Source organism: Spirillospora sp. NPDC047418, from assembly GCF_040643275.1.
Taxonomy (GTDB): Bacteria; Actinomycetota; Actinomycetes; order Streptosporangiales; family Streptosporangiaceae; genus Spirillospora.
The window spans coordinates 1-111,622 of the sequence record NZ_JBEYTW010000009.1 but is presented as its reverse complement, the minus strand read 5'-3'; the positions used below and the strand labels follow the sequence as shown (position 1 = coordinate 111,622).

Annotated in this window: 102 protein-coding genes, 1 rRNA gene, 5 pseudogenes and 1 riboswitch (1 of these 109 cut by a window edge); of the genes and pseudogenes, 34 read left to right on the top strand and 74 right to left on the bottom strand. The window is 74.4% G+C overall.

The features are described from left to right. The 9 genes from ABZ806_RS08115 to ABZ806_RS08075 form a co-directional block, all read right to left on the bottom strand. On the bottom strand, nucleotides 1-1,208 hold the 5' portion of the coding sequence (locus tag ABZ806_RS08115) for a PEP-utilizing enzyme (protein WP_500216131.1). The gene continues 304 nt to the left of window position 1, outside the view; only the first 1,208 of its 1,512 coding nucleotides appear in the window; its start codon is at nucleotides 1,206-1,208; the stop codon falls past the left edge of the window. Beyond that, nucleotides 1,205-2,164, bottom strand: a complete 960-nt coding sequence (locus tag ABZ806_RS08110; RefSeq protein ID WP_500216130.1) for an NAD-dependent epimerase/dehydratase family protein — start codon at nucleotides 2,162-2,164, stop codon at nucleotides 1,205-1,207. Before ABZ806_RS08110 ends, ABZ806_RS08115 begins: the two co-directional genes overlap by 4 nt. Beyond that, a complete protein-coding gene (locus tag ABZ806_RS08105; RefSeq protein WP_500216129.1) occupies nucleotides 2,161-3,309 on the bottom strand; it encodes an SDR family oxidoreductase in 1,149 nt (382 codons plus the stop codon). The genes ABZ806_RS08110 and ABZ806_RS08105 overlap by 4 nt, the downstream gene beginning before the upstream one ends. Then, a complete protein-coding gene (locus ABZ806_RS08100) occupies nucleotides 3,306-4,484 on the bottom strand; it encodes an acyl-CoA dehydrogenase family protein (protein ID WP_500216128.1) in 1,179 nt (392 codons plus the stop codon). The genes ABZ806_RS08105 and ABZ806_RS08100 overlap by 4 nt, the downstream gene beginning before the upstream one ends. Continuing rightward, nucleotides 4,481-6,151: an AMP-binding protein gene (locus ABZ806_RS08095; RefSeq protein ID WP_500216127.1), complete on the bottom strand. Its 1,671-nt coding sequence runs from the start codon at nucleotides 6,149-6,151 to the stop codon at nucleotides 4,481-4,483. The genes ABZ806_RS08100 and ABZ806_RS08095 overlap by 4 nt, the downstream gene beginning before the upstream one ends. Next, the gene (locus tag ABZ806_RS08090) at nucleotides 6,148-6,705 is read right to left on the bottom strand and encodes a hypothetical protein (protein WP_500216126.1); all 558 of its coding nucleotides are present in this window, start codon (nucleotides 6,703-6,705) and stop codon (nucleotides 6,148-6,150) included. Before ABZ806_RS08090 ends, ABZ806_RS08095 begins: the two co-directional genes overlap by 4 nt. Then, on the bottom strand, nucleotides 6,702-8,750 hold the full coding sequence (locus ABZ806_RS08085) for a lycopene cyclase family protein (RefSeq protein ID WP_500216125.1): 2,049 nt from the start codon (nucleotides 8,748-8,750) through the stop codon (nucleotides 6,702-6,704). The genes ABZ806_RS08090 and ABZ806_RS08085 overlap by 4 nt, the downstream gene beginning before the upstream one ends. Nucleotides 8,751-8,776: 26 nt before the next feature. Then, nucleotides 8,777-9,484, bottom strand: coding sequence for a hypothetical protein (locus tag ABZ806_RS08080; RefSeq protein ID WP_500216124.1), 708 nt, complete (start codon nucleotides 9,482-9,484; stop codon nucleotides 8,777-8,779). 62 nt (nucleotides 9,485-9,546) lie between these two features. Further along, entirely contained in the window at nucleotides 9,547-11,040 is a 1,494-nt protein-coding gene (locus ABZ806_RS08075; RefSeq protein WP_500216123.1) for a PKD domain-containing protein, read from the bottom strand. A 287-nt stretch (nucleotides 11,041-11,327) separates the two neighbouring features. Between ABZ806_RS08075 and ABZ806_RS08070 the strand changes: the two genes are divergently transcribed. From ABZ806_RS08070 to ABZ806_RS08055, 4 genes are read left to right on the top strand one after another with little or no spacing between them, the layout of a single operon-like run. After that, nucleotides 11,328-11,966 carry a hypothetical protein gene (locus ABZ806_RS08070; protein WP_500216122.1) on the top strand — a complete coding sequence of 213 codons (639 nt, stop codon included), beginning with the start codon at nucleotides 11,328-11,330 and terminating at the stop codon, nucleotides 11,964-11,966. 32 nt (nucleotides 11,967-11,998) lie between these two features. Beyond that, nucleotides 11,999-13,612 (top strand): hypothetical protein, encoded by a 1,614-nt coding sequence (locus tag ABZ806_RS08065; protein ID WP_500216121.1) that lies wholly within the window; start codon nucleotides 11,999-12,001, stop codon nucleotides 13,610-13,612. Further along, on the top strand, nucleotides 13,609-14,565 hold the full coding sequence (locus tag ABZ806_RS08060) for a polyprenyl synthetase family protein (protein ID WP_500216120.1): 957 nt from the start codon (nucleotides 13,609-13,611) through the stop codon (nucleotides 14,563-14,565). Before ABZ806_RS08065 ends, ABZ806_RS08060 begins: the two co-directional genes overlap by 4 nt. Then, the gene (locus ABZ806_RS08055; protein ID WP_500216119.1) at nucleotides 14,562-14,822 is read left to right on the top strand and encodes a hypothetical protein; all 261 of its coding nucleotides are present in this window, start codon (nucleotides 14,562-14,564) and stop codon (nucleotides 14,820-14,822) included. Before ABZ806_RS08060 ends, ABZ806_RS08055 begins: the two co-directional genes overlap by 4 nt. A 10-nt stretch (nucleotides 14,823-14,832) precedes the next feature. Here the strand turns inward: ABZ806_RS08055 and ABZ806_RS08050 are convergent, their stop codons facing one another. From ABZ806_RS08050 to ABZ806_RS08010, 9 genes are all read right to left on the bottom strand, one after another. Continuing rightward, nucleotides 14,833-15,297 (bottom strand): nitroreductase family deazaflavin-dependent oxidoreductase, encoded by a 465-nt coding sequence (locus ABZ806_RS08050; RefSeq protein WP_500216118.1) that lies wholly within the window; start codon nucleotides 15,295-15,297, stop codon nucleotides 14,833-14,835. A gap of 194 nt (nucleotides 15,298-15,491) precedes the next feature. Then, nucleotides 15,492-17,645, bottom strand: a complete 2,154-nt coding sequence (locus ABZ806_RS08045) for a xanthine dehydrogenase family protein molybdopterin-binding subunit (RefSeq protein WP_500216117.1) — start codon at nucleotides 17,643-17,645, stop codon at nucleotides 15,492-15,494. Further along, complete coding sequence (locus tag ABZ806_RS08040) at nucleotides 17,642-18,631, bottom strand: FAD binding domain-containing protein (RefSeq protein WP_500216116.1); 990 nt, start codon at nucleotides 18,629-18,631, stop codon at nucleotides 17,642-17,644. Before ABZ806_RS08040 ends, ABZ806_RS08045 begins: the two co-directional genes overlap by 4 nt. After that, entirely contained in the window at nucleotides 18,628-19,134 is a 507-nt protein-coding gene (locus ABZ806_RS08035) for a (2Fe-2S)-binding protein (RefSeq protein WP_500216115.1), read from the bottom strand. The genes ABZ806_RS08040 and ABZ806_RS08035 overlap by 4 nt, the downstream gene beginning before the upstream one ends. Nucleotides 19,135-19,151: 17 nt before the next feature. Then, nucleotides 19,152-20,258: a hypothetical protein gene (locus ABZ806_RS08030; RefSeq protein WP_500216114.1), complete on the bottom strand. Its 1,107-nt coding sequence runs from the start codon at nucleotides 20,256-20,258 to the stop codon at nucleotides 19,152-19,154. A 357-nt stretch (nucleotides 20,259-20,615) separates the two neighbouring features. Next, complete coding sequence (locus ABZ806_RS08025) at nucleotides 20,616-21,533, bottom strand: NADP-dependent oxidoreductase (protein WP_500216113.1); 918 nt, start codon at nucleotides 21,531-21,533, stop codon at nucleotides 20,616-20,618. Between the two features lie 146 nt (nucleotides 21,534-21,679). Further along, entirely contained in the window at nucleotides 21,680-21,817 is a 138-nt protein-coding gene (locus ABZ806_RS08020; RefSeq protein ID WP_500216112.1) for a DUF397 domain-containing protein, read from the bottom strand. A 5-nt stretch (nucleotides 21,818-21,822) separates the two neighbouring features. Further along, a complete protein-coding gene (locus tag ABZ806_RS08015; RefSeq protein WP_500216111.1) occupies nucleotides 21,823-22,116 on the bottom strand; it encodes a DUF1330 domain-containing protein in 294 nt (97 codons plus the stop codon). A gap of 38 nt (nucleotides 22,117-22,154) precedes the next feature. Continuing rightward, nucleotides 22,155-22,718 carry a carboxymuconolactone decarboxylase family protein gene (locus ABZ806_RS08010; protein ID WP_163058747.1) on the bottom strand — a complete coding sequence of 188 codons (564 nt, stop codon included), beginning with the start codon at nucleotides 22,716-22,718 and terminating at the stop codon, nucleotides 22,155-22,157. Here ABZ806_RS08010 and ABZ806_RS08005 point away from each other — a divergent pair. Beyond that, nucleotides 22,629-23,096, top strand: a complete 468-nt coding sequence (locus ABZ806_RS08005; RefSeq protein WP_500216110.1) for a winged helix-turn-helix transcriptional regulator — start codon at nucleotides 22,629-22,631, stop codon at nucleotides 23,094-23,096. The genes ABZ806_RS08010 and ABZ806_RS08005 overlap by 90 nt on opposite strands. Before the next feature lie 123 nt (nucleotides 23,097-23,219). On the opposite strand, the gene ABZ806_RS08000 is transcribed toward ABZ806_RS08005, so the two are convergent. Further along, entirely contained in the window at nucleotides 23,220-23,669 is a 450-nt protein-coding gene (locus tag ABZ806_RS08000; RefSeq protein WP_500216109.1) for an MFS transporter, read from the bottom strand. 10 nt (nucleotides 23,670-23,679) lie between these two features. Here ABZ806_RS08000 and ABZ806_RS07995 point away from each other — a divergent pair, with 10 nt between their 5' ends. The 5 genes from ABZ806_RS07995 (at nucleotide 23,680) to ABZ806_RS07975 (ending at nucleotide 26,264) form a co-directional block, all read left to right on the top strand. Next, the gene (locus ABZ806_RS07995; RefSeq protein ID WP_500216108.1) at nucleotides 23,680-23,964 is read left to right on the top strand and encodes an ATP-binding protein; all 285 of its coding nucleotides are present in this window, start codon (nucleotides 23,680-23,682) and stop codon (nucleotides 23,962-23,964) included. 28 nt (nucleotides 23,965-23,992) lie between these two features. Next, entirely contained in the window at nucleotides 23,993-24,790 is a 798-nt protein-coding gene (locus tag ABZ806_RS07990; RefSeq protein WP_500216107.1) for an SDR family NAD(P)-dependent oxidoreductase, read from the top strand. A gap of 104 nt (nucleotides 24,791-24,894) precedes the next feature. Beyond that, a complete protein-coding gene (locus tag ABZ806_RS07985; protein ID WP_500216106.1) occupies nucleotides 24,895-25,290 on the top strand; it encodes an ArsR/SmtB family transcription factor in 396 nt (131 codons plus the stop codon). After that, nucleotides 25,223-25,705, top strand: a complete 483-nt coding sequence (locus tag ABZ806_RS07980) for an SRPBCC family protein (RefSeq protein WP_500216105.1) — start codon at nucleotides 25,223-25,225, stop codon at nucleotides 25,703-25,705. Before ABZ806_RS07985 ends, ABZ806_RS07980 begins: the two co-directional genes overlap by 68 nt. Further along, a complete protein-coding gene (locus tag ABZ806_RS07975; protein ID WP_500216104.1) occupies nucleotides 25,692-26,264 on the top strand; it encodes a TIGR03086 family metal-binding protein in 573 nt (190 codons plus the stop codon). Before ABZ806_RS07980 ends, ABZ806_RS07975 begins: the two co-directional genes overlap by 14 nt. A 6-nt stretch (nucleotides 26,265-26,270) precedes the next feature. On the opposite strand, the pseudogene ABZ806_RS07970 reads toward ABZ806_RS07975, so the two are convergent. From ABZ806_RS07970 to ABZ806_RS07915, 12 genes and pseudogenes are all read right to left on the bottom strand, one after another. Next, a pseudogene (locus ABZ806_RS07970) lies at nucleotides 26,271-26,576 on the bottom strand (VOC family protein); the annotation flags it as partial. Between the two features lie 25 nt (nucleotides 26,577-26,601). Further along, complete coding sequence (locus tag ABZ806_RS07965; protein WP_500216103.1) at nucleotides 26,602-29,010, bottom strand: NACHT domain-containing protein; 2,409 nt, start codon at nucleotides 29,008-29,010, stop codon at nucleotides 26,602-26,604. 237 nt (nucleotides 29,011-29,247) lie between these two features. Then, nucleotides 29,248-30,024, bottom strand: coding sequence for an IclR family transcriptional regulator (locus ABZ806_RS07960; protein WP_500216102.1), 777 nt, complete (start codon nucleotides 30,022-30,024; stop codon nucleotides 29,248-29,250). Nucleotides 30,025-30,040: 16 nt separating this feature from the next. After that, complete coding sequence (locus ABZ806_RS07955) at nucleotides 30,041-31,510, bottom strand: dihydroorotase (RefSeq protein WP_500216101.1); 1,470 nt, start codon at nucleotides 31,508-31,510, stop codon at nucleotides 30,041-30,043. 11 nt (nucleotides 31,511-31,521) lie between these two features. Next, nucleotides 31,522-32,904, bottom strand: coding sequence for an FAD-dependent oxidoreductase (locus tag ABZ806_RS07950; RefSeq protein WP_500216100.1), 1,383 nt, complete (start codon nucleotides 32,902-32,904; stop codon nucleotides 31,522-31,524). Further along, nucleotides 32,901-33,542, bottom strand: a complete 642-nt coding sequence (locus ABZ806_RS07945) for an aspartate/glutamate racemase family protein (protein WP_500216099.1) — start codon at nucleotides 33,540-33,542, stop codon at nucleotides 32,901-32,903. Before ABZ806_RS07945 ends, ABZ806_RS07950 begins: the two co-directional genes overlap by 4 nt. Further along, nucleotides 33,539-34,879: an MmgE/PrpD family protein gene (locus ABZ806_RS07940; protein ID WP_500216098.1), complete on the bottom strand. Its 1,341-nt coding sequence runs from the start codon at nucleotides 34,877-34,879 to the stop codon at nucleotides 33,539-33,541. Before ABZ806_RS07940 ends, ABZ806_RS07945 begins: the two co-directional genes overlap by 4 nt. Further along, a complete protein-coding gene (locus tag ABZ806_RS07935; protein WP_500216097.1) occupies nucleotides 34,879-35,580 on the bottom strand; it encodes an ABC transporter ATP-binding protein in 702 nt (233 codons plus the stop codon). Before ABZ806_RS07935 ends, ABZ806_RS07940 begins: the two co-directional genes overlap by 1 nt. Further along, a complete protein-coding gene (locus ABZ806_RS07930; RefSeq protein WP_500216096.1) occupies nucleotides 35,567-36,301 on the bottom strand; it encodes an ABC transporter ATP-binding protein in 735 nt (244 codons plus the stop codon). The genes ABZ806_RS07935 and ABZ806_RS07930 overlap by 14 nt, the downstream gene beginning before the upstream one ends. Next, nucleotides 36,298-37,350, bottom strand: coding sequence for a branched-chain amino acid ABC transporter permease (locus tag ABZ806_RS07925; protein ID WP_500216095.1), 1,053 nt, complete (start codon nucleotides 37,348-37,350; stop codon nucleotides 36,298-36,300). The genes ABZ806_RS07930 and ABZ806_RS07925 overlap by 4 nt, the downstream gene beginning before the upstream one ends. After that, nucleotides 37,347-38,369: a branched-chain amino acid ABC transporter permease gene (locus ABZ806_RS07920; RefSeq protein WP_500216094.1), complete on the bottom strand. Its 1,023-nt coding sequence runs from the start codon at nucleotides 38,367-38,369 to the stop codon at nucleotides 37,347-37,349. Before ABZ806_RS07920 ends, ABZ806_RS07925 begins: the two co-directional genes overlap by 4 nt. Further along, nucleotides 38,366-39,616, bottom strand: a complete 1,251-nt coding sequence (locus ABZ806_RS07915; RefSeq protein WP_500216093.1) for an ABC transporter substrate-binding protein — start codon at nucleotides 39,614-39,616, stop codon at nucleotides 38,366-38,368. The genes ABZ806_RS07920 and ABZ806_RS07915 overlap by 4 nt, the downstream gene beginning before the upstream one ends. A gap of 220 nt (nucleotides 39,617-39,836) precedes the next feature. Between ABZ806_RS07915 and ABZ806_RS07910 the strand changes: the two genes are divergently transcribed. From ABZ806_RS07910 to ABZ806_RS07880, 7 genes are read left to right on the top strand one after another with little or no spacing between them, the layout of a single operon-like run. Further along, on the top strand, nucleotides 39,837-41,024 hold the full coding sequence (locus ABZ806_RS07910) for a CaiB/BaiF CoA transferase family protein (RefSeq protein ID WP_500216092.1): 1,188 nt from the start codon (nucleotides 39,837-39,839) through the stop codon (nucleotides 41,022-41,024). Further along, entirely contained in the window at nucleotides 41,021-41,863 is an 843-nt protein-coding gene (locus tag ABZ806_RS07905; protein ID WP_500216091.1) for an HpcH/HpaI aldolase/citrate lyase family protein, read from the top strand. The genes ABZ806_RS07910 and ABZ806_RS07905 overlap by 4 nt, the downstream gene beginning before the upstream one ends. After that, complete coding sequence (locus ABZ806_RS07900; RefSeq protein ID WP_500216090.1) at nucleotides 41,860-42,678, top strand: cyclase family protein; 819 nt, start codon at nucleotides 41,860-41,862, stop codon at nucleotides 42,676-42,678. Before ABZ806_RS07905 ends, ABZ806_RS07900 begins: the two co-directional genes overlap by 4 nt. Further along, complete coding sequence (locus tag ABZ806_RS07895; RefSeq protein ID WP_500216089.1) at nucleotides 42,675-44,078, top strand: MmgE/PrpD family protein; 1,404 nt, start codon at nucleotides 42,675-42,677, stop codon at nucleotides 44,076-44,078. Before ABZ806_RS07900 ends, ABZ806_RS07895 begins: the two co-directional genes overlap by 4 nt. Nucleotides 44,079-44,111: 33 nt before the next feature. Further along, the gene (locus ABZ806_RS07890) at nucleotides 44,112-44,843 is read left to right on the top strand and encodes an aspartate/glutamate racemase family protein (protein WP_500216088.1); all 732 of its coding nucleotides are present in this window, start codon (nucleotides 44,112-44,114) and stop codon (nucleotides 44,841-44,843) included. Nucleotides 44,844-44,869: 26 nt separating this feature from the next. Beyond that, a complete protein-coding gene (locus tag ABZ806_RS07885; protein WP_500216087.1) occupies nucleotides 44,870-45,718 on the top strand; it encodes a cytochrome P450 in 849 nt (282 codons plus the stop codon). After that, the gene (locus ABZ806_RS07880; protein ID WP_500216086.1) at nucleotides 45,715-46,482 is read left to right on the top strand and encodes an isocitrate lyase/PEP mutase family protein; all 768 of its coding nucleotides are present in this window, start codon (nucleotides 45,715-45,717) and stop codon (nucleotides 46,480-46,482) included. Before ABZ806_RS07885 ends, ABZ806_RS07880 begins: the two co-directional genes overlap by 4 nt. On the opposite strand, the gene ABZ806_RS07875 is transcribed toward ABZ806_RS07880, so the two are convergent. Genes ABZ806_RS07875 through ABZ806_RS07865 form a run of 3 tightly spaced genes read right to left on the bottom strand, consistent with a single transcriptional unit; the run spans nucleotide 46,469 to nucleotide 49,228 of the window. Further along, complete coding sequence (locus ABZ806_RS07875; protein WP_500216085.1) at nucleotides 46,469-47,902, bottom strand: NAD(P)/FAD-dependent oxidoreductase; 1,434 nt, start codon at nucleotides 47,900-47,902, stop codon at nucleotides 46,469-46,471. The genes ABZ806_RS07880 and ABZ806_RS07875 overlap by 14 nt on opposite strands. Before the next feature lie 50 nt (nucleotides 47,903-47,952). After that, nucleotides 47,953-48,567 carry a GNAT family N-acetyltransferase gene (locus ABZ806_RS07870; protein ID WP_500216084.1) on the bottom strand — a complete coding sequence of 205 codons (615 nt, stop codon included), beginning with the start codon at nucleotides 48,565-48,567 and terminating at the stop codon, nucleotides 47,953-47,955. Further along, on the bottom strand, nucleotides 48,560-49,228 hold the full coding sequence (locus ABZ806_RS07865) for a carboxymuconolactone decarboxylase family protein (protein WP_500216083.1): 669 nt from the start codon (nucleotides 49,226-49,228) through the stop codon (nucleotides 48,560-48,562). Before ABZ806_RS07865 ends, ABZ806_RS07870 begins: the two co-directional genes overlap by 8 nt. A gap of 116 nt (nucleotides 49,229-49,344) precedes the next feature. Between ABZ806_RS07865 and ABZ806_RS07860 the strand changes: the two genes are divergently transcribed. Next, entirely contained in the window at nucleotides 49,345-50,127 is a 783-nt protein-coding gene (locus ABZ806_RS07860; RefSeq protein ID WP_500216082.1) for a class I SAM-dependent methyltransferase, read from the top strand. On the opposite strand, the gene glyA is transcribed toward ABZ806_RS07860, so the two are convergent. The 8 genes and pseudogenes from glyA to gap form a co-directional block, all read right to left on the bottom strand. Then, nucleotides 50,124-51,395, bottom strand: a complete 1,272-nt coding sequence (gene glyA / locus ABZ806_RS07855; protein WP_500216081.1) for a serine hydroxymethyltransferase — start codon at nucleotides 51,393-51,395, stop codon at nucleotides 50,124-50,126. The genes ABZ806_RS07860 and glyA overlap by 4 nt on opposite strands. Before the next feature lie 54 nt (nucleotides 51,396-51,449). Then, nucleotides 51,450-51,536: riboswitch (ZMP/ZTP riboswitch) on the bottom strand. 44 nt (nucleotides 51,537-51,580) lie between these two features. Next, nucleotides 51,581-52,429: pseudogene (locus ABZ806_RS07850) on the bottom strand (DMT family transporter); the annotation flags it as partial. 130 nt (nucleotides 52,430-52,559) lie between these two features. Beyond that, a complete protein-coding gene (locus ABZ806_RS07845) occupies nucleotides 52,560-53,030 on the bottom strand; it encodes an Lrp/AsnC family transcriptional regulator (protein ID WP_500216080.1) in 471 nt (156 codons plus the stop codon). A 320-nt stretch (nucleotides 53,031-53,350) separates the two neighbouring features. Next, nucleotides 53,351-53,722 carry an RNA polymerase-binding protein RbpA gene (locus tag ABZ806_RS07840; RefSeq protein ID WP_500216079.1) on the bottom strand — a complete coding sequence of 124 codons (372 nt, stop codon included), beginning with the start codon at nucleotides 53,720-53,722 and terminating at the stop codon, nucleotides 53,351-53,353. Nucleotides 53,723-53,803: 81 nt separating this feature from the next. Further along, nucleotides 53,804-54,046 carry a preprotein translocase subunit SecG gene (gene secG, locus ABZ806_RS07835; protein WP_131937371.1) on the bottom strand — a complete coding sequence of 81 codons (243 nt, stop codon included), beginning with the start codon at nucleotides 54,044-54,046 and terminating at the stop codon, nucleotides 53,804-53,806. Nucleotides 54,047-54,181: 135 nt separating this feature from the next. Then, nucleotides 54,182-54,994, bottom strand: a complete 813-nt coding sequence (gene tpiA / locus ABZ806_RS07830; RefSeq protein ID WP_500216078.1) for a triose-phosphate isomerase — start codon at nucleotides 54,992-54,994, stop codon at nucleotides 54,182-54,184. A 3-nt stretch (nucleotides 54,995-54,997) separates the two neighbouring features. Then, nucleotides 54,998-56,185 (bottom strand): phosphoglycerate kinase, encoded by a 1,188-nt coding sequence (locus ABZ806_RS07825; protein WP_500216077.1) that lies wholly within the window; start codon nucleotides 56,183-56,185, stop codon nucleotides 54,998-55,000. Nucleotides 56,186-56,248: 63 nt separating this feature from the next. After that, entirely contained in the window at nucleotides 56,249-57,253 is a 1,005-nt protein-coding gene (gap, locus tag ABZ806_RS07820; RefSeq protein ID WP_500216076.1) for a type I glyceraldehyde-3-phosphate dehydrogenase, read from the bottom strand. A gap of 236 nt (nucleotides 57,254-57,489) precedes the next feature. Here gap and ABZ806_RS07815 point away from each other — a divergent pair, with 236 nt between their 5' ends. The 3 genes from ABZ806_RS07815 to ABZ806_RS07805 are packed head-to-tail and all read left to right on the top strand — an operon-like array spanning nucleotide 57,490 to nucleotide 60,711. Next, nucleotides 57,490-58,260: a hypothetical protein gene (locus ABZ806_RS07815; protein ID WP_500216075.1), complete on the top strand. Its 771-nt coding sequence runs from the start codon at nucleotides 57,490-57,492 to the stop codon at nucleotides 58,258-58,260. After that, the gene (locus ABZ806_RS07810; RefSeq protein WP_500216074.1) at nucleotides 58,257-59,519 is read left to right on the top strand and encodes a hypothetical protein; all 1,263 of its coding nucleotides are present in this window, start codon (nucleotides 58,257-58,259) and stop codon (nucleotides 59,517-59,519) included. Before ABZ806_RS07815 ends, ABZ806_RS07810 begins: the two co-directional genes overlap by 4 nt. Continuing rightward, complete coding sequence (locus ABZ806_RS07805; RefSeq protein WP_500216073.1) at nucleotides 59,509-60,711, top strand: hypothetical protein; 1,203 nt, start codon at nucleotides 59,509-59,511, stop codon at nucleotides 60,709-60,711. Before ABZ806_RS07810 ends, ABZ806_RS07805 begins: the two co-directional genes overlap by 11 nt. A 35-nt stretch (nucleotides 60,712-60,746) precedes the next feature. Here the strand turns inward: ABZ806_RS07805 and whiA are convergent, their stop codons facing one another. From whiA to uvrC, 4 genes are all read right to left on the bottom strand, one after another. After that, nucleotides 60,747-61,724 (bottom strand): DNA-binding protein WhiA, encoded by a 978-nt coding sequence (gene whiA / locus ABZ806_RS07800; RefSeq protein WP_500216072.1) that lies wholly within the window; start codon nucleotides 61,722-61,724, stop codon nucleotides 60,747-60,749. Between the two features lie 61 nt (nucleotides 61,725-61,785). After that, nucleotides 61,786-62,763: a gluconeogenesis factor YvcK family protein gene (locus ABZ806_RS07795; protein WP_500216071.1), complete on the bottom strand. Its 978-nt coding sequence runs from the start codon at nucleotides 62,761-62,763 to the stop codon at nucleotides 61,786-61,788. A gap of 39 nt (nucleotides 62,764-62,802) precedes the next feature. Then, nucleotides 62,803-63,681 carry an RNase adapter RapZ gene (gene rapZ / locus ABZ806_RS07790; RefSeq protein ID WP_346046799.1) on the bottom strand — a complete coding sequence of 293 codons (879 nt, stop codon included), beginning with the start codon at nucleotides 63,679-63,681 and terminating at the stop codon, nucleotides 62,803-62,805. Next, a complete protein-coding gene (gene uvrC, locus ABZ806_RS07785) occupies nucleotides 63,678-65,708 on the bottom strand; it encodes an excinuclease ABC subunit UvrC (RefSeq protein WP_500216070.1) in 2,031 nt (676 codons plus the stop codon). Before uvrC ends, rapZ begins: the two co-directional genes overlap by 4 nt. Before the next feature lie 127 nt (nucleotides 65,709-65,835). On the opposite strand from uvrC, the pseudogene ABZ806_RS07780 reads away from it, so the two are divergent. Continuing rightward, a pseudogene (locus ABZ806_RS07780) lies at nucleotides 65,836-66,546 on the top strand (mechanosensitive ion channel family protein); the annotation flags it as partial. A gap of 683 nt (nucleotides 66,547-67,229) precedes the next feature. Here the strand turns inward: ABZ806_RS07780 and ABZ806_RS07775 are convergent. The 4 genes from ABZ806_RS07775 to ABZ806_RS07760 all read right to left on the bottom strand — a co-directional run bounded on the left by ABZ806_RS07775 (nucleotide 67,230) and on the right by ABZ806_RS07760 (nucleotide 72,194). Then, nucleotides 67,230-67,739, bottom strand: a complete 510-nt coding sequence (locus tag ABZ806_RS07775) for a Rieske (2Fe-2S) protein (protein WP_500216187.1) — start codon at nucleotides 67,737-67,739, stop codon at nucleotides 67,230-67,232. Nucleotides 67,740-67,845: 106 nt separating this feature from the next. Then, a complete protein-coding gene (locus ABZ806_RS07770) occupies nucleotides 67,846-68,280 on the bottom strand; it encodes a Rieske (2Fe-2S) protein (RefSeq protein WP_500216069.1) in 435 nt (144 codons plus the stop codon). A 48-nt stretch (nucleotides 68,281-68,328) separates the two neighbouring features. Further along, nucleotides 68,329-71,166 carry an excinuclease ABC subunit UvrA gene (uvrA, locus tag ABZ806_RS07765; protein WP_500216068.1) on the bottom strand — a complete coding sequence of 946 codons (2,838 nt, stop codon included), beginning with the start codon at nucleotides 71,164-71,166 and terminating at the stop codon, nucleotides 68,329-68,331. Between the two features lie 218 nt (nucleotides 71,167-71,384). Next, nucleotides 71,385-72,194 carry an MBL fold metallo-hydrolase gene (locus tag ABZ806_RS07760; protein ID WP_500216067.1) on the bottom strand — a complete coding sequence of 270 codons (810 nt, stop codon included), beginning with the start codon at nucleotides 72,192-72,194 and terminating at the stop codon, nucleotides 71,385-71,387. A 71-nt stretch (nucleotides 72,195-72,265) separates the two neighbouring features. On the opposite strand from ABZ806_RS07760, the gene ABZ806_RS07755 reads away from it, so the two are divergent. Further along, nucleotides 72,266-73,012, top strand: a complete 747-nt coding sequence (locus ABZ806_RS07755) for a maleylpyruvate isomerase family mycothiol-dependent enzyme (RefSeq protein WP_500216066.1) — start codon at nucleotides 72,266-72,268, stop codon at nucleotides 73,010-73,012. Here the strand turns inward: ABZ806_RS07755 and ABZ806_RS07750 are convergent. The 3 genes from ABZ806_RS07750 to ABZ806_RS07740 all read right to left on the bottom strand — a co-directional run bounded on the left by ABZ806_RS07750 (nucleotide 73,009) and on the right by ABZ806_RS07740 (nucleotide 78,112). After that, nucleotides 73,009-73,701: a Crp/Fnr family transcriptional regulator gene (locus ABZ806_RS07750; RefSeq protein WP_500216065.1), complete on the bottom strand. Its 693-nt coding sequence runs from the start codon at nucleotides 73,699-73,701 to the stop codon at nucleotides 73,009-73,011. The genes ABZ806_RS07755 and ABZ806_RS07750 overlap by 4 nt on opposite strands. Nucleotides 73,702-73,814: 113 nt before the next feature. Then, on the bottom strand, nucleotides 73,815-77,615 hold the full coding sequence (locus tag ABZ806_RS07745; protein WP_500216064.1) for a tetratricopeptide repeat protein: 3,801 nt from the start codon (nucleotides 77,613-77,615) through the stop codon (nucleotides 73,815-73,817). A 5-nt stretch (nucleotides 77,616-77,620) separates the two neighbouring features. Next, entirely contained in the window at nucleotides 77,621-78,112 is a 492-nt protein-coding gene (locus ABZ806_RS07740; RefSeq protein ID WP_500216063.1) for a hypothetical protein, read from the bottom strand. A 186-nt stretch (nucleotides 78,113-78,298) separates the two neighbouring features. On the opposite strand from ABZ806_RS07740, the gene ABZ806_RS07735 reads away from it, so the two are divergent. The 5 genes from ABZ806_RS07735 to ABZ806_RS07715 all read left to right on the top strand — a co-directional run bounded on the left by ABZ806_RS07735 (nucleotide 78,299) and on the right by ABZ806_RS07715 (nucleotide 82,423). Further along, complete coding sequence (locus ABZ806_RS07735; protein WP_500216062.1) at nucleotides 78,299-78,964, top strand: MBL fold metallo-hydrolase; 666 nt, start codon at nucleotides 78,299-78,301, stop codon at nucleotides 78,962-78,964. A 33-nt stretch (nucleotides 78,965-78,997) separates the two neighbouring features. After that, the gene (locus tag ABZ806_RS07730) at nucleotides 78,998-79,651 is read left to right on the top strand and encodes an ATP-binding protein (RefSeq protein WP_500216061.1); all 654 of its coding nucleotides are present in this window, start codon (nucleotides 78,998-79,000) and stop codon (nucleotides 79,649-79,651) included. 253 nt (nucleotides 79,652-79,904) lie between these two features. Further along, nucleotides 79,905-80,990 (top strand): S-(hydroxymethyl)mycothiol dehydrogenase, encoded by a 1,086-nt coding sequence (locus ABZ806_RS07725; protein ID WP_500216060.1) that lies wholly within the window; start codon nucleotides 79,905-79,907, stop codon nucleotides 80,988-80,990. Beyond that, on the top strand, nucleotides 80,987-81,619 hold the full coding sequence (locus ABZ806_RS07720; protein ID WP_500216186.1) for an MBL fold metallo-hydrolase: 633 nt from the start codon (nucleotides 80,987-80,989) through the stop codon (nucleotides 81,617-81,619). Before ABZ806_RS07725 ends, ABZ806_RS07720 begins: the two co-directional genes overlap by 4 nt. 51 nt (nucleotides 81,620-81,670) lie before the next feature. Then, a complete protein-coding gene (locus ABZ806_RS07715) occupies nucleotides 81,671-82,423 on the top strand; it encodes a hypothetical protein (RefSeq protein ID WP_500216059.1) in 753 nt (250 codons plus the stop codon). Here the strand turns inward: ABZ806_RS07715 and ABZ806_RS07710 are convergent. Further along, a complete protein-coding gene (locus ABZ806_RS07710; RefSeq protein WP_500216058.1) occupies nucleotides 82,410-84,014 on the bottom strand; it encodes an adenylate/guanylate cyclase domain-containing protein in 1,605 nt (534 codons plus the stop codon). The two genes, ABZ806_RS07715 and ABZ806_RS07710, sit on opposite strands and share 14 nt — an antisense overlap. A 74-nt stretch (nucleotides 84,015-84,088) precedes the next feature. Continuing rightward, nucleotides 84,089-84,583 carry a winged helix-turn-helix transcriptional regulator gene (locus tag ABZ806_RS07705; RefSeq protein WP_500216057.1) on the bottom strand — a complete coding sequence of 165 codons (495 nt, stop codon included), beginning with the start codon at nucleotides 84,581-84,583 and terminating at the stop codon, nucleotides 84,089-84,091. 94 nt (nucleotides 84,584-84,677) lie between these two features. On the opposite strand from ABZ806_RS07705, the gene ABZ806_RS07700 reads away from it, so the two are divergent. Further along, nucleotides 84,678-86,081: an MFS transporter gene (locus ABZ806_RS07700; RefSeq protein WP_500216056.1), complete on the top strand. Its 1,404-nt coding sequence runs from the start codon at nucleotides 84,678-84,680 to the stop codon at nucleotides 86,079-86,081. A gap of 61 nt (nucleotides 86,082-86,142) precedes the next feature. Here the strand turns inward: ABZ806_RS07700 and ABZ806_RS07695 are convergent, their stop codons facing one another. Genes ABZ806_RS07695 through ABZ806_RS07685 form a run of 3 tightly spaced genes read right to left on the bottom strand, consistent with a single transcriptional unit; the run spans nucleotide 86,143 to nucleotide 88,845 of the window. Beyond that, nucleotides 86,143-87,534 (bottom strand): vWA domain-containing protein, encoded by a 1,392-nt coding sequence (locus ABZ806_RS07695; protein ID WP_500216055.1) that lies wholly within the window; start codon nucleotides 87,532-87,534, stop codon nucleotides 86,143-86,145. A gap of 1 nt (nucleotide 87,535) precedes the next feature. Beyond that, nucleotides 87,536-88,405, bottom strand: coding sequence for an AAA family ATPase (locus ABZ806_RS07690; RefSeq protein ID WP_500216054.1), 870 nt, complete (start codon nucleotides 88,403-88,405; stop codon nucleotides 87,536-87,538). Next, entirely contained in the window at nucleotides 88,402-88,845 is a 444-nt protein-coding gene (locus ABZ806_RS07685) for a hypothetical protein (protein ID WP_500216053.1), read from the bottom strand. Before ABZ806_RS07685 ends, ABZ806_RS07690 begins: the two co-directional genes overlap by 4 nt. Before the next feature lie 123 nt (nucleotides 88,846-88,968). Here ABZ806_RS07685 and ABZ806_RS07680 point away from each other — a divergent pair, with 123 nt between their 5' ends. Further along, nucleotides 88,969-89,328 (top strand): hypothetical protein, encoded by a 360-nt coding sequence (locus ABZ806_RS07680; RefSeq protein ID WP_500216052.1) that lies wholly within the window; start codon nucleotides 88,969-88,971, stop codon nucleotides 89,326-89,328. Nucleotides 89,329-89,332: 4 nt separating this feature from the next. On the opposite strand, the gene ABZ806_RS07675 is transcribed toward ABZ806_RS07680, so the two are convergent. From ABZ806_RS07675 to ABZ806_RS07625, 11 genes and pseudogenes are all read right to left on the bottom strand, one after another. Further along, a complete protein-coding gene (locus ABZ806_RS07675) occupies nucleotides 89,333-91,528 on the bottom strand; it encodes an acyl-CoA dehydrogenase family protein (protein ID WP_500216051.1) in 2,196 nt (731 codons plus the stop codon). A 77-nt stretch (nucleotides 91,529-91,605) separates the two neighbouring features. After that, entirely contained in the window at nucleotides 91,606-92,619 is a 1,014-nt protein-coding gene (locus tag ABZ806_RS07670; protein ID WP_500216050.1) for a TerC family protein, read from the bottom strand. 233 nt (nucleotides 92,620-92,852) lie between these two features. Continuing rightward, nucleotides 92,853-94,049 (bottom strand): glycosyltransferase family 4 protein, encoded by a 1,197-nt coding sequence (locus tag ABZ806_RS07665; RefSeq protein ID WP_500216049.1) that lies wholly within the window; start codon nucleotides 94,047-94,049, stop codon nucleotides 92,853-92,855. Then, nucleotides 94,042-95,703, bottom strand: coding sequence for a murein biosynthesis integral membrane protein MurJ (murJ, locus tag ABZ806_RS07660; protein WP_500216048.1), 1,662 nt, complete (start codon nucleotides 95,701-95,703; stop codon nucleotides 94,042-94,044). Before murJ ends, ABZ806_RS07665 begins: the two co-directional genes overlap by 8 nt. A 228-nt stretch (nucleotides 95,704-95,931) precedes the next feature. Continuing rightward, nucleotides 95,932-96,831, bottom strand: a pseudogene (locus tag ABZ806_RS07655) (hypothetical protein); the annotation flags it as partial. Between the two features lie 4 nt (nucleotides 96,832-96,835). Beyond that, complete coding sequence (locus ABZ806_RS07650; RefSeq protein WP_500216047.1) at nucleotides 96,836-97,792, bottom strand: copper transporter; 957 nt, start codon at nucleotides 97,790-97,792, stop codon at nucleotides 96,836-96,838. Beyond that, nucleotides 97,789-99,174, bottom strand: a complete 1,386-nt coding sequence (steA, locus tag ABZ806_RS07645) for a putative cytokinetic ring protein SteA (RefSeq protein ID WP_500216046.1) — start codon at nucleotides 99,172-99,174, stop codon at nucleotides 97,789-97,791. Before steA ends, ABZ806_RS07650 begins: the two co-directional genes overlap by 4 nt. 82 nt (nucleotides 99,175-99,256) lie before the next feature. Further along, complete coding sequence (gene recN, locus ABZ806_RS07640; protein ID WP_500216045.1) at nucleotides 99,257-100,975, bottom strand: DNA repair protein RecN; 1,719 nt, start codon at nucleotides 100,973-100,975, stop codon at nucleotides 99,257-99,259. A 207-nt stretch (nucleotides 100,976-101,182) separates the two neighbouring features. After that, a pseudogene (locus ABZ806_RS07635) lies at nucleotides 101,183-102,073 on the bottom strand (NAD kinase); the annotation flags it as partial. Between the two features lie 127 nt (nucleotides 102,074-102,200). Next, the gene (locus ABZ806_RS07630; RefSeq protein ID WP_500216044.1) at nucleotides 102,201-103,004 is read right to left on the bottom strand and encodes a TlyA family RNA methyltransferase; all 804 of its coding nucleotides are present in this window, start codon (nucleotides 103,002-103,004) and stop codon (nucleotides 102,201-102,203) included. Beyond that, nucleotides 103,001-103,333, bottom strand: a complete 333-nt coding sequence (locus tag ABZ806_RS07625) for a hypothetical protein (RefSeq protein WP_500216043.1) — start codon at nucleotides 103,331-103,333, stop codon at nucleotides 103,001-103,003. Before ABZ806_RS07625 ends, ABZ806_RS07630 begins: the two co-directional genes overlap by 4 nt. 112 nt (nucleotides 103,334-103,445) lie before the next feature. Between ABZ806_RS07625 and ABZ806_RS07620 the strand changes: the two genes are divergently transcribed. Further along, on the top strand, nucleotides 103,446-103,787 hold the full coding sequence (locus ABZ806_RS07620; protein ID WP_500216042.1) for an SCP2 sterol-binding domain-containing protein: 342 nt from the start codon (nucleotides 103,446-103,448) through the stop codon (nucleotides 103,785-103,787). Here ABZ806_RS07620 and ABZ806_RS07615 read toward each other — a convergent pair. Then, nucleotides 103,784-104,785, bottom strand: coding sequence for an HAD-IIA family hydrolase (locus ABZ806_RS07615; RefSeq protein WP_500216185.1), 1,002 nt, complete (start codon nucleotides 104,783-104,785; stop codon nucleotides 103,784-103,786). The two genes, ABZ806_RS07620 and ABZ806_RS07615, sit on opposite strands and share 4 nt — an antisense overlap. 34 nt (nucleotides 104,786-104,819) lie before the next feature. After that, nucleotides 104,820-105,308 carry a tetratricopeptide repeat protein gene (locus ABZ806_RS07610; protein ID WP_500216041.1) on the bottom strand — a complete coding sequence of 163 codons (489 nt, stop codon included), beginning with the start codon at nucleotides 105,306-105,308 and terminating at the stop codon, nucleotides 104,820-104,822. 66 nt (nucleotides 105,309-105,374) lie between these two features. Between ABZ806_RS07610 and ABZ806_RS07605 the strand changes: the two genes are divergently transcribed. Together ABZ806_RS07605 and ABZ806_RS07600 are read left to right on the top strand one after the other, a co-directional pair. Further along, complete coding sequence (locus ABZ806_RS07605; protein ID WP_500216040.1) at nucleotides 105,375-106,724, top strand: DUF1015 family protein; 1,350 nt, start codon at nucleotides 105,375-105,377, stop codon at nucleotides 106,722-106,724. 7 nt (nucleotides 106,725-106,731) lie between these two features. After that, complete coding sequence (locus ABZ806_RS07600) at nucleotides 106,732-107,670, top strand: MBL fold metallo-hydrolase (RefSeq protein WP_500216039.1); 939 nt, start codon at nucleotides 106,732-106,734, stop codon at nucleotides 107,668-107,670. Between the two features lie 10 nt (nucleotides 107,671-107,680). Here ABZ806_RS07600 and ABZ806_RS07595 read toward each other — a convergent pair whose 3' ends face one another. Continuing rightward, nucleotides 107,681-108,847, bottom strand: a complete 1,167-nt coding sequence (locus ABZ806_RS07595; protein WP_500216038.1) for an alkaline phosphatase PhoX — start codon at nucleotides 108,845-108,847, stop codon at nucleotides 107,681-107,683. Between the two features lie 104 nt (nucleotides 108,848-108,951). Further along, entirely contained in the window at nucleotides 108,952-110,025 is a 1,074-nt protein-coding gene (locus ABZ806_RS07590) for a hypothetical protein (RefSeq protein ID WP_500216037.1), read from the bottom strand. On the opposite strand from ABZ806_RS07590, the gene ABZ806_RS07585 reads away from it, so the two are divergent. Beyond that, nucleotides 110,014-111,216 carry a hypothetical protein gene (locus ABZ806_RS07585; protein ID WP_500216036.1) on the top strand — a complete coding sequence of 401 codons (1,203 nt, stop codon included), beginning with the start codon at nucleotides 110,014-110,016 and terminating at the stop codon, nucleotides 111,214-111,216. The two genes, ABZ806_RS07590 and ABZ806_RS07585, sit on opposite strands and share 12 nt — an antisense overlap. A gap of 313 nt (nucleotides 111,217-111,529) precedes the next feature. On the opposite strand, the gene rrf is transcribed toward ABZ806_RS07585, so the two are convergent. Next, nucleotides 111,530-111,622, bottom strand: a 5S ribosomal RNA gene (rrf, locus tag ABZ806_RS07580); the annotation flags it as partial.

Below are 111,622 nucleotides of genomic sequence, written 5' to 3'. Positions count from 1 at the left end.
CCGCTGCCCGCCGCCGGGGCGGCGGCCCGGCCGCGCCGCGCGCCGCCGCCGCTGCCGCCGGAGAAGTCGAGCCGTCCGGGCATCGGCTCGTCCACCGCCTCGGCGCAGGCCGCCGCCCGGTCCGCCGCGCGGCCGGCGAGACCGGGCGCGCGGTGCAGGCGGCGTAGCTCCTCGATGGTGAGGTAGGGCCAGTCCGCGTCGCCGAGCGGCCAGTGCCGGACCAGCTCCGGCAGGACGCGGCGGTGGACGTGCAGCACCCGCATGACCAGCGATTTCGAGTGCTCCCTCGAGGCCATCGTCTCCGCCATGACGCGGGCGAGGGCGGCGGCCAGGCGGCGGCGGCCCGGGCCCAGCATGCCGAGCGCGGCCTCGGCCGGGTCGACGAGGGGGCCGGCGTCCGGGCCTGCGGGCGCGGGTTCGGCGCGGCGCCGGGCACTGAACCGGGACCACGGCGCCCGGTCCTCGGCCACCTCGTAGAAGGACGTGCCGAGGAACCCGCCGGGCGCGAGATCGCCGGAGAAGGCGTGCAGCCGCTCCCACACCAGTTCCGCGGGGCGGTTCAGCCACGGCGTGACGGCCTCGGCGTGCGGGACGACCAGCCCGTTGACCCGCCGCTGCACGACGCCCAGCGGAACCAGCCCGGTGGTGGCGACGATGTGGGCGTCCCAGGCGTCGTCCAGGACGGGGGCGGCGCGCGTCAGGACCTCGACCAGGGCCGCCTCGCCGCCCAGCGACACGGCGGTGCGGGCGAGCAGCTCCAGGTCGGCGATCTCCTCCTCCAGCCGCCGCAGCGCGGGGCCGAGCCGGGTCAGCTCCCGGATCAGCCGGGGCAGCGCGGCCGCCTGGCGGAGGGCGCCCTCCCGCGCCCGGCCGGGCCGCGGCGGGCGGGTGCCCTCGAAGTAGGCGGCGGTGACGTCCTCCGGTGCGACCAGCGGCAGCCGGCCCGCCAGCCGCGTGTAGGCGGACAGGTTGTGGTACGGCTTGCACGCGAAGTAGCCGAGGAACACGTAGTGGCTGCCCTGCACCCAGGGGCGCTCCCCGAAGCAGCGGGCGGCGAGGCGCCGGGTGGCGCGCTCCATGGGCGTGCCGACCAGCGACCAGGACACCGGGGAGATCCGGTCCGGCGCGACCTCGCCGAAGTTCCCGGCGCTGTAGACGGGGAACGCCGGGTGCGGGTCGGTGTCGATCGGCGGGAAGTGAGCGGTCACGCGAAGACCTCCCGGCCCGTCGCCTCCAGGTATCCGGCCGGGCAGCGCGGCGGGCCGCCGGGGACGGCGTCCAGGACGGCCGGGTCCAGGTCGAACCACGGCTCGCAGTAGCCGAGCAGGGCCGGCGGCACGCCGGCACGGGACGCGAGCGCGCGCTGCAGGCGCCCCGCGGCGGTGCTGTCGACGATGCGCGGGACGCGTCCGAGGGGGCGGCACAGCGCCCGGAGCACGTCCGCCAGCGTCGGGCCGTCCGGGTCGAACCAGGTCCAGGTCCCTCCCGTGGCGGGCGCCTCGACCGCGCGGGCGACGACCTCCGCCGCGCCCGTCACCTCGCCCGGGTAGCACGGGAACTCCCCGCCCCCGCGCAGGTGGACGGGGTACCCCTGGAGCAGCGGGCGCACGGCGGCGAGCAGCCCGTGCCGGGCCGACAGGGTCCCCGGTGACACGGGGACGCCCAGCAGCGGGCCGAACCGCACGTTCGTGGACGGCACATCACGCGCCGCCCGCACGAGGCCCTCGGCGGCGTACTTCCCGTACTCGTACCAGTTGCGGAACGTCTGGCCGACGTACAGCTCGCGGTTCCCGGCCCGGCCGGAGGCCCGTCCGAGCGCGAGGAGGGACGACACGTGGACGAGGCCGGTGAACCGCTCGCAGCCGCGCGCCAGCGCGAGGACGTTGCGCACCCCGGCGGCGTGCAGGTCCAGGGCCTCGGCCGGCCCGGCGTCCCAGTCGACGCTGCCGAAGGCGGTCACGATGTGGGTCACCTCGGCCCTGACCTCGTCGAGGGCGTCTCCCGCCAGCGCGAGGGACGGCCGGGTGGCGTCGCCCCGCAGGGCGCGCCGCGCGGGCCCGCCGCCGGAGCGGCCGAGTCCGATCACCTCGTGCCCGGCCCACTCCAGGCGCGCGCACACCGCGCCGCCCAGGTAGCCGGAGGCGCCGACGACCAGGATCTTCATCCGGGGAACCTCGCCATCGAGCCGCCCGCGACCGGGCGGCCGGGGCCGCGCGGCGGCGCGCCGAACAGCAGCCCCGCGAGCAGGCCGGGATCGGCGGCGGGCAGCTCGCCGCCGAGCAGCGCCGCCAGCCGGGGGCGGGCGAAGACGCGGTCCAGCCCGACGTAGCGCAGCCCGATCAGCGCGTTGCGCGCCGCCGGCGCCATCGGCAGGAAGCGGTGGGCGTTCTGGCTGGTCCAGACGATCTGCCGGGCCGTCGCGGAGACGACCCGCGGGGGGCGGCGGAACCGCTCCGGGTCGGCGGTGAACGCCGCGTCGAGCAGGCCCCGCACGCTGGGGGCCGATTCGCCGAGGCCGAGATGGCAGATCAGCGGCCCGGCGTCCGGCGGGCCCGCGTCCGGCCGCCCCGGGTCCGGCGCGCCGGTGAGGCGGCGCGCCGCGCGCAGCAGCGTCCGCGCGGCCACGTCCCTGGGGAGCGCGTCCACGCGGGCGGCGGTCATGGCGGGCAGGATCCCGCCGGGCAGGTCGTCCCACCGGTCGGCGAGCATGTAAAGGGAGTTGCGGCGCAGCGTCCGTCCCGTCGCGGCGCTGCCGACCAGCGCGCACAGCCGCAGGACCAGCAGCGGCGCGTCCTCGGCCGCGAGTTCCGCCAGGCGCCGCTCCGCGAGCCACTTGGCCTGCTCGTAGACGGTCCGGTCGGCCCGGCGCGGGTAGGGCAGCTCGACGATCTCACCGATCGCGCCGCCCGCCGCGTAGGCCGACCCGGCGTACAGGTAGGGGACGCGGCGGCCCGACCGGGCGGCGAGCTCGCGCGCCAGCAGGTAGCCGTGCTCGGCGCCCAGCACGTGGGTGGTGTAGAGGTCGGCGGCGCGCCCGGCCCAGTTGGTCTCGCCGGCCAGGTTGACGACCGCGTCGGCCGCGCCGGCGAGCCGCCGCACCGCCTCGTCGTCGAGGCCCCAGCGGGGCGACCGGACGTCGCCGTGCACGGGCTCGCCCACCAGTGCCGGGTCGGGCGCCCGGAGCCGTCCCGTCCGGCGGCCCCGCTCCGGGACGCGCAGGAGCGGGACCATGGTGCAGCCCGCCTCCCCCATCGTCTCCAGCAGGCCGGCGCCGAGCTGGCCGGTGGCGCCCGCCACGAGCAGCCTCACGCGCCGCCTCCCACGGTGGCGTCGTAGGCGGCGAAGTCGGGGACGAGCCCGGCCGCCACCATCTCCCACATCATCTCGTCGGTCCCGCCGCCGACCCGGCCGATCCTGACGTCGCGCCACATCCGCGCCATGGGGGTCTCGTCCTCCAGGTATCCCATCCCGCCGAACAGGTGCATGCACTCGGTGACGGTCCGCTCGGCGAGCCGGACGGCGGTGACCTTCAGCGCGGCCGCCTCCCGCGCCCCGGCGCCGCCCGGCTGGAACGCGGTCGCGGCCGCGCCGTGCACGCCCGAGCGCAGCACGACCAGCTCGGCCTGGAGCTGCGCCAGCCGCAGCCGGAGCGCCTGGTGCTCGATCAGCGGGCGGCCGAACTGGCGGCGCCGGTGCAGGTGCGCGCAGGCCAGCCCGATCGCCAGCTCGCAGACGCCGGCGGCGTGCGCCGCGACGGCCATCCGCTCGTGGCTCAGCGCCCAGGTCGCGGCGGTCAGGCCGAGCCCGGGGCGGCCCAGCACCGCCTCGTCGGGCACCCACGCGTCGATCGCCGTCCACGTGGTCTCCAGCGACGCGGCGCCCAGCTTGGCCAGCCTCTTGATCTCGCGCAGGCCCTCGGCGGGGACCCGGACCAGGCTGAGCGCGGCGAGCCCCGAGCCGCCCGTCCGGCACAGGACCAGGGCGAAGTCGGCGGCGCGGCCGAGCGACAGGTACTTCTTCTCGCCGCGCACGCGCCAGCCCGCGCCGTCCCGGACGGCCGTGGTGCCGATGCCGTTGATGTCCGAGCCGCCGGCGGGCTCGGAGGCGCCGAAGCAGCCGACCAGGTCGCCGGCCAGGACGCCCTCCAGGGTGCCGGCGAGCAGGTCGGACCGGCCGTAGCGGGCGAGGGCCGCGGCCACGGTCTCCACGACGACGCCCACGCCGATGCCGACCCCGCCCGCCCGCGCCAGTTCCTCCGCCAGGATCGCGGCGCGGCCCGGATCGCCGCCGGGGAGCGGCGTCCAGCGCTCGCGGACGAGCCCGACACGGCCCAGCGCGGCCAGCGCGGCGCGGGGGAACTCGCCGGCCTCCTCCGCCGCCGCCGTCAGCGGCATGACCCCGTCCCGGACGGCGGCGCGCACGCGGTCCCGGAAGGCGTCCACGTGCGGGCCGCTGAGGCCGGCCGCGTAGAGCGGCCCGGTCACCGCCCGGCCCCCGCGGGCTCGGACGCCGGCAGCGGGCGTCCGTCGATCTCCCCGGCGAGCAGCCTCCGCCACATCGACCGGCGGCGCGGCTTGCCGCTGGAGGTCAGCTCGATCGCCCCGGCTCTGACCCGCACCACCCGTACGTCCGCGTCCGGGCCCACGAGCGGGGCGAGGCAGGCGGCGACGCCCTCCGCGGACGGCGCGGCGGTGAGCACGCACACCACGGGGCCGTCGTCCAGGTACCCGGCGAGCACCGCGGTCCGGTGCCGTGTCAGCAGGCCCTCCTCGGCGAGGGCCGCCTCCAGTTCCTCCACGTACACGTTGCGTCCCCGCACCTGGAGGCTGTCGCCGATGCGGCCCACGACGTAGAGCTCCCCGTCGAGCACGAAGCCGGCGTCGCCGGTGAACAGCACGCCGTCCTCGAACCGGGTGGCGGGGTCCTCCTGGGCGCTGGTGTGACCCTGCGCCACCGAGGGTCCGGCCACGGTGATCTCGCCGAGGCTCCCGTCCGGGACGCGGCGGCCCGCGTCGTCGGCGATCCGCACGGTGAGCCCGTCGAGCGGCGTCCCGCAGCCCACATGCCAGACGCCGGGGCCGGCGGGCACGCGCCGCGAGACCTCCGCCGAGCCGAGCAGCGGCAGCGGCTCCCCCGTCCGGAGGGGCCCCGGGGCGACCGCGACGGCCCGCGCGACGCGGCCCAGCGGCGCGCAGGTGACGCCGAGCGTCGCCTCCGCCAGCCCGTAGGCGGGGCGCAGCGCCGACGGCCGCAGGCCGCAGGGGTCCAGCAGGTCCAGGAACGCGGCGGCGGTGTCCAGGCGCACCCGCTCGGCGCCGGTGACGACCGCCTCGACCCCGGACAGGTCGAGCCCGCCGAGCTGCTCGGGCCGGACGCGCCGCACGAGGTACTCCAGGCCGAAGTTCGGCATCAGCATGACCATGCCGGGCCGGGCGTGGTGCTCGCGCAGCCAGCGCAGCGGCCGCTGGACGAACTGCTCGGGCCGCATCAGCGCGACCGGCTCGCCCCGGACGACCGGGGTGAGGAGCCCGAAGATGAGGCCCAGGTCGTGGTGCAGCGGCAGCCAGGACACGCCGGTTCCGGCGGCCCGGCCGGCCCAGCGCCGCCCGATCATCGCGATGTTGGCCTCGAGGTTGTCCCGGCTCACCCGGACGCCGCGGGCCTCGCCGCGCGACCCGGAGGTGAACTGCAGCAGGGCCGTCTCGGCCGGCGGCCACGATCCGGGCGGGGCATCGCGGGCGAGGGCGGGCGCGAGGACGGGGCACGCCGGCCCGGCGACGGAGGCCGCGGTCTCGACCAGGTCCCGGTCCGCGAGCACCAGGGTTGCACCGGACTCGGCGATCACGTGGGCGGCGTGCGCGCGCCACCGGCGGGCGGCGCCGAGGGCGGCGGGCGGCGCGAGCGGCACGGGGGTGCCGCCGGCGGCGAGCGTCCCGAAGAACGCGGCGGCGAACCCGGGCCCGGTCCGGCGCAGGATGACGACGACCTGCCCCGTGGTGAGCCCGCGGTCGCGCAGGTCGCGGGCGGTGGCGCGGACGTGCCCGGCGAGCGCCGCGTAGGACACGCTCTCCCACGTCCCGTCCTCGGTGAGGAAGCGCAGGCCGGTCGAGTCCGACGGCGCGCCGAGCCAGTCCAGGAGCCCGGCGGTCACGGCAGGTCCAGGGTGAGCCGCAGGTCGCGGTGCAGTTCCATCCAGACCTCGTGGTACGAATCGCAGAGGACGCCCGTGAGCGCCGTGGAGCCGCCCGCCTCGAAGCGGTCGCGCGCGGCGGTGAGGCGGCTCGCGTACCCGGCGTACCGCCTCGCGGCGCCGGCCATGTCCGCCGCCAGCGCGAGCAGGTCCCGGTGCAGGTCCGCCAGTTCCGCCCGGACGTCCGCCTCGGCGGCCTCGTGCCGCTGCCAGCGGGTGCACAGCTCCTTGACGCGGTGGTCGAGCGGGACGAACCGGTCGTGGCAGGCGCGCAGCACCCCGGCGGCGTCCGGGGCGAGGTCCGCGCGCACCTCCGCCGCGTGCCGAGACCGGCCCGGTTCGGTGACCCGCCACACCTCGCGGGCCGCCACGAAGACCGCGGCGCCGGCGGAGGCGAGGTCCCGCGCCGCGGGCAGGACGGCGGTCTCGGGCCGCCCGGTCATCAGGCTCAGGTGCGCCGTGCCGGCCATGCCCTTCACGCACAGGGCGTGCAGCACCTCGGACGCGGCCGTCACGGCCGCGCCCCGACCGCCGCGGGCACGTCTGGCGCGGGCCGACCCGAGGCGGGCGGGTCCAGGGCGGGTGCGGCCATTGCTTCGGCGAAGCCGCGCAGGATCCGCGCGGGCATCTCCTCCGCGACCTCGGCCGCGGCCTTGCGCGCGAGGTCCAGTTCCTCCCGGCAGGCGGCGACCGCGACCGCGAGGGCCTCGTCCCGCAGCCGCGGATCGGCGGCGACGCGGCCGGCGGTGAGATCGGGCGCGCCGAGGAGGCCGGGCAGGGCCGAGACCCTGCCGTCGAGCATGGCCTCCAGGGAGGTGTCCAGGCGGGTGCGCAGGCCGCGCACGGCCAGGACGTCCTCGGCGTGCACGAAGACCCGGCCGCAGTGCCGCCCGAACTCGCGGAGCGGGGCGACGGTAGCGGAGGGGGCGTCCGCCAGCAGCGCGCCGGCCCGCAGCGGGTACTCGAACATCGCGGCGAACACGTCGGTCGCCGAGGTGCCCGGGGCCCCGTCCAGGTACCGGGCCCGCAGCACCGTCAGCTCCGCGAGCCAGTCCGAGAACGACCACGACAGCTCGGGCGCGTGCTCGGCGACCAGCGTGCACGCCCGGGCGAGCAGGAAGTCCCCGGCGAGGACGGTGGTGGCCGACGCCCAGTCGACGCCGCGGCCGCCGGGCGGCGCGGGCGCCGCCGGACCGAGGAAGGCCAGCCCGCCGAGCGAGGCCAGCTCGATCGCCGAGCCGGTAGGGGCGTGCCCGATGTCGGGGAACCCGCCGGTGCTCATGAGGCCGGCGCACAGCAGCGCCGCCGGCCGCAGCCGGCGGTGGGTGGGGCCGGCCCCGGTGATGAGCATCCGCGCGATGAACGGCCACTCGCCCCGGACCGCCGCGACCGACACCTCGTCGCAGCCCGCGAGGAACGGCCGGAGCACCAGCGACTCGCGGGGGCCCGGGTCGAGGGGCTCGGCGGCGGTCACGCCCGCGATGCCCTCGGGCAGCAGCACGGCCCGGCGGCCCTTGCCGAAGAACGGGTGGTCGCTCCCGGCGGTCGCGGCGAGCACCCGCCAGGCGAGGTGGTAGCGGCGGGCCGCGTGCCGGGCGGTCTCGAAGTAGCCGACGAACGCCCGGGTCAGCGCCCTGCCGTAGGAGCGCGCCGCCGCCTCGGGGTCGTCCGGGTGGTCGGCGATGGACTCGGCGGCGAGCAGGCCGCTCTGCACCGCGTAGCTGAGCCCCTCGCCGGTGAACGGGTTGACGAGGCCGGCGGCGTCGCCGACGACCAGGCGGCCGTCGTCCACCGCGTGCTCGGGGGCGAAGCCGCTGTCGACCGGGCCCCACGACAGCGGGCCGTCCGGGCGGGCCCCGGCGAACCGGGGGTCGGCCTCGGCGAGCCCGGCGACCGCCCCGGCCATCAGGGACGCGGCGTCCGGGCCGCCGCCGGTGGCGCCGATCGTGAACCCGCCGCCGGTGCCGGGCAGCACCCAGGCGCAGGACGGCTGGGCCTTGGGGTCGTTGCCGGCGGGCGTGACCAGCTGGAGGACGATCCGCCCGCCCGGTGCGGCGCCGGTGAAGCGCTGCGCGCACTGCAGCCGCGCCCCTTCGACGCCGGACGCGCCGCCCGGCGCCGGGCCGGTGGCGAGGACGACGTGGCGGGCGGTGACGACCGTCCCGTCGGCGAGCACCGCGCGGTGGCCGCCGTCCGCGCGGCGCAGGTCCGCCACCCGCCCGGCCAGCGGCACGGCGCCCGCCTCGGCCGCGGCGCGGTGCAGCGCGGCCAGCAGCCGGGCGCGGTCGCACACGGCCATCCCGGCGTCGTCGATCACGCGCCGGGTGCGGGCGCCGAACCACAGGTCGAGATCCCCGGCCGGACGCGGGAACGCCTCGTCCCAGCCGCCGAGCGCCGTCAGCGCGTAACGGGCCGGGCCGCTGACGAGCACGTCGTGGACCGTTCCCCCGGAAGGGTCGTCCACCAGCAGCGTCCGCAGGCCCCGGCGCGCGAGGGCGACGGCGGCGGCGGTCCCGGCGGGGCCGCCGCCGGCGACGAGCACATCGACCGGCTCGGTCACAGGCATCTCCAGTGTGTCGGCGACCGTCATCGGTCGGTGAACAGGACGTAGAGCGACGCGCCCAGGGCCGGCGGCCCGGCGACGGCGTACAGCAGCCAGGGCGCGAGGGTCTGCGTGTCGACGACGGTGACGAGCGCCGCCAGCACGAACGGCGCGGTGAGCGCGGCGCCCACCTTGTGGCCGGTGATGAGCAGCAGCACCGGCGCCGCGGCCAGAGCCGCGCCCGCCAAGCCCGCCACCAGGCGCGCGGACGCCTGCCGGTGTGCCTCCTCCTCGCTGAACGAGCTCATGAAGGGCACGGCGTCCGACACGGCGGCCAGCAGGATGCTCCCGGCCACGAGGACCACGGCGAACACCAGGACCGCGAGGAGCGTGACCGGTGTCCTCGGCACCAGGACGGTGCGCAGCGCCATCGCCGCGGCCACCGGCACCGTGATCAGGCACGGCAGGAAGGCCGCGGTGTCCCGGGCGACGCCCGGCGCGATCAGCAGCGCGGGGACGAGTGCGGTGACCAGCACGGCGAGGGCGGGGCCTCGCTCCCCGGCGAGGGCGAACAGCAGCGCGCCGGCGGCCGCCCCGGCGGCGGCCAGGTAGACGACCACCCGGTCGTGCTGGAGCGGCCGCGACGCGACGCGGGCTGGCTGGCCGGCCCAGTCGTACGCGCCCTTGAGCACCAGCAGCCCCGCGACGGCCACCAGCACGCAGGCGGGCACCGTCAGCATCGCCGTCCTCACCCGCACGTCCTCACCCGCACGTCCTCACCCGCACGTCCACGCCCGGGATCCGCGCCTTGGGGTCATTCGCCGACCGTGACGGGCGCGGCCGCGTCGAACCCCAGCTGGCCGTCGTCGCCGGTGACCGCGAGGCTGGCGACGTAGGTGCCCGGCTCGGTGTAGGTGTGGGTGACCTTCGCGCCCGTGGCGAGCGTCCCGTCGGCGAACTCCCACAGGTAGCGCTTCACCTCGCCGCCGCCCGAGCCGGTCGAGCCGGACGCGTCCAGGACGACCGTGCCGGGGCCGGTCCGCTTCATGGTCACCTTCGCGACCGGCGGGCTCTCGGGCCGCGCGAGTTCGGTCGTGGTGACGCGGACCTTCACCGGGCGGTCACCGCCGGTCAGCTCCACCTTCCAGCCGCCCGCCGCCGCGCCGGGCACGTACACGCTGTCGTAGACCGCCCGCCTGGTGCTGTTGCGGCGGTGCCGGGCGCGGGGCGCCTGCGCGCCGTCCGGCGCCAGCACCCGCACCGTGACGTCCCCCTCCGCCCAGGTCACGCCGAACCCGGCGCCGAGCCCGCCGCCCCGCAGCGTGACCGGCACCTGGACCTTCTGCCCCGGCTGGACGGTGACGTCAGCCGCCTGCCGGGTCACGCCGGCATCGCCCGCCACCCGCGGCGCGGCGGCCGGCCGCAGGAACGCCTCCTTGATGATGCAGGCGGTGTTGGCGTAGCCGGCCCTGGTCGGATGGAACGAATCGTTCTTGTGCCTGGGCACGATCCCGTTGAGGAACCGCTCCTGGCCCTTGGGCGGGCAGATCTCGTGGTCGTCGCTGGAGTGGTAGAGGTCGACCGGGACCGCCCCGGCGACGGTGGCCGAGGTGACGAGGTAGTTGTCGAGGCGCTGCACCCACTGGTTCATCCACAGCTGGTCGGTGACCCGGATCATCTGGCAGCGCTTCACCGGGAACGGCACGCTCGAGGTGCCGTCGGACCCGCCCTCGTCGGGGAAGAACTTCGGATAGGTCGGCACGAAGATCTTCGCCTGGGGGGCGCGCTCGCGGATCTGCGCGAAGACCGCCTGCAGCAGGTTGGCGTTCTGCGCGGTGCCCTCGTCGAGCCTGGCGAAGGCCTCCTGGAGCCCGGGGTCCTGGGAGGCTTCGCAGGTCTTGAGCGCCGAGAGCTTGATGCACGCCTGGACGGTGTCGGCGAACCCCATGTCGTTGCCGGAGACCCCGAGGGTCACGTGCGAGACGTCGTCGCCGAGGGTGGCGAGCTGGGACGCCTCACCCGACTTGCCGTCGCGGACGTCCGCGATGGTGGCGCCGCTGCACGCGACGAAGGAGAGGTTGCCGCCGAGCACGCCGTCCTTCGCGAGCAGCGGCGCGTACGCCCACGGCGACCGGCTGCAGTCGCCGCTGGCGGAGAGGTAGTCGCCGGCGCCGACCCCGGCCTGGTAGGAGTCGCCCATCGCCACCCAGCGGGCGGGCGCCGCGGCGGGCGCCGCCGGCGCCACCGCCGACGATGCCGCGAAGGCGGCGACGCAGGTTCCCGCGATGAAAAGGCCGCGCTGCCGCATGCACATCCCCCAGCCAGGAGCAGAGCGCCCGCATCAGGTGTGTGCGGACGCCCCGGACGCAATTGCCATGATCGGAACATTTGACGATCTTGCTGTCAACGGCCGGCGGCGCGCTTGACATTTACTGCCATCGCCGCGGAATTCCCTTGGCGAATGTCGCCAAGTGGACCCCTGTTCGCGGCGCTCGCGGCCGAATTCGGCCAACATTCCCCCGTTTAGCGATCTCCGGGTTAGCGTGCGCCTGATGATCGACTCGGTCTCCCGCCCGGTTACGAAACGGTGGTCAGATGGACTCCGCTGCGCACACCGAACCGCCTGATCGCGACGCCCCGTCCACCCCGGTGACCCGCCGCCGCTTCCTCGGCCGGACGGCGATCGCCGGCACGGTGGCGGTCGCCGCCGGGTCGACGCTGGCCGGGTCCGACTCCGTCCCGTCCGGGTCGGTGGCCGCCGCGAGCACGCCGGACGCCGCCGCCGCGCCCGCGCCGCCCGCGGCCCCGCTCGACCGGCGGCGCGAGATGCTGCTGCAGGCCGCGCGGGCCGGGGCGGTCTACCCGATCGAGTTCCGCGGTTTCGGCGAGTCCGCCCGCGGGAGGGCCCGCGTCAGCGCGGCCCGCCTCCTGGCGGCCGAGCGGCGGCTCGCCCCCGAGCGCCTCGGCCGGGCGCGGGCGGGCGCCGACGCGCTGATCGCCCAGGGCCTGTTCGGCGTGCCGCAGGGCCGGCTGCTGGCCGGCATCGGACGGCACGCGGCGCAGGCCGGCGAGGCGGCCCGGCGGGACCTGCGGGCGTTCGTGGCGCTCGGCGTGGCGACACTGTCGCCCCACTTCGACCCGGCCGACGACGCCATGGCGGAGATCTGGCTCGGGGGGCTCGGCCTGGAGCACCGGCTCGGCCGGCAGCCGCAGCCCCTACCGCCCCGGAACTGACCGGCGCGACCCGGAACCGACGACGGAGGACCATGGAACTCTGCGCGGACGACCACGGCAGACTGGAACGGGCCAAGCAGCAGATCTACGACGATTACGGCGCCGACCCGAACGTCACCGGGGTCGGCATCGGCTTCCGCCGCAGCGCCGGCGCGTGGACCGGCCGGCCGGCGGTCGTCGTGCTGGTCGCCAAGAAGCGCCGCGAGGCCCTGGTGTCGCGCCGCCGCCTGCTGCCGCGCACCGTCGAGGTCGACGGCACGACCTACGAGGTCGACGTGGAGCAGGCCGGGCCGTTCTCGTCCGGGGCGCGGACGGCCCTCGCGCCGGCGCGGGCGCCCCTCGCGCCGGCCGGGGTGTCGGATCCGATCACGGGCCGGATGCGCCCGCCGCGGCAGGGCGCCAGCATCTCCAACCCCGTCGACGGCACGACGGCCGGCACGCTCGGCCTCTTCGTGATCGACAACACCGACGACACCGTCTGCCTGCTGACCTGCAACCACGTGATCGCGCGCATGGGGCGCGGCAAGGTCGGCGAGCCGATCGTCCAGCCCGGCACCTACGACGGCGGCACGTCGGCGGACGCGATCGCCAAGCTGAAGCGCTGGGCGCCGATCAGCCCGTCGGGCACGCGGGTCGACGGCGCGATCGCGCAGCTGACCGACCAGAGCGCCTACACCCTGGACGTCGCCAAGGAGCTCATGGCGCCCATCTCGGCGACCCATCCGGTGGTCGGCATGGCCGCGGCCGGCGACTCCTTCGGCGGCAACCTGCTGACCCGGATGGACGCGACGCTGGAGGCCCTCAACGTGCGCCTCCCGCTCGGCCAGCGGGCGGCGGTGTCGGAGTCCGGCCTGCCCTGCGCGGGCCCGGTGCTGGGGCTCGCCGACCCCCAGCCGGGGATGAAGATCGAGAAGGTGGGGCGGACGACCGGCTACAGCTCCAGCGAGATCGTCGCGATCGGCGTGCGGGCGGTCGTCACGACGCCGATCGGGGACATCCCCTACAACGACATGATCTACACCGAGTTCCTCATCGCGGCCGGCGACTCCGGGTCGGTCGTCTTCGCGGGCGGCGACGGCGACACCCAGGTGATCCCGGAGGGCCAGCAGGAATGCGTGATGCTGCCGGTGCTGAGCGACTACTACCGGCTGCCGCTGGTCGAGGACAATCCGATCGCCGACAAAGTGCGCGATGACTTCTTCATGCAGAGCATGGTCGGAAGGCTGCTGGTCGAACTCACCTATGTGAACTCCGAGACGCTCATCAACCGGCTCAAGGATCGGCAGCCGCAATCGTCCGAAGTGACGTACGCGAAACAGTATTATAACAAATATCACGACTTCATGGAGGGCGTGCTCAACAATCCCGATTCCACGGAGGTCGTCACCCAGGAGAACCTCGACGATGCCCAGTTCGTCATCAGCGGCCTCGCGCAGAGCGGCGTCCTGACGGGGCCCGAGACGCAGCTCGCCTTCACGCTGTACCAGGAGTCGCTCGTGCCCACGCTCGGGATGAACAGGCGGGAGGCGCTGGCGTACATGCGCAATCCCGCCGTCTACAGCCAGGTCTACGAGGCCGTCGAAGGGACCGCCGGCATCGAGTTGAGCGCGCCCTTCAAGCAGATGCCGCCGGAGCCGACCTCGTGACCGCCGTCCAGGGCCCGGCCCCCGGTGCGGAGACGGACTACCCCTCCCGGGTCCTGGCGCACGTCGACGCGCTGGCCGCGGGCCTCGGCCCGTCCCTGCAGGGCCCGGTGGCGGCGCTGGCGGCCAACCCCGGCAAGAGCCTGCGCTCAGGACTGCTCGCGGCCTGCGTCGGCGACGCGCCGGTGGACCCGTCCCGGCTGGTCAGGCTGGGCGCGCTGGTGGAGCTCGTCCATCTGGCGTCGCTGATCCACGACGACGTGGTCGACCGGGCGGCGCTGCGGCGCGGGCAGCCGACCGCGCACACCCTCGTCGGCCCCGAGCGGGCGTCCCTCGCGGGACTGGCCGCCTTCGCCCTGGCCGGAACCGAGTCGGCCGAGCTCGGCGCCGGAGTCGACATGCTGGTCAGCCGCACGCTGAGCGAGCTCGCCCACGGCCAGCTGCTGGACATCGAGCGGACCTTCGACACCAACTACGCGCTCCAGGACTACCTGGAGCTGACCGAGCGCAAGACCGGCGTCCTGTTCCAGATGACCTGCCTGCTGGGCGCCGCGGAGGCCGCCCGCCCCGAACCGGAGGTCGCGGCGCTGACGCTGTTCGGCCGCGAGTTCGGGATCGCCTTCCAGGTGCTGGACGACTGCCTCGACCTCGCCCCGGGTGCGGTCGACAAGTCCGTCGGCACCGACCACATGCTGGGCCTCTTCGGCGCGCCCACGCTGGCCGCGCTCGCCGCCGACGAGTCCGGCGCGCTGGCCGCGCTCCTGCTGTCGCCGGATTTCACCGCCGGCGACCTGCCGGACGTGCGCGCGCTCGTCCAGTCGTCCGGCGGCCTGGACCAGGCGATGGAGCTGGCCCGCGAGCACCTCGACCGTGCACGGGCCGCCCTGGACGACGTCGCCGAGGACGCGCGGACGGCGATCCTCGCCATCCTGGCGAAGGTCGAATCCCGCCTGTGACGGTCACCGCCCGCACGTCCCGCCCCAGGTTCCGCTCCAGCGTCGCGAGCGCCGCGGCCGGGTCGCACCGTCGCGGGCTTGGATGGAGAGCCTCGATCGCGGCGTTCGGCGAGGTCATGGGCGAGATGTCCGGGCTCCTGGCGGCCGGAGTGCTCGGCCCCGGCCGGCCCACGCGCTATGGGCTGGCCGGGGGCCCGGAGGTGCTCGCGGAACTGGAGGCACGGGCCACCGTGGGCAAGCTCGCGCTCCTCCCCTGACGTCCGGCGGTCACCGGCGGGTCAGCCGAACCACCGGGTACTGCCGCTCGGACTTGCTCTGGTACTTGGCGATGCGGGGCTGCGCTTCGGCGATGCGCTGCCACGCCTGCTCGCGGTCGGCGCCGTCCAGCCGGTGCGGCGTCACCGGCACGGCCTCCTCGCCGGGCAGCTCGATCGTCGCCCGGTCGGGGTGGGCCACCAGGTTGTCGAACCAGTCCGGGTTGCGGGTGCCGCCGCCCGACGCGACGATCAGCCGCGAGCCGCCCTCGTCGGGGAACCACGCCACGGGCGTCTCGCGCGCCTGCCCGCTCCGGCTGCCCACCGTGTTGAGGATCAGCACGTCCATGCCCATGAACGTGCCGCGCCCCTTGCGGACCTTGCGGTTCATGCGGGCGTTCATCCGGTGCTGCATCCACCGCGAGAACGCCCCCGGCGTCCCGGGCCTGCGCCCGCCCGCCTGCTTGCTCTCTGCCATCGAACTACCTCCCGACCTTCCCGTTGCCCTCAGCGGGCCTCGTTGACGCGAACCGGGACGCCCGCGAGATCACGTGGCGTTCATGCCGACGACCCTAGGCGCGCCCCGCCGACCACCGCTTCTCGATTCCTGACCGTTCGGCCACCTCTCTCAGGTCGCCGGCCGCTGAACGCCGGCATCGGGACGCGATGCGGTCACGCGTCCCAGGGCAGGAGCTTGTCCAGGGTGATGGGCAGGTCGCGGATGCGGACGCCCGTGGCGTGGTGGACCGCGTTGGCGATGGCGGCGGCCACGCCGACGACGCAGACCTCGCCGAGCCCCTTCGTGCCCAGCGGGTTGGTGTACGGGTCGACCGCGTCGATCCAGTGGGCCTCGATGGAGCCGACGTCGGCGTTCGCGGCGACGTGGTAGCCGGCCAGGTCGTGGTTGACGACCTGGCCGATGCGGTCGTCGACCACGCCGGCCTCGTGCAGGGTCATCGAGATGCCCTGGGTCATGCCGCCGATGAGCTGTGACCTGGCCGTCTTGGGGTTCACGATGTGGCCCGCGTCGAACACGCCGACCAGGCGCGGGACGCGCACGGTCCCGGTCTCCTCGTGGACCCGCACCTCCGCGTAGTGGGCCGCGAACGAGTACATCTCGTACCGTGACGCGTACGGGTCGGCGGGCGCCTGGACCGTGATGTCGAGGCCGTCGGCCGGGATCGTCTCGCCGTGTTCGTCGCGGACGAGGCGTTGCAGCTCTCGTGCCGCCGCGACGACGGACGCGCCCCACCTGCTGATCCCCGAGGAGAAGCCGGCGGCCGACGCCGGCGGGAGGTCGGTGTCGCCAATCCGCAGCGTCACCGCGTCGACGCCGGCGCCGAGCGCGTCGGCGGCGATCTGGGTGAGGGCCGTCCAGGTGCCGGTGCCGAGGTCGGCGGCCGCGATCGACACGGTGTAGCGGCCGCCGGGAGCGGCCTCGATCCGGGTGGCGTTGCCCGGCAGCCGCGGCGCCGCGTGCACCCCTGCGGCCACCCCCGTCCCGACGAGCCAGCCGTCCTCGCGGCGGGAGCGCGGCACCGGGTCGCGGCGGTCCCAGTCCATGATCCGGGCGCCCTCGCGCAGGCACTCCACGACGTGCCTGCTGGAGAACGGCAGGCCCGACTCGGGGTGGACGTCCGGCTCGTTGCGGATCCGGAACTCGACCGGGTCCATGCCGAGCGCGATCGCCATCTCGTCCATCGCCGACTCCAGGGCGAACATGCCCTGGGTCTCGCCGGGGCCGCGCATGATGGTCGGCACGGACACGTCGAGCGGCAGCAGCCGGTGCGTGGTGCGCCGGTGCGGCGCGGCCCACATCGTGCGCGAGGAGACGGCGATCTGCTCCGCGTACTTCTTGGCGCGGGCCGTCTGCTGCACCGAGTCGTGGGCGATCGCGGTGAGGCGTCCGTCCCGGTCGGCCCCCAGGCGCAGGCGGTGGATGCACGGGGCCCGGTAGCCGGTCATGAAGAACATCTGCTGCCGGGTCAGCGCGAGCTTCACCGGACGGTCCACGACCTTCGCCGCCATCGCGGCCAGGACGGCGTACCACTGCGCGAACGTCTTCGAACCGAAAGCGCCGCCGACGTGCGGGGAGATGAGCCGGACGTGCCCGGGCGGCAGCCCGAGCGTCGCGGCGATCAGACCGCGCGCGTCGGTCACGCCCTGCGAGGAGCAGTGGATCGTGACGGCGTCCTCGCCCGTCCATAGGGCGATCGCGGCGTGCGGTTCCATCGCGCACTGGAACTCGTGCGGCATCGTGTAGGTCGCGTCGACGGTGACCGGTGCCTCGGCCAGCGCGGTCTCGACGTCGCCCACCGCCGTGTCGGCGTGCGGCATGCCGTTGTTCAGCTCGCCCTCGGTGGTGCCGAAGATCCCCACGTGGGAGCCCGGCCGCTCCAGCGCGTCCGCGTCGTCGCGCATCGCGGTGTCGTGCGGGAGCCGCTCGTAGTCGACGCGGACGAGACCCGCGGCATGCCGGGCGATCTCGATGGTCTCCGCGACGACGGCCGCGACGACCTGGTTGCGCCACCGCACCTCGGCGGACTGCAGGACCACGAGTTCCGGGTCGTCGCCGGAGAGCCGCGGCGCGTTCGCGTGGGTGAGCACCGCGAGGACGCCCGGCTCGGCCAGCGCCGCGGCGCCGTCCACCGCGGTGACGCGCCCCCGCGCGACCGAGGACGTCACGAGGGCCAGGTAGGCCGGGTCGTCCACCTCCTGCTCGAACGCGTACCCGGCCTCGCCCCGGACCTTGAGCGGGCCGTCCAGGCGGTCCATGGGAGTCCCGACCGCGGCGGTTCGCGTCGTGGTGGTTCGCATGGCGGTCATCGCTGCTCCTCGGCCAGGTCGGTCAGCATGCCGGCGACGACGTTGCGGGCCAGCGGCACCTTGAAGCCGTTGCCCGGCAGGGGCCTGGCGGCGGCGAGTTCGGCCTCGGCCGCCGCCCGGAAGGACGCCGCGGTGGCGGGCGACCCGCGCAGCGCCTCCTCGGCCGTCCGCGCCCGCCACGGCTTGTGCGCGACGCCGCCGAGGCCGATGCGCACCTCGCGCACCGTGCCGCCCGCCACCTCCAGGGCGACGGCGGCGGACACGAGCGCGAAGGCGTAGGAGGCGCGGTCGCGGATCTTGCGGTACCGGGACCGGGCCCCGCCCGGCAGGGGCGGGACGTCGATCGCAGTGATCAGCTCGCCGTGCCCGAGCACGGTGTCGCGCTCCGGTTCGTCCCCGGGCAGGCGGTGGAACTCGCCGAACGGGACGGTCCGCGCACCGTCCGGCCCCTGGACGCGCACGACGGCGTCCAGCGCGGTGAGCGCCGTCCCCATGTCCGAGGGGTGCGTCGCGACACACTCCGCCGACGCGCCGAGGACGGCGTGGTCCCGGTTGTGGCCCCCGATCGCCGAGCAGCCGGACCCGGGCTCGCGCTTGTTGCAGGGCGTCGTCACGTCCTGGAAGTACGGGCAGCGGGTGCGCTGCAGGAGGTTGCCGCCGCATGTCGCCATGTTGCGGAGCTGCCCGGACGCGCCCGCGAGCACGGCCTGCGCCAGCAGGGGGTAGCGGCGGCGGACGCGGGGGTCGGCGGCGAGATGGCTGTTGGACACGGCCGCGCCGATCCGCAGGCCCCCGCCGGGCAATTCGTCGATCGTGCCGGACGTGAGCCGCCGCACGTCGACCAGGACGTCGTGGCGCGCCACTTCGAGCTTCATCAGATCGACCAGGTTGGTGCCGCCGCCCAGGTAGGCGCCGCCCGGTTCCCGGGACAGCAGGTCGACGGCCGCGGCCGCGTCGTCCGGCCGCTCGTAGCGGAACGGGATCACCGCGCCACCTGCTTGATCGCGGGCCGGATGTTGGCGTAGGCGGCGCAGCGGCACAGGTTGCCGCTCATCCGCTCGGCGATCTCCTCGTCGTCGAGGGTCACCGTGCCGCCTGCGACGTCCCCGGTCACGGCGCTCGGCCACCCGGCGTCCACTTCGGCGAGCATGCCCACCGCGGACACGATCTGCCCCGGGGTGCAGTAGCCGCACTGGAACGCGTCGTGCTCGACGAACGCGCTCTGCAGCGGGTGCGGCCCGTCCCCGTCGGCCAGCCCGGCCGCCGTCACGACGTCCGCGCCCTGGTGGGCGACCGCCAGCGCGAGGCAGCTCAGCGCCCGCTCGCCGTCGAGCAGGACCGTGCAGGAGCCGCACTGCCCGTGGTCGCAGCCCTTCTTCGGGCTGGTGTTGCGCAGCCGCTCGCGCAGGGCGTCCAGCAGGGTGGTGCGGGTGTCCACCGTGAGCCGGTGCTCCACACCGTCCACCCGGAGCGTGATGTCCACGTCCACGATGCCGTTCCTCTCATTCACTGTCCGGGCGCGGGCGTCCCGCGCAGGTCGATGATCACTGGCCAGCGCCTCCAGATGGCGACGTGCAGGATGACGCCCATGGCGACGGCGTTCAGGGCGCAATGGGCGACCCAGTCCTCCGGGTGGGAACGCCCCCAGGCGACCGTGGACGCGTAGGAGCTCAGCGCCCAATACATCAGCCCCGCGACGGCGATCGAGACGGCCACCACGCCGGTACGGCCGGGCACCACGCTCACGTGCATCCACGGCCAGCGGTCGAAGAGCATCGCCACGACCAGGATCGCCGCGATGCCGCAGCCGCACGCCGCCGTCACCTGCCTGACCGGCAGCCCCAGGGCGTGGCGCAGGAGCAGGTAGGTCGCCGAGGCGCAGGCGAGCACCACCAGGTTGGCGGCCGGAAGGCGGACGGCCCGGCGCCGCAGGACGGTGAACGGCCAGCCGCGCAGCACCACGAAGAACACCATCTGCCAGGCGCCCAGCGCGGTGAACCACGCCCCGTACACGGCCGACTCGACGGGCCCACCGGGATCGCGGAGGCCGTCCCGCGGAACCGTGTCGAGGTGCACCAGGAGCAGGTAGGCACCCACCCCGACCGCCCAGGCCACCGCGAGCGCCGCGAGGCCCGAGGTGAAGCGGCCGAGCCGGCGGAACGGCCACCCCTCGCACACCAGCGTCAGCTGGAGGAAGACGGTGAACACGCCGGCGCCCACGTTCAGGGTGTGCGGGAAGGTCGTCACATGACCGGCGCCCGGACTCGGGTCGAACAGCGTGCTCAGGTCGAATCCGGCGACGACCGCCTGGCCGAGCAGGGTGAAGCCCACCGCCGCGGCCATGACGATCACCGTGTCCGTCAGCCCCGACCAGCCGGCCCGCAGCGTGCTGCCCGGCCAGTCCTCCCACCAGAAGGCGATGGTCGCGACGACCGGAAGGGCGAAGGTGGTGAGGGGGGCCAGCACCTGGAGGGACGCCACCGGCCCGCCGACCCCGAACGCCAGCACGAAGAACAGCGGCACCAGGAAGGTCAGCCCCGCGAGACCGATCGCGGGCTGCCCCCATCCGGGTGCGGGGGCCGGCGCCCCCGTGCCCGGATCCGGCGCGCTCACCGCAGGCCGGCTCGGCAGCGGCGGGACCCCGACGTACCCGCGGCTCCGCTCGCCGCCGCCCGCGGGGACCGAACGGCGCCCCGTGCCTCCGGCGGCCGGTCCCGCCGACGACCGAGCGCCGTCCCGTCTCATGGCCCGCCCCCTCCGCCATGAAAGCGGACTGCCCCTCCACCTGAACAAATAACGTCGCCGAACGGGACTGCTCGCCGCCATCGCGGGCGCGGCGGCGCCGCACCGCCCATGCCGCCCGGCAAAGCCGACTATGACCAAGACGCCGGAAACCGGGACGCGGCGGGGACGAGACGGTCTGGAACGCCGCCCCTTCTAGTGGGACCCGCGCGCCGGCAGCCAGGAGGCTCAGGGGCGCACGCGAATGACGGTCTTGCCCTTGCGCCGCTGGGTCGGGTTGAGCACGGGGACGGCGTCGTCGAGGGTCGCGACGGTTCCGATGTGGGTGCGAAGACGCCCGTCCCGCAGCCGGTCGACGATCTCCACCAGCTGACTCGGGACGGACTCGACGACGAAGTCGACCGCGAGGCCGTCGACAGGGCGGGTCTCGGGAGGCCCGACCACCGTCACGAGCGTCCCGCCGGGCCGGATGATGCCCGCCGAGCGCCTCTGGACGTCACCACCGATGACATCGAAGACCAGATCGACCCCTCCGATGTCTTCGAGGTCCCCGTCGTCGAGGGCGAGGAACTCGTTCGCGCCGAAGTCGAGCGCCGCCTGGCGGTCCGCCGCCCGCCCGGTACCGATCACGTACGCGCCGAACTCCCGGGCGAGCTGCGTCACCATGGACCCGACCGCGCCGGCGGCGCCGTGTGCGAGGACGCTCTGCCCCGCCCGGAGGCGACCATGCTGGAACAGGCCCTGCCAGGCGGTCAGGCCGGAGATCGGCAGGCTCGCACCCACCGTGAAGTCGACGTCCCCGGGCAGCGGCGCGAGGTTGCGCGCCTCCACGGCCGCGTACTCGGCCAGGGTTCCATCGCGGTGCCAGTCCGTGACCCCGAACACCCGCTGGCCCAGCGAGAATCCCGTCGTGCCGTAGCCGAGGGAGGTGACCACTCCGGCGAACTCGTGGCCGATGATCGCGGGGGTTCGGTCGTGACCGGAGCGGTCGACCCACGTCGAGGGCCACTCCCACTCCGCCGGGACGAAGCCCGACGCATGGACGTCAACGACGACGTCGTTGATCGCCGGCGTCGGCTCAGGCCGCTCCGCCAACTCGATCCCGGCCGCTTCCGCGCCCTGGTCAGTCGCGACGATCGCCTTCATTTGCGTCCCCCGTAATCCTCGTGCCCGCCGGCTATACGCGCAGGTCTGTGACTGTGTGTTCCCCACTCCAGCGAAACTCGACCAGCGCGCCCCAGACACCCCCGCGCCCGGAGGGCGACGCATCAGCAGAATGACCGTCCGCCGCGTCAGGCCAGGTCGAACGCGCCGCGCTTGGCCTCGTCCAGGAACGTGCTCCACTCCCCCGATGTGAAGCCCAGCGCCGGGCCTGTCGGGTCCTTCGAGTCTCGCGTGAGGACGCAGGCAGGGGCCGTGAGCGCGGCCACCTCGGTCAGTCGGTGCCTTCGACGATGCGGAAGTCGCGCTCGACGGCGTCGGCGAGGGCGACCAGCGCCTCCTGGTAGGCCGCACTCTCGCGCGCCGCGACGGCCTGCTCGAAGCTGTCGAACTCGACCAGGACGGTGCGCTCGGCGATTCCGGCGTCATACGCCACGACCCGACCGCCAAGGACGACGGTCCGGCCGCCCGCGGGCTCGACGGCCAGACGGGCCAGCTTGTTGTAAGCAGCCAGTTTCTCAGGGTCGGAAATGGTGCGGTAGACGCTGACCCAGTAGCCCTTGGGCATGGAACCTCCAGTGTTGGGATGAGTGCATCTGACTTAGATCAGTGTGCGGAGATCGGCTCGGTGCCGGGCTCAAGGGGCAGGCGGAGCACCCTGACGGCGAACGAAATGGCGTGGTACCAACCGCAGACCAAGACCAGATCGAGTGCGGCATCTTCATCGGCGACAGCGACCAGGTTCGCCCAGGTGTCGTCGGATAGGTCAAAGGTCGCATGGAGCTCGTCGACCGCTTCGAGCACGGCACGATCGGTGGTGTGCCAGCAGTCGTCCGTCGGCCTTCCATCCGCGAGGGACGCGAGCTGCGCCGCGTCGAGTCCCGCCTTCTCGGCGAAGCACGCGACGTGCACGGCCCACTCGTAGTCGGCGCCACACAGCGCGGTGGTCCGGTCGATGACCAGCTCGCGCTGGCGCAGAGTGAGAGCGGAGCGCCGAGAGAAGTAGTAGCTTCCCCAGCCCGCGATGGAGCGGGCGAGCTCGGGCCGGCGGGCCCACACCCGGAACAGCTGGATGGGTGAATGCCCGAGGAGCTCAAGGGCCTCGCTGGCTTCCTCGCCATAGGGCGGCGAGAGTGGTTCGATGCGCGGCTGCTTCGATTTCAGAGGCATAGCGGGACGCTAGCATTGACGCTTTGGAAAGGGAAGCAGATGACACGACCAACGCCACTCCCGGGCCGCCGGGTCCGCGGCTCGCACACGGGGCGCCCGATCATGGCGCTCCTGGACCTCTTGGGTCGACGCTGGGCGCTGCGGGTCCTATGGGAGCTGCGGGACGGCTCATCTCCGACCTTCCGCCAGCTCCAGCAACGATGCGGCGGCGTCTCATCAAGCGTCCTGGCAGACAGGCTTCGCGAGCTTGGACAGGCCGACCTCGTCGAGAACGCCGGCGAGGGGTACCTGCTCACTGAACAGGGCAGGACCCTTCGAGAATCTCTCGCCCCGCTCGATGATTGGGCCTCCGGTTGGCGGCCCAAGGCGGCGGACTGATGGCCATGGCAGCAGGACGGGCACAGTCTCTCCAGTGGTCACAGAGTGTCGCGACTCCATGTTCATCAGACCGGTGCCCGCCTTGCTGCAGAGGCTCGCCACACCACCTATTCGCGCGCGCTCTTACGGGTTGGTCTCGGACGGGTGTCGGCGGGCGAGGGCGAGGCTTGTCAGCGTCGTGATCGCCATGGCCCCGATGCCGATCAGCGCCGCGGTGGTGTAGGCGCTGTCGTCGGGGAAGAGGTGGCCGGTGCCTGCGGCGAGGATCAGGCCGCCGATGGCGCTCCCCAGGGAGTACCCGACGCTGCGGACGACGTAGTTGAAGCTCATGGCGCTCGACGTCTCGCTCTTGGGCGTGACGGCCAGGATGACGCCGGGCATAGCGGCCGCGAAGCCGCCGACGCCGAAGCCGAGCACGCCCATCGCCACGAACAGTTCGGCCAGGTTCGACCGGGCCGCCGCGAACAGGGCGAACCCGCCGCCGACCACGACGGCGCTGCCGACCAGGAGCAGGGGGTCGGCGATCCGCGTCCGGAGCCGCGGCGTGAGCTTGCCGGCGACGAACCCCAGCACCGAGAACGGGATGAGGGTATCGGCATGTACCTCCCTGCTCACGCTCATCACCCGGTACGCGCAGACCCCGCACGGCGCCGGCTACGGCTTCGGGCTCACGACCTTCATCGCCGGGCTGGTCGACGAGGGGGCCGGCGGGGCGCGGCCGGTCATGCGGGACGCGGCGGACGGCGAGAGCGGGCGCGGCCTGCACATCGTCGCCGCGCTCGCGGAGCGGTGGGGGCACCGTGCCGACGGCGCCCGCACCACCGTCTGGGCCGACTTCCCGGCGCGTGTTCGGAGCCCTCACGGCTGATCATCGCGCAGGTGGGAACGTCCGCCACATGCGCATCGATCTGAGCGGACGGACCGCCTTCGTGAGCGGCTCAACCCAGGGCATCGGCCGTGCCATCGCCGCAGGGCTGGCACGGTCCGGCGCCACCACAGTGATCAACGGCCGCTCGGCGAGCACTGTCGAGGAGGCATTGCAGGCGCTGCGGAACGAGCTGCCGGACGCCTCACTCAAGGGCGTCGCCGCTGACGTCGCCACCCCGGAGGGTGCGGAGGCGCTCGCGGCCGCGGTGCCGGACGTCGACATCCTGGTCAACAACCTCGGCATCTTCGAGGCGCGTCCGGTCCTGGAGATCGACGATGCCGAGTGGCGGCGGTACTTCGAGGTCAACGTCCTGTCCGGGGTGCGCCTCACCCGGTTCTACCTGCCCGGCATGATCGACCGGGGCTGGGGGCGGGTGCAGTTCATCGCCAGCGACTCGGCCGTGGTGATCCCCGAGGAGATGGTGCATTACGGGGTGTCGAAGACCGCGCTGCTCGGCGTGTCCCGGGGCTACGCCAAGGCCGCCGCCGGGACGGGCGTCACGGTCAACACGGTGATGGCGGGCCCCACGCACACCGGCGGCGTCGAGGAGCTGGTGGCCCAACTTATCGATGACGACGAACTGCCCTGGGACGAGGCGCAGCGCCGCTTCATGGCCGAGCACCGTCCCAACTCCCTGCTCCAGCGGCTCATCGAGCCGGAGGAGATCGCGAACATGGTCGTCTACCTCAGTTCCGAGCACGCGTCCGCCACGACGGGCGGGGCGCTGCGGGTGGACGGCGGTTACGTCGACGCGATCCTGCCCTGAGGCGGCCTACAGATCATATCTACCTGGGCTTTAAACCCAGCGGTTGACGGGCGCGCGATACGCGCCTAGGCTCTCTTTCAACCTTGAAGTTGAAAGTAGGGGGAATGACCACGGACGACCTGTCGCGGGTCTTCGCCGCACTCGCGGACCCGACCCGGCGCGACATGGTGGCCCGGCTCTCGGAGGGCGACGCGACCGTGAGCCGGCTGGCCGAGCCGTACCGGATGACGCTGCAGGCCGTCTACAAGCACCTGCGAGTACTGGAGGACGCCGGGCTCGTCAGCCGCCCGCCGGGCCCGCAGCCCCGGCCGGTGCACCTGGAGGCCCGCGCCTTCGACCTGATGGACACCTGGATCGAGCGCCACCGGCGCCGCGCCGAGGAGCGCTACCGCCGCCTCGACGCCGTCCTGGCGCAGATGGAGGAGGACGAACATGGACAGGATCAAGGAGACCGCCATCGAGGCCGACCCGAAGGTGCCGGTCATCGTGATGACCCGTGACTTCGCGGCGACGCCCGCGCAGCTGCTGCGCGCCCACACCGACCCCGAGCTGTTCGCCCAGTGGGTGGGCCCGGACGCCATCACCACCCGGATCGAGCACTGGGACGCGCGCACCGGCGGCAGCTGGCGGTACGTCTCGGTGAGCGGCGGCACGGAGCACCGGTTCCACGGCTGCTTCCACGAGGTGCGGCCGGACCGGATCGTGCAGACCTTCACCTACGAAGGCGCCCCCGACAGCGTCGCGCTGGAGACGCTGTGGTTCGAGGACCTGGGCGACGGCCGCACGCGGCTGCGCGCTCAGTCGCTCGTCGACAGCTTCGAAGACCGCGACGCCTGGCTGCGCAGCGGCATGGAGACCGGGGTCAACGAGGGTTACGCCAAGCTGGAGAGGATGCTCGCCGATGGCGCTGTCTGAAATCCCGGCCGAGCGGCACCGGCAGGTCGCCGGGCTGTTCACCGACCGGGTCCGCGGTACGGCGTCCTGGGACGCGGCGTCCCCGGTCGACGGCTGGGCCGCCCGCGACGTCGTGCGCCACCTGACCGAGTGGTTCCCGGCGTTCCTGGCGTCCGGTGCCGGCGTCGACCTGCCCCGGGGGCCGTCCGTGGACGACGACCCGGTGGCGGCGTGGCAGGTTCACTGCGACGGCGTCCAAGCGGTGCTGGACGATCCCGAAACGGCAGACCGCAAGCTCACGAACCCGCACATCGGCACGCTGCCGCTGGCGCCCGCGATCGACCGGTTCTACACGGCCGACGTGTTCATGCACACCTGGGACCTCGCCAGGGCCACCGGCCAGGACGACCGTCTCGACTCCGACTTCTGCGCTCAACTCCTGTCCGGGATGGAGCAGATGGAGGAGGTCCTCCGGTCGTCCGGCCAGTACGGGCCCCGGGTCGAGGTGCCCGCCGGCGCGGACGTCCAGACCAGGATGCTCGGCTTCATCGGCCGGGACCCGTCCTGGCCGTCCGACTAGAACGAGTCAGGTGGCGATGGGCGTCAGGAAGATCCATACGTGGCCGAACGGGTCGCACAGCATGGACTGGCGAGCGCCGTAGGGCATGTCCGCCGGAGCCGCGAGCAACTCGGCTCCGGCGGACACGGCGCGGTCGGTCAGCGCGTCCACGTCCGGGACGGAGACGTGCAGGATCACCGACGTTCCGGCCTCGCAAAGGTGAATCGCGCCTTTGACCGGTTCGACCGCACCGGCGGACGCCCGCCGCGCATCATCCTCCGCACACGTTCGGGCGAAGGGCCGCCAGCGGTGCCGGCCGTGCTGACGGTTCGCAGGGTGGCGGCGTCGGTGGTGCCGTTCAGGTGGAGGGCGGTGGCTCCTGCCGGTGTTGTGAGAGGGAGGGGTGGGCTGCGGCGAGGTGGTCGTGGAGTTCGGCGTGGCGGAACTGGTAGATGGGGCCGACCGCGCGTAGCAGGCCGAGGCGGTGGCAGTCGTCCAGGAAGGGCATCAGTCGGCGTGGCATGTGACCGGCCCGTGCCAGTTTCCAGGTGGTGAGCTGGTAGGCCCACCAGGCCCGGTGTTGTCCGAAAGCAAGCCCGGTGAGCCCGAACGCGAACCCGAGTGCGAGCCCGAGCCCGGCGAGCCTGGCGTGCCCGTCCACGAACCCGGGTACGGACCAGTCCGCGGACCGAAGCACGAGTTCGATCGCGGCCGTGAACGTGAGCGCGACCGCGAGGGTGATGCTGCTGAAGCGGAGCAGGTTCAGTTTCCGATCGGTGCGCCAGTTACTTATCGGTGTTGTCGCGTGGTGGGGCTGTGCCGGTGTGGCCGCCCAAGCCATGACGCCCAGCGCAAGCGCGAGCGGGGGCCCGAACAGGAGCCCGCCGATGAACCCGAACAAGGACCCGACCATGAGCAGCATGAGGAGAAAGACGATGGGTTTGATTTCGGGCTCGTCCGGGAGGATCGGGGTCGTGCGCTCGTCCATGAGCAGGGACGCGGCTCCGGCCCCGAAACCGGCGCCGAAACCGGCGCCGAAACCGACCCCGAGCGCGAGCGGAAGCCTGGCCGCAAGGCTGCGGACGAGGGCGCCGGACCGTCGTCGGATGTGCAGGTCGGCATATCCGGGTGAGTCCCGCACCCATGACTGTGCCCTGAGCCCGACCGCCAACCCGGCCATGAGCCCGGTCGTGAGCCCCGCCATGAGCATGAGCGTGAGCGTGTACATGAGCCCGCCGGCGTCCTCAGTCGTGAGGCCGATCGCCAGACCGGACGCGAGTCCGGTGACGACGGCGGTGAGGAGGGCGAGTGCGAGCCGGGTGCTACGGGTGAGTGTGCGGGTGGTGGAGGCCAGGCGCCACCAGGCGAAGTCGCGGGTGCCCCGGCCGCCGGGGACGGGTTGGGTGGTGAGGTGGCGGGCCAGGTACCCCAGCCAGTGGCGGACCTGGGCTGGGTCGTGGCTGCGGCGGGGGCGGAATGGGTCAGCGGAGTTGTCACTGGGCGGGCGGGTGGTGATCACGGCGGGGATGAGCTGGTCGAACAGATGGGCCTGGAGCGCGGCGGGGGTGGGGAAGCAGGCCGGATCGGTCAGCGGGACGAAGTCGTCGCCGGGTGCGGCGCAGACGGTGCGGACCAGCCACAGTCCCAGCGGGGTGGCGGTGAGGTCGGCAAGCGCCCCCGCCGGCCGGTGGACCGCCCGGCCCGGGGGGATCTGGTCGGCCGGGAGGGTGGCGCGTAGCGCGGTCAGGGTCTGCTGCCAGTCCCGTCCGGCGGAGGGCGGCAGGCAGCGGGTGAGGTAGTCGGCGGCGGCGGCGGGTGTCAGCGGGCGTGGTTCCAGTACGGCAGCGGAGGTGATCACGTCCCCGGCCATGGTGGTCGCGGTGGCGAAATCGGTGGTGCGGCTGGTCAGGATGAGCTGCTGGTCCCCGCCCAGGGACCGGTTCAGCGCGGTGATCACTGTGGTCTGGGCGGCCGGGGGCAACTCGTCCAGCCCGTCCAGGACCGGGAGGACGTGCCCCCGCCCGGCCAGGGCCCGCACCACCTGGGCGCGCGACTCCGGTGCGCATAGCGCCGGATAGTCGCCGGTGAGCCGGTCGGCGATCCACTCCTGCAGGCGGGGATAGCGCCGGGTGTCCCAGCCGGCCACCGGCAGCAGCACCGGCACCGGTTCGCCGTCGGTTCCGGTGGCCAGCAGGTGCAGCAGCAGTTGCACCGCCAGAGTGGTCTTGCCGGTGCCGGGACCCCCCAGGATCACCAGGCGGCGGCGGCGCGTGCGGCGGAACTTCTCCGCCAGCGCGCCGATGTCGGCGCTGGATGCCACCCACCACAACCCCGCCGCCCCACCCGCAGCGGCCCCGGCTGGATCGATGTTGACGGGATGGTCCATCAGATCGGCCGCTTCCGGAGTCCGCCACCGCACCGGGATCGGGTCGGGGTCATCGAGCAGGCGCAGCAGTGCCTCCTCCTTCCACTGCTGCTTAACCAGTTCGGCCAGCGCCGCCTTTGCCTGCACCAGAGTGTCCTCGGTGGGCACGGCTGGGACGCCGGCCCAGCGGGAGCGCTGCCAACCCCACCGCACAGTGCTGATCAGGGCCACCGCGGCGGCGAGGACGAACCCGGCCAACGGCGCGTGGCCCGCCGCCTTCCCCCACTTGTCGGGGTCCGCCTCGTCGAACACCGGGGCGATCGTCAGCCCGGTCACCACCAGCATCGCGGCCACCGTCGCCAGGACCACCAGCCAGGGCCACCAACTCTTGCCCTTACCCATGATCGCCATCTTGCTGCTGATTCCCGCGCCATGCCGACAAAGATCCAAAAACACCCCGTCCCGGCTCCCCGGAATCCATCCGGCGGCCAGCCCGAAATCGGATCCCGGGTGCGGTGACTGCTCATGCGCCGCCGAAGACGCTCGCTCGAGTCACGTGATGTCGAACGTGCCAAGGACTTCCGGTTCGGTCCAGCAGTTGGCCGGCGGGGGCCGCCCGGCCGCGCGCTACCGCACCGTCTAGCGGTGCGTCGTCCAGGTGCGGGTGATCTCTTCGGCGGCCTCGACGGCGAGGGTTCGGTAGCGGTCGATCGCGTCGGGGGTGAAGCGGTGCCTGGGCCCGCACACGCTGATCGAGCCGTGCACCTCGCCGTCCGGGCCGAACAGCGGCGCGGCGACCGAGCCCGCGTCCGCCTGGCGCTCGCCGAGCGAGACGGCGACGCCCTCCCGGACCGTCTCGGCGAGCTGCGCCCGCAGCCGCGCCTCGTCGGTGACGGTCCGGTGGGTCATCGCCGCCAGCGGCCGGCCGAGGATGAGGCCGCGCCGCTCCTCGGGCAGGAACGCGAGGATCACCCGTCCCGAGGAGCCCGCGTGCAGCGGGAACCGGCGCCCGACCTCGACCGTCATCTTGACCTCGTGCGGGCTCTCGAACTGGTCGAGGTAGACACGCTCGTCCCCGACCAGCCCGGACAGCGTGGTCGTCTCGCCGGTCGCGTCGCGCAGCCGCCGCAGCACGGGCGCGGCGGCGTTGCGGACGTTGAAGCGGCGCAGCGCGCTCACCCCGAGCGCGACGGCGGCGGGGCCGAGCCGGTAGCCCGCCGTGCCCGCCTCCAGCATCTCGCGGGACACGAGCGACTGGAGGATGCGGTACACGACGGCCTTGGAGATGCCGAGCTCGCGGCTGATCGCGGTGACGCCGAGGTATTCGGGTCCGCCGGCGAACAGCAGCAGGACGTCGGCGACCCGCCCGGCGACCTCGGTTCCCCCCGTGGGAGGGGCGGCGGTCTGGTTGGTCACGCCAAGATCCTAGGGTTCACCGGCCGCGGTGCAGGTAGCGGCCGACGGGCTCGCCGACGACCCTGCCGTCCGCGTACACGCGGTTGCCGCGGACGAAGGTGTCGGTGACGCGGGCCGTCATCGCGAACCCCTCGAACGGCGTGTACTCCTGCGTGGACTCGGAGTCGGCGGCGCGGACCGTCCAGGACACCTCGGGGTCGACCAGCGCGATGTCGGCGTCGTAGCCCTCGGCGATGGTGCCCTTGTTCACCAGCCCGTAGCGGCGGGCCGGGTTCCAGGACGTCAGCTGCGCGACGCGCTGCAGCGGCAGGCCGCGCTTGAGGCCCTCACCGACCAGGCCGGGCAGCAGGTACTCGGCGCCGCCGAACCCGGACTTGGCGAGGAAGATGTCGTCGCGGTCGGCGCCGAACTTCATCTCGTCGCGGCAGCAGGCGTGGTCGCTGACGACCCAGTCGACCTCGCCGGCGAGGACGTGCCGCCACAGCGCCTCGACGTCGGAGCGGTCGCGCAGCGGCGGGTTGACCTTGCCGCCGAGGCCGTGCGCGGTGTCGACGTCCGCGAGGAGGTGCCCGATGGTGACCTCGCGGCGGAAGTCGATGTGCGGGAACGCGCCCGCCATGGTCAGCGCGGCCGACAGCGCCTTCTCCGACGACAGGTGCAGCAGGTTGATGTTCGGCAGGCCCGTCTCGTGCGCCAGGTAGGACGCGATCGTGACGGCGAGGCCCTCCGAGTGCGGCGGCCGGGACGCGCTGTAGGCGCGCAGCCCGGACAGCGACCTGTCCTGCTCGACGATCCGGGTGTAGGCCGTCATGATCTCGGCGGTCTCGCAGTGCAGCGACAGCGAGATGTGCGGGGCGTAGTCGGCGAGCTGCTCGCGGGCCTTCTGGATGCCGCGCATGACGAACTCGAAGTGCGCGATGTCGTAGCGCTCGTCCGAGGGCGTCATGAGGAAGTCGCTCTGGCTGGACGAGCGCCCGTGCAGCCCGTGGCTCCCGTAGAACATGAAGATCTTGAAGGACGTGACGCCGTGCTCCTCGACGAGGTACGGGATCTCGTTGATGTGCTCGGCCATCATCGGCGCGAGGTGGAAGGCGTAGTCGACGTAGGCGTTGCCCTGCGCGGTGCTCAGCACCTCGGGGAAGAACTCCCGGTACGGCCCGCCCTTGTTCAGGTAGTACTGGCCGGTGCGCATGTAGGTCAGGGAGGTCGTGACGCCGCCCTGGGCGCTGGCGCGGCTCTCGGTGCGGGTGTCGGCGGCCAGCTCGTTGTAGATGCCCCAGTGCTGGTGGGCGTCGACGACGCCGGGGAAGGCGAGGCGCCCGCGCCCGTCGATCACGGTGGCGGCGTCGTCGTCCGGCAGGTCCGGGGCGACGCGGACGATGGTGCCGTCGTTGACGGCGATGTCCGCGCGTTCCGGCTCGGTGCCCTCGGGGGCGTCGGGACGGACCACCCGCACGTTCTTCAGCAGCAGCTCGGTAGTCGCCATGAGTCTTCTCCTCAGTTCTCGCGGGTGGCGTTGTCGCGGCGGGCGATGGCGCCGGCCGCCAGGTAGGCGAGCCCGAAGGCGGGCAGCAGGCCGTTGCCGGGCAGGTAGCCGTCGGCGCCGTGGCCGGAGATCCCGGCGGCGGCGCCGCCCGCCGCGTACAGGCCGGGGACGGGACGGCCGCCGGGGTCGACCACGGCGGCGGCCTCGTCGACGATCAGGCCGCCCTGGGTGTGGAACAGGGCGGGGACGACGCGGACGGCGGCGTACGGCGCGGCGAGCGGCCGCTCCCAGTGGGTGCGGCCGTGCGCGTCGGGGCGGTCGCCGCGGGCGGCGGCGGCGCTCGCCGCCAGCTCCTCGGCGAGGGCGTCCGGCGGGAGGCCGGTGGCCTTGGCGAGCTCCCCGGCGTCGCCGGCCCGGACGAGGACGCCCGACTCGACGGTGTCGCGGAAGTCCTTGAACTTCTGGCACTGCTCGAAGATCGTCTCGTCCAGGACGATCCAGCCGGTGGAGCCGGGGCGGGCGGCGAGCTCGGCGGCGTACTCGGAGTAGCCGCGGGTCTCGTCGCCGAACCGGCGCCCGCCGAGGTCGACCATGACCGCGCCGTGGATGATCGTGGCCCAGCCGACGAGGGTGCCCGCGCCGGCGGCGACGGCGCCGTGCCCCTGGTAGGCGTCCAGGTAGCCGGTGGCGGCGCCGAGCCCGCCGCCGATGCGGAGGGCGTCGCCGAGCGACTGGTCGCTGCCCTGGTAGAGGGCGCCCGCGATCTCGGGGAGGTGCCGTTCGACGAGGGCGCGGTCGGCGCCGAAGCCGTTGGTGGCGAGCAGCACCGCGCCGGTCGGGATCTCTTCGGTCGTCCCGTCCGGGTACTGGACGACGGCGGCCCGCACGGCGCCCTCCGGGCCGGTCGCCACGTCGGCGAGCCTCGCCGGGACGAGCAGGTCGATGCCGGGGTGCTCGCGGACGCGCCGGGCCAGGTGGTCGATCACGCTGGACCCGTGCCGGCCCGGGACGGAGTGGCAGCGCGGGACGGAGTGCCCCGGGTAGTTGAAGTCGGTCACCAGCGACAGCGGCAGCCCGGCCGAGTCGGCGAGCCACTCCACGAGCGGCGCGCTGACCTGGGCGAGCGTCCGGGCGAGGCGGGCGTCGGCGCGGCCCTTGGTCTTGGCCATGATGTCGGCGACGAACCGGTCCGGGGAGTCGCCGACGCCCTCCTCCGCCTGCCAGCGGGAGCCGGCGCCGGGGAACATCGCGGTCGACATCGAGGTGTTGTTGCCGCGCCGGAAGTGCTCGCTCGCCTCGACGACGACCACGCTGAGGCCGAGTTCGGCGGCGCGCAGCGCCCCGGCGAGGCCGCCGCCGGCGCCCGCGACGACGAGGTCGGGTCCGTCGGTCATGCGCTCGCCTCCACGGTCATGAGCTGCAGGGCCAGGGCCGTCGGGTCGACGACGCGGGCCCGGAACCCGTCCTCCTGGACGTCGACGGCCGAGCATCCGTTGATCACGGCGGCGGCGCCGGCGGCGGCGAGCGCGTCCACGGCCTCGCCGAGGGCGGCGTTCCAGGCGGCGGTGTCGGCGATGGCGTCGAAGGGCAGCTCCAGTACCGCGATCCCGGCGACGTACCCGTCCAGGCCGTAGGCCGCGAGGCGGCGGCCCAGCTCCGCGCCGATCGCCTCGTTCCGCACCACCGCACCAAACCGAACATTCTTCGCAGAAAGGTGCATACTACTCAGCTTCAGCAGGCCGTTCACCGGAACGCCCCGGCCGGCGGCCGGACCGCCGGGGACGGCCGGGTCCAGCACGCAGTCGGGGAAGGCGAGGTCGAATCCGTCCCCGGCCCGCGCCAGCGCGGCGGCGACCTCCCGCTCGGACGCGCGGATCGACGCCTCGTCCTCCAGCGCCCCGGGCGCGGCCGGGCCCACGTCGCGCAGCTCGACCGACAGGCCCGGCGGCGCCAGCCGGTCGTAGCGGGCCTGCCGCCGCCGGATCTCCTCCGCCGGCAGGTGGATCGGCGTCACGGCCAGGGCGCGGGTCATCGCTCCTCCTTCGTCTCGTCGCCGGCGAGGCCGCGCAGGCGCTCCCCGACGTGGTCCAGGGCGGGCAGGTCGCGGGCGAGGGCCGCCGCCCGGTCGATCAGGTGCTCCCGGCCGGGCAGCCATCCCCGCAGCAGCGCGAGGACGTCCGCCTCTTCGAGCGGCCGGTGGTCGGCGTCGCCGACGGGGTTCGGGACCTCGCGGGTGCGGGCCGTCCCGTCGTCCAGTTCGACGGTGACGCGGGCGGCGCGCTCGTCGGGGAGGCGCGCGGTCAGGTCGCCCGCCTCCGCCACCCGGACGCGCCGGGCCAGCGCCCGCAGCGCCGGGTCGTCGAGGGCGGCGCGCGGCCCGACCTCGCCGTGCAGCAGGGCGGCGGCGACCGCGAACGGGGTGGAGAACATCGCCGACAGCCGGTTGTGCCACTGCGGCGACGCCAGCCCAGCGCCGAGCGCGTGCGTCTCGACCAGGACGCCGGTGATCCGCGCCGGGTCGAGACCGCCGCGCAGGCCGAGGCAGGCGTCGGCGGCGGGATGGGTGAACGAGCAGGACGCGTGCCGCTTGAAGTAGCCGCGCGTGATGTCCCAGCGCTCGCCGAGCCCGCCGGTCAGCTCCGCCGGGTCGAACTCGCCGAGCAGGGTGCCGAGCGACAGCGCGGCCGTGCCGGTGTTGCGGGCGATTCCGGCCGCCGCCATCCGCGCCGCCACCAGCCCGGACACGTTGGACGCGCCCATCCAGGCGTCCCGCACCGGGTTCCCGCCGGTCGCCGAGGCGAAGTGGCCGGCGACCGGCAGCCCCGCCCCGGTGTCGATCGCGGCGGCCGCCGCCTCCGGGCCGAGGCCGAGCAGCCGCGCGCAGCCGGCGGCGGCGCCCGCCACGCCCCAGCTGCCGTGCGGGTGCGCGCCCGGCCGCAGCCGGGTCGCGCGCCCGAACCGGGACGCGACCTCGTAGGCGGCCAGCAGCGCGGCGGCCGTGTCCGGGCCGGAGGCGTCCCGCTCGGCCGCCAGCGCCAGCACGGCCGGGAGTCCGTGCGCCGCCGGGTGCCCCTTCGCGTACTTGTTGCCCTCGTCCAGTTCGAGGCAGACGAGCGCCATCGCGTTCAGCCAGGCGGCCGCGTCCACCGAGGCGCACCGGCCGGCGCCGATGAGCGGCGCGGGCCCGTCCGGGGCGTTCCACGCCGACCGCAGCGCGGCCGTCTCCGCCTGCCCGGCGCCCAGCGCGGTCACGCCGGCGGCGTCGAGCAGGACGAGCGACAGCCGGTCGAGCACCGGGCCCGGCACGTCCGCGATGTCCAGGGCCGCGACCCACTCCCCCAGCCGGGCGGCGGCCTTCTCCGCATCCATCAAAGCCCCAGGTACGCCTTCCTGACCTCGGCGGACCCGGCCAGCTCGGCCCCGGTCCCGTGCAGGACGGCCGAGCCGCTCTCCAGCACGTAGGCGCGGTCGGCGATGCCGAGGGCCTGCTTGGCGTTCTGCTCGACCAGCAGCACCGCGACGCCGGTGTCGCGGATCCGCTTGACCGCGTCGAGCACCGCCCAGGTCAGCTTGGGCGACAGGCCGGTGGACGGCTCGTCCAGCATGAGCAGCTTCGGCCGGGCCATCAGCGCGCGGCCGATCGCGAGCATCTGCTGCTGCCCGCCGCTGAAGGTCTGCGCGACCTGCGCGCGGCGCTCGGCGAGGACGGGGAACAGCTCGAACACCTCGCGCATCCCCGCCTCGACCTCGGCGTGCGGGCGGGTCCAGGCGCCCATCCGCAGGTTCTCCTCGACGGTGAGCGTCCCGAACAGGGCCCGGTCCTCGGGGACGTGTACGAGCCCGTCGCGGACGAGCTGGTCGGGGCGCCGCCCGGCGGTGGACGCCCCCGCGAACGTGATCGTCCCGGACATCGGCCGCAGCTGCCCGCACACCGCCCGCAGCGTCGTGGTCTTGCCCGCGCCGTTCGCGCCGACGAGCGCGACGATCTCGCCCTCGCCGAGCCGCAGGTCGATGTCGTGCAGGATCCGCATGCGCCCGTATCCGGCGCACAGCTTCTCAATCTCCAGCATCGGCCGGCTCCTCTCCGAGGTACGCCTCGATCACGCGGGGGTCGGAGGTGACCTCCGCGGCCGAGCCGGTGGCCAGCACCCGGCCCTGGTCCAGGACCAGGACCCGGTCCGACAGCCGCATCACGGCGGCCATGATGTGCTCGATGAACAGCAGCGTCGTCCCGTCCTCCTCGCGGAGCACGGCGAGCAGGTCCAGGACGGGTTCGCGCTCGGACGGGACGAGCCCGGCGAGCACCTCGTCCAGCAGCAGCACCTTCGGCCGCATCGCGAGCGCGCGGGCCAGCTCGAGCCGCTTCAGCCCGGCCGTGGGCAGCTCGGTGGCGTTGCGGTGCGCCCACTCGCCGAGGCCGACGCGCTCCACGACGTCCAGGGACCGCTCCCGCAGCCGGTGCGGCGACGCGCGCCGGTGCTGGGCGGCGAGGCCGACGTTCTCCAGCACCGTCATGCTGCCGAACGGCCGCATGAGCTGGAACGTCCGGACCATCCCGGCGCGGGCGATGCGGTCGGGCGAGGTGCCGGTGACGTCCCGCCCGCCGAACACCACCTGCCCGGCGTCGGGCGCGAGGGCGCCGCAGATGACGTTGAACAGCGTCGTCTTCCCGGCGCCGTTCGGGCCGATGATGCCGAGGATCTCGCCCTGCCCGACCTCGAAGCCGACGTCCGACAGGGCCCGCAGGCCGCGGAAGTCCTTCCCGACGCCGGAGACGTTGAGGATGCTCATCTGCGCCACCTCTCGGCGATCGTGCCGACGATGCCCTTCGGCAGCAGCCGGACGATCAGGATCAGCAGGACCGCGTAGAGCGCGACGTCCAGGCCGCTGCGCCCCTGCAGGAAGTTCAGGAAGTCGGGCGGGGTCCGCAGCAGCGTCGCGGTGACGTCCGACAGCGCCCCGAGGATGATGGCGCCGACGACCGGGCCCCAGATCGTGCCGATGCCGCCGATGACCACGGTCGCGATCGCCTGGATCGACACCGACGCGCCGAACGCCAGGTCCGGGTTCACGAACAGGTAGTACTGCGTGTAGAAGGCGCCGGCGACCGCGGTGATCGCGGCCGACAGCGCGACCGTGACCAGCTTGTACCGCAGGACCGGGGTGCCGAGGGACGCGGCGGCGAGCTCGTCGTCGCGGATCGCGGTGACGTAGCGGCCCGTCCGCGAGTGCAGGAACAGGATGCTCGCGGCGGCCGCGAGACCGGCGAGGCCGAGCGCGATCCAGAAGTAGGCGGGCGAGTCCGCCGCGAACTGGATCTTCCAGAACGACGAGCCCTGGATCAGCGGGACGGTGAATCCCACCGCCTTGTTGGTGAAGTCGGTCGTCGTGACGATCAGCCGGAGCATCTCGGCGAACGCGAACGTCGCCAGGGCGAAGTAGGCGCCCTGCAGCTTGTACCGGAAGGCGAAGTAGCCGATGACCACGGCGACGGCGGCGGCGACCGCCATCCCGGCGAGCATCCCGATCCACGGCGAGACGTCGTGCTCGACGAGCAGGTAGGCGCTGGTGTAGGCGCCGAGGCCGAAGAACGCGGCGTGCCCGAAGCTGAACATCCCGCCGAAGCCGCTCATCACGTTCCAGCCGATGGCCATCAGCACGAAGATCAGGATGCGGACGGCGACGGCGCCCTGCGCGGGCGGCAGCACCAGCGGCAGCGGGATCGCGACGGCCAGCAGCACCGCGAGGACGGCGAGCTGCCGGTTCTGCGGCCGCAGCGGCGGCGCCTTCACCGGGCGGCCGGCGGCGCCCGGCCGGCCGGTGAGCGTGATGCCGGTCATGCGCGCCTCCCGAAGAGCCCCTGCGGCCGGAGGAACAGCACGATCACGAAGACGGCGAACACGCCGAGCAGCGAGCTCTGCCCGTCCATGTAGATCGTGGTGAGCTGCTCGACCAGCCCGATCAGCAGCCCGCCGACGAGCGCGCCGGCGACGTTGCCCATGCCGCCGAGCACCACGACGACGAACGCGGTGATGTTGAACTGCTCGCCGAGCGTGGGCGTGACCGTGACCAGCGGCGCGGCCAGCACGGCCGCGGCGCCCGCGCAGGCCGTGCCGATCCCGAACGTCAGCGTGTGGACGCGCCGGACGTTCACGCCGACCAGCTCCGCGCCCTGCCCGTTCGCGGCGACCGCGCGGATCGCCGTCCCGAACCGGGTGCGGCGCAGCAGCCAGAACAGCACCGCGCCGACCAGCAGCGCGCCGATGAAGGCGTACAGCCGCGCGCCGGACACGACGGCGCCGAACAGCGAGAGCTGGAAGTCGCCGGGCAGCGCGACGGTCTTCGGCTCGGCGCCGAAGAACATCAGCAGGCCGTTCTCCAGCAGCAGCGACAGGCCCAGCGTGATCAGCAGCTGGTTCTCCAGCGACCCGCCGCCCGCCCCGCTGAGCAGGCCGCGGTGCACGACCGCGCCGACCAGGAACAGCGCGGGCACCGCGACCAGCAGCGCCAGGTAGGGGTGGACGCCGGTGCCCCGCACGACGCCGAACGCGATGAACATCGCGATGGCGAGCAGCGCGCCGTGCGCGAAGTTGACGATGTCCAGCACGCCGAAGATCAGCGTGAGGCCCATCGCGATGAGCCCGTACAGGCCGCCCATCAGCAGGCCGGTGACCACCGACTGCCAGACGACCAGGCCGCTGCCGGACTTGAGCAGGGCGACCGCGATCGCGACCGCCACCAGGCCGCCGGTGACGGCGGCGCGCTTGAGGACGGGCCCCGTCCCGTCGCCGCCGAGCAGCGGGCGGCGCCGGACGGCGGGGGCGGGTGGGGACTGCGCGTTGGTTCCGATGTTGCTCATGACCGCCACGTCACCGAGTAGTTGGGCTTGGATTCGGCCTTGTCCGGCGGGTAGACCTGCCTGACCTCGCCGCCCTGCACCTGCATGAGGACGGGCAGCGCGGTCTCGTTGTCCCCGTTGGGGGCGAAGGAGATCGGGCCGGTGCCGACTGTGAGGGGCTCGACCTTCGAGGCCGCGATCGCGTCGCGCACCTTCTCCGCGTCGGTGCCGCCCGCGCGCTCCACCGCCTGCGCGATCACCTGGACCGCGTCGTAGGCGAGGACCGCGCCCGTGCGCATGGGGGCGCCGTAGCGGCGCTGGTAGTCGGCCCGCAGCCGCGCGGTCTGCGGGTCCTTGGCGTCGAAGTGGTAGTTGGTGCTGAAGATCCGCTCGGCGACCGGCCCGGCGTCGGCGACGAACTTCGGCTGGTCGTAGGCGCCGTTCGACACGCCCCAGACCGCGTTCAGTGCGGGTTTCACCGCGGCGATCGCCTTGGCGGCGAGCAGGCTGTCGCGGTAGTAGCCGGCGACGGCCAGGACGTCCGCGCCGGACGCCTTGACCTGCGTGACCTGCGCGGTGAGGTCGGAGACCGTGAGCGCGTCGTAGCTGATGTTCGGGCCGACCTCGATGCCGAGCTTCTCCGCCGCCCGCGTGAACGCCTCGGCGGCGCCGCTGCCGAAGTCGGTCTGCTCGTGCAGGAACGCGACCTTCCGGACGGGCTTGCCCGCCTGCTCTGAGACCTCCTTGAGGTAGCGGGCGGCGGCGCCGGCGATGGCGGCGCTGCCCGGCTGGACCCGGAACGCGTACCGGTAGCCGTGCGCGAAGATCGCGTCGGAGGCGGTGACGTCCATGACGAACGGCACCCGGTTGCGCTCGGCGACGACCGCGACGTTCGTGCTGACGGCGCTCTGGTAGGTGCCGACGAGCCCGACGGCGCCCGCGGAGATGAGCCGCTGGGCCTCGCTCTGCCCGACCTCGGCCTTGCCCTGGGTGTCGCCCGTCGCGAGCTCGACCTTGCGCCCGCCCAGGGACCTGATGCCGCCCGCGGCGTTGATCGCCTCCACGGCCATCCGCGCGCCGCGCCGCATCTGCTGGCCGTCCACCGCGTTGGCGCCGCTGACCGGATGCAGCGCGCCGATCTTGACCGGGCCCCGGTCGCGGCCGGCGGCCACCCCGGCCGCGCCGGACGGAGCCGAGCCGCCGCAGCCGGCCGCGGCCAGCAGCACCGCGCACGCGCCGAGCCCGGCGGCGAGCTTTCGAGCCGACATTCACCCCTCCCGCCCGACATTGTTCCGCCTAGAGGAACACTCTGCTTGTGATGCGTCATGGTGGCATCCGCCACGCCACCGGGTCAATATCTGAGCGGAACTTGACTTAACTCGATAAGCAGTGCCAATTTGGGAAACCCGGGGCGCCTCCGCGAACCGGCCGACTGCTGATCCTCGTTTCTCTTAGCGGAACGATCTGTCGATGAAGGCGGTACCGTCCATGACCGACGCCCTGTCCGGGGTCCGGGTGCTCGACGCGGCCACGCTGTTCGCCGGGCCCCTCGCCGCGACGCTGCTCGGCGACTTCGGCGCCGAGGTCATCAAGATCGAGCACCCGAAGGGCGACCCGGTGCGCAGCCACGGCGCGCAGCGCGACGGCGTCGGGCTCTGGTGGAAGATGCTCGGCCGCAACAAGAAGGCGATGACGCTCTACCTCGGCTCCCCCGAGGGGCAGGACCTGTTCCGCCGCCTGGCCGCCGACGCCGACGTGGTGGTCGAGAACTTCCGGCCCGGGACGCTGGAGCGCTGGGGCCTCGGCTACGACGAGCTGAAGGAGATCAACCCCCGGCTCGTGCTGGCGCGGGTCACCGGGTTCGGGCAGACCGGCCCGTACGCCAGGCGGCCCGGGTTCGGCACGCTCGCCGAGGCGATGAGCGGGTTCGCCGCGATCACCGGCGAGCCGGACGGCCCGCCGACCCTGCCGCCGTTCGGCCTCGCCGACGGGATCGCCGCGCTGACCACCGCGTTCGCGGTGATGACGGCGCTGCGCGCGCGGGAGGCGACCGGCGAGGGGCAGGTCGTCGACCTCGCGATCATCGAGCCGATCCTGACGCTGCTCGGCCCGCAGATCATCACCTACGACCAGCTCGGCGAGCTGCAGGCCCGCACCGGGAACCGGTCGCACAACAACGCGCCGCGCAACACCTACCGCACCCGCGACGGCGGCTGGGTCGCGGTCTCCACCAGCGCCCAGTCGATCGCCGAGCGGGTGATGCGGCTGGTCGGCCGGCCCGAGCTGATCGACGAGCCGTGGTTCGCGACCGGCGCGGAACGCGCGAAGCACGCCGACCTGCTGGACGAGGCCGTCGGGTCGTGGATCGCCGAGCGCGACCGGGACGAGGTCGTGCAGGCGTTCGAGGACGCGCAGGCCGCCGTCGCGCCCATCTACACCGCAGCCGACGTCATGACCGACCCGCAGTTCGAGGCGCTCGGCACCATCGCGACCGTCCCCGACGACGAACTCGGCCCGGTGAGGATGCAGAACATCCTGTTCCGGCTGTCGCAGACCCCGGGCCGGATCGACTCGGCCGGGCCGCCGCTCGGCGCGCACACCGCCGAGATCCTCGCCCGCTACGGGGTCGACGAGGCCGGGCTCGCCGACCTGCGCGGCAAGGGCGTGATCGGGTGACGCCGCGCTCCTGGCTGTACGTGCCGGGCGACCGGCCCGACCGGATCGGCAAGGCGCTCGCGTCGGGCGCCGACGCGGTGATCCTCGACCTGGAGGACGCGGTCGCGCCGGCCGCCAAACAGGACGCCCGCCGCACCGTCCTGGAGACGCTGGCCGCCGGGCACGCCGCCTACGTGCGGATCAACGCGCCCGGCACCCCGGACGGCGCCGCCGACCTCGCCCTCCTCGCGACCGCGCCGGCCGCGCTCGCCGGGGTACGGGTGCCCAAGTGCGAGCACCCCGACGAGCTGCACCGCGCCGCCGACAGCCTCGGTGTGCCGGTGTACCCGATCCTGGAGTCGGCGCTCGGCGTCGAGAACGCGCTGCTCCTCGCGACCGCGCACCCGCTGGTCGCCGGGATCTCGCTCGGCGAGGCCGACCTCGCCGCCGACCTGCGGGTCGCCGGCGGCGACGCGCTGGCCTGGCCGCGCTCCCGGGTCGTCGTGGCGGCCCGCGCGGCCGGGCTCCCGTCCCCGCCGCAGAGCGTGTGGACGGCCGTCCGCGACCTGGACGGGCTGCGCGCCGACACCCTCGCCGCCCGGCGGGCCGGGTTCTTCGGCCGGTCGGTGATCCACCCCGCGCAGATCCCCGCCGTCCACGAGGCGTGCGTCCCCGACCCGGACGAGGTCGCCTGGGCCAGGGACCTGATGAGCCGGCTCGCCGACCACGGCGACGCCGCGTGGATCGACTCCTCAGGGCGGTTCGTGGACAAGGCCGTCGTCGAGCGCGCCGCCTGGCTGCTCGACGCCGCCGCGTCCGCCGAGTCCGCCGCCCGCCCCGTCAAGGAAGGCCAGAAATGACCACCCAGGATCCGCTGCTCGCGGCCGTCGCCGGCGGCGTCCGGCTGATCGAGCTGGGCCAGCCGTTCTTCACCGGCATGCCCTGCTCGCCCAACCACCCCGGGTTCCGGATGACGCTGATCCGGCGGCACGGCGACATGGAGCGGCCGGACGGCGGGTCCGCCGCCAACGAGATCATCGTGACCGGCGGGCACGTCGGCACCCACATCGACGCGCTGTCCCACGTCAGCCACGACGGCGAGCTGCACGGCGGGATCTCCGCCGCCGACGCCCAGCGCGGCGGCGCCTTCACCAGCCACGGCGCCGAGAACCTGCCCGGCCTGCTGCGCCGGGGCGTCCTGCTCGACGTGGCCGCGGTGCACGAGGTCGCGACGCTGCCGCCGGGCTACGGCGTCACCGCCGAGGACCTGGAGCTGGCCGCCAAGCGCGCCGGGACCGAGCCGGGCGAGGGCGACGTCGCGCTGATCCGCACGGGGTGGGCCCGCAACTTCGGCGACACCACCGCCTACCTCGGCAAGGAGACCGGGGTCCCGGGCGCGACCCCGGACGCGGCGCGCTGGCTCGCCGAGCGGGGGATCGCCGCGACCGGCGCCGACACGACCGCCTACGAGCAGATCCCGGAGGGCGCGGGGCACGCGGTGCTGCCCGTGCACCGGATCCTGCTGGTCGAGTCGGGGATCTTCATCCTGGAGCACCTGAACCTGGAGGCCCTCGCCGAGGCCGGGCTGCACGAGTTCGTGTTCGTGCTGGCCCCGCTGCGGATCAAGGGCGGCACCGGCTCCCCCGTCCGCCCCCTCGCGGCGGTGACGGCATGACCGCCGCCACGCCCGTCCAGCGGCTCGCCGGACTGGCCGCGTCCGCCGGCGCCCGGGGCCTGCCGCCGGAGCTGCGCGCCGACGCCGCGCGCCGCGTCCTGGACGTCCTCGGCAACAGCCTGGCCGCGACCGGCGAACCGCCCGCGAAGGCCGTCGGGGCGCTCACCGCCGAGTGGGGCGGCGAGGGCCGCGCCACCGCGATCGGCACCGGGACGCGGCTGCCCGAGCCGAGCGCCGCACTGCTGAACGGGACGCTCGCGCACTCGCTCGACTTCGACGACACGCACCTGCCGTCCGTCCTGCACCCGTCGGCGTCGGTCGTCCCCGCCGCGCTCGCCGTCGCCGAGGCCCGGGGCGCGTCCGGCGCCGCGCTGCTGGACGCGGTCGGGGTGGGCGTCGAGATCACCGTGCGGCTCGGCATGGCCGGATACGACCGCGACCTCGGCAACTCGGTGTTCTTCGAGCGCGGGCAGCACGCCACCGCGATCTGCGGGACGGTCGGTGCCGCCGCGGCCGCCGCGATGCTCTCCGGCCTGGACGCCGCCGGCATCGCGGACGCGATGGGCATCGCCGCCAGCATGGGCTCGGGCATCCTGGAGGCCAACCGCACCGGCGGCACCGTCAAGCGGATCCACTGCGGCTGGGCCGCGCACGCCGCCGTCACCGCCGCCGGCCTCGCCCGGACCGGCATCACCGGGCCGCCGACCGTCCTCGAAGGCCGCTTCGGCTTCCTCCAGGCGTTCTGCGGCGACCAGGTCGATCTGGACGCCCTCACCTCGGGCCTGGGCGAGCACTGGGAGCTGCCCGGCATCTTCTTCAAGCCGTACCCGTGCAACCACTTCACCCACGCGGGCATCGACGCGGCCCTCCGGCTGCGCGCCGCCGGCCTGGACCCCGCCGACGTCGAGTCGATCGAGCTGGGCGCGCCCACGCCCGTCCTGCGGACCATCGGCGAGCCGCACGAGGACAAGATCCGGCCCACGTCGGGGTACCACGCCGCGTTCTCCGGCCCCTACACGGTCGCGGCGGCGCTGCTCGGCGGCGGCGGCCTCGGCGTCTTCCACGAGGACTTCACCGACGCGGCCGCCGCGGACCCCGCCCGGCTGGCGCTCGCGGCGAAGGTCCGCTGCGTGCCCGACCCCCGCTGCGACGAGATCTTCCCGTACCAGTTCCCCGCCGTCCTGCGCGTCCGCACCCGGGGCGGCACCGTCCTGGAGGAGCGCGTGGACGCCAACCGCGGCGGTCCCGGCAACCCGCTCTCGGCGGACGAGCTGGCCACGAAGTTCCGCCTCAACGCCGTCCGGCGCGTCCCGGAGCCGCGGGCCGGGCAGATCACCGAGCTGGCCTACGGCCTGGCCGGCCTGGCGGACCTGAGCCGCCTGACGTCCCTCCTGGCCTGAGCGCGTCCGGAAGATCACAGTAGGGTCGGCGCCATGAGGCATCTCGGCATCCTGGCCCACAGCGCGGAGGGCGCCGCGCTGTGCTTCCGGACCTTCTGCCAGGAGGGGTTCCGCGAGCTCGGCCCCGACGACCACCCGGACGTGACGCTCGACCTGATCGCGCTGGCCCGCAGCATGCCCGCCTGGGACGCCGGCGACCACGACGCGATCAGGGCGATCCTGGCCGAGAGCGTCCGGCGGCTCGCGGCGGCCGGCGCCGACTTCTTCGCCTGCCCCGACAACACCGCCCACCTGGCGCTCGAACGCCCCGGCGACGACCTGCCGCTCCCGGGCCTGCACATCGCGCAGGTCGTCGCCGACCGGGCCGCCCGCGACGGCCGCACCCGCGTCGGCGTCCTCGGCACCCGCTACACGATGGACGGCCCGGTCTACCCGCGCGAGCTGGCGGCGCGGGGCATCGCCGCCGAGGTCCCGGACGCCGCCGACCGCGAGACCGTCAACCGGATCATCTTCGACGAACTGGTCAACGGCGTCTTCACCGACGACTCGCGCCGCGAGTACGCCCGGATCATCGGCCGACTCGCCGAACGCGGCTGCGACGCCGTCGCGCTGGTGTGCACCGAGATCCCGCTCCTGGTCACGCCCGGCGTGTCGCCGCTGCCCACGCTCGACTCCACCCGCCTGCTGGCCCGCGCCGCCTTCGACGCGGCGACGGGCCGCCGCCCCCTCCCCACCTGGCGCGGCGGACACTTCGACCGCGGCTGAAACGACCCGTCCCTAGATTCGGGGACGTGGAGAGCACAGAGCTGGTCATCACCCGGTACGCCGGCGCCGTCGCCGTCCTGTCGGACGCGCGGTTCGCCGTCGCACCGGCCGAGGACGCCGCGCGAAGGCACTCGCTGGCGTGGCTGCGGCGGACCGTGTGCCGGTTCAGCGAAGGCGCGGACCACGAGCGGCGCCGCGCCCTCACCGTGGACGCGCTGGACGCCATCGACCCCGGGCACCTGCGCCGCCGCGCCCGCGACCTCGTCCGGGCCGGCGGCGACCCCGGCGAGGTCCCGAGCCTGGTGCTCGGCGAGGCGCTGGGCGCGGCCGACCGGGGCGCGCTCGCGCGGGCCGTGCCCGCCGCCGCGTCCGGCTACCTCACCGGTGCGGGCGGGGACGGAGCGGACGAGGCCGTCGCCGTGCTCGTCCGGCTCCTCGGCCCCGGCCCGGACGAACGGGTCGCCGCCCGCATCGCCGTCCTCATGCAGGCGCACGCGGCGACCGCCGCGCTCGTGCGCCGCACGCTGCCCCACCTCCGGCGGCCGGAGTCGCGCGGCGTGCCGGTCGAGGACGTCATCGCCGAGACGCTGCGGTTCGACCCGCCCGTCCCGGTGATGCGCCGGATCGCCGCGAGCGGCGCCCACGTGGACGGGCGCGCGGTCCCCCGGGGCGCTCTGGTGACCCTCGACCTGCGGGCCGCGAACCGGGATCCCGCCGTGTTCGAGGACCCCGGCCGTTTCGTCCCCGGCCGGCGGGAAGGCCCCCACCTGACCTTCGGCGCGGGCCGGCGGCCGTGCCCCGGCACCGGCCACGCGCTGCACCTGGCCGCCGGCGTGATCGAGGCGGTCCCGCACCCGACGGAGGACGTTCGATGAGCTTTGCCGACCTGCACCACGGCGACCGCCCGCTGGTGCTGCCGAACGCGTGGGACTTCGCCAGCGGCGCGGCGCTGGCGCAGGCCGGGTTCCCCGCGATCGGCACGACGAGCCTCGGGGTCGCGGCGGCGGCCGGGAAGGCCGACGCGACCGGCGGCACGCGCGAGGAGACCCTGGCCCTGGCCCGCGTGCTGTCGCGGCTGCCCGTGCCGGTCACGGTCGACATCGAGGGCGGGTTCTCCGACCGGGTCGCGGACGTCGCCGAACTCGTCACCGAGCTGGCCTCGTTCGGCATCGCCGGGATCAACCTGGAGGACGGCCGTGCCGACGGGACGCTCGTGCCCCTCGACCACCAGCTGACGGTCATCGGCGCCGTGAAGCGGGCCGCGCCGCAGGTGTTCCTCAACGCCCGCACCGACACGTTCTGGCTCGGCGACCCCGACCGGGACGAGACGCTGCGGCGGGCGCGCGCCTTCGCGGCGGCGGGCGCGGACGGGATCTTCGTCCCGGGCATCGTGGACGACGCCGACATCCGGGCCGTGCTGGAGGCGGCGGACGTCCCGCTCAACGTCCTGTACCTGCCGGGAAGGACCGAGTACGCGCGGCTCGCGCGGCTGGGCGTGCACCGCGTGAGCACCGGATCGCTGCCGTTCCGCAAGGCGCTGCAGGCCGCCGTCGCGGCGGCCCTCGGCGTCACCGGCGCGGACGGCGACCGTCCCGCGCCCTCGTACGGGGACGTCCAGCGGCTCGTCAGTGACCGGTGATCCGGTCGGCGAGGCGGGCCAGCGCGGACGTGCCCGCCGACACCGAGGCCGACTCGCGGGCGTCGGCGGCCCGGTAGAGCGCGTACATCGCGTGGACGCCGAGCCAGCGCAGCGGTTCGGGCTCCCAGCGGCGGACGCGGCGGTCCACCCACGGCAGCGCGGTCAGCGCGGTGTCCTCGCGCAGGACGAGGTCGCGGAGGGTGCGGCCCGCGAGGTTGGCGGTCGCGACGCCGTGCCCGGTGTAGCCGCCCGCGTGCCCGATCCCGCTCGCGTGGTCGAGGACGACGGCCGAGCACCAGTCGCGCGGCACGCCGAGGACGCCCGACCAGGCGTGGTCGACCCGCCCCTCGCCGGCGACGGCCGGGAACATCGCGGTCAGCATCGTCCAGAGGGCGTCGATCGTGGCGGGATCGGTGCGGCCGCCGTCGTCGACGCGGGACCCGTACCGGTAGGGGCGGCCCCGGCCGCCGAACGCGATGCGGCCGTCGGCGGTGCGCTGCGCGTAGGTGTAGTAGTGCGCCATGTCGCCGAGCAGCTCGCGCCGCTCCCAGCCGATCGCCTTCCACGCCGCGTCCGGCAGCGGCGTCGTGACGATCATGGAGCTGTTCATCGGGAGCCAGTCGCGGCGGTGGCCGGGCAGCCCGGCGGTGAAGCCCTCGGTGGCGCGCAGCACGTAATCGGCGGTGACGGTGCCGCACGGGGTGACCGCGGAGGCCGCGCCGCCGCGGCGCGGGTTGATCCGGACGACCGGCGTCCGCTCGTAGATCTCCACGCCGAGCCCCCGGACCGCGGCGGCGAGACCGCGGGCGAGGGCGGCGGGCTGGACGCGGGCGCAGTGCGGGCTCCACGCCGCGCCGGTCGCGCCCTCGACGCGGACCCGGTCGTCGCGCTCGGCGGCGGGCAGCGGGACGAGGTCGCCGTCCGCCCAGCCCCAGGCGCGGGCCTCCTCGACCATCGCGGCGAGCCGGGCGCGCTGGGCGGCGTTGCGGGCGACGTGCAGCACGCCGCCCTTCACCAGGCCGGCGTCGATGCCCTCCGCGGCGGCGACGCGGACGACCTCGTCCACCGCCCCGAACATGGCGCGCTGCAGCGCGATCGCGGCGGGGCGGCCGTGCCGGGCCGCGTACCGCTCCCGCGACCCGGCGATCTCGCCCAGCACCCAGCCGCCGTTGCGGCCGGACGCGCCGAACCCCGCGAACTCGCGTTCCAGCACGACGATCCGCAGGCCGGGGCGGGCGCGCTTGAGGTAGTAGGCGGTCCAGAGGCCGGTGTATCCGGCGCCGACGACGCAGACGTCGGCCGTGCGCGGCCCGGGGAGGCGGGGGCCCGGCTCGGGGCGGCCGGCGTCCCGGTACCAGAAGGAGACGCCGCCGTTGCCGGACCCGGCGGCGAGGGGCGCCCGGCCAGTGGAGGAGCTCATGCGCACATACTGCTGTATTCCGTAGCGAAATCAACAGGTGGCAACGGATTCTATGGGACGGCGTCGATGATTCGACGGGATCCGATCCAGCGGGAGCGGTCCGCGGCGTAGTAGGCGGCGCCGTCGGGGCCGGACGGGCCGTCCCGCCACCGCCGCATGCCGAGCTGCAGCGCGATCTCCGCCGAGGCCGTGTTCGCCGTGTCGATCTCGGCGGTGATCCGGTGCACGCCGACCACCCCGAACGCGTAGTCGAGCACCGCGCGGGACGCCTCCGCGGCGAGGCCCTCGCCCCAGTGGTCCGGCTCCAGGCTGTAGAGGATCTCGACGTCCACGCCCCGGCCGAGCGGCCCCTCGTGGTGGCCGAGCCCGGCGACGCCGATCAGCGGATCGCCCGCCCCGGCGCCCGCCCCGGCACCGGCGGCGTCGGCCGCGTCGATCCCGGCCGACCAGCGGGCCGGGCGCAGCCCCCACAGCCCGTAGCCCTCGGTGGCGAAGTCCCGCTCGCTCGCCTCGATGATCTCGCTGACCTGGACGGGCGTGACCATCCGGTCGTCGAACAGGTGGCGGCGGACGAGCGGGCCCGTCCAGTGCGTCAGCAGCGCGCGGTGGTCGCGCATCGAGACCGGATGCAGCGCGAGCCGCACCGTGCGCAGCACCTCACTCATCCGCGTCCCCCGGCGGCCACTCGGGCGGGTCCTCGCCGTCGGGGAGGCCGACCCGGAACACCCGGAGCTGCAGCGCGAGCGCCTGGTAGTAGCCGACGAGCGTGACCAGTTCGACGACGGCGGCGCGGCCGAGCGTCGCGACCGCCTCGGTGAACACGGCGTCGGCGAGGTCGCCCTCGGCGGCGAGCTGCCGGGCCGCCTCGTACACGACGCGTTCGCGGACGTCGCCGAGCAGCGGCGCGCGGCCGGCCCGCAGCGCGTCCGTCTCGGCGTCGGTGAGGCCGTGCCGGCGGCCGATCCGCTCGTGCGCGTACCACTCGTAGTCGGACCGGGCGTGCGCGGCGACGACCAGCGTGGCGATCTCCCGCTCCCGCTTGGTGAACGCCGTCCGGAAGCGCAGCGCGGCCCCGAGGTCCTGCAGCGGCAGCCCCACCGACGGGCTGTAGAGCATCGCGTTGAAGGGGCCGTGCAGCCGCCCGATGTCGTCGGCCATGCCGAACGGCGGGGTGCGGCCCTCGGCGCGGGGGCCGCCGGTCACCGCCTCGTACACGGCGCGCTGCTCGTCGGTCAGCGAACCGGGCAGCAGCAGCGGCAGCCGGGTCGCGGACGGGCCGCGCCGCGGTCGGTCGTTGACGTGCTCACCGCTCACGGGGTCGATCACTTACCGAACGCTAGGCGGTCGGCGCGGGCGGCTCAACCCCCGGTCCGGAATGTGAAACCGCGGGCTCAGGGTGACGTGGCGGTCGCGTGACACGCGGCCGCTGGCAGGATGGCCGGGTGACCGGCATCTACGACGACCCCTGGGCGTACGAGCTGGCGTGCTCGTTCCGCGACGTGCCGGCCGAGGTGGACGCGCTCCTCGGCTGGTGCGCCGGGCTGGGCGCCGGGCCCGCGACGGTGCTGGAGCTGGCCGCCGGGCCGGCCGAGCACGCCCGCGAGTTCGCGCGGCGCGGGCTGGCCGCGACGGCGCTCGACCTGAACCCGGCGATGTGCGCCCACGCCGCCCGCGAGGCCGGGCGCGCCGGCGTCGAGGTGGAGGTCGTCCAGGACGACATGACCCGGTTCGACCTGGGCCGCCGGTTCGACCTCGTCGTGACCATGCTCGACTCGACGTCCCACCTCATGACGCTGGACGCGTTCGTCGCGCACCTGCGCCGCGCCGCCGCGCACCTGTCCCCCGGCGGCCTCTACATCGTGGAGATGTCGCACCCCCGCGACCGGCTCGGCGACGACCCGAGCGTCAGCACCGGCTGGACGGTCGAGCGCGGCGGCGTCCGGGCGAGCGTGCGGTGGGGCGAGCCGTCCGACGAACTCGACCCCGTCACCCAGATCGCCGACGACCACGTCACGATGACGATCACGGACGGGGACGGCACGCGGGTGGTCCGCGACGTCGTCCCCTACCGCTTCTGGACCGCCACCGAGCTGGACGCCGCGATCCGCCTCGCCGACGGCCTGCGCACGGTCGCCCAGTACGGCGACTTCGGGACCGGAGAGGGCACCGTGGCCCTCACCGACCCCGAAGCCTGGCGCATGATCACGATCCTGCGGCCGGCCTAGGGCGCGGGCGCCCAGCCGGGCATCGGGTAGCCGGCGAGCAGTTCCCGGATCTTCCCGGCGACGCGTCCGGCGACCGCCTCGTCCTGCTTGGCGGTGCCCAGCACGACCTCGTCGATCCACGCCGCGATCTGCGGCATGTGCTCCTCGCCGAGCCCCCGGGTGGTGATCGCGGCGGTGCCGAGCCGCAGCCCGGACGGGTCGAACGGCTTGCGCGGGTCGAACGGCACCGCGTTGTAGTTCAGCTCGATCCCGGCGCGGTCCAGGGCCTGCGCCGCCGGCTTCCCGGCGACGCCCTTGTTCGTCAGGTCGATCAGGACGAGGTGGTTGTCGGTGCCGCCGGAGACCAGGTCGTAGCCGCGGTCGACCAGCGCAGCGGCCAGCACCTGCGCGTTCGCGACGATCTGCCGGGCGTACCGGGAGAAGTCCGGCTGCGCCGCCTCCTTCAGCGCGACGGCGATCGCGGCGGTCGTGTGGTCGTGCGGGCCGCCCTGCAGGCCGGGGAAGACCGCCTTGTCGACCGCCTTCGCGTGCTCGGCCGTCGACAGGATCATCGCGCCGCGCGGCCCGCGCAGCGTCTTGTGCGTGGTCGTGGTGACCACGTCCGCGTGCCCGATCGGGGACGGGTGGGCGCCGCCCGCGATCAGCCCGGCGATGTGCGCGACGTCGGCGGCGAGCACCGCGCCGGCCTCCCGGGCGATCTCCGCGAACGCCGGGAAGTCGATCGTCCGCGGGATCGCGGTGCCGCCGCACCAGATCAGCTTCGGCCGCTCCTTCAGCGCCAGGTCGCGGACCTGGTCCATGTCGACCCGCCCGGTGTCGGCGCGCACGTCGTAGCGGACGGGCCGGAACCACGTGCCGGTCGCCGACACCGACCAGCCGTGCGTGAGGTGCCCGCCCATCGGCAGCGACAGCCCCATCACCGGGTCGCCGGGCTCCAGGAACGCCATGTAGACGGCGAGGTTCGCGGGCGACCCCGAGTACGGCTGGACGTTGGCGTGCTCGGCGCCGAACAGCTCCTCGGCCCGCCGGATCGCCAGCAGCTCGATCGGGTCGACGTTCTGCTGGCCCTCGTAGTACCGCTTGCCGGCGTAGCCCTCGGAGTACTTGTTCGTCAGGACCGACCCGGTGGCCTCCAGGACCGCCGGCGACACGTAGTTCTCGGACGCGATCAGCCGGAGCTTCTCGTACTGGCGGCGGGCCTCGGCCTCGACCAGCCCGGCGATCTCGGGATCCCGGTCCTGCAGGTGGGGGACGGGCGGTTGGTGCATCGTGGGCCTCCGCGCTGCTCGCGCCGGGACGTTCGGGCGCCCCGGCGAAGGGGACCCGTACACCCAGGCGCGCGGCGTGCGGACTAGTTTCGCTCCCCGGTGGTCGTCTCCACCTTGACTGCGCCAGTCACGTGCCCGCCATCATATCGGGCCGCCCGCGCCCTCGCCGGGACGGAGACGACGAACAGCCCGCCCAGCAGGAGCAGCGACCCGGCCGCGACCGGCACCGGCATCCGCTCGCCGAGGACGGCGATCGCGAGCGCGGCGGCGACCAGCGGCTCGGCGAGGCTGAGCGTCCCGGCGGTCGCGGCCGGCACCCGGCGCAGCCCGGTGACGAAGGACATGTACGCGGCCGCCGTCGCGGCGATCCCGAGCCAGGCGACCAGCACCGCCGAGCGGGGCTCCGCGAGCGACGGCAGCTCCGCGGCCGTCCAGGGGAGCAGGGCCGCTCCTCCGATGAGCAGCGTGACCGACACGGCGGCGGCCATGCCCACGTCCCGCCTCGTGAGGACCTTGGCGGACACGGTGTACACGCCGAAGCACGTCCCGCCCACGAGGCTCAGCACGATCCCCACCGGGTCGGCGTGGACGGCCGCCCCCGGCACCGTCAGCAGCGCGACACCGCCGACGGCGCACGCCGTGCCCGCCCACCACCTGCGGCTGAGCCGCGTGCCGAGGACGAGCCGCTCGCACAGCCCCGTCGAGACGGGCGCCAGCCCGAACACCACGGCGGTCGCGACGGCGGCCCCGGTGCGGTCGACCGCGCTGAAGAACGCGGCCTGGAAGATCCCGGTCGCGGCGGAGGCCGCCACGACCGGAGGCCACGCCCGCCGCCCCAGCGCGCGGAACGCGCGCCGGTCCGCCACGAGCACCAGCACGGCGAGGACGACCCCGCCCGAGAGGATCCGGGCCCCGCCGACCGCCACCGGGCCCGCCTCCGGCCCGGCGAGCACCTGCGCGGGACCGACCGTCCCCCAGAGCACCCCGGCCGCGAGCACGAGCAGCGACCCGGACAGATTGCTTCGTCGATCCATACGCCCGAAGCTAGAAGGAACTACGGACGTCTCCATACTCAGCCGTGATTCATTCGGCCAGGGACATCACAACCGTCAGATGTTCGCCTTCGACCTGTCACGGCGGTGCCGCGCCGCCGGGTGTTCGGCGTCAGCGCCGATCGGGCATCGGAAGTTCGGCCTGCTCCACCGGCTGGACGTAGTCGTAGACGACGATCGTCCGGACGTCCACGAACTCCTTGCGCCGCGCGAGCCGGTCGAGCACGAAGTCGCGCAGGTAGGCGGTACTCGGCACGGCGACGTGCATGAGCAGGTCCTCGTTGCCCGTGACGACGAAGACCCCGACGGCCTCGGGCATCGCGGCCATGCCGTCCCGCGCCGACTCGATCGCCTCCCGCGACTGCGGCCTGATCCGGATCGAGATCAGCGCCTGCACGCCGCGGCCGAGCCGCTCGAAGTCCACCGCCGCGTGGAACCCGGTGATGACGCCCCTCGCCCGCAGCGCCCGCGTCCGCTCCAGGGCGGTGGACGGAGCGATACCCACCGCCTCGGCCAGTTCCCGGTTCGTCTGCCGCCCGTCCCGCTGCAACCGCCGCAGGATCGCCTGATCGACCGCGTCCACCGCCACCCCTCCCGAACCGACCGCCCGAAGCCGAACTCCCGCACGCGAACCACGCCCGAAAGCCCCCTACCCCCGAACATTATTCGCCCGCCACCGGACACGCACGAAAACGACTGAGGCCCAGCCCTCTTGGACTGGACCTCGACCACGGGAACACGGGCAGGCACGCGGAGCGAGCGCCGGCGAGCGCAGCGGGCATGCCCGGCGACGCAGGCGACCGCAGCGACGCCACACCGCCGCCACGGGCACAAAAGACCGCAACGGCGGCGTGAGGATCGCCTGCGTCGCTGACGGGGGTTCCAGGGGTCGCCCCCCTGGAGTCAGCGGGCCGCGGCCTCCATGGCCTGCTTCACCGCGGCGCGCTTCTCGCGCAGCTTGGCGAGGGCCTCCTCCAGGATGGCCTCGCCGTCCTCGTCGCTGCGGCGCTCCTTCACGTACGCGAGGTGCGTCTTGTAGGGCTCGGTCTTCGGCGGCGCCGGGGGGTTCGCCGAGTCCTGGCCGGCGGGGAACCCGCAGCGGGGGCAGTCCCACGTCTCGGGGACGGCGACGTCCGTCGCGAAACTGGGGCGGGTCTCGTGCCGGTTGGCGCAGTAGAAGGTCACCCAGACGCGGGGGGCGGCGTCGCCGCGCTCCGCCTCTCCCATCGGACCGGCCCCGACACGGCTGCCCCGAATCGCGTTGCCACTACCCACGGATTACTCCTCGCTCGGTGTTCCGCGGCCGTCCGTGACCTCCTGGGACGGCGCGGTGATCGCATGTGCCAGACGGGTGGGTCAGCCGACGCCCTTGTGCTTGAACAGCAGTCCCAGCACGATGATCGAGGCGAACCACAGCACCCCGACGCCGACCGTCAGCCGGTCGAGGTTGCGCTCGACCACGGACGACCCGCCCAGGGACGACGACACGCCGCCGCCGAACATGTCCGACAGGCCGCCGCCCTTGCCCTTGTGCATCAGGACGAGGACGACCATCAGCAGGCTCGTGACGATGAGCACGATGGACGATGCGATGATCATTCTTCAACGCCTTTGTCTGTAGGTCGGGGACGGAGGGTCGGCCGGGCCGGTTTACCCGTCAGCTACGAAGGGTACGACGAACTGGCCGCTGGTTCGGCAAGAACCCCCAGTTGACGCAGAATTGATCAGTTTTGATCAGCCGGGGAGATCCCGGTACCGGCAGATTTTAACGAACTCTCCCGGGTCCAGGCTGGCACCGCCCACCAGGGCGCCGTCCACGTCGTCCTGCGCCATGAGCTTGGCGACGTTGCCGCCCTTGACCGAACCGCCGTACAGGATACGCACTTCGTCGGCCACTCCGCCGTCGTACAGCTCGGCGAGCCGCGTGCGGATCTCGGCGCACACCTCCTGCGCGTCCTGCGGGGTGGCGACCTCGCCGGTGCCGATGGCCCAGACGGGCTCGTAGGCGATCACCGTGCGGCGCGCCTGGGCGGCGGGGATCTTCTCCAGGCCGCCGTCGAGCTGGGTCAGGCAGTGCCGGACGTGCTCGCCGGCCTTGCGGACCTCCAGGCCCTCGCCCACGCACAGGATCGGGGTGATGTCGGCGGCGAGCGCGGCCCTGGCCTTGGCGTTGACGACCGCGTCGTCCTCGCCGTGGTACTGGCGGCGCTCGGAGTGCCCGACGGCGACGTAGGCGCAGGCGAGCTTGGCGAGCATGGCCGCGGAGACCTCGCCGGTGTAGGCGCCGGAGGCGTGCTGGGAGACGTCCTGCGCGCCGTACTGGAGCCCGAGCTTGTCGGCGTCCACGAGCGTCTGCACGGAGCGGAGCGCGGTGAACGGCGGGAGCACGGCGATGTCGACGGCGTCGTAGTCGGCGTCCTTGAAGGTGAACGCCAGCTTCTGGACGAGCCTGATCGCCTCGAGGTGGTCGTTGTTCATCTTCCAGTTGCCGGCCATCAGCGGCTTGCGGCCGCTCTGCCTGCCGGAAGAAGGGGTAGCGGGGGCCATCGGTCAGTCCTCCAGAGCCTGCAGGCCGGGCAGCGTCTTGCCCTCGAGGTATTCGAGGCTGGCGCCGCCGCCGGTCGAGATGTGGGAGAAGGCGGCCTCGTCGAAGCCGAGTTGCCGGACGGCCGCGGCGGAGTCGCCGCCGCCGACCACGGTGAACGCGCCGGAGTCGATCAGGCCCTGCGCGACGGCGCGGGTGCCGTGCGAGTACGGCTCCATCTCGAACACGCCCATGGGGCCGTTCCAGAAGACCGTCCGGGCGTCGGCGAGGCGCGCGGCGAACAGCTTGCCGGACTCGGGGCCGATGTCCAGGCCGAGCCGGTCGGCCGGGATCGCGTCGGCGGCGACCACGGCGTGGTCGGCGTCGGCCGCGAACGCGGTGGCCGCGACGATGTCGACGGGCAGCACGAACTGCCCACCTGTCTCCTTCGCCCGCCGCAGGTAGTCGCGGACGGTGTCGAGCTGGTCCTCCTCGAGGAGGCTCGCGCCGACCTCGTGGCCCTGGGCCTTGAGGAAGGTGAACACCATGCCGCCGCCGATCAGGATGCGGTCGGCCTTGCCGAGCAGGTTGTCGATCACGCCGAGCTTGTCGGACACCTTGGAGCCGCCGAGCGCGACCGCGTAGGGGCGCTCGACGTCCTCGGTGAGCTTCTTCAGCACCTCGACCTCGGCGGCGATCAGCCCGCCGGCGGCGTGCGGGAGCCGCCCCGGCACGTCGTAGACCGAGGCGTGCCTGCGGTGCACGGCGCCGAACCCGTCCCCGACGTAGATCTCGGCGAGCGCGGCCAGCCGGTCGGCGAACGCGCCGCGCTCGGCGTCGTCCTTGCTGGTCTCGCCCGGCTCGAAGCGCAGGTTCTCCAGCAGCGCGACGCCGCCGTCGGCGAGGCCCTCGGCGGCGGCGCGGGCGGAGTCGCCGACGACGTCGGACGCGAACGCCACGTCCGCGCCGAGCAGCTCGCCGAGCCGCCGCGCGACCGGGGCCAGCGAGAACTCGGGTTTGACCTGTCCCTTGGGGCGGCCGAGGTGGGCGCAGACGATGACCTTGGCGCCCTTGGCCCGCAGCGCCTCGATCGTCGGGAGGCTGGCCCGGATCCGCCCGTCGTCGGTGATCGCGCCGTCCTGCAGCGGGACGTTGAGGTCCGCGCGGACGAGCACCCGCCTTCCGGCGACGTCGAGGTCGTCAATGGTGCGCATCGGGATGCGATGTCCTTCCGTACACGGCCGAGCCGTGGCCGCGGCGCGCCCCGGCGGCGACGGCTACAGCTGCGAGCCGACGAGCTTGACGAGGTCGACGAGGCGGTTGGAGTAGCCCCACTCGTTGTCGTACCAGCCGACGACCTTGACCTGGTCGCCGATGACCTTGGTCAGCCCGGAGTCGAAGATGCAGGAGGCCGGGTCGGTGACGATGTCGCTGGAGACGATCGGGTCCTCGGTGTAGACGAGGTAGCCCTTCAGCGCGCCCTCGGCGGCGGTCCGGAACGCCTCGTTGACCTCCTCGACCGTGACCTCGCGGGAGAGGTTGACGGTGAGGTCGGTGGCGGAGCCGGTCGGCACCGGGACGCGCAGCGCGTAGCCGTCCAGCTTGCCCTTCAGCTCGGGCAGCACCAGGCCGATCGCCTTGGCGGCGCCGGTCGAGGTCGGCACGACGTTCAGCGCGGCGGCGCGGGCGCGGCGCAGGTCCTTGTGCGGCGCGTCCTGCAGGTTCTGGTCCTGCGTGTAGGCGTGGATCGTCGTCATCAGGCCCTTCTCGATGACGAAGTTGTCGTGCAGCACCTTCGCCAGCGGGGCCAGGCAGTTGGTGGTGCAGGACGCGTTGGAGATCACCGTGTGCCGCGCCGGGTCGTACTCGCCGTCGTTGACGCCGAGCACGAGGGTGACGTCCTCGTTCTTGGCCGGTGCGGAGATGATCACCTTCTTGGCGCCGTTGTCGGCGTGCACCTTGGCCTTGGTGGCGTCGGTGAAGAAGCCGGTCGACTCCACGACGATGTCGGCGCCGACGTCGCTCCACTTCAGGTTGGCGGGGTCGCGCTCGGCGAACGCCTTGATCGCCTTGCCGCCCACCACGATCTCGTCGGCCGTGGCGCGCACGTCCTCGGGGAAACGGCCGAGGATGCTGTCGTACTTGAGCAACTGGGCGAGTGTGGCGTTGTCGGTCAGGTCGTTGACCGCCACGATCTCGATGTCGGCTCCGCTGGCCTTCACCGCGCGGTAGAAGTTGCGGCCGATCCTGCCGAAACCGTTGATGCCTACTCGGATGGTCACGGAACGGCTCTCCCTCACGTCGTATCGCCCGGCGCGGGCCGGACTGTTAACTGCGGTGGATCCGGGGTTCTCCCCCGCCTTCGACCTTATCCAATGACCCGCCGGTAGCTTGACACCGGTCACGGGGAAATCACGGGGTGGCCCGGACTCCCCCGCCGGGGGGATCCGGTCGGCCGCTCTCCCCGGCCGCTCTCCCCGGCCGCGTCCTCAGCGCATCACCACTACACTCCCCGATCATGCGGCGCGGGTGGTTTGTCCTGATCATGGGAGCGGTGCTGGCCTGCCTCCCGGCGGCCGCCCCGGCGGCGGCGGTGGAGCGTGCCAAGCCGGTGGGCCGCGCGGACCGGCTCGCCGCCGAGCTCCGCCGCGACCCCGTCTACGTCACCGACCACGCGCCGCGGGCCCTGCCGGCGGACGCGGCCGACCGGATCAGGAAGGCGGTCGCCCGGCTCGGCACGCCCGTCTACGTCGCGGTGACGCCGACCTCCCTCGTGGAGAGGTACACCGCCCAGGACCTGGTCCCGCTGGTCCACGACAGCCTGAACCGCCCCGGCCTCTACATCGTGGCCGACCCGACGAGCACGGCGTTCTCCGCCGTCCAGTACGGCGGCACGACGCTCCCGGTGAAGGACGCGATGTACGCCGCGACCTCGGAACTGCCCTCCGACGCGGGCGCGGTCGCCACGATCGAGCGGTTCGCGGACATCGCCCTGTCCGGGCATGCCGCCGAGCGCCGGGAGAACGCGGGCCCGCGGCCGAAGTCGAAGATCCGCATCGAGCTGGACGCCCGCGACCGGTCGGAACGCGAGGCGAGACGCCGGGAATGGGGCGTGTTCGCCGCCGGCACCGCGCTGAGCGGCGCCGCGGTCCTGCTCCTGCTGGTGGGGCTGCGCAGGAGGGCGGCGACCCGCGCCGAGCGCGCCCGGACCGCACGGCTGGAGAAGGCGCGGACGAAGAACGCGCAGGCCAGGAAGGCACGTGCCGAGAAGCGGGGGAAGCGCCGGTGAACACCATCGCCCGGGTCCTGGTCGTCGCGGCCCTCGCGCTCGTCGCGCCGCTGCCCGCAGCCGTCCCGGCGGCCGCGAAGGAGCCGATCCCCGTCCCGTCCTATGCGCAGCACCGGCTGGAGCGGGTCGCGGCGGCGCTCGCCGAGGACCCCCTCTTCGTCGACCCCGACATGTCCACCGCGCTGGACGAGCCCGGACGCGCCCGCGTCCGGGCGGCGATGGACTCGACGGCGCGCGCGATCGGCACGCCCGTCTACGTGGTGATCATTCCGAACAAGTCCGGATCGGAGAGCGACGGCAGGGACAACGTGTTCCTGCACTGGCTCCATGACCGGCTCGGCCGCGACGGCCTGTACCTGATGGCCAGTTCCTCGGCCTGGTTCGAGGACGAGGCGTTCAACGTGCCGCGCCGGCTGACGTACATCGACGACGAGGGCATCCAGCAGCCCGCCGACTCCGAGCGCCGGTTCGCCGACCTCGCCGACCGGCTGGTCGCCTGGCTGGGGCTCGCCCGGACGGCGCCGTCGGCGTCCCCGAGGATCCCGGAACTGTACAGCTCGCCCGACCCGTTCGGGGCCGAGCATCGGCTGCGGCCCGTCGAGCCGGAGACCAAGGCCCCCTTCCTCACCGGCCTGCTGCTCGCCGGCCCGTTCGCCGGCGCGACCCTGTACGGGCTCGGCCTCGGCGCCGCCGCGTACCGGCGCCGCCGCCGCAGTCCCCGCCCGGCCGCGGTGAGTGCGGCCGTCGAGACGCATTCCGGCGCCCCGACCGAACCCACGGTGAAATGGCTGCGCCGCACAGGCCGCAGGGAGCTGGACCGGCTGCGCGAGCTGCTCCCCGATGCCGCGGAGAACCCCGGCCGCGCCTACGCGGTGTCCGCCTACGACGTCGCCCAGATCCTCTACGACGACGCCGGCGAGGACCCCGGCCGGGCGCTCGACCTCACCGGGGCGATCGTGCTGGCCCGGCTGGGACGGGCGGCGCTCGCCGGGAAGACCGCCCACCCGGCTCCGCCGTGCTTCGTCAACCCGCTGCACGGCCCCTCGGCACAGCAGCGGAAGATGCAGCTGGGCGGCACGCGCGCCAGGCGCCGTCCCGTCTGCTCGTCGTGCGCCGGCCGGAAGGCGCCGGTGCTGAAGGTCCCGGGCCCGGACGGCCCGCTCCCGCACTACGCCGTCCCCGGGGTCTGGAAGGACACCGGATTCGGGGCCGACGGCGACCCGATCCCACGCATCCAGGAGTATCTCGGTGTCGAGTGAACCGTCCCCCGGCGCGCGGCTGGCCGCGGAACTGCGGCGTTCCCCGATCTACGTCGACCCGTCGCTGGCCTCCGCGCTGCCGGAGGCCGAGCGCAAGCGCCTCATCGCCAAGTTCGGCAAGCTCTCCGTGCCCGTGTTCGTCGTCCTCGTCCCGCTGGTCAAGGGCGGCACGTGGAGCGACGACGACCAGCTCGTGACGGTCGTCCACGCCAACCTCGGCCGGGACGGCGTCTACATCACGTTCGGCAGCATCGGCGACGACCTGCGCGCGAAGGAGTTCGGCGGCGACCACGACGCACGCGAGGCCGCCTGGGCGGTGGCCTTCGACCGCGCCTACCGGGACGCGTCGCTCACGAGCCGCCTGGACCGCATCGCGGACCTCATGCTCTCCGGCAACGCCAAGAAGGAGTACGACCGCCAGAGCGCGGCGATCGACAAGCGCGCCAAGGAACGAGGCTCCGAGAGCCGGGGCGCGGGAGACGGCGGCTCCCCCGTCCTCCCGATCACGCTGGGCGCCGCGGGGATCGCGGCCGCCGGAATCGGCGGCCTCGTGCTGTGGCGGCGCCGCCGCATGGCGTCCGTCCGCCGCGAGGGCAGCGCGCTGCTCCTGCCCCGCACGGTCTTCGCCACGGCCAAGCGCGCCAGCGAGGACCAGCTCCGCGAGCAGGCGTCCCACGAGGTCATCGTCTTCGGCGAACTCCTGGACGGCACGGACGTCCCCGCCTCCGGCGAACGGGCCGGCGAGCTGATGACCAGGGCGCTGGACGCCTACCAGGCGGCCGGCAAGACCCTCGACCGCGTCCGCGGCGTCCCCGACCTGGCGGGCGTCCTCGTCCTCCTCGACCAGGGCCGCGACGCGCTCGCCTCGGCCCGCGCCCTCGCCTCCGGCGGCGCGGAGATCCCGCCGAGCCCGCTCTGCTTCTTCAACCCGCTGCACGGGGACGCGGCCGCCGAGATCGACTGGCGCCCCATCGGCTCCCGCCGGCGCCTGCACGTCCACGCCTGCCGGGACTGCGCCCGCTCCGCCCGCGCGAAGGAGACCCCCGACATCCTCATGGACCGCCGCGACGGCCGCGACGTCCCCTACTTCGAGGTGGACCCGGCCCAGAGCGTCTGGGCCGAAACCGGCTACGGCCAGCTACGCGACGACCTGGTCCACAGAATCCTCAGAGGCGATCTGAACCCCAAGTAACGCCCCCTGCGATCCCCTTCTGGACGACCGGGGAGTCACTGCAGCATGTCGGCGGTCAGGTTCGCCTCGGTACCGGGGATGCCCTGGTCGGTGGCGCGCTTGTCGGCCATGGCCAGGAGGCGGCGGATGCGGCCGGCGATGGCGTCCTTGGTGAGGGGCGGGTCGGCGAGCTGGCCGAGTTCCTCCAGGGACGCCTGCTTGTGCTCCAGGCGGAGGCGGCCGGCGTTGACGAGGTGGTCGGGGGCGTCGTCGCCGAGGATCTCCAGGGCGCGGGCGACGCGGGCGCCGGCGGCGACGGCGGCGCGGGCGGAGCGGCGCAGGTTGGCGTCGTCGAAGTTGGCGAGCCGGTTGGCGGTGGCCCGGACCTCGCGGCGCATCCGGCGCTCCTCCCAGGCCAGGACGCTGTCGTGGGCGCCGAGCCGGGTGAGCAGGGCGCTAATGGCGTCCCCGTCGCGGACGACGACGCGGTCGACGCCGCGGACCTCGCGGGCCTTGGCGTGGATCTTGAGGCGGCGGGCGGCGCCGACCAGGGCGAGCGCGGCCTCGGGGCCGGGGCAGGTCACCTCCAGGGACATGGACCGGCCGGGCTCGGTGAGCGAGCCGTGCGCGAGGAACGCGCCGCGCCAGGCGGACTCGGCGTCGCAGGCCGCCCCCGCGACCACGTGCCGGGGCAGGCCGCGGACGGGCCGGCCGTTGTTGTCGATGAGCCCGGTCTGCCGGGCGAGCGACTCGCCGTCCCGGAAGACGCGGACGACGTACCGGTTGCCCTTGCGCAGGCCGCTCGGCGCGAGCACGACGACCTCGGAGGTGTGCCCGAACACCTCCGCGATGTCCTTGATGAGGCGCCGCGCCGCGACCCCGGTGTCGATCTCGGCCTCGATCACGATGCGGCCGCTGACCAGGTGCAGGCCCCCCGCGAACCGCAGCAGCGTCGAGACCTCGGCTTTGCGGCAGCACGGCTTCATGACCGTGAGCCTGCTCAGCTCGTCCTTGACCACACCGGTCATCGCCATCTGATGAACCCTCCCCCTATCGGACTCCCAGCAGTGTGGCCGATGCCGACCACGCGGGACGTCACTCGCTGAAAATCTGTACCAAGGCTTGGGCCAGCCGGGCGGGTTCATGACGCGGCGACCCGTCGTCGGCGGCGACGTCGGCGAGGACGAGCCGCCCGCCGAGGGCCCGCGCGGCCTTCTCCAGGGCGTCCGGATCGTCCACCACCGCGCGGTCGGCGATCACGACGTCCACGCGCAGGTCCGGGGCGTGCGCCTGCAGGACCTCCAGGTGGGTCTGCGGCGAGAAGTCGTCGGTCTCGCCGGGCTGCGGCGCGAGGTTGAGCGCGACGGCGCGGCGGGCGCGGGCGGTGGTGAGCGCGCGGGCCAGCGCGGGCACCTTGAGGTGCGGCAGGACGCTGGTGAACCAGGAGCCGGGCCCGAACAGGATCCAGTCGGCGTCCTCGACGGCGTCGAGGGCCTCCTGGCAGGCCGGCGGGTCGGCGGGGACGAGCGACACGCCGAGCACGCTGCCGGGCGTCTTCGCGCACGCCGCCTGCCCTTTGACGTGGGTGATCTCGCCGGGGCGGGACGGGTCGGCGCCGCGCACCTCGGCGACGATGTCCATCGGCACGGCCGCCATCGGCAGCACGCGGCCGTGCGCGCCGAGGAGCCGCCCGACCCAGTCGAGGCCGGCGACGGTGGATCCGTCGGCGTCCGCGCCGCCGAGCAGCTCCCACAGCGCGACGATGAGGAGGTTGCCGACGGCGTGGTCCTTCAGGTCGCCCTCGCTGCGGAAGCGGTGCTGGACGACGTCCCGCCAGGTCTGCCCCCATTCGTCGTCGCCGCAGAGGGCGGCGAGCGCCATCCGCAGGTCGCCGGGCGGCAGCACGCCGAGTTCGCGGCGGAGCCGGCCGCTGGAGCCGCCGTCGTCGGCGACGGTGACGATCGCGGTCAGCCGGTCGGTGACGCGGCGCAGCGCCGACAGCGAGGCGTAGAGGCCGTGGCCCCCGCCGAGCGCGACGACCTTCGGGCCCGCCGTTGGGCCAGGGTGCTTCACCGTGCCGTTACTCTCCTCGTCCGGGGACACCGCGGGCGGTCATTCGCGGCCCAGGTCGCGGTGGGCGACCTGCACCTCGATGCCCTCGTCCCGCAACCGGGCGGCGATCTGTTCCGCCATGGCCACACTACGGTGTTTTCCGCCGGTACATCCCACGGCGAGCGTCACGTAGTGCTTGCCCTCCCGCTCGTACCCGCCGGCGAGCAGCCGCAGCACTTCCGAGTAGGCGTCCAGGAACTCCTTGGCGCCGCGCTGGCTGAGGACGTAGTCGCGGACGGCGGTGTCGCGGCCCGTCTTCGGCCGCAGCTCCGGCACCCAGTGCGGGTTCGGCAGGAACCGGCAGTCGACGACGAGGTCGGCGTCGACCGGCAGCCCGTACTTGTAGCCGAACGACACGACGGTCGCGCGCAGGCTGGACTCGCCGGTGTCGTTGCCGAAGAACCCGATGATCTTGTTGCGCAGCTCGTGCACGTTGAGGCCGCTGGTGTCGATCACCAGGTCGGCCTCGGCGCGGACCTCGCGGACGAGCTCGCGCTCGCGGGCGATGCCGTCCACCAGGCGGCCGTCGCCCTGCAGCGGGTGGGGCCGGCGGACGCTCTCGAAGCGGCGCACCAGGTCGGCGTCGTTGGCCTCCAGGAACACCACCCGCGGGTGGACGCCGCGCGCCTCCAGCTCGGCGATCGAGGAGTGCAGGTCCTCGGTGAAGGCCCGGCTGCGGACGTCCACGACGACGGCGATGCGCGGCACCGCGTCCTTCACCCGGCCGCCGAGGTCGGCCATCGTGGCGAGCAGCCCCGGCGGCAGGTTGTCGACCACGAACCAGTCGAGGTCCTCCAGGGACTTGGCCGCGGTGCTGCGGCCCGCCCCGGACATGCCGGTGACGATCACGATGTCCGGTATCTTGGTCTCGCTGGTCATGCCCGTCTCCCCCTGTGCTCCCCGTCGCCCGTGCCCGCGCCCTCGCGTGCCTGGACGGTACCGCCGTGCAGCGCCGCGACGATCCCCTCGGCGCTGCGCATGCCGATCCCCGGAACCTCGGCGACCTGCTCGGGCGTCGCTTCCCGCAGCCGCTTCAGCGAGCCGAAGTGCTTCAGCAGCGCCGCCCGCCGCGCCGGGCCCAGACCCGGAACGTTATCGAGTTCGCTGGCCGTCATGGACTTGGACCGCCGCTGCCGGTGGAAGGTGATGGCGAAACGATGCGCTTCGTCGCGTACCCGCTGGACGAGGAACATGCCCTCGCTGTTGCGCGGCAGGATCACGGGATCGCCCTCGCCGGGGAGCCACAGCTCCTCCAGCCGCTTGGCGATGCCGCAGACCGCGATGTCGTCGACGCCGAGCTCGTCGAGGGCGCGCTGCGCGGCGGCGACCTGCGGCGGGCCGCCGTCGACGAGCACCAGGTTGGGCGGGTAGGCGAACTTGCGCGGCCGGCCGGTCTCCGGGTCGATCGGCTGGTGCGCCCCCTCTTCCGTCTCACTCTGGGGGGACGTCCCCCCGGCTCCCCCGGCAGCTGCCTCGATGGGGTCGCCGAGCGTGTCGAGCTCGCCGAGCTTCTCGCTCTCGGCGAGGTAGCGGCGGAACCGCCGGGTGATCACCTCGTGGATGGAGCGGACGTCGTCCTGCCCCTCGACGGCCTTGATCGTGAACCGGCGGTACTCGCTCTTGCGGGCCAGGCCGTCCTCGAACACGACCATGGACGCGACCACGTTCGTGCCCTGCAGGTTCGAGACGTCGTAGCACTCGATGCGCAGCGGCGCCTCGTCCAGCTCCAGGGCGTCCTGGATCTCCTGGAGGGCGCGGCTGCGGGTGGTGAGGTCGGACGCGCGGCGGGTCTTGTGCTGCTTGAGCGCCTCGTGGGCGTTGCGCGCGACCGTCTCCAGCAGGGTCTTCTTGTCGCCGCGCCGCGGGACGCGCAGCCGGACGGGCCCGCCGCGCTGCTCCGACAGCAGCTCGGTCATGGCCTCCAGCTCGGGCGGCAGCGCCGGGACGAGGACCTCGCGCGGCACCGACTCGCTCTCGCTGTAGATCTGGATGAGGAAGTTCTCGACGAGGTCGGCGGTGGTGACCTCCTCGACCTTGTCGACGACCCAGCCGCGCTGGCCGCGGATGCGGCCGCCGCGCACGTAGAACACCTGGACGGCCGCCTCCAGCTCGTCCTCGGCGAAGGCGATCATGTCGCAGTCGGTGCTGTCGGGCAGGACGACGGCCTGCTTCTCCAGGGCCCGCTCCAGGGCGCGGATGTCGTCGCGGAGCCGGGCGGCGCGCTCGTACTCCTGGGACGCGGCGGCCTCGCGCATGTCGCGTTCGAGGCGCTTGATGAACCGGGTCGTGTTGCCCGCCATGAAGTCGCAGAAGTCCTCGGCGAGGAGGCGGTGCTCGTCCGGCGAGACGCGGCCGACGCACGGCGCCGAGCACTTGCCGATGTAGCCGAGCAGGCAGGGGCGGTCGAGCTGGTGCTGCCGCTTGAACACGCCGGCGCTGCACGTCCGGACGGGGAACACGCGCAGCAGCTGGTCGACCGTCTCGCGGATCGCCCACGCGTGCGAGTACGGCCCGAAGTACCGCACGCCCTTGCGCTTCGCGCCCCGCATCACCATCACCCTCGGGAAGTCCTCGTTCAGGGTGACCGCGAGGTAGGGATACGACTTGTCGTCGCGGTAGCGGACGTTGAACCGGGGGTCGAACTCCTTGATCCAGGAGTACTCGAGCTGGAGGGCCTCGACCTCGGTGCCGACGACCGTCCAGTCGACCCGGGCGGCGGTCTGCACCATCGTCTGCGTGCGGGGGTGCAGCGAGGAGAAGTCGGCGAAGTAGGAGCCGAGGCGCGAGCGCAGGCTCTTGGCCTTGCCCACGTAGATGACCCGGCCGTGCTCGTCGCGGAATCGATACACCCCGGGGGACTCCGGGATCGAGCCCGGAGCGGGTCGGTAGGTCGCCGGATCTGCCACGCTCAGAAGCCTAGTGGGCGGCGCCGACACGCCGGGCTTCCGCGCGGGCCGTCCCGGTGCGACGATCGGGCAAGGTGATACAGATCTCCCTTTCCAGGTCGGATGATGGCAAAGCACTGGGAAAGGGATGGTCGGACCGACGTTCCGATCAGCCGAGGAGGTCGTCGCGCACGTGTCCGCGCTCTGGGCCTGGGTCTTCCTGGCGGCCGTCGTCGCCACGTCCGTGATCGTCGTGGAGGCGGGCCGCCGGCTGCTCGCCGGGCGGCTGTCGCACCGCTGGCCGGGCGCGGGCCGGGTCGCCCGCCGCGTCGCCGCGCCCGCGTTCGCGTTCGCCACCGTGGTCAGCGCCAACGCCGCGATGCCCTACCACCTGCTGCACGGCTCGCCCGACGGCGCCGTCCGGCACGCGCTGCGGATCGCCGCCATCGGCGCCACGACCTGGCTGGTGCTGCGGATCGCCTACGCGCTGAGCGACCCGCCGCTGGAACGGCTGATGCACATCGAGGGCGAGCGCAACCGGCGGGCCCGCCGCGCCCGCACCCAGATGCTGCTGCTGCGCCGGATCGCCGCCGTGGTCATCACGGTCGTCGCGGTCGGCGCAGCGCTGTTCACCTTCCCGAGCGTGCGGGCGATCGGCGCCGGGGTGCTCGCCTCGGCGGGCGTCGCCGGGCTGGTCGTCGGCATCGCGGCCCGGCCCACGCTCGGCAACCTGCTCGCCGGGCTGCAGCTGGCGTTCAGCGACGCGCTGCGCCTGGACGACATCGTCGTCACCCAGGGCACCTGGGGGCGGGTCGAGGAGCTGACGCTGTCCTACGTGGTGCTGCGGCTCTGGGACGACCGCCGGATGATCTTCCCGGTGTCGCACTTCACCGAGCAGCCGTTCGAGAACTGGACCCGGCACTCCAGCCGGCTGCTCGGCTCGGTGGAGCTGCACGTGGACTGGACGGTGCCGGTCGAGGAGCTGCGCGCCGAGCTGTACTCGGCGCTCCGCGACAACCCGCTGTGGGACCGGCGTGAGTGGGTGCTGCAGGTCGTCGAGACCCTGCCGAACGGCCTGCTCAAGCTGCGCGCGCTGATGAGCGCCGCCGACTCGGCGAGCACCTGGGACCTGCGCTGCGACGTGCGCGAGCACCTCGTCGTCCACATCCGCGAGCGAGAACTACCCGGAGGCGCTCCCCCGGTTCCGCGTGGGCGCCGAGCCCGTCGCCGACGGCACGCGCCCCTCCCCCGCGGACGGCACGGGTTCGTCGGCGGCCGGCGTGCCCGCCACTGCGGACGGCGCGGCCACCGCCGCGGACGGCACGGGCTCGTCGCCGGACGGGACGGTCACCGCGGAGGGCACGGGCTCGGCCGCGGACCGCGCCGGCCGGCCGGCGGAGGGGGCGGCCGCGGCACCCGCGCCGCGGACGGAGGGCGGCGCCTCGTCCGGGGTGAACGCGCCGGAGGACCCCGACGGCGCGCCGGACGACTCCGGCGGCCGGGCCGCCCCGCGCGGGGACGGCCCGGGACCGCGCACGCCGCTCAGGCGAGCATGACCTTCCCGTCCTGGACGGTGACGTTCTTCTTCTCCAGCGGCTTGTCGGCGGGCGGGTTCACCACCGACCCGTCGCTGATCTTGAACTTGCTGCCGTGGCAGGGGCAGTTGATCGTGCCGCCCGACACCGACCCGACGCTGCAGCCGCGATGGGTGCAGGACGCGGAGAACGCGGTGAACTGCCCCTGCTGCGGCTGGCAGACGACGACCTCGGCGTCCTCGAACACCTTGCCGCCGCCGACCGGGATCTCGGCGGCGGACGCGAGGGCGGCACCGGACCCGGCGTCCCCGCCCGCGCCGCCGCCGGACCCGCTGGAGCCGCCGGAGCCCGCATCGTCGCCGGACCCCCCGCACGCGGCCGCCAGCCCGGCCACGCCCGCGAGGCCCGCGCCGATCAGCAGCCCCCGGCGGCTCCTGGCGCTCCCCGGCTCCCGCTCCGCACCGTCCCCCGGTTCCCGCTCCGTCCCGTCCGGCTTCGTCTCGGACCCCTGTGGCATGTTCGCCCCTCCGGTGACATGTCTCGGTTGTTCCGTCACCTGAGGACACGAACGAGCGGCCGAGATGGTTCAAACCGGAACCAAATCGGGCCGCCAGCACGTCACGTCAGGTGACGACGATGCCGCCGTTCTCCACCTGGACCGGGTACTCCTGCAGCGGCGTGTCCGCCGGGCCCTTCGCCACCGACCCGTCCGTGATCTTGAACTCGCTGCCGTGGCACGGGCAGTGGATGATCTCGTTCCGGACGCTGCCGACCGTGCAGCCCTGGTGGGTGCACACCGCGGTGAACGCCTTGAACTCGCCCTGCGCGGGCTGGGTCACCACGACCTTCTCGTCCCCGTAGATCTTGCCGCCGCCGACGGGCACGTCCGCGGCCTCCGCGATCTTCTTGCCCTTGAGGTCCGCGGCGGACTTCGCCCCGCCGCCGCCCCCGCCGCATCCGGCGATCACGGTGGCGCCGAGCGCCCCGCCGCCGCACAGCACGGCGCGCCGCCCGATCCCCCCGTCCCCGGCCGCCCGGGGCATCACGTTCTCTCCCATGGGTCCATCTTGGTGGACGGCCCCGCGGACTCCGCACCGCCCCTCGGGCTAGGCGAGGATCTTCTTGAGGAACTGGCCGGTGTGGCTGGCCTCGACCCCGGCGACGTCCTCGGGCGTGCCGGTGGCGACGACCGTGCCGCCGCGCGAGCCGCCCTCGGGGCCCATGTCGATGATCCAGTCGGCGGTCTTGACGACGTCGAGGTTGTGCTCGATGACGATGACCGTGTTGCCCTTGTCGACCAGGCCGTTCAGGACGCCGAGGAGCTTGCGGATGTCCTCGAAGTGCAGGCCGGTGGTCGGCTCATCCAGCACGTAGACGGTCCGGCCGGTGGAGCGCTTCTGCAGCTCCGAGGCCAGCTTGACGCGCTGCGCCTCGCCGCCGGACAGCGTCGGGGCGGGCTGGCCGAGCCGGACGTAGCCGAGCCCGACGTCGTTGAGCGTCTTCAGGTGCCGGTGGATCGCCTTGATCGGCTCGAAGAACCCGGTGGCCTGCTCGATCGGCATGTCGAGCACCTCGGAGATCGTCTTGCCCTTGTAGTGGACCTCCAGGGTCTCCCGGTTGTAGCGGGCGCCGTGGCAGACCTCGCACGGGACGTAGACGTCCGGCAGGAAGTTCATCTCGATCTTGATGGTGCCGTCGCCGGAGCAGTTCTCGCAGCGGCCGCCCTTGACGTTGAAGGAGAACCGGCCCGGCTGGTAGCCGCGCACCTTCGCCTCGGTGGTCTGCGCGAACAGCTTGCGGATGTGGTCGAACACGCCGGTGTAGGTCGCCGGGTTGGAGCGCGGGGTGCGCCCGATCGGCGACTGGTCGACGTGCACGACCTTGTCGAGCTGGTCGACGCCGTTGACGCGCTTGTGCTTGCCGGGGACGGTCTTCGCCCCGTTCAGCTTCTTGGCCAGCGAGTTGTACAGGATGTCGTTGACCAGCGTCGACTTGCCCGACCCGGACACACCGGTCACGGCGGTCAGGATGCCGAGCGGGAACGCGACGTCGACGTCGCGCAGGTTGTTCTGCTGGGCGCCCTTGACGGTGATCTCGCGCCCCTTGGTGCGCGGCCGGCGGATCTGCGGGACGGCGATCTCCCGCCGCCCGTCCAGGTAGGCGCCGGTCAGCGACCGCTCGGACTTCTTCAGGTCCTCGACGGTGCCGGACACGACGATCTCGCCGCCGTGCTCGCCCGCGCGGGGGCCGATGTCGACGATCCAGTCGGCGGCGGCGATGGTGTCCTCGTCGTGCTCGACGACGATCAGCGTGTTGCCCATGTCGCGGAGCCGGATCAGCGTCTCCAGCAGCCGGTGGTTGTCGCGCTGGTGCAGGCCGATGGACGGCTCGTCCAGCACGTACAGCACCCCGACCAGGCCGGACCCGATCTGCGTCGCCAGCCGGATGCGCTGCGCCTCGCCGCCCGCGAGCGTCGCGGACGCCCGGTCGAGCGTGAGGTAGTCGAGGCCGACGTCCAGCAGGAAGCCGAGCCGGGCGTTGATCTCCTTCAGGACGCGCTCGGCGATGTGCGTCTCGCGCCCGTTCAGCTCCATCGCGAGGAGGAACTTGGCGGCCTCGCCGATCGGCATGGCGGCGACCTCGGCGATCGACCTGCCGCCCATGGTGACGGCCAGCACGACCGGCTTGAGCCGGGCGCCGTCGCAGGTCGGGCACGGGATCTCCCGCATGTAGCCCTCGAACCGCTCCCGGCTGGAGTCGCTCTCGGACTCGGCGTGCCGCCGCTGGATGTAGGGGATCACGCCCTCGTAGGCGGTGTAGTACGACCTCGTCCGGCCGTAGCGGTTCTTGTACCGCACGTGGACCTGGGTCTCGTGCCCGTTGAGGACGGCCTTGCGCGCCTTGGCGGGCAGCTTGTGCCAGGGGGTGTTGAGGTCGAACCCCATGGCGTCGCCCAGCGCGGACAGCAGCCGCAGGAAGTAGTCGCTCACATGCCCGTTGGACCAGGGCTGGATGGCGCCTTCGCCGAGCGTCAGCTCCTCGTCGGGGACGACGAGCTCGGGGTCGACCTCCATACGCGTCCCGAGGCCGGTGCAGTCGGGGCAGGCGCCGTAGGGCGAGTTGAACGAGAACGACCTCGGCTCGAGCTCCTCGAACGACAGGTCGTCGTAGGGGCAGTACAGATGCTCGGAGTACATCCGGGTGCGGTTCTCGTCGCCCTCGTCGAGGTCGACGAAGTCGAGGACGATCGTGCCGCCCGCGAGCCCCAGCGCCGTCTCGACCGAGTCGGCGAGCCGCTGCCGCGCGGAGTCCTTCACCGAGAGCCGGTCGACCACGACGGAGATGTCGTGCTTCTCCTGCTTCTTCAGCTTGGGTGGCTCGTCCAGCCGGATCATCTGCCCGTCGACGAGCGCCCGCGAGTACCCCTTGGACTGCAGCTCGCGGAACAGCTCCAGGTACTCGCCCTTGCGCCCGCGGATGACGGGCGCGAGCACCTGGAACCGCGTGCCGGGCTCCAGCTCCAGCACCCGGTCGACGATCTGCTGCGGCGCCTGCCGGCTGATCGGCCGGCCGCACTCGGGGCAGTGCGGGTGCCCGATCCGCGCGTACAGCAGCCGCAGGTAGTCGTACACCTCGGTGATCGTCCCGACCGTCGACCGCGGGTTCTTGCTGGTCGACTTCTGGTCGATCGACACCGCCGGGGACAGCCCCTCGATGAAGTCGACGTCGGGCTTGTCCATCTGGCCGAGGAACTGCCGGGCGTAGGCCGACAGCGACTCCACGTACCGGCGCTGGCCCTCCGCGAAGATCGTGTCGAACGCCAGGCTGGACTTGCCGGACCCCGACAGACCGGTGAACACGATCATGGAGTCCCGCGGGAGGTCGAGCGAGACGTCCTTCAGGTTGTGCTCGCGTGCTCCACGCACGATGAGTCGGTCATGCACGGCGTTATTCCGGTTCCTCTTCTGGGGCGCGGCGATGGGGAGGGACACGTCGTTCCCAGGCTAGCCACGGGGTACGACAGAATCCCCCGACTCCATAACGGCGACGGCCGCCGCCGCATTTCATGAAGCTACCCGCCCGTCCCCCGAGCTCCGGACGGCCCTTCGCACCGTACACGTGTTCGAACGCCGCCCGCCACCGCAACACCCGGCCCGCGCGGTCAGGGGCGCTCGGGCGGCGGCCCGTCGTCGAGGGCGTGCGCGAGGTAGCGGTCGGCGGAGCGGCGGACGGCGTTCTTGCCGTCGGTGTAGACGATCTTCCGCCACCAGGCGCCGTAGACGCGGTCGAAGTCGTAGGGCTCCAGGAGGCGCAGGGCGCGGCGGACGATGCGCGGGCGCTCCGGGATGTGGTTCGGGTAGCTGTACATGAAGCTCACCCAGTCGCGGTCCTGGACGACCGTGAGGATGTCGCCGGTGAACAGGGCGCGGGCGTCGCGCCAGTGCAGGACCTGGCCGCCGTCGAAGTGGACGCCGGCGTTGATCAGCGTGAGGCCGTCGGCGAGTTCGTGGGTGTCGCCCTCCCAGAAGACGACGGAGTCGTCCGGGCGGGCGACCCAGCGGCGGTCCGCCTCGTGGATGTAGACGGGGGCGTCGAACGCGTGCGCCCACTCGATCATCGAGCCGTAGAAGTGCGGGTGGCTGATCGCGATCGCGGAGACGCCGCCGAGGTCGTTGACCTGGCGGACCACGGCGTCGTCGATGTGCGTGACCATGTCCCAGAGGACGTTGCCGGACGGGGCGCGCAGCAGCAGGGCGCGCTGGCCGATGGCGGTGGACGGCTCGGTGCCGATCCCGACGACGTCCGGGCCCTCCTCGGCGATCCGGCCCCGGTGGCCGGCGCGCAACTCCTCCAGGGTCGTCCATTTCTGGCCGTCCCAGCCGACGTACTGGCGCTCGTCCTCGCAGATGGGGCAGTCGGGACGGGGTCCGCCGTACTGGACGCCGCAGGTCGCGCAGATCGGAAACTCCATGATCACTATTGTCTGGCAGCGGACCGGCCGGTGCGACAGGATGGAGGCGCTTTTTCAGCCGAGGAGGGGTCATGGACTGGCGCGACGTGATCGACGAGCTGGACGCGGGCACCGAGCGGATCATCGTGACGCTCGGCAAGCTCACCGAGCAGGACCTGCGCGGCCCGTCGGCGCTGCCGGGATGGAGCCGCGGGCACGTCGCCACCCATGTCGCCCGCAACGCCGACTCCCTCTGGAACCTGCTCGAAGGGGCCCGGACGGGGGCCGAGATCCCGCAGTACCCGAGCCTGGAGCAGCGCAACGCCGACCTCGACGCGGGCGCCGGGCGCGACGGCGGCGCGCTGATCGCCGACGTCCGCGACACCGCCGCGCGGTTCGCCGGGCAGGCCCGCGCGCTGCCGCGCGACGCCTGGAGCGCTCCGGTGCGGTCGATGCCGGGCTGGCCGCACCCCGCCTGGTACACGGTGTTCCGCCGGTGGAACGAGGTGGAGGCGCACCATGTCGACCTCGCCGCCGGGTACGGGGCCGCCGACTGGCCCGAGTCCTACGTCCGGTGGGCGTCGGCGGCGACGCTGGCCGACATGGCGGCGCTGCCGGACGAGCGGCGCGGCGCACTGGCCGGGTACCGGATCACCGCGACCGACTCCGGCGAGTCCGCCGACCTCGGCTGGACGGCGGGCGGCCCGGAGGCGTCCGGTTCGGGTCGGGCGCTGCTCGGCTGGCTGTCCGGCCGCACCGACGGCTCGGGCGTCCACGTCCGCCCGGACGGCCCCCTCCCGCAGCCCCCGCCCTGGCCGCACCGCCCGGCCGGGCTCTAGTCCTCGCCGGCCAGGCGCCGCAGCGCGCCGGCCGACCGGACGACGATGCCGTCGCGGGTGACGGACACGCCGTCGCGCAGCGGCTCGGCGGCGAGGAGCTGCGCGACCTTCCGGCGCCCCATCCCGGCCCAGCGTCCGAGGTCCTGCTGGGAGATCGGGACCGGGACGTGCACGCCCTCCGCCGCCGCGCCGTCCGGCCGCCCCTCCACGACCGGGGTGCCGAACCGCTCGGCGAGGCGCAGCAGCCGGGAGGCGAGGCGGCGTCCGGGGTCGTCGGGGAAGTGGGCGACGCGCAGCTCGTTGGCGTCGCGCAGCCGTTCGGCGAGGACGGCGGCGACGGCCCAGCCCGACCCCGGCTGGGCGTCCAGGACGCCCCGGAGCCGGGCGGCGGGCAGCACCAGGGCCTCCACGCGGGTCATCGCCTCGACGCTGGCGTGCCGGGTCCCGCCGTCGGCCGCCTCAACCTCGCCGACCAGGTCGCCCGGCCCGAGGACGTCGAGGATGGCGGCGCCGCCGTCCCGGTCCGTCCAGACCTTCACCGCGCCGGTGCGCAGCACGAACACCTGGGACGCGCGGGTGTGCTCGCGCATCAGGTACGCGCCCGGCCTGATCACCACCGGGGCGCCGGACCCGCGCAGCGCCTCCCGGGCGCGCGGGCTCAGCGCGTCCCAGAACCGGGTGGCCGCCATCGCGCCTCCTCACCGGACCCGGCCCGGGCGGGGGCCCGCGACCCTCGGACGATCATGGTCTCATGGTCCGGTGGCCGCGGGCCGCGCCGGCGGGCCTGCCGGGGACGCCGCGGTCACATGTCGAGCGACCTCTCCGATTCGAGCAGGTTGTCGAGGGCGCGGACGCGCCGGGCGCAGTCCGCGGCGGCGGTCCGGTCGCCGAGCGCGAGGTGCGAGGCGCCCAGCAGCTCCAGGGCCTGCCGCAGCCCGCGCCGGTCGTCCATGTCGCGGCGGATGACGATCTCGGCGTCGACGTGCTCCACCGCGCGGGCGTGCTCGCCGAGCAGCTGGGACGCGCGGGCCATCGTGTGCAGCGCGTGCGCCTGCTCGCGGGCGGCGCCCAGCTCGGCGGCGAGGTCGAGGGCGCGCCGCCCGGTCTCCAGGGCCTCGCCGGCGCGGCCGAGGTCGAGGTGGATGGCGGCGAGGTGGACCAGGCCGGTGGCCTCGCTGTGCCGGTCGCCGACCTCGCCGAGGAAGCGCAGCGCCTCCAGCTCCTCGGCGAGGGCCTCGGCGGGGCGGCCCGCGCGGCGCAGCACGGCGGCGAGGGTGTCCAGGCCGACGCCGAGGCCGTACCAGTCGCCGCCCGACCTGCGCAGGTGCAGTGCCTGCCGGGCCGCGTGCTCGGCCTCCACGGGCAGCCCGAGCCAGGAGTAGGTGCGGGCGAGGCTGCCGAGCGTCCCGGCCATGCCGCTGCGCGCGCCGAGCCGGTGCCACAGGTCCAGGGCCTCCAGGCCGAGGACGAACGCCTCCTGCGGGCGCCCGAGGCGGCGCATCACGACCGACAGCTGCTCCAGGTCGTTGGCCTCGCCGTGCTGGTCGCCGATCTCGCGGCGGATCTCCAGCGCGCGCAGCAGGTGCTCGCGCGCCTCCCGGTACCGGCCGAGCCGCCAGTGGACGACGCCGATCTGCGCGAGCACCTCGGCCTCGCCGTGCCGGTCGCTGATGTCGCGGTGCAGCCGCAGCGCCTCCCCGCAGTAGGTGAACGCCTCGGCGAACTTCGACGCCTCGCACATCAGCATCCCGAGCGTGGTCAGCGCGCGCGCCTCCCCGTGCCGTCCGCCCAGGGCCCGGTAGGTGCGCAGCGCCTGCTCGGCGTCCTGCTGCGCCATCTCGCGCAGCCCGAGCGCGGCGTTCATCCGGGCGAGTTCGGTCAGCGCCAGGGCGGCGCCGTGCATGTCGGCGAGCTCCTGCCGGATCGACAGAGCCTCCAGGGCGTGCGTCACCGCCTCGTGGACGTTCCCCTGCCGGCGGTGCACGCCGGCCACGGTGATCAGGGTCTCGGCCACGCCCGCCTGGTCCTCGATCCGGCGCCGTGCGGTGAGCGCCTCGGCGGCGTGCACCAGGGCCGTCTCGTAGTCGCCGAGGCCGAGGTGGGCGCGGGCGAGGGTGCTGCGGCTCTTGGCCGCGCCCGCCTCGTCCCCCAGCTCCTCGTGGATGTCCATCGACCGCCGCGCGTGGTCGATCGACGTCATGTACCGGCCGAGGACGACGTGGACGTCGGCGAGCGTCGCGAACGTCACGGCCTCCCCGTACCGGTCGGGCGGGTCGACGGCCCGGAACCCGCGCCGCGCGTCCTCGCCGTAGCCGACGGCCTGGACGGAGTCGCCCAGCTCGAAGTGCGCCACCGCGAGGTTGTGCAGCATCACGGCCGCCGCCGCCCAGTCCTCCTCGGTGCGGGCGGCGTGCAGCCCCGCCTGCTGGACGGCGATGTTGTCCTCGCTGTAGCGGCGGAACCCCTGGAAGTCGAACAGCGCGTCGGCGAGCTCCCAGCAGGTGCGGTGCAGGCCGAGCCGCGCGGCCTGGTGGACGGCGGCGACCAGGTTGCGCCGCTCGGCCTCGAACCAGGCGAGGCCCGCCGCGCGCTCGGCCGCCGACGGGCGCCCGCGGGTCTCGCCCCGGTGGACGGTGGGGCGGGGCCGGCCCGGCAGCGCGGCGCCCGCCGCGCGCGCCTCGGCGAGGTACCCGGCCAGCAGCCGGCGCTGCGCCGCCTGCAGCTCGCCGTCGGAGTCCTCGCCGAGGCCGCGCTCGCGGGCGAACTCGCGCAGCAGGTCGTGCATCCGGTAGCGGTCCGGGCCGACGTCCTGCACCAGGTACGCCTGCCGCAGGCCCTCCAGGCACTCGCGGGCCTCGGCGACCGTCCGGTCCTGGAGCGCGGCGAGCGCGGCGGGGGTGAAGTCGGGGCCGGCGGCGAGCCCGAGCCTGCGGAACGCCTCCCGCTGGTCGCGGCGCAGGCTCCGGTAGGCGACGTCGAACGTCGGGTCGACGACGGCGCTCAGGCCGGGCGCGGGCGTCCCGTGCGCCGCGCCGCCGGGCGCGTCCCGCGCGGCCAGTTCCCGGACGGTCCCGGCGATCGACTCGCCGGGGTTCTCGGCCAGCCGGCCGGCGATGACGCCGAGCGCGAGCGGCAGGTGCCCGCACTCGCGGGCGAGCTGCACGATGGCCTTCTCCTCGTCCCGGACGCGGGCGTCGCCCGGCCCGAGGACGCCCGCGATGAGGTCGACGGCCTCCTGCGTCGCCATCTCCCGCAGCTCCAGCGTCCGCACGTCGGCGCCCTCCAGCAGCGCGGGCAGCCGCCGCCGGCTCGTCACCACCACCAGCCCGGACGCCACCGCCGCCAGCAGCGGCCTGACCTGCTCGGGCTGGACCGCGTTGTCGAGGACCAGCAGCATCCGGCGGCCGCCCAGCAGCGACCGGCACTGCGCGGCGAGCTCGTCCTCGGTGCGCGGCAGCTGGTCGCCGGGGACGCCCGCCGCGCGCAGCACCTGCCCCATCGCCTCCGCCGGGGTGACCGGGCTGCGGGTGGTGCCGCGCAGGTCGGCGAACAGCGCGCCGTCGGGGAACCGGTCGGCGACGCGGTGCGCCCAGTGCAGCGCCAGCGTGGTCTTGCCGACCCCCGCCATGCCCTGGACGACGACCGCGCGCGGCCACGCCGACCGGCCGACCAGCAGGTCCAGCTTGCTGAGGCTGACCGCGCGGCCGGCGAAGAACGGGTTGTCGGCGGGCAGCCGCGCCGCGGGCGGCCGGCCGCCGGGCGGCTCCAGCCGCACCGGCTCGCGCACCGCGATCCCGGCGTCCCCGGCGGGGACCGGCCCGGCCGCCGGCGCGGGGGCGGCGCCGGCCGCGGGCCACTCGTCCCCCCAGGGGCTGGCGGCGCGGCGCAGCCGCTCGATGTCCAGGACGGTCAGCGGGCGGGGCCGCCGGTGCAGGATGCCCTTGGCCCGCCACGACCGGAACCACCGCACCAGCGTCTCGCGGGAGATGCCCGCCCAGTTCGCCAGCTCCGCCTGGCTGAGCCGCAGCGGGATCAGCGTCTCGTCGGCCGCGCCGGGCTCGCCGAACCGGTGCGCCAGCTCCAGCAGGTGGTAGGCGAGCCGCTGCGGGTGGTCGGCCGCCCGCACCGCGTGCCGCCGGCCGCCGAGGGTCTCCCGCTCGGAGATCGCGTGCATCATCGCCTCGGCGACCTGCGGGCTCGCCGCGAGCAGCCGGCGGAAGGTGGCGCGGTCCACCCGCAGCGCCGCGACGTGGTCGAGGGCGGCGACGGTGCCGCGCTGCGGGTGCCCCCACGGGCCGAGCAGGCCGACCAGGTCGCCCGGCCCGAACAGGTCGATGATCGACTCGTCGCCGTCGCTGGAGTCGACGAACTCCTTGGCGACCGCGTTGCCGGCGGCGCGCGGCGACGCCTTGAACACCACGTACACGGCCGGGGCGACCGACCCCTGGTGGCACAGCATGCCGCCGGGCGGGATGTCGGTGCGCCGGCCCATGGCGCGCAGCGCCTGCCGGTCGGTGGGGGCCAGCCGGTCCCAGAAGCTGCCCGGCCGGACGTCCGGCGCGTGGTCGCCCGACGGCGCGTCGATCGGTACGGGGTCGGTCAATCCGGTCAGCCTCCAGCCATCGCCGCCGCCAGCGTCCAGAACAGGAACAGCACCGAGGTGGCCGCCGCCCACGCGACGGCCTGCCAGGACAGCTCCCCGCAGCGGTGCGCCGCCGACAGCAGCCGGCGCAGCTCCGCGTCGCGGACCCGGTCGTCCAGCGCGACCGCGGACGCGAACGGCGTCCACGGCACGGCCGGGTCGAGGGGCGAGCCGGTGCGGCCGCGCACCGCGCCGAGCACCGCCACCAGCGTCCGGCGGGACCGGACGGCGTAGCCGGCCGAGACCGCGAACGACCCGGCGAGCACCGGCAGCAGCGCCAGCGCGGGAAGGCCGGGCGGGCCGGCCGCCAGCCGGGAGGCGGTCCCGGCCAGCACGAGGGCGAGGAACACCGCGGCGATCGCGGAGTCCCGGCCGCAGAGCCGGACCAGCGTGCAGGCGTGCCCGAGGAGGTCCTCCGGCCGCTCGCCGCCCGGTCCGGGACGGAACGCGGTTGCCAACGCTTCACCGTCCTCACGGGTCGAACCTGATCTTCCAGTGCCCATGCTGCACTGGCAAGACGAGAAGTTCCGTCCGTAAGCGCACGCTTTGGGTGCGTCTGGCGACTCAATCTCCCCGCGGCCCCGGACACCCCCGGGCGCGCGATGATGGAAGATGGTCTCCGCACCACCGACGGGGAGGACTCCATGACCTACACCGGCAACGTCGAGACCGGCGGGCGCCCCGACGTCCGGGAACTGCCGGGGCTGTCGGTCACGAAGGTGAGCGTCGGGCCGTACGACAACAACGCCTACATCCTGCGCTGCACCGCGACGGGCGAGCGGCTGCTCATCGACGCGGCGAACGAGGCGTCCCGGCTGCTGGAGCTGATCGGCGACGGCCCCCTCACGCGCATCGTCACCACGCACCGCCACCAGGACCACTGGATGGCGCTGAGCGAGGTGGTGCGCGCCACCGGCGCCCCCGTCATCGCCCACCCCCGCGACGCCGAGCCCCTGCCCGAGCCGGTCGCCGAGTCCGTCGAGCACGGCGACACGGTCGCCTTCGGCGGGGTGTCCCTCGACGTCGTCCACCTGCGCGGCCACACCCCCGGCTCGATCGCGCTGCTGTACGACGCCGGCGGCGAGCTGGCCGACCGCCCGCACCTGTTCACCGGCGACAGCCTCTTCCCCGGCGGCGTCGGCAACACCTGGGGCGACGCGGCCCGCTTCAAGCAGCTCCTCGCCGACGTCGAGGAGCGCGTCTTCGACCGCCTCCCCGACGCCACCTGGTTCTATCCGGGCCACGGCAAGGACTCCACGCTCGGCCGCGAGCGCCCGTCCCTCCCGGAGTGGCGCGAACGGGGCTGGTGACTCCCCGCCTCGGCCCGGAACAAGCGGTGCGGGGTGTTCGTTGGCCCCAACACCACCGCGCCATCACGACCGGGCCGAACCCAGGAGACGACCATCCACGAACCCGACGAGGTGGATCCGGGCCCCGCGCTGCGCTACCCGGCGGGTTCGCTGGTGCTCGTCGCCGGGCTGCCGGGGGCGGGCAAGAGCACCCTGCTCGACCGGCTCTACGGGCTGCGCGGCGACGAGACCGCGCCGGTGCCCGCCGGCGGCGTCCTGGTGATCGACTCACGGCAGTCCCGCAACTGGTGGGCGCGCTTCCTGCGCCCGCTGCCGCCGCGGCTGCGGACGCCCGTCGTCCAGGCCACCCACGTGTGGCGGATCGGGCGCGCGATCCTCGCCGGGCACGCCGTCGTCGCGCACACCCGCGGCACCTGGCCGCACATCCTGTACCTGTTCGCCTGGCTGGCGCGCCGCCGCGGCGGCCGGCTGCACCTGATCCTGCTCGACGTGGCCCCCGAGACGGCCCGCGCCGGCCAGTACGCCCGCGGCCGCGCCGTCACGTCCGCCACCTTCAACCGCCACTGCCGCCGCTGGCGCCCCCTGGTCGACCGCGCCCGCGGCGGCGGCCCCCTGCCGCCCGCCGCCGGCGTCACGGTCCTCGACCGCACCGCCGCCGACAAGCTCCAGGCCATCCACTTCAGCTGAGGCCGGAGAACCAGCCGACGATCCGGGCGGTTCCCGCGAGATCGTCGGCCTTGTAGCTGGTGGTGCCGTGCGTGTACGAGACGGCTGCGAGACGGTGGGCTCGGTTGCGGGGCAGGACGAGGAGGCCGCTGGCCCTCGTCGCCCGGCCGCGGGTGATCTTGGTTGTCGTACCCGCGGGGGTGTTCCGGGGAGCAGAAGGGTGCGGGCAGGTCTATAGGGTCGGGGGAAGATCGAGACGACGAGAGGCGGCAGTATGGCGCAGCAGGTTCGCGGGGTCGTCGCACCCGGCAAGGGGCAGCCGGTGCGGATCGAGACGATCAACGTGCCGGACCCCGGGCCCGGCGAGGCGGTCGTCCAGGTGCAGGCGTGCGGGGTCTGCCACACCGACCTGCACTACCGCGAGGGCGGGATCAACGACGAGTTCCCGTTCCTGCTCGGGCACGAGGCCGCCGGGGTGGTCGAGTCGGTCGGCGACGGGGTCACCGAGGTGGCGCCGGGCGACTTCGTCGTCCTGAACTGGCGGGCCGTGTGCGGGCAGTGCCGGGCGTGCCTGCGGGGGCGTCCCTGGTACTGCTTCAACACCCACAACGCCGCGCAGAAGATGACGCTGGAGGACGGCACCGAGCTGTCGCCCGCGCTCGGGATCGGCGCCTTCGCCGACAAGACGCTGGTGGCGGCCGGGCAGTGCACGAAGGTCGACCCGGCGGCCAGGCCCGAGGTGGCGGGGCTGCTCGGGTGCGGGGTGATGGCCGGGCTCGGCGCGGCGCTCAACACCGGGCAGGTCGGGCGGGGCGACTCGGTCGCGGTCATCGGCTGCGGCGGCGTCGGCGCGGCGGCCGTGCTCGGCGCCCGGCTGGCCGGCGCCGCGACGATCATCGCGGTGGACCTGGACGAGCGCAAGCTCACCACCGCGTCGGCCCTCGGCGCGACGCACACGGTGAACGGCGGGGACAAGGACGTCGTCGAGACCGTCCGGGAGCTGACCGGCGGGTTCGGCGCCGACGTGGTCGTGGACGCGGTCGGCCGCCCGGAGACCTACGAGCAGGCGTTCTACGCGCGCGACCTCGCCGGGACCGTGGTGCTCGTCGGGGTGCCGACACCGGAGATGAGGCTGGAGCTGCCACTGCTGGACGTGTTCGGGCGCGGCGGGTCGCTGAAGTCGTCCTGGTACGGCGACTGCCTGCCCTCGCGCGACTTCCCGATGCTGATCGACCTCTACCTGCAGGGCCGCCTGGACCTGGACGCGTTCGTGTCCGAGACCATCGGCCTGGACGACGTCGAGGCGGCGTTCGCGAAGATGCACCACGGCGACGTGCTGCGCTCGGTGGTGCTGCTCTGATGGCGGCGCGCATCGACCACATCGTGACGTCCGGGACGTTCTCACTGGACGGCGGCACCTGGGACGTCGACAACAACGTCTGGATCGTCGGCGACGACGCCGAGGCGATCGTCATCGACGCCGCGCACGACGCCGACGCGATCGCGGCGGCGGTCGGCGACCGGCGGCTCGCGGCCATCGTGTCCACGCACGGCCACGACGACCACATCGACGCGGCGCCCGCGCTCAGGGCCCGGACGGGCGCGCCGATCCTGCTGCACCCGGACGACCTGATGCTCTGGAAGCAGAGGCACCCGGAGACCGGCCCCGACGGTGATCTCGCCGACGGCCAGGTCATCACCGTCGCGGGGACCGAGCTGACCGTCCTGCACACGCCGGGCCACTCCCCCGGCGCCGTGTGCCTGTACGCGCCCGGCCTGGGCACGGTGTTCTCCGGCGACACGCTGTTCAACGGCGGGCCGGGCGCCACCGGCCGGTCGTTCTCCGACTTCCCGACGATCATCACCTCGATCCGGGATCGGCTGCTGACGCTGCCGGCGGAGACGACCGTCCGCACCGGGCACGGCGAGTCCACGACGATCGGCGCGGAGGCGCCGCATCTGGACGAGTGGATGGCCCGCGGCCACTGACCGGGATAGTGTCCCCGGTGGCGGACGGGCGTCCCGGGCCGGGAGGGTGCGATGCGACGGGTACCGCTCGCCCCGCTGCTGTGCGGGGTGCTGCTGTGCGGGGCGCCGGCCGGGTGCGGGCGGAGCGCCGAGGGGGCGGCGGGGTCCGTTCCGCCGCCCGCCGCGACCGCACCATCCGTCCCCGCGTCCGTTCCCGCGTCCGTGCCCGCGCCCGCCGGGACGGTGCCGGCGCAGCCCAGGCCCCAGCCGCTCGGGCGGGCCGGCGGGTGGCGCGTCACCACCTACTACACGGCCCTTGAGAGCCTCTACGACGGCGAGCGCAAGGCCGTGAAGGGCTGTACCCGCTTCCACTGCTCGCACGGGAAGGCGCCGCTCGGGTCGTATCCGGAGGACTTCCTGAAGGTCGTCCAGATGGAGGGCAGCGGGCGCATCACCGCGGGCCCGGAGCGGGGCCGGTACCTGAACTGGTCGCACAGCGTCGGCTTCTGGCTGGACGACACGACGCGCGACTCGCGGGGCCGTCCGCTGGAGCCGTGGACGTCGGCGGCGGCCGACAAGTCGGTGCTGGCGCGCGGCCAGGGGTTCGCGATCGTCGAGTGCGGCAAGGACGGCGCCGGCCGCCCCGTCGAGCGCGAGGTGTGCGAGGCGTTCCGGAAGGCCCGCTGGACGGTCACCGACCTGTTCCGCCCCGGCTATGGGGGCGCGAGCCACGCCGACGTCTACATCGGCGAGGAGAAGGGCTCACGGCTGTCCGGGTCGCCCTTCTACACGACGCTGAACGGCGCCACCCTCAGCCCGTCCTAGGGGACGGGACGCGCTCGGACGGGCGCGGCACGGCGAGCCGGGTGACCTGCGTCCGGCCCCGGAGGGTGACCTCCTCGCCGAGCGACCAGCGGTCGGCCTCCTCCCGGTCGGCCCGCGCAAGGAGCGAGCCCGCCGCCAGAACGCGCTCCTCGGTGTTCTTGGCCATGTCGGTGAGGCGGGCGGCCTCGTTGACCGGGTCGCCGATCACGGTGTACTCGAAGCGCTCCTCGGCGCCGATGTGCCCGGCCACCGCCTCGCCGGCCGAGACGCCGACGGCCGCCCGCAGTTCGGGGACGTCGTCGCGCAGCCGGCGGGCCAGCTCCCGGGACGCGGCGAGCGCGCGGCCGGGCAGGCCGTCCAGCGCGAGCGGCGCCCCGAAGATCGCGAGCGCGGCGTCGCCCTCGAACTTGTTGATCCAGCCGCCGTGGTCGCCGATGACCTCGACGACCACGGCGAAGAAGTCGTTCAGCAGCCGGACGACCTCGGCGGGCGGCCGGTCGGCGGCGAGCCGGGTGGAGCCGATGATGTCCACGAAGATCACCGCGACCTCGCGCAGCTCGCCGCCGAGGTCGATGCCGCGCTCGACGGCGACGCGCGCGACGTCCGCGCCGACCTGCCGGCCGAACAGGTCGCGGAGCCGCTCGTGCTCGCGCAGCCCGGCGGCCATGTGGTTGAACCCGGCCTGCAGCAGCCCGACCTCGCTGGCGTCGTAGACGGGGACCTCGACGTCCAGGTCGCCGCGCTGCACGCGGGCGAGGCCGCGGCGCACCGACTCGACCGGGTCGGCGATGGCGCGGGCGGCGGTGTAGGTGACGCCGAGGCCGACGAGCAGCGCGATGCCGCCGAGGGCGAGGACCGCGATCGCGAAGTCCCGCACGGTGATCCGGGCGATGAGGAAGGAGCCGATGGCGAGGGTGATCAGCCCGAGGATCGGCACGGCGGTGCCGAGCCCCCAGGCGAGCACCGAGCGGGCGACGACGCCGGGCAGGCCGGTGCGGGTCGGCAGCTCGCTGCGCAGCGCGGTGGTGACGGCGCGGCGCAGCAGCCGCTCGGTCAGCAGGTACACGATCGTGCAGGTGGTGAGGCCGCCGAGCAGGCTGGTCAGCCCGAGCTTGACGGCGAGGAGCCCGGAGAAGGGCGCGTTGATGACGACCCAGCCGATCGTCCCGATGCCCCACAGCGTCAGGTGCAGGGCCATCAGCCGCAGCGGCCCGTACAGCAGCAGGGCGCGCTCGTGCCGGTCGGGTTCCCCGTGCCGCTCGACGAGGCGCCGGACGCGGCGGAAGAACCGCTCGCCGAGCAGCAGGCCGACGGGCACGGCGGCCGACACGTACGCGGTGAAGACGATCAGGTTGATGAGCTGGAGCCGGTCGGAGACGTGCCCGACCGGGTCGGGGACGACGACCGCGAACACCAGGACGACGAGCGCGCCGCCGAGGTTGGCGAGGCCGGTGGCGATGGTGACGAGGATCCGGGCCCGGCGGGCGATCCGCGCCCGCGAGTCGCCGGGGGCGCCGTCGATGAGCCGCCACAGCGGACCGAGGAGGCTCCGCCTGGGACGCGGCGCAGGCTTGGCCTTTTCGGTCTCCATGAGCGTGCAGGTTATCCGGTCGAATCCCCCGCGACCCCACCCCGGGCGCGCGACCCGGGGGCGTGATCGCTCACTCAGGTGCGGATCGGGTCCAGCAGGCGGTGCGGGGACCGCAGGACCACGCTGACCGGATCGGTGCGGCGCCGGGCGCCGGGCCCGGCGTGGATCTCCAGCTCCTCGGGCGCGACCGCCCGCCCGCAGGCGGCGCACAGCCCGTCCGGGCCGACGCGGGTGCCGCAGGCGGCGTGCAGGAAGAGGCGGCACGGCTCGGCGGACAGGTGGTCCTCGGCCCAGCGGGCGAGCGTGTGGACGACGGGCCACAGCTCCCTGCCCATCCCGGTCAGGACGTAGTCGTGGCCGTCCTTGCGGAGGACACCGGTCTCGACGAGCGACTGGAGCCGCGCGGACAGCACCGCGCGCGGGACGTCCAGGTGGACGTGGAAGTCGCTGAACCGGCGGACGCCGTAGAAGGCGTCCCGGACGATCAGCATCGTCCAGCGCTCCCCCACGACCTCCAGCGCGCGGGCGAGCGAGCAGTCCTGCGCCGCGTAGTCCTTGCCGAGTGCCATGCGTCCCACAGTACCCGCCCGGGGGTTCATTCATTGAACTCCGGCGTGCTACCGTCGGCCCCCTTGGTTCGTTCACTGAACTCTAGGAGGCCGCATGACGACCCTGGCCGCACCCCGCGCGGCGCGCCGCGCGCCCGGCCCGGCCGCCGCGGTGGCGCTGCCGGCCGCCGCCACCCTGCTGGCCCTAATGAACTACTGCGCGCCGGCGGCGACCCTCGCCGACACCGCGCGGGGGCTGCACGCCGGGGCGACCGCGCAGATCTGGCTGATGAGCTCGATCAGCCTCGGCCTCGCGGCGGCGCTGCTGGCGGCCGGCAGCCTCGCCGACGACCACGGGCGCAAGCGGGCCTTCGTGGCCGGCGCGGCGGCCCTCGCCGTCTCCAGCGTGGCGTGCGCGCTCGCGCCGAACGCCGGGGTGTTCGTCGCGGGCCGGATCGCGCAGGGCGCCGCGAGCGCGGCGCTGCTGGTGACCGGGCTCGGCATCATCGGCGCCTCGTTCGAGCCGGGCCCGCGCCGGGCCCGCGCGACCGGGACGTGGGGCGCGATGGTCGGCCTCGGCATCGCGCTCGGCCCGATCGGCGCGGCCGGGCTGACCGTGCTCGGCGGCTGGCGCCTCTGGTACTGGGCGGCCGTCGCCGCGTCCGCGCTGCTCGCGGTCGCGGCGGCCCGCGCGCTGCGGGAGTCGCGGGCCGAGCACCCGCGCGGCATGGACCTGCCGGGCCTCGCCACGATGAGCCTGGGCGTGGCGGCGCTGGTGGCGGCGATCACCTGGGGCCGCACCGGCTGGACGGCGCCGGGCGTCCTCGCGCTGTTCGCGGTCGCGGCCGTCCTGCTGGCCGCGTTCGTGCTGGTGCAGGCGCGGCGCCGGGAGCCGATGGTCGACCTGGCGCTGTTCCGCCGTCCGGCGTTCCTGCTGTCGGTGACGGGCGCGCTCGTCACCGGGCTCGCCGTGATCGGCGTCATGACCTACCTGGCGACGATGATGAGCCTGGTCATGGGGCTGTCGCCGGTCGAGGCGGCGCTGGTCCTCGCGATCTGGTCCGCGCTGTCGTTCGCGGTCGCCCTGCAGGCGCACCGGCTGCCCGCGCGGCTGCCCGTCCGGCGGCTGCTGGCCGCCGGGTTCGCGCTGTCGGCCGCCGGCCAGTTCGCGATGGCGGACCTGGCCCCGGACGCGCACTGGTGGCGCCTCGCCCCCGGCCTGGTCGTCGCCGGAGTCGCGAGCGGCCTCACCAACGCGATGCTCGCCCGGCTGGCCGTGGAGAGCGTCCCCGCCGACCGCGCGAGCATGGGCGCCGGCGCGAACAACACCGCCCGCTACATCGGGGCGTCGCTCGGCGTGGCGATCGTCGGGGCCGTCGCGACCGGCTCCGGGCACACCCCGTCCGCCCTGGCGCACGGCACGAACACCGCGATGGTCGTCTCGGCGACGGCGGCCCTGGCCTACGCCGCCCTGGCCCTACTCATCCGCGACCGCCCCACCACCCCCACCTCCCGTTGACCTGCGGCGTGTTGTTGTTATGGAGCGGCTCATAACAACAACACGCCGCAGATCAACGGGGTTAGGCGAGTTCTTCGATGAAGGCGGCCAGTTGGGTCAGGTTGCGGCACTCGTACATCGGGAGCAGGTCGCCGTACTTCGACGCGGCCGAGTCGCCGGTGTCCCACTGGGCGCGGGGCTCGGGGTTGAGCCAGTACGCGTGCCGGGCCCGGTCGACCATCGACCGCAGGATCGGCAGGGACAGCTCCCCGTAGTTGGAGCGCGCGTCCCCGAGGATCAGCAGGGACGTCTTGGACGTGACCGCGTCGCGGTACTTCTCGTCGAACACCTTGATGGCGTGGCCGTAGTTGGAGCGGCCGGTGATCCACACGAGGTCGGCCTCGGCGGCGAGGCGCGCCATCGCGTCCACGACGTCGGTGCCGGGCGCGAAGAATTTGGTGATCTCGTCGGTGGCGTCGATGAACGCGAACGCGCGGACCTTGCTGAACTGCTCCCGCAGCGCGAACGTCAGCAGCAGCGTGAAGTGCGCGAACGCCGACACCGAGTCGCTGGCGTCGCACAGCACGACCAGCTCCGGCCGGTGCGGGCGGCGCGGCCGGTGGTGGGTGGTGAGCGGCACTCCCCCGCTGGCGAGGGACGCGCGGACCGTCCGGCGGAAGTCCAGCCGGCCCCGCCGGCCGTGCCGCTGCTTCTGCACCAGCCGGGACGCGAGCCTGCGCGCCAGCGGGTGCACCTCGCGGCGCAGCGCCGCCATCTCGGCGCGGTTCGCGCCGGCGAAGTCGAGCCGTTCCAGCGGCGGCCGGACGGTGATGCGGGCGGTCCGCTCGACGCCGGTGTCCTCGGCGATGCGGCGCCGGACCTCGCCCGCGACGAGCTCCTGGAACCGGGCGATGCGGTCGCGGAACGTCCGGCGCGCGACCCGCTCGGCCATCCCGCCGCGCTGCTGCCCGCCGAGGACGGCGTTCAGTAGCCGCGCCATGAGCGTGTCGGGCGACAGCGCGCCGACGACGCCGGAGGAGAACCACGACTCCTGCCCCGGCGTCTGCCCGTACTCGGCGACGGCGAGGCGGGCGAACTGCCGCAGGCCCGCGTCGTCCCCGGACAGGATCAGCTCCGCCAGCTCGTCGCGGCGGGCCTGCACCCGCGGGTCCAGCGCCGGCGGGACGGGACGCCCGTCGTCGTTCGGCCTCGGCTCGGGACGTTCCCGCGGCGCGCCCGCGCCGTCGCCGACCGCCGCCGGGAACCACAGGTCGAAGAGCGTGTCGAACGTCGGCCGGTGCTGGGGCCGCTTGACGACCGTCGCGGCGTAGGCGGCGCGCAGCGACTCGCGGTCGAGCAGGTCGACCGCCTGCATCGCGCGGACCGCGTCCAGGCCCTCCGCGACCGACACCGGCAGCCCGGCCCGGCGCAGCTCCGCGACGAACCCGGTGTGCCGGTCGACGAGGGAGGCCATGTCAGCTCCGCAGCCCCAGTTCCCTGGTGGCGCGCTCCTGGTCGGAGACGTGCTTGAGGACGACGCCGAGGGTCCGCGCGACGGCGGCCTCGTCCAGCTCGTCCAGCCCGAGGGCGAGCAGCGTGCGCGCCCAGTCGACGGTCTCGGCGATCGACGGCGCCTTCTTGATCTCCAGGTCGCGCAGCGTCCCCACCGTCCGGACGAGCTGTTCGGCCAGCTCCGCCTCGATCCCCGGCACCTGCGCGAGGACGATGTCGCGCTCCCGCTCGGGCGCCGGGTAGTTCAGGTGCAGGTAGAGGCAGCGGCGCTTCAGCGCCTCCGACAGCTCCCGCGCCGCGTTGGAGGTGATGAGCACGAACGGGCGCCGCACCGCGCTGACCGTGCCCAGCTCGGGGATCGTCACCTGGAAGTCCGACAGGACCTCCAGCAGCATGCCCTCCACCTCGACGTCGGCCTTGTCGGCCTCGTCGATCAGCAGGACGGTCGGCTCGGCCCGCCGGATCGCCGCCAGCAGCGGCCGCTCCAGCAGGAACTCCTCGGAGAAGATGTCCTCGTGGGTCTCCTGCCACGCCCGGTCGGCCGGGGCCGCCTGGATGGCGAGGAGCTGCTTCTTGTAGTTGAACTCGTACAGCGCGCGGGCCTCGTCCAGCCCCTCGTAGCACTGCAGCCGGATCAGCTCCGCGCCGCCGGACGCCGCGACCGCCTTGGCCAGCTCGGTCTTGCCGACCCCGGCCGGGCCCTCGACGAGCAGCGGCTTCCCGAGCGCCTGCGCGAGGTACACGGTCGTGGCGATCGCCTCGTCCGCGAGGTAGCGGACGCCGGCCAGCCGGGCCGCGACGTCGGCGGGCGAGGCGAACATTCCGTCGGTCATCCGTTGCCCTTCTTCGCGTTGCGCTTCTTCACCGCGACCTTCGTGTACTTCTGGTTGGTCCCGGCGAAGACGAGCGTGTTCGCGTCCTCCAGGCTGACGCCCCAGTAGGACGCGGTCTGCGGGTCGCCGCCCTTCCACGAGAACCGGAACTTGCCGCCGCCCTCCGGAATGGCCGTGCCGCTCCACAGCTTCTGCCCGCCCCGCACCCAGATCCCGCTGCCGTCGGCCGTGAACTGGAAGTAGTCCTTGGCCGTCCCGGCCCAGCGTCCGACGAGCGGCTTCACGTCGGACGGCTTCACCACCGGGATCGGCGCCAGCGCGGTGCCCGCCGCGGACGCGGACGGCGACGGGTCCGCGGCGTCCGCCTTCTCGCCCCCGCCGCACCCGGCCAGCGCGAGGACGGCGACGGCGCACACACCGAGGACCATCGAACGGGTCACCGGGACCTCCGGGGGGATCGGGGACGAGAGCGGCAGTGTATTGCCCTTGCTACCTGCGGGGTACAGGCCGGTTCGGCCCCCGGGGGGACGCGGCGCGGCGGGCCGCCCGCCTATAACGGAGCCATGACCACCCCACGACTGCCGCGCGAGGACCTCACGGCGGCGATGGCGGCCCGGCGCGAGCTCGGGCCCGACTACGACGACGCCTTCATCGAGACGGTCGTGGACCGCATCGAGGAGGCCCTCGACGCCCGCGCCGCCACCGCGCCGCGGGCCGGGCGCCGTCCGGCACCCGGCCCGCGGCCCGGCGTGGAGCACATGGCCGCGGCACGCGATCACAGCCTGGCCATGGCCGTGCTGTCCCTGCTGGCCGCGATCCCGCTGAGCGCGATCGCCGTCGTCAACGCCGGCCTCGCCGGCCTGCTGATCGCCCTCGCCGGCATCGTGCTGGTGAACGCCACCTACACCTTCCGGCCGCGCTAGCGCCCTACTTGCGGGGCTCCGGGTCGCGGGGGAGGCCGAGGATGCGCTCGCCGATGATGTTCAGCTGGACCTCCGTCGTGCCGCCGTAGATGGTCATCGCGCGGCTGAACAGCATGGCGCGCGCCACGATGCCGCTCTCGGCCATGGGGACCTCGGTGGCGGCGGCCGTGCCCTGCGCGGCCCAGCAGTAGTCGGCGACGTCCTGGTTGAACTGGACGCCGAGGAGCTTGCGGACGCTGGCCTCCGCGCCCGGCTCCACGCCGTTCAGCTGCTTGAGGGTGGTGCGCAGGCCGAGCAGGTCGATCGACTGGCCCTGCGCGACGAGCCTGCCGACCTCGGCGGCGGCGACGGCGTCCGGCTCCCGGTTCTCGAAGAACCGCAGCAGCTCGGGGACGCCCATGCCGAGTCCGCCGCCGGTCGACAGCGACACGCGCTCGTTGGACAGCGTGTTGCGGGCGACCTGCCAGCCCCGGTTCACCTCGCCGACGACCTGCTCGTCCGGGACGAACACGCCGTCCAGGAACACCTCGTTGAACAGCGCCTCGCCGGTCAGCTCGCGCAGCGGGCGGACGTCCACCCCCGCGGCCTTCATGTCGACCAGGAAGTAGGTGATGCCGTCGTGCTTGGCCGCGTCCGGGTCGGTGCGGGCGATGCAGAAGCCCCACTGGGCGTGCTGCGCCAGGGACGTCCAGATCTTCTGGCCGGTGAGCTTCCAGCCGCCCTCGACCCGCTCCGCCTTCATCGACAGCGACGCGAGGTCGGAGCCGGCGCCCGGCTCGGAGAACAGCTGGCACCACACGATCTGCCCGCGCAGCGTCGGGCGCAGGAACCGCTCCTTCTGCTCCTGCGACGCGTAGCGGACGAGGGAGGGCACCAGCCACGCGCCGATCCCGAGGTTCGGCGCCTTGACCTTGGCGGCCCGCAGCTCCTGCTGGATGAGGATCTGCTCGACCGGCCCCGCCTCCCGGCCCCACGGCTTCGGGAAGTGCGGGACGGACCAGCCCTCGTCGCCCATCCGGGCGGCCAGCTCCTGCTTGTCCTCGATCGCGGCCAGTTCGGCGACCTCGGCGCGGATGCGCTCGCGCAGCGGCTGGGCGTCCTCGTCCAGTTCGAGGACGACCTCGCGGCGGCCCCCGCCGAGGGCGAGCCGGGCGACCTCGGCGGCCCAGTCCTTGGACGGGCCGAGCAGCGACCGGAGCGTGAGGGCGCGGCGCAGGTAGACGTGCGCGTCGTGCTCCCAGGTGAAGCCGATGCCGCCGAGGATCTGGATGGCGTCGCGGGCCGTCTGCACGCCGGCGTCGACCGCGATCACGGCCGAGACGGCGGCGGCGAACCCGGCGTCGCCGGCGCCCTCGTCCAGCGAGCGGGAGGCGTCCCACGCGGCGGCGCGGGCCTGCTCCAGCGCGATGAGCGCGCGGGCCGCCTTGTGCTTGACGCCCTGGAACTGGCCGATCGGGCGGCCGAACTGCTCGCGGACCTTGGCGTACTCGGCGGCGGTCTCCACCAGCCACCCGGCCAGGCCCGCGGCCTCGGCGCCGAACAGCGCGGCGGCGAGGTCCCTGACCCGGCCGGCGGTGAGGCCGTCGGCGACGCGGTCGGCGGCGACGGCCACCTGCGAGGCCTCGACGGCGGCGACGCGGCGGACCCGGTCCAGGCTCGCGACCGGGGTGACCGCGAGGTCGGCGGCGTCGACCGCGACCCACTGCTCCCCGTCCTCGGCCGCGACCGGCAGGACGATCACGTCGGCGAGCGCGGCGCCGAGCACCGTCCCGGACGTGCCGGACACCAGCAGGGAGTCGCCGTCGCGGCGGCCGGTCAGCGCGCCGTCCAGCGCGACCGCGGCCGTCTTGGACCCGTCGGCGAGCGCGGGCAGCAGCTCCGCGCGCAGCTTGGCGTTGCTGGACGCGTCGATGACCGCGCTCGCCAGGACGGTCGGCAGGAACGGGCCGGGCGCGGCGGCGCGGCCCAGCTCCTCCAGCACGACCGACAGCTCCAGCAGCCCGTAGCCCTGCCCGCCGTGCTCCTCGGCCAGGTGCAGGCCCAGCAGGCCCTGCTCCGCCAGGGCGGGCCAGAACCCGGGCCCGGCCTCCTGCTCGGCGTCCAGCACGGCCCGGACGGCCGTCGCCGGGATATTGCGCTCGGCGAAGCCGCGCACCGATTCGGCGAGCGCCTCGTGCTCCTCGGTCAGCCCGATGGCCATGCGTCACCCTCTCTCAGACCTTTTGACCGAGATTCTAGAACAGGATTCGGGTCCGTGGGGAGGGGAGGTGCCCGGGGTCAGCTCTCCCGCGACGCGGCGGCGTCCTTCTCCTGCGCCCCGACCTCCTCCAGCGGCTCGCGCAGCCCCTGGTCCGACGGCTTGCGGCCGACCGCGAGGCTCGCCACCGTGGTGGCCGCGAGCGTCCCGGCGATGACGGCGAGGGACAGCCAGATCGGGATGTCCGGCGCCCACGCGACACCGTACTCGTGCAGCGCGTGGAAGATCAGCTTGACCCCGATGAAGCCGAGGATGAACGCCAGCCCGTGCGCGAGGTAGACCAGCCGGTCGGTGAGGCCGCCGATCAGGAAGTACAGCTGGACCAGGCCCATCAGCGCGAACGCGTTGGCGGTGAAGACCAGGTACGGCTCGGTCGTCAGCCCGAAGATCGCCGGGATGGAGTCCAGCGCGAACAGCACGTCGGTGGAGCCGATCGCGATCATCACGATGGCCATCGGGGTCATCAGCCGGCGGCCGTCGCGCCGGGTCACGAACCGGCTGCCCTCGTACTCGTCGGACGTGGGGATGACGCGCTTGGCCCACCGCAGCAGGCGGTTCTCCTTGAACTCGTCCTCATCGTCGCCGCGCACCAGGCCGATCGCGGTCCAGAGCAGGAACGCGCCGAAGATGAAGAAGACCCACGTGAAGGTCGAGATCGCGGCGGCGCCGACCGCGATGAACAGGCCGCGCAGCAGCAGCGCGATCACGATGCCCGCCATCAGCACCGTGTGCTGCGCCTGCTTCGGCACGGCGAACCGCGCGAGGATCACCATGAACACGAACAGGTTGTCGACGCTCAGGCTCTTCTCGGTGACGAACCCGCCGAAGTACTCGCCGGCGTACCGGCCTCCGGCGAACAGCCACACGCCGAGCCCGAACAGGACGGCGAGGCTGATGTAGACCGTGGACCAGAAGGCGGCCCTGCGGGTCGTGAACTCCCGCGAGTCGTTCCTGTGGATCAGGAACAGGTCGGCGGCGATGACGGCGAGGATGCCTGCGATGGTCAGGCCCCACACCATGGGTGTAACGGTCAACGTGAACACCTCCAGCGGACACGAACGAGCGCTGGAGGTCTCTCCCGCCCTGAGAGCGATGCGGGCCACGGAACCCGGGCCGGTACGGACCGACCGTATTGACGAGAACCGTGCGCGGGGATACTCCCCTCCAATTGCCTACTCCAACGCGGGCCGGTGCGGGGGCGTTCCCTGGTCCGCCGCAATTTTCCGGCCCGGTTCCGAACCATGTCCCCGGTTGGCGCATCCAAGGCTCAGCGCCGGGTGTCGGTCAGCTCCCGGTAGACGCCCGCGAGCTGGTCGACGGCGTCGTCCTCGCCGGGCAGCAGCGCCGACCGCTCGGCGGCGGCCGAGCCGAGCCGCGCGGCGAGCGACGGGTCGTCCAGGACGCGGCTCACCGCCCGCTCCAGCGCCTCCGCGTCGCCCGGCGGCACCAGCAGGGCCGCGTCGCTCTCCGGCCCGTGCAGCAGCGCGTCCCCGGCGGGCCGCCCCGCCCCGACCATGCCCGGGATGCCGCCGACACGGGTCGCCACCAGCGGCCTGCCGGCCCGCAGGATCTCCTGGACGATCAGCGGCTGCCCCTCCCACACGCTCGGCAGCACCGCCACGTCGCACGCGGCCAGCAGGCCGGGGACGTCCGAGCGGTGGCCGAGCAGCCGGACGGGCAGGTCCTCGGCCTCGATCCGGGCGCGCAGCTCGTCCTCCAGCGGGCCGCCGCCGGCGATCGCGACGAGCGGCGGCGGGGTGCGCGCCGCCCAGACCGCGGCGGCGTCCAGCAGCGTGGGCAGGCCCTTCTGCGCGGCGAGCCGCCCCACCGTGAGGAGCAGCGGCCGCTCCCCCGCGCCGAGCTCGGCCCGCAGGTCGGCGCGGACGGCCGGGCCCGGCTGCTCCCGGGGCGCCGGGGCGGGCACGATCGCGTGCCCCACCGACCGGGCGCCGAGGGCGCGCATCCGCTCCTCCAGGTCGGGCGAGACGCCGAGGACGCGCGCGGCCCCGCGGGCCACGACGCGTTCCAGCGCCCCGTACACCGCGGCCGTCCGGCCGCCGGCGATCACGGCGTTGTGCAGGGTGACGACCAGCGGCGCGCCGCCCCGGGAGAACCGCAGCGGCCCCGGCGCGACCCGCGCGCCCGCCGCCACCGCGAGCGCGCCCGCCCGCAGCCCGTGCGCGTGCACGACGTCGGCGCCGCGCAGCAGCGACCGCAGCCGCGCCACGGCCCGCGCGTCGCGCACCGGGCGCGGCCGGTCGGCGAAGTCGACGGCCGCGAAGCGGACGCCGCCGCCGCCGAACCCGAACTGCTCCTCGGTTCGCGGCGGCCCGCACACGAGCACGCGGGCGCCGCGCCCGGCGAGCCCGGCCGCGACGGACCGGACGTGCCGCCCGACGCCGCCCGCGCTGGTGCCGAGGACGAGCGCGACGCGCAGCCCGTCCAGGTCCCGGTTGTCAGCCATTGCGTGTCACCTTCCGGGTGAGGACGGCGCGCAGGTCGCGCCCGTCGAGCACGAAAGCGATGATCAGGAACACCCCGCCGGCGACCAGCGCGGCGAGCGCCCCGGTCCCGACGTTGCGCAGCTCCCCGGCCGGCCCGGTGCCGCCGGGGCCGAGCAGCGCGGCGACCGCGTACCCGGCGCCGCCGCCCGCCGCGCCGCCGAGCACCCCGGCCGCGACCGCGCGCGGCAGGCCCTGCGCCGCCGCGGCGCCGCGGGCGCGCACGAGCGTGCCGAGCAGCAGCACGCCCGCGACGGTCATCCCGGCGGCGTTGCCGATGCCGAGGGCCGCGACGACCCACTGCCGGTCGACCGACATCACCAGCGCGACGTCGGCGCCCATCACGACCGCCCAGCCCGCGACGATCGCCGCCGCGCCCATCCTGCCCCGGTGGCACGCGAACAGGACGCGCTGGAGATGGGCGACGAGCCCGTACCCGAGCAGGCCGGGCGCGAACGCGAGCACCGCCCGCGACAGCACCTCCTGCTGGTCGGGATGGCCGGGGTTGAACACCGCCGCGATCGGGACGGCGACGGCGGCGAGCGCGGCGGCGCCCGCGCACGACACCAGGATCACCGCGCGGGTCGTGGACGCGGTGACCTGGTCGAACCGCTCCTGGTCCCCGGCGCTCATCCGGGCCGACAGCAGCGGGAACGCGCTGGTCGCGATCGGCACGGCCAGGATCGCCCACGGCAGCAGGTAGATCGCCCACGCGTACTGGTAGTTGGCGAGCGCGCCGCCCGTCCCCTCGTAGCTGAGCCGGACGACCAGCAGCGCCGACAGCTGCTGCGCCGCGACCGTGGCGAGGCCGGCCAGCGCGAGCCGCCGCACCCGGCGCGCCACCCCGTCCGGGAAGCGCAGCGTGGGGCGCAGGCCGAGCCGCAGCCGCCACGCCGCGATCCCGGCGGTCGCCGCCATCGCGACGCCGCCGAGCGTCGTCCCGACCGACAGCGTCAGCTCCGCGTCCAGCGGCAGGCCGGCGAGGTCGTTCTCGAAGCCGCGGCCGAGCGGCGCGTAGGCGGCGTAGGCGGCGATCACCACCAGGCTCGACATGAGCGGCGCCAGCGCGGGCGCGACGAACCTGCGGTGCGACTGCAGCAGCCCGTACAGGACGACCGCCATCCCGTACATCACCATCTGCGCCGACATGATCGCGAGCATGGTGGAGCCGACGTCGACGATGTCGCCGCGCGAGCAGCCCTGCAGGTCGCCGCCGACCAGCGCCTCCATGATCGGGCGGGCGCCGAGCGCCATCAGCGCCGACAGCGGCACCATCAGCAGCACGATCCAGGTGAGCAGCGCCGACCCGATCCGGCGGACCTGCTCGCGGTCGCCGCGCTCGGCGGGCCCGGCGAGCACCGGCACGACCATGCTGGCGAGCGCGCCGCCCGCGACGATCTCGTAGACGATGCTGGGGAACTGCGTCGAGGTGAAGTACGCCTGGCTCAGGCAGGACGTGGTGACCGTCTGGGAGAAGGCGTAGGTGCGCCCGAAGCCGGCCAGCCGCGACAGGACGGTGATGACCGCGATGACGACCGCGGCGCCCGCCAGGCCGCCGGTCAGCCGGCGCACGGCCGGGGACCGCCGGGCCGGCGGGGGCGTTTCGGGAGGGGTCACGCGCGTGGCTGCTCCGCGGGGGCCGTTCCGCCGCGCCTAGGCCGGGCCCGCGGCGACGCCGCCGCCCACCGGACCGCCGCCCGCTCGGCCCTCGCCCACCGGGCCGCCGCCGGACACGCTCTCGCCCACCGGGCCACTGCCCGCCTGCCCGCCGCCGGACACGGCCTCGCCCGCTGCCCCGGCCGGCGGCGGCACGGCCGGGCGGAACGCGTCGTCCCCGTCCGCCTTCCCGGCGTCGTCCGCCCTGCCGGCGGGGACGGGGACGGCGGCCGGCCGGCGGCCGAGCATGTCGATCCGGTTCAGCACCGGGTTGCCCGCGATCACCTTGGTGAAGCTGACGACCTCGCTGGCGGCGTTCAGCCCGGCGAGCCCGGCCAGTACGGCGAGCCGCGGCCGCCGCCCGAGCCGGGTCGCGGCGAGGCCGAGCAGCGCGCCGAGCGCGTTGGCGCCGGTGTCGCCGAGCATCGCGCGCTCGCCGAGGTCCTCGGGCAGCAGCGCGGCGGCGGCGCCGAGCGGCGCCGCGACGGCGGCCGGGCCGGACCGGGTCAGCGCCAGCGGGGCGCCGGTGATCAGCCCCACCTTGATCGCCCGCCCGGGGCGCAGGTCGAACAGGTTCATCAGGTTCGCGGACCCGGCGATGATCGCGCCGTCGACGAGCGCGTCGAATGCGCGGCCGGTCCGGGTGGGGGCGGGCGACCCGGCGACCGCGGCGGCGGCCAGCCCGGTCGCGCCGATGCCGAGGATCTTCACCGCGCCGCTGGTGACCTCGCCGCGGGCGAGCGCGGTGAGGTGGCCCTTGAAGCCGCGGGACGCACCCGACCCCGCGAGGTCGTCGTACCCGCCGAGGACGCCGGATCCGGCGCCCGCGAGCAGCGCGGCGGCGCGCATCCGGCCGGTGCCGCCGGGGGCGAGCAGCCCGGCCGCGGCGGCGCCCGCGACGAACGCGGGGCCCTCCAGCAGCGTCACCGGCTCGCCGCGGTGGTTGGTGCGGCCCCAGACGTCCTCGCCCGGCAGGCCGTTCAGCCCGGGGGGCCGCCGGGTCAGCGCGGCGTAGGCGGCGCGCGCCGCCACCGCGCCGAGGGCGGTGCCCGCCGCGAGCCGCGCGCCCCTCGCGATGCCTCGTCCCATCAGGTCACCCGTTCTTCCCCGCCGTGGGCGCGGGCGAGGGCAGGTAGCCGCTCACGCCGGCGCCCGTCCCGTACTGCCCGGACTTGCCGCCGATCTCCTTCTGCAGCGCCAGGATCGCCACGACCTGCCCGGACGGGGTGTCCACCACGTCCACGGTGGAGACCGAGTCGCCGGCGTCGGAGTCGCGCAGCGCCGCGATCAGCCCGCCCTCCTGCGCGGAGTTCGGCGGGCCACCGACGACGGTACCGCGCCCGGCGGCGTCGAGGGCGGCGGCCAGCGAGATCAGCGCCTTGTTGTCGGCGTCGCCGCCGTCGTAGGCGTAGGCGGCGGCGGGCGCGACCATGACGGCGAGCGTCGCGTGCTGGCCCGGCTTGCCGCTGGTGGTGACGTACCCGGCCTCCTTGAAGCCGTTGAGGACGGCGCCGCCGACGGCGTCCTCCCGGCCGGACTTGCCGGGGTCCTTGGTGACGAGGGCGTTCGCCAGCACCGCGCCCGCCTTGTCGTAGGGGCTCGCGTCGGCGGGGAACGCCACGTCGTCGGCCTTCAGCTGGGTGGACAGCTCGTCGACGGTCGTCTGCTGGTCGTCGTCCAGGAGCTTCTTCTGGATCGTGACGCGGCCGGTGACGGCGGCGCCCGCGTCCTTCGCCAGCTCGCTGACCTGCTCGATGCTGTCGTTGCCGGCGCCGGGAGTCTCGACCAGCACGACCGACTGGCCCTTCAGCCGGTTCGCGACGATCTGCGGCGACAGCACCTGGGTGAACTGCTCCTGGCCGTCCACGCGGTGCTGCAGGTCGCGCTGCGCCAGCCGGGCCTGCTGGGCGGTCTTGGCCGCCGAGCCGGCCTGCTGGCGCAGCGTGTCGCTGACCGAGTCCGACAGGGTGGTGGAGCCGAGCACGATGCCGAGCGCCAGCGCGAGGAAGATCGCGACGATGGAGACGAGGTGGTAACGGAAATCGATCACGTGAAGAGTCCGGTCAGCCAGAAGACGAAGGCGTGCCAGCGGTCGGCGATCAGGGGACTGATGACGTCCCCCGCCGGTGACATGGCGACGGCGGTGACGATGGCGATGAACGCGCCGAGGACGAGGAACAGCAGCGACCAGGTGGAGATGCGGCTGCGGTAGAGCCTGCTGACGCCCTTGGCGTCGACGAGCTTACTGCCCACCCGGAGCCGGGTGAGGAACGTGCTGGCCATGCCGGCCCGGCCCTTGTCGAGGAACTCCACCATGTTGGCGTGCGTGCCGACCGCGACGATCAGGGTGGCGCCCTTGTCGTCGGCGAGCAGCATCGCGATGTCCTCGCTGGTGGCGGTGGCCGGGAAGACGACGGCCTCCTGCCCGAGCTCGTGGACGCGCTTCAGGCCCGGCGCGCGGCCGTCCCGGTAGGCGTGCACGACGATCTCCGCGCCGCAGGTGAGCGCGTCGTCGGACACCGAGTCCATGTCGCCGACGATCATGTCGGGGCGGTAGCCGGCCTCCAGCAGCGCGTCGGCGCCGCCGTCCACCCCGATCAGCACCGGGCGGTACTCGCGGATGTAGGGCCGCAGGGTCGCGATGTCCTCGCGGTAGTGGTAGCCGCGGACGACGATGAGCGCGTGCCGGCCGCCGATCCGGGTGCTGACGTCGGGGACGCCGACGCCGTCGATGAGCAGGTCGCGCTCGCGCTTGACGTACTCCATCGTGTTGGCGACGAACGCCTCGAGCTGGGACGCGAGCCCCGCCTTGGCCTCGGTCAGCGCCGTCTCGACGGTCCCGGCGGTCTGCTCGGTGCCCTTGGCGACGACGTCCTCGCCGCGGTGCACGGCGGGGCCCTCGACGCGGACCTGCTCGCCCTCGCGCAGCTTGGTGAAGATCTCCGGGCCGACGTCGTCCACCAGCGGGATGCCCGCCTCGATGAGGATCTGCGGGCCGAGGTTCGGGTACCGCCCGGAGATGCTCGGCGCCACGTTCACCACGGCGCCGACCTCGCAGGACACCAGCGCCTCGGCGCTGACGCGGTCGAGGTCGACGTGGTCGATCACCGCGACGTCGCCGGGCTGCAGCCGCTTGGTCAGGTCCTTGGTGCGCCGGTCGAGCCGGGCGGTGGCGGTGACCCCGGACCGGCCGTCGTCGCGGCCGCGGCCGAGCGCGCGGACGCGCCGCGGCAGCTTCAGGGCGGGCCGGGCGCCGCGCCCGGTGACCGGCCCGGCGGCGGGACCGCCGACCGGCTCGGTGGCCGGCTCGCCGGTCGGCCGGGTGGCCCGTTCGCCGGGCGGCCCGGTGGCCGGTTCGCCGGACGGCCCGGCGGTCGGCTCCGTGGTCGGCTCGGCTGCGCCGGGATCGGTGGTGGGTGACGGGTCGTTCATCACCGACCATCCTGCCAGAGCGCCGAAGTGAACGCCGGAAAGCACGACTGTCCAGGCGTGTCCATTCGCGTACCGTCTGTAATTATTGGCCTGGTTGCCGTTCTTCGGCGGCCATCGCGAGGAGTTCCTCCGCGTGGGCGCGGCCGAGCTCGGAGTCCTCCAGGCCGGCCAGCATCCGCGACAGCTCGCGGACCCGCGCGTCCCGGTCGAGGGCGGTGACGCCGCTGCTGGTCACGGTGCCGTCGTCGGACTTCTCCACCAGCAGGTGCTGGTCGGCGAACGCCGCGACCTGCGGCAGGTGCGTGACGACGATCACCTGGGCGTTGCGGGCCAGCCGCGCCAGCCGCCGCCCGATCTCCACCGCGGCCTTGCCGCCGACGCCGGCGTCGACCTCGTCGAACACAAAGGTCGGGACGGGGTCGGCGCCCGCGAACACGACCTCGATCGCCAGCATCACCCGGGACAGCTCGCCGCCGGACGCGCCCTTGTGCAGCGGCAGCGGCGGCGACCCGGGGTGCGGCGCGAGCCGCACCTCCACCTCGTCGACGCCGTGCGGCCCGTAGTCGCCGGCCGGGTTCACGGTGACCGAGACGCGGGCGTGCGGCATCGCCAGGGCCGTCAGCTCCTCGGTGACGGCGCCGGAGAACCGCTCGGCGGCGCGGCTGCGGACCGCGGTCAGCTCGGCCGCCTCGGCGGCGAGCCGCTCGGTCAGCTCGGCGTGCTCGGCGCGCAGCTCGTCGATGCGGTCGTCGTCGCCCTCCAGCTCGGTGAGGCGGGCCGCGGCCGTCCGCGCCCACTCCAGGACCTGCGCGGCCGTCCCCTCCGCGCCGCCGTACTTGCGGGTCAGCGCGGTCACCTCGGCGCGCCGCTCCTGGACGGCGGCGAGCCGCGCCGGGTCGGCGTCCACCGACTCGGCGTAGGACGCGAGGTCGGTGCCGACATCGGAGACGAGGTAGCCGGCCTCGGTGAGCCGGTCGGCGAGCCCGGCCAGCTCCGGGTCGTGGTCGCGGACGGCGTCCAGGGCGTTGCGGGCCTGCCCGAGCAGGCTCGTCACGTTCGCCGCCTCGAACGCGGCGGCCGGGTCGCCGAGCAGCGCCTCGTGCGCGGTGTCGGCGGCGCCGTGCAGCGCGTCGGCGTGGCCGAGCCGCTCCTCCTCGGCGGCGAGCTCGGCGTCCTCGCCGTCCTTGGGGTCGGCCTTCTCGATCTCCGCCAGGCCGAAGCGGAGCACGTCGGCCTCCTGGGACCGCTCGCGCGCCCGCGTCGTCAGCTCCTCCAGCAGCGCCGTGACCTGCCGGTGCCGCTGGTAGGCCTTGGTGTAGGCGCGCATCGGCTTGGTCAGCGCGCCGCCCGCGTACCGGTCGAGCGCGGCGCGCTGCCGCCCGGCCTGCAGCAGCCGCTGCTGGTCGGACTGGCCGTGCACGGCGACCAGGTCGTCGGCCAGGGTGATCAGCACGCTCACCGGGACGGACCGGCCGCCGAGGAACGCGCGGGAGCGGCCCTCCGCCGACACCGACCGGCTGATGATCAGCGCGCCGTCGTCCAGCTCGCCGCCGGCCTCCTCGACCCGCTCCACCGCGCGGCCGCCCGGATCGACGGCGATCCGGCCCTCGACCGTGGCGCGGCCCGCGCCCGGCCGGACCCGCTGCGGGTCGGCGCGGCCGCCGAACAGCAGCCCGAGGCTGGTGACCACCATGGTCTTGCCCGCCCCGGTCTCCCCGGTCACCACGTTGAAACCGGGCGACAGATCGAGCACGGCCTCGTCGATCACCCCGAGGCCCTGGATCCGCACCTCATCGACCATCGGTCGCACCGGCGTCACAACCCTCCGCAAAAGAACCCCGATCGGCGCCTGTGGAGATTATCCTCTCTGCCCGCCCGCCGCTCCCCCCGCCGATTCGCCGGGACCGCCGTCCGGCGCGGATCCCGGCTCCGGGCACCCGGCGATGCCGCCGGCCCCCGGAGCGTCCCCGACCTGCGAGTCCCCCAGCGGCGGGGACGGCCGGGACGGCTGCCTGACCCGTCCGCGCCAGCCCGTCACGGGCAGCCCGAACTTGGTGACCAGCCGGTCGGTGAACGGGGTGAGGTGCAGCCGCGCGAGCCGCACCGGGTGCGCGCCGCGGCGCACCTCCACCCGCGCGCCCGGCGGCAGGTCGAGGGTGCGGCGCCCATCGCACCACAGCACGGCGCGGGGCGTGCCCGGCAGCACCTCCACCGCCACCGACGAGCGCGGCGACACCACCAGCGGGCGGGCGAACAGCGAGTGCGCGCTGATCGGCACGACGAGCATCGCCTCCACCTCCGGCCACACCACGGGCCCGCCGGCGGAGAACGCGTACGCGGTGGAGCCGGTCGGTGTGGCGCACACCACCCCGTCGCAGCCCCAGTTCGACAGGGGCCGCCCGTCGATCTCGGCGACGACCTCCAGCATCCGCTCCCGCTCGGCCTTCTCGATGCTCGCCTCGTTCAGCGCCCACGTCGTCCCGAGCACGGTGCCGTTGCGGCGCGCGGTGACGTCCACGGTCATCCGCTCCTCGACCTCGTAGCGGCGGTCGCAGACCCGGTCGACGGTGGCGGCGAGGTCCTCCCGCTCGGCCTCGGCGAGGAACCCGACGTGGCCGAGGTTCACGCCGAGCAGCGGGGCCCCGGACGGGCGGGTCAGGTCGGCGGCGCGCAGCAGCGTCCCGTCGCCGCCGAGGACCATGACGACCTCGGCGTCGTCGGCGGCCGCCGGGGTGCTCGGCATGACCTGCACGCCCGCGCAGCCGATCATCGCGGCCTCGTCCTCCAGGACCCGGATCCGGATCCCGGCCTCGCTGAGCCGCGCGATGACCAACTGCGCGCTGCGGACGGCCTCCGGCCGACCGGTGTGCGTCACGACCAGCACCGACCTTGTGCTCATGCTCTCGCCCCACTCCCCGCCGCGCTCCGGCGTACGGACGTCTGGACGAACGTCCCCGGTGCGGACGTTCCCGGTTCGGACGCTCTCTGTACGTTCCGGAGACCCGCTCCGTTCGCAGGCTCGCCGATCACCGCGGGCCCTCCTCGATCGCCTTCGCCAGGGCCTCGTCATCGAGCGGCGGGGCACCTGCCCGCAGCCACAAGAAGTACTCCACGTTCCCCGACGGCCCCGGCAGCGGGCTCGCCGCCACCCCGCGGACGCCCAGCCCGAGCGTCGCCGCGTGCCCGGCCACGCCCCGCACGGCCTCCGCGCGCAGTTCCGGGTCGCGCACGACGCCTCCGGCGCCGACCCGGTCCCTGCCGACCTCGAACTGGGGCTTGACCATGACCGCGTAGTCGGCGCCGGGGGCGACGCACGCCCGCACCGGCCCGAGCACGAGCTTCAGCGAGATGAACGACAGGTCGCCGACGACGAGATCGGGCGGCGGGTCGCCGAGCGCGCCCGGCCGCAGCTCGCGGATGTTGACCCGCTCCATCACGGTGACCCGCTCGTCGGTCCGCAGCGACCAGGCGATCTGCCCGTAGCCGACGTCGACCGCGTAGACGTGCGCGGCGCCCGCGCGCAGCAGGACGTCGGTGAACCCGCCGGTGGAGGCGCCGGCGTCCAGGCAGGTGCGCCCCTTGACCTCCAGGCCGGTGAACGCCTCCAGCGCGCCCGCGAGCTTGTGCCCGCCGCGCGAGACGTAGTCGGGCCCGCCGGCGGCCTCCTCGACGAGGATCGCGGCCCCGGCCTCGACCTGCGTCGCGGCCTTCGCCGCCCGCTGCCCGCCGACCCGCACCCGCCCGTCGGCGATGAGCTGCCCGGCGTGCTCGCGCGACCGCGCGAGCCTGCGCCGCACGAGTTCGGCGTCCAGCCTCCGCCTGGTGCTCACGGGCGGGGGCGGACCGTGTCGGGGAAGGCGGGGCGCGGCGGCCGCGGCGGCTGCGGCGGCCCGGCCGGCTCGTCCTGCCCGGCGGACGCGAGCAGCTCCTGGAGGCGCCGGTGGACGTCCTCGAAGATCTCCACGTGCTCGTGCACGGGCCGCCCGCCGAGGCCGCCGAGCGGCGCCACGGCGGCGTCCACGCGCGGGTCGCCGGTCGGCTCGGGCGGCGGCGCGGCCGGGAACTGCGGCTCGGGCTCGGGCGCCGGCGGCACGACGGCGTGCGCCGCACCCTCGGCCGGGGCCTCCGGCACCGCCTCCGCGCCCTCGTCGGACATCACGTCTGCCTCCCAATCGGCCCCGGGGCGCCCGTGCCGAGTCGCCTCCACCTCACCCCGAACGCTACCGTCCCTACCCGACATCGTTGCCGGGCGAAGGGGGAACTGCCTGATCATGGCGAACGAGGAGGACTGCCGTGCGGCGCTGGAGCGGGTCGCGGCCCGGCTGGCGGAGGTGGACGCCGACCGGCTCGCCGCGCACGTCGTCGAGCGGACGATCAGCTGCCGCATCCCCGACCTCGGGCTGGCCTTCCGGTCCCGGCTCCACGGGGGCGGTCTCGACCCGTTCGAGCCCGACGGCGACCCCGGCTCCGCGCAGGTGCGGCTGACCGTGGACAGCGACGACCTCGTCGCGATGGCGCACGACGAGCTGCACCCGGCCAAGGCGTGGGCGGCCGGCCGCGTCAAGATCGAGGCGAGCATCTTCGACCTGCTGCGCCTGCGGAAGCTGCTCTAGAGCGGCAGGCCCTCCAGTGCCTCGGTGAAGGCTTCGGCGGGCGGCGGCTCCTCGGTCTCCCAGGCGGCGGACGCGAGGGCGCGCAGGCCGTCGTAGGGGTCGCCGGAACCGGTGAGGGCGAACGCCTCGCCGGTGCGGCGGGCCATCCAGCCCCGGCAGGTGTGCCCGCCGTCCGCGCGGACGGTCTCGGGATGCGGGACGAGCAGCCCGGTCAGGTCGGCGGCCAGGTAGCTGGGGCGGCGGTTCGGCGGGGCGGTGAGCACCTGCAGGGGGTCGGTGACCCCGGTGAAGACCAGCAGGCTGTCGGCGCCGCCGTTGCGGGCGCCCTCGATGTCGGTGTCCAGGCGGTCGCCCACGACGAGGGGGCGCCGCGCGCCGGTGCGCAGGATCGACTCCTGGTGCAGGGGCCGTTCGGGCTTGCCGGTGACGATCGGCTCGACGCCCGTCGCGGCGCTGATCACCCGGAGCAGCGCCCCGTTGCCGGGATGCGGTGGCCCGTCGCCGCCGGGGATGGTCAGGTCGCCGTTGGAGCCGACGAACAGGGCGCCCATGCCGACGGCCTGCGCCCCCTCCGAGAGCGCCCCGTAGGTGAGGCCGGGGTGGTAGCCCTGCGCGACGGCGGGGGGCCGTCCCGCCGCCGTCGACACGGGGCGCAGACCGTGCTGGTAGAGGGCGTGGCGCAGGCCCATGCCGCCGACCACGAGCACCTCCGAGCCCGCGGGCAGCCGCTCGGCGAGCAGCCGCGCGGCGGCCTGCGCGGAGGTCACCACGTCCGCCGGGTCGGCGGGGACGCCGACCTCGGTGAGCAGCGCCGCGACGGCCGACGGGGTGCGGGAGGCGTTGTTGGTCACGAACGCGAGCCGCTGCCCGGCGGCGCGGGCCTTGGCGAGCGAGTCCGCCGCCGCCGGGACGGGCCTGCGGCCGACGTAGACGACCCCGTCGAGGTCGAGCAGGGCGACATCGTACGCCTCGCTCAGGGGACGGTCGCTGCCTTTCATCGCGCTCCTCATGCGTGCGATCGTACGGGGGTTGTTACCGGCGGGTAGGACCGGGTCGGCGGCGCGCCGCGAGGGTGGCCCTGGCCTGCCGCAGCGCCTTGGCGTAGTCCTGGTTGTCGGGGCGCATGGCGGTGGCGAGCGCGAGTTGCTCGACGGCGCCCTCGAAGTCGCCGAGCCGGCTGAGCGACAGCCCGAGCCCGAACCGCGCGTAGTCCTCGGCGGGCTCCTCCTCGACGATCCGGCGGAAGCTCGCCGCCGCCGCGCCGAACCGGCGGGCGCCGAACTGGGCGCGGGCGAGCGCCTCCCGGATGCTGTGCGACCCCGGCTCGGCCTCGGCCGCCCTGGTCAGCAGCTGGAGCGCGGCGGCGGCACTGCCCGACCGCAGCAGCTCCAGGCCGCGCGTGTACCACTCGTAGACCCCGCCCTCCGGCGAGGCCGCGCGCTCCCCCGGGGCGTCGCCCGGGTCGCCGGCGTCGCCGCCGGTCGGGGAATCCTCCGGCCGCCCAGGCCCTTGACCACTCATATGGACCTCCCCTCGGATCAGTACGACCGTACCCGCCGGGGCGCCGCACGCCTCCCGGTGAATACCATGCCCAGCGTGGACGACGACCTCTCCTCCGGCCTCGCGCCGGAGGAGTTCAGCGCCCGGATCTTCGGGACGGCGGGGCCGCGCACGGGCGCGGGCCTGGCGCTGGCCCCGTTCCGCGGCGTCCGGTTCGTCCCCGAGGTGGCCGGCGACCCGGCGGCGGTGACCATGCCGCCCTACGACCTGATCGACGAGGCCGCGGCGCTGCGGCTGCTGGCGGGCGGCGGGCACAACATCGTCCGGCTCAACCTGCCGCGCGCCGCCGGGGAGAGCTACGCCGCGGCGGGCGAGCGGCTCCGCCGCTGGCTGGACGAGGGCGCGCTCGCCGTCGACCCGGACCCGGCCCTGTACGTCTACGAGGCGTCCCGCGGCGGCACGGTCCTGCAGCGCGGCCTCATCGGCGGGCTGGGCCTGCGCGCGGAGGCCGACGGGGTCGTGCTGCCGCACGAGAACGTCTTCCCCGGCCCGGTCCGCGACCGGCTCGCGCTGATGACGGCCGCGAACGCCAACCTGGAACCGATCTTCCTGGTGTACGAGGGCGGCGGCGGCGCGGCCCGCGTCGTCGACGACGCCGCCTCGTCCGCGCCGCTCGTGGAGTTCGACGCCGACGACGGGCTGACGCACCGGCTGTGGCGCGTCACCGACCCCACCGCGCACGCGCGCGTCGCCGCCGACCTGCGCGACAAGCGGGCCCTCATCGCCGACGGCCACCACCGCTACGCCACCTACCGCGCCCTCCAGGCGCGCCGCCACGCGGCCGGAGACGGTCCCGGACCCTGGGACGAGGGACTGGCGCTCCTGGTCGACTCGACGCGCTACCCGCCGCATCTGGGCGCGATCCACCGGGTCCTGCCCGGCCTGCGCCCCGACGACGCGGTGGAGCGGGCGCGCAAGGCGTTCCGCGTCACCGAGTTCCCGGACGAGGCGTCCGCCATCGAAGCGCTCGCCGATGCGCATGGGCCCGCGTTCCTCCTCGGCGGGGGCGACGCCCTGCACCTCCTCACCGACCCCGACGAGGACGCGATCGCGCGCTGCAGGCCTTCCGGGCACTCCACGCGCTGGAGCAGGCTCGACACCGCCGTCCTGGACTACCTCCTCATCGGCGCCCTGTGGAACGTCCCGGAGAACGAGGAGGCCATCGAGGTGGTGCACGACGACCCGTCCGCCGCAATCGGACGCGCCCGGCGCACGGGCGGCACGGCGGTCGTCCTGAACCCGCTCAAGGTCGCGGACGTGCTCGCCATCGCGGGCGAGGGCGAGCGGGTGCCGCGCAAGTCGACCTCGTTCGGGCCCAAGCCGCGCACCGGCCTCGTCCTGCGGCTTCTCGACCCGGACGACCCCGAGGGTCCATGATCGGAGGATGGACACCGCGACCACGATCACACCGCTCGGCGGGGACGTCTACGAGATCGACACCCGGATGGCCGGCTACAGCGGCATCACCGCCGGATACCTGATCCTGGCCGACCGGCCATGCCTGGTGGAGCCCGGCACGTCCGGCTCGGCGCCCGTGGTGCAGGCGGCGCTGCGGGAACTGGGCATCGGGGCGGACGACCTGGCGACCGTGGTGGTGACCCACATCCACCTCGACCACGCGGGCGGCGTCGGCGACATCGCGCAGATGTACCCGGGGGCGGAGGTCGTCGTCCACGAGAAGGGCGCGCGGCACCTGGCCGACCCGGCGCGGCTCATGCGCAGCGCCCGCATGGTGTACGGGGACAGCCTCGACACCTTGTTCGGGGAACTGAAGCCGACGGACGCGTCCCGGATCCGTGCCGTCGAGGACACCGGCGTCATCGACCTCGGCGGCGGGCGGCGGCTGGAGTCGCACTACTCCCCCGGCCACGCCAAGCACCATGTCGGGCTGATGGACTCCCACACCGGCGACCTGTACGTGGGCGACGCCGCCGGCATCTACATCCCGGAGACGGCGGACGTGAAGCCCGCGACACCGCCGCCCGACTTCGACCTGGACACGGCGCTGGAGTCCCTCGGCAAGTTCCGGTCGCTCGGCCCGCAGCGGCTGCTGTTCGCGCACTACGGGCCCGTCAGCGAGGTGGACGGCACGCTCGAACGGTCGGCAGAGGAACTGCGCGTCTGGGTGGACGCCGTCCAGGACGCCAAGGACCAGGACCTCGACCTCGACCACGCCGTCGCCATGGTCGTGGACCACACCAGGCACCGCTACGCCATCATGGCCGACGACGTCGACCCCGCCCTGGTCGCCAAGTACGAGGTGCTGAACAGCGCCGAGAGCAACGTCACGGGCATCCTGCACGCGTTGAGCAGGCACGCGTGAGCTCGTTGTGTCAGCGGCGGAACGGGCCGGTGACCTCGAACGTGTAGCCGTCCGTCCCGGCGATGAACCCGCTCTTGCCACGCTGGGACGAGAAGTACAGGCGCCCGCCGTCCGGGCTGAACGCGCAACCGGTGATCTCCGACTCGTCGTGGCCCAGGACGCGCAGGAACGGTGTCACGATCCCGTCCGTGGTGATGAGGTTGATCTCCATGTTGTCGCCGTCCTCGGCGACGTACAGCTCACCGGCCGCCGTGGCGGTCACCGCGTCGACGCCGTGCAGGGGCGCTTCGCCGCCGGTGACGAGGTCGTCGTCATAGGCGATGTCCAGCCGTTCGCCGGCCGCGTCATAGGCCCACACGCGGTTGTCGCCCTTGGTGGTGAAGTAGCAGACGCCGTGCGTGTAGTAGCAGCCTTCGCCGCCGTCAAAGCGCATGGCGTCCGCGACCTGCTCACGGGTCGGCGTCAGCCAGAACCGCGGGCTCGGCACCTTCGCCCACCGGACGGGCCCCGTCCCGGAGCCGACCAGGACTTCGAGCGTCCCCGACGACAGGTCGCCCCACGTCTTCGGCCGGAACCGGTAGAAGCAGCCGTCGCCCTGGTCCTCGGTCAGGTAGACGACCTCGCGTTCGGGGTCGGACGCGGCGGCCTCGTGCTTGAACCTGCCCATCGCCGGACGCGGCACCGCCGCGTTCCGCCCCCGCGGATCCGTCTCGTAGACGAGCCCGAAGTCGTGCTCCTCGCACGACAGCCACGTGTTCCACGGCGTCGCCCCGCCGGAGCAGTTCAACGTCGTGCCGTTCAGGATCCGGTACGCGGACGTCACCTTCCCGGACGCGTCGAACCGCATGGCGGACACGCCGCCGACGACGGGGACCTCCGAATTGCTGACGTAGATCCAGCCGTCGCCGTCGGGGAAGCAGGCACCGCCGTCGGGCGCGGGATGCCAGGTGTACCCGGTCCCCTCCACGCGCTGCAGCGACCGCGCCACGACACGGCTCGTGAACCCGTCCGGCAGCTGCAGCCCGTTGCCGTCCACGGCCTTCAGCGGGCCGTACGGGCTCGGGCCTGGCTGCGCGGGCCCCGCGGCGAAAGCCTGCTGCCACAGGGCTCCGGAGAACACGGCCGTGCCGCCGGCGACGGCGGTGGCGCGCAGGAACATACGTCGGTCCAGGGACATGACTCTCCTAAGGAGTCGATCACCGCCGGACTGATCCGGCGGCCCCCGAACAGCGCGGTCCCGTGAATATCCGGGAAACCTACCCGCCAGTCAAGTACCGGTGGTCAATCCCCTGCCGGGGGCCGCTCCTCGCCGTCCGCCGGCTTCGGCTCCAGGAACACCGCCGGGGCCTGCGGAGCGTCCTCCTCGGACGCCTCCAGCACCTCGGGCTCGGCGGGCATGAACGCGATGTCGGTGGCCGCCGCGGGCTCCGCCGACACCTCGTCCCCAGCAGGACCACCGTCCCCGACGTCCTCCCCGCCGTCGGCACCGCTCTCGCCGCCGCGATCCTCATCGCCGCGATCCTCGTCGATGGGGGCCTCGTCGATGGGGGCCTCGTCGATGGGCGCCTCGACGGTGGGCGCCTCGACGGTGGGCGCCTCGACGGTGGGCGCCTCGACGGTGGGCGCCTCGACGGTGGGCGCCTCGACGGTGGGCGCCTCGACGCCGCGATCCTCGTCGATGGGAGCATCCTCGATGGGAGCTTCATCCGTCGGAGCTTCATCAATGGGGGCTCCGTCGGTGATCTCGACCCCTTCGTCCTCCTCTTCCTCGGTGTCAAGGATGTGGAGTCCCTCGATTTCGGCGTACCGCTCGGCGGCGTCCGTATCGCCGTCCCGGTCGGCCGCCGCCGCGCGCGCGAACCAGTCGCCGGCCTCGTCGTCGCGTCCCGCCTCCGCGAGCGCGTCCGCGTAGGCGTAGAACAGCCGCATCGACCAGGGCCGGAGCCGCCGGTCCCGCAGTTCGGGGATCTGGAGGGTGACGACGGCCGCGTCGTACTGCCCCATGTCGCGGCGCACGCCCGACTCCACGATGCGCAACTCGACGCGTCCGCCCTGGTCGAGCCTCTCCGCCTCCGGCGACTTGATCAGGTCGAGGGCGCGCTCGGGACGGCCGAGGCCGCGCTCGCAGTCGACCATCACCGGCAGGTAGGAGTCGTCGCCGGCACCGAGCCGCCGTGCGGCGCGCAGCTCGGCGAGCGCCTCCGCCCATTCGCCCGCGTGGTACGCCGCGATCCCGGCGGCCTCCCGGACGATCCCGACCCGCGACGCCAGCCGCCGCGCCGCCTTCGCGTGCTTGTAGGACTGCTCCGGCTCGTCCTCGGCCAGCCGCCCCGCCATCACCAGGTGCTGCGCCACCTTCGCCGCCAGCTCCTTCGGCAGCGTGCGGAGCTCGGCGCGCGCGTCGGCGTCCAGTTCCTCGCCGGTGACGTCGTCCGGCAGCAGCGGATCATCGTGCCTGGGACGTTCCTGCTCCTCGGTCCGCGGCCGTCTGTCCTGGCGGTCGCGCGGAGGCCCGTAGGAGCGTCCGCCCTCCTGGGGACGCTTCGGACCGCGCCCCTTGAAGGGCCTGTCCCGGTCCCCGGGACTCCCTTCACGCCTGCCCTCGAACCGTCGCCCGCCCTGGCGGTCGTCACGGTCCTTGAACCGCCGCTCCTGCGACGGCCCGTCGAACCGGCGCTCGCCCGGACGTCCGTCGTCACGGCCCGGCCGGTCGTCTCGATCCTTGAACCGCCGCTCCCGCGGCGGCCCGTCGAACCGGCGCTCGCCCTGGCCCCCACCGGGACGTCCCTCACGCCGCGGGCCACTGCCCTGGCGGGGCCCGGCGAAGCCGCCGGAACGCCCTTCCTTGCGCTCGCCGCCCTGACCGCCGAACCGACGCTCCCCGGGCTTGCCCTGTCCGCCGCGCGGACCGTCGAACCGCCGCTCACCCGGCTTGCCCTGTCCGCCGCGCGGACCGTCGAACCGCCGCTCACCCGGCTTGCCCGATCCGCCGCGCGGACCATCGAACCGGCGCTCACCAGACCGGCCACCGTGCGGGCCATCGGATCGCCGCTCACCGGGTCCGCCCTGACCGCGCTGCCCTTCGTACCGCCGCTCACCCGGCCGACCCTGGCCACCGCCCTGTCCGCCGAAGCGACGCTCACCGGGCGCGCCCTGTCCGCCGCGCTGTCCCTCGTATCGCCGCTCACCAGACCGGCCCTGACCAGCACCCTGGCCGCCGAACCGACGCTCGCCAGGCCCGCCCTGGCCGCCGCGGGAGCCTTCGTATCGCCGCTCGCCCGGCTTGCCCGGTCCGCCACCCTGGCCGCCGAACCGGCGCTCGCCGGGGCCGCCCTGACCGGTCCTGGGTCCACCGGACCGCCTATCCGCGGGCTTGTTCCCCCCGCTGCGCGGGCCCTCGAACCGGCCTTCACCGCGGTCACGGCGCGGGCCGCCGAAACGACCGTCGCGGCGGTCGTCCGGACGTCCCTCACCGGAGCCGGTACGCCGATCATCGGAACGCTTGAACGGACGGCCGGGCTTCCGGTCATCACGCTGACCGCGTGAGTCCCGGTCCTTCCAACCACCGCTCGCAGGGCGGCCGCGCCCACCTTGCGGGCCGCCGGCGCGGGGCGTACCGCCACGAGGTCCGCCGCCCTGGCCACCGCGGGCGCCGCCCCCACGACGGGGCGGCGTGTTCCGCCGCCCGTTGTCGCCCCGCCGCTCGCGGCTGTCGTCGCCCCGGCCGTCCTCTTCCGCGCTCATCACGTCCGTCACTGTTCTTGAAGGTGTTCGTGGATACTTGCAGCCTACTTTGGCAGGACCACGACATGCGTCGAGGGCCGCCCCGATAAATCGGAGCGACCCTCGACCAATTCATGTCCGGCGGCGTCCTACTCTCCCACACGGTCTCCCATGCAGTACCATCGGCGCTGAAGGGCTTAACTTCCGGGTTCGGGATGGGACCGGGTGT

Excerpts from the sequence above, each read along its gene's own strand:
- ABZ806_RS07900 (WP_500216090.1), top strand. The coding sequence starts at position 41,860 with ATGACCACCCAGGATCCGCTGCTCGCGGCCGTCGCCGGCGGCGTCCGG.
- steA (WP_500216046.1), bottom strand. The coding sequence starts at position 99,174 with ATGAACGACCCGTCACCCACCACCGATCCCGGCGCAGCCGAGCCGACC.
- ABZ806_RS07925 (WP_500216095.1), bottom strand. The coding sequence starts at position 37,350 with ATGACCGGCATCACGCTCACCGGCCGGCCGGGCGCCGCCGGCCGCCCG.
- ABZ806_RS07815 (WP_500216075.1), top strand. The coding sequence starts at position 57,490 with ATGCGGCGCGGGTGGTTTGTCCTGATCATGGGAGCGGTGCTGGCCTGC.
- ABZ806_RS07990 (WP_500216107.1), top strand. The coding sequence starts at position 23,993 with ATGCGCATCGATCTGAGCGGACGGACCGCCTTCGTGAGCGGCTCAACC.
- ABZ806_RS07595 (WP_500216038.1), bottom strand. The coding sequence starts at position 108,847 with ATGTCCCTGGACCGACGTATGTTCCTGCGCGCCACCGCCGTCGCCGGC.
- ABZ806_RS07775 (WP_500216187.1), bottom strand. The coding sequence starts at position 67,739 with ATGCCACAGGGGTCCGAGACGAAGCCGGACGGGACGGAGCGGGAACCG.
- ABZ806_RS08110 (WP_500216130.1), bottom strand. The coding sequence starts at position 2,164 with ATGAAGATCCTGGTCGTCGGCGCCTCCGGCTACCTGGGCGGCGCGGTG.
- ABZ806_RS07700 (WP_500216056.1), top strand. The coding sequence starts at position 84,678 with ATGACGACCCTGGCCGCACCCCGCGCGGCGCGCCGCGCGCCCGGCCCG.
- secG (WP_131937371.1), bottom strand. The coding sequence starts at position 54,046 with ATGATCATCGCATCGTCCATCGTGCTCATCGTCACGAGCCTGCTGATG.
- ABZ806_RS07825 (WP_500216077.1), bottom strand. The coding sequence starts at position 56,185 with ATGCGCACCATTGACGACCTCGACGTCGCCGGAAGGCGGGTGCTCGTC.
- ABZ806_RS07935 (WP_500216097.1), bottom strand. The coding sequence starts at position 35,580 with ATGCTGGAGATTGAGAAGCTGTGCGCCGGATACGGGCGCATGCGGATC.
- ABZ806_RS08010 (WP_163058747.1), bottom strand. The coding sequence starts at position 22,718 with ATGCCTCTGAAATCGAAGCAGCCGCGCATCGAACCACTCTCGCCGCCC.
- ABZ806_RS07715 (WP_500216059.1), top strand. The coding sequence starts at position 81,671 with ATGCGACGGGTACCGCTCGCCCCGCTGCTGTGCGGGGTGCTGCTGTGC.
- ABZ806_RS08065 (WP_500216121.1), top strand. The coding sequence starts at position 11,999 with ATGGAACTCTGCGCGGACGACCACGGCAGACTGGAACGGGCCAAGCAG.
- ABZ806_RS07725 (WP_500216060.1), top strand. The coding sequence starts at position 79,905 with ATGGCGCAGCAGGTTCGCGGGGTCGTCGCACCCGGCAAGGGGCAGCCG.
- ABZ806_RS07975 (WP_500216104.1), top strand. The coding sequence starts at position 25,692 with ATGGCGCTGTCTGAAATCCCGGCCGAGCGGCACCGGCAGGTCGCCGGG.
- ABZ806_RS07755 (WP_500216066.1), top strand. The coding sequence starts at position 72,266 with ATGGACTGGCGCGACGTGATCGACGAGCTGGACGCGGGCACCGAGCGG.
- ABZ806_RS07750 (WP_500216065.1), bottom strand. The coding sequence starts at position 73,701 with ATGGCGGCCACCCGGTTCTGGGACGCGCTGAGCCCGCGCGCCCGGGAG.
- ABZ806_RS07710 (WP_500216058.1), bottom strand. The coding sequence starts at position 84,014 with ATGGAGACCGAAAAGGCCAAGCCTGCGCCGCGTCCCAGGCGGAGCCTC.
- ABZ806_RS07615 (WP_500216185.1), bottom strand. The coding sequence starts at position 104,785 with ATGAAAGGCAGCGACCGTCCCCTGAGCGAGGCGTACGATGTCGCCCTG.
- ABZ806_RS07735 (WP_500216062.1), top strand. The coding sequence starts at position 78,299 with ATGACCTACACCGGCAACGTCGAGACCGGCGGGCGCCCCGACGTCCGG.
- ABZ806_RS08025 (WP_500216113.1), bottom strand. The coding sequence starts at position 21,533 with ATGAAGGCGATCGTCGCGACTGACCAGGGCGCGGAAGCGGCCGGGATC.
- ABZ806_RS07665 (WP_500216049.1), bottom strand. The coding sequence starts at position 94,049 with ATGGCTGACAACCGGGACCTGGACGGGCTGCGCGTCGCGCTCGTCCTC.
- whiA (WP_500216072.1), bottom strand. The coding sequence starts at position 61,724 with ATGGCGATGACCGGTGTGGTCAAGGACGAGCTGAGCAGGCTCACGGTC.
- ABZ806_RS08015 (WP_500216111.1), bottom strand. The coding sequence starts at position 22,116 with ATGCCCAAGGGCTACTGGGTCAGCGTCTACCGCACCATTTCCGACCCT.
- recN (WP_500216045.1), bottom strand. The coding sequence starts at position 100,975 with ATGGTCGATGAGGTGCGGATCCAGGGCCTCGGGGTGATCGACGAGGCC.
- ABZ806_RS07915 (WP_500216093.1), bottom strand. The coding sequence starts at position 39,616 with ATGTCGGCTCGAAAGCTCGCCGCCGGGCTCGGCGCGTGCGCGGTGCTG.
- ABZ806_RS07680 (WP_500216052.1), top strand. The coding sequence starts at position 88,969 with ATGACCACCCCACGACTGCCGCGCGAGGACCTCACGGCGGCGATGGCG.
- tpiA (WP_500216078.1), bottom strand. The coding sequence starts at position 54,994 with ATGGCCCCCGCTACCCCTTCTTCCGGCAGGCAGAGCGGCCGCAAGCCG.
- ABZ806_RS07930 (WP_500216096.1), bottom strand. The coding sequence starts at position 36,301 with ATGAGCATCCTCAACGTCTCCGGCGTCGGGAAGGACTTCCGCGGCCTG.
- ABZ806_RS07950 (WP_500216100.1), bottom strand. The coding sequence starts at position 32,904 with ATGACCGACGGACCCGACCTCGTCGTCGCGGGCGCCGGCGGCGGCCTC.
- ABZ806_RS07690 (WP_500216054.1), bottom strand. The coding sequence starts at position 88,405 with ATGACCGACGGAATGTTCGCCTCGCCCGCCGACGTCGCGGCCCGGCTG.
- ABZ806_RS07980 (WP_500216105.1), top strand. The coding sequence starts at position 25,223 with ATGGACAGGATCAAGGAGACCGCCATCGAGGCCGACCCGAAGGTGCCG.
- ABZ806_RS07695 (WP_500216055.1), bottom strand. The coding sequence starts at position 87,534 with ATGGCCTCCCTCGTCGACCGGCACACCGGGTTCGTCGCGGAGCTGCGC.
- ABZ806_RS08050 (WP_500216118.1), bottom strand. The coding sequence starts at position 15,297 with ATGGCAGAGAGCAAGCAGGCGGGCGGGCGCAGGCCCGGGACGCCGGGG.
- ABZ806_RS07600 (WP_500216039.1), top strand. The coding sequence starts at position 106,732 with ATGGACACCGCGACCACGATCACACCGCTCGGCGGGGACGTCTACGAG.
- ABZ806_RS07895 (WP_500216089.1), top strand. The coding sequence starts at position 42,675 with ATGACCGCCGCCACGCCCGTCCAGCGGCTCGCCGGACTGGCCGCGTCC.
- ABZ806_RS07940 (WP_500216098.1), bottom strand. The coding sequence starts at position 34,879 with ATGGATGCGGAGAAGGCCGCCGCCCGGCTGGGGGAGTGGGTCGCGGCC.
- ABZ806_RS07890 (WP_500216088.1), top strand. The coding sequence starts at position 44,112 with ATGAGGCATCTCGGCATCCTGGCCCACAGCGCGGAGGGCGCCGCGCTG.
- rapZ (WP_346046799.1), bottom strand. The coding sequence starts at position 63,681 with ATGACCAGCGAGACCAAGATACCGGACATCGTGATCGTCACCGGCATG.
- ABZ806_RS07920 (WP_500216094.1), bottom strand. The coding sequence starts at position 38,369 with ATGAGCAACATCGGAACCAACGCGCAGTCCCCACCCGCCCCCGCCGTC.
- ABZ806_RS07770 (WP_500216069.1), bottom strand. The coding sequence starts at position 68,280 with ATGGGAGAGAACGTGATGCCCCGGGCGGCCGGGGACGGGGGGATCGGG.
- ABZ806_RS08045 (WP_500216117.1), bottom strand. The coding sequence starts at position 17,645 with ATGACCGCCATGCGAACCACCACGACGCGAACCGCCGCGGTCGGGACT.
- ABZ806_RS07870 (WP_500216084.1), bottom strand. The coding sequence starts at position 48,567 with ATGAGTGAGGTGCTGCGCACGGTGCGGCTCGCGCTGCATCCGGTCTCG.
- ABZ806_RS08005 (WP_500216110.1), top strand. The coding sequence starts at position 22,629 with ATGCCCGAGGAGCTCAAGGGCCTCGCTGGCTTCCTCGCCATAGGGCGG.
- ABZ806_RS07705 (WP_500216057.1), bottom strand. The coding sequence starts at position 84,583 with ATGGCACTCGGCAAGGACTACGCGGCGCAGGACTGCTCGCTCGCCCGC.
- ABZ806_RS07955 (WP_500216101.1), bottom strand. The coding sequence starts at position 31,510 with ATGGCGACTACCGAGCTGCTGCTGAAGAACGTGCGGGTGGTCCGTCCC.
- ABZ806_RS08070 (WP_500216122.1), top strand. The coding sequence starts at position 11,328 with ATGGACTCCGCTGCGCACACCGAACCGCCTGATCGCGACGCCCCGTCC.
- ABZ806_RS07965 (WP_500216103.1), bottom strand. The coding sequence starts at position 29,010 with ATGGGTAAGGGCAAGAGTTGGTGGCCCTGGCTGGTGGTCCTGGCGACG.
- ABZ806_RS08075 (WP_500216123.1), bottom strand. The coding sequence starts at position 11,040 with ATGCGGCAGCGCGGCCTTTTCATCGCGGGAACCTGCGTCGCCGCCTTC.
- ABZ806_RS07880 (WP_500216086.1), top strand. The coding sequence starts at position 45,715 with ATGAGCTTTGCCGACCTGCACCACGGCGACCGCCCGCTGGTGCTGCCG.
- ABZ806_RS07985 (WP_500216106.1), top strand. The coding sequence starts at position 24,895 with ATGACCACGGACGACCTGTCGCGGGTCTTCGCCGCACTCGCGGACCCG.
- ABZ806_RS07610 (WP_500216041.1), bottom strand. The coding sequence starts at position 105,308 with ATGAGTGGTCAAGGGCCTGGGCGGCCGGAGGATTCCCCGACCGGCGGC.
- ABZ806_RS07995 (WP_500216108.1), top strand. The coding sequence starts at position 23,680 with ATGAGGGTATCGGCATGTACCTCCCTGCTCACGCTCATCACCCGGTAC.
- ABZ806_RS07910 (WP_500216092.1), top strand. The coding sequence starts at position 39,837 with ATGACCGACGCCCTGTCCGGGGTCCGGGTGCTCGACGCGGCCACGCTG.
- glyA (WP_500216081.1), bottom strand. The coding sequence starts at position 51,395 with ATGCACCAACCGCCCGTCCCCCACCTGCAGGACCGGGATCCCGAGATC.
- ABZ806_RS07605 (WP_500216040.1), top strand. The coding sequence starts at position 105,375 with ATGCCCAGCGTGGACGACGACCTCTCCTCCGGCCTCGCGCCGGAGGAG.
- ABZ806_RS07875 (WP_500216085.1), bottom strand. The coding sequence starts at position 47,902 with ATGAGCTCCTCCACTGGCCGGGCGCCCCTCGCCGCCGGGTCCGGCAAC.
- ABZ806_RS07620 (WP_500216042.1), top strand. The coding sequence starts at position 103,446 with ATGGCGAACGAGGAGGACTGCCGTGCGGCGCTGGAGCGGGTCGCGGCC.
- ABZ806_RS07945 (WP_500216099.1), bottom strand. The coding sequence starts at position 33,542 with ATGACCCGCGCCCTGGCCGTGACGCCGATCCACCTGCCGGCGGAGGAG.
- ABZ806_RS07760 (WP_500216067.1), bottom strand. The coding sequence starts at position 72,194 with ATGGAGTTTCCGATCTGCGCGACCTGCGGCGTCCAGTACGGCGGACCC.
- ABZ806_RS07675 (WP_500216051.1), bottom strand. The coding sequence starts at position 91,528 with ATGGCCATCGGGCTGACCGAGGAGCACGAGGCGCTCGCCGAATCGGTG.